Raw genomic sequence first — 110,659 nt, forward strand, 5'->3', positions numbered from 1 at the left:
ATCCAGGACCTGCTCAACACCATCAAGAAGGTCTCGCCGATGCTCAAGCGTCTGGTCGAGGTCTTCGAGAAGATCATGAAGGTGGTCGGCAAACTGGCCGGCAAGGTCACCGGGCTGGACGTGCTCAGCCCGAGCAACATCAAGCCGGGTGGTTTCCTGCAGACCGGCAAGGCCGACATCGACACCCCCTCCGGCAGCCCTTCCGGCAACAGCTCTCCCGGCACCAACAGCTCCGGCAACAGCTCCTCCGGCAACGGCGACTCGTCCACTTCGGACACCTCCGGTAACGGCACGGGGACCGGCACTGGCGACGGCACCGGCACACCGCCGGCCAACCGCCCGGGCGACAGCACCACCACCTCCGGCACCACCACCGACCCGACGACCTCCTCGGCGTCACGGCCCGGCCGGGGCGACCCGACCGACGTGCCCACCCCGACCAGCCGCCCCGGACGCGACCCCGGCAGCCCCGACAACGACCTCCCACGCGGCAACACCGCCGGCAACCCGCCCCTCGGCGAACACCGAGGCGGCCCCGGCGGACAGCCCGCACCCGGCAACCACGGACCCAGCAGCCACGGAAACGGCAGCCCGAGCGGCGGCTCACCCAGCAGCGGCAGCGGCGGCGGCGCTCCGAGCAGCAGCAGCAACCCCAGCGGCAGTAGCCCCAGCGGCAGTAGCCCCAGCGGCAACCCTGGCGGCGGCAACCCTGGCGGCGGTAGCGGTAGCGGCTATGGCAGTGGTGGCGGCGGTTCGCACGGCGGCGGTGGCGGCAGTCCCAGCGGCGGCAGTGGGGGCGGCAGTCCCAGCGGCGCTGGCGGCGGCAGTGGTGGTGGTTCACACGGCGGCAGTGGTGGCAGCAGTGGTGGCGGCGCGCCGAACCCTGCGCCTTCACCACGTTTCGACCAGACCTCCGCGGCAACCGCCGCGACCCCCGACGCCCCGGCACGCCCGGACCAGCCCAACACCCCCGCACCCTCCCGCGATCCCGGCACCACCCCGCAGGGCAACCAGCCCACCGCAGCACCCGGAGCCACGCCCGCGGGCGGCGGTGCACCGGGTAGTGGTGCACCAGGCGGCGGTGCACCGGGTGGCGGCTCGCCTGGCGGTGGTGGCAGGCCGGGCGGTGGCGGCTGGACCGGCACGCCCGGCAGCCCCGGTGCCCCGAGCAGCCCCAACGTGCCCAGCGGCCGGGGCGACCTCGGCTCGGGCGTCCCGACCCCGCGCGGCCCGGAAGGTCCGAGGCCGTCGTCGTTCGGCCCGTCGAGCACCAGCCCGTCCCACGCCGGCCCACCACACGCGGGCCCATCCCACGCTGGCCCGCCCCACGCCGGTCCGTCCCACGGCGGTCCACCGCACGCAGGCCCACCGCACACCGGCCAACCATCCTTCGGCCCTACCGGCAACGGTCCTGCCCACGGCCCCGGCCACCCCGGCCCCGGGCACAGCGGCGCACCCAACCAGGGCCCCGGCCCTCGCCCGACCCACACCGGCCCGGGCAACACCGGACCTTCCCACGCGGGGCCGAACGCACCAGGCGGTCCACACCACGGTCCGGCCAACCCGGGCCCCGGCAACCCCGGTCCGGGCAACGCGGGCCCCAGGCCTCACGGTCCGGCGGGCGCCGGCCCGACCCACACCGGTCCGAACGGCCCGAACCCGCCGCACTCGAACCCGCCGCACTCGCCCGCGGGCCCGCCCCAGCAACGCGGCGGCCCCACCCCGGGTTCGCACCCCAACGGCCCGGCTCCGCACACCCCGAACCGGCCGTTCGACGGGCCGGCTCCCCAGCGGCACCCCGACGCGCAGGCACCCACGCCCCGGCACGAACCGGACCCGCAGTCCCCACCGCGCCGCGACCAGGACGGCATCCCGTCCCAGCGCCGCGACCCGGAAGCGTGGACCCCGCCCCACCGCGACCCCGACCCGAGCACCAACCGGCCGGACAACGACACCCCGAACGGCGACCGCCCCGACAGCGGCCCCGACACCGACCGCCCGGACTCGGATCGGCCCGACAGCGACCGCGCCGACAGCGACCGCGCCGACAGCGACCGCGCCGACGGCGACCGGCCGAGCATCGACGAGGCGCACGCCCGGCACGGTGAGACCACCCCCGCCGGTATCTCGCACCACCGGGGCGACAGCGACATGGGCGACCTGCCCCACCGCGTCCCACCCGACCCCCGCTACTTCACCGCCGACGTCCACATCACCCCCGACGGCCGAGCCCGCATCGGCAACCACACCTACACCCCCGAGCAATACGGCGACCTCCTACGCCGCAACGGCTGGGACGGCACAACCCCCATCCGCCTCATCGGCTGCGACGCCGGCACCAACGACTTCGCCAACCGCCTCTCCCGACACACCAACGCCGACGTCCTCGCCCCCACCAAACCCGCCTGGACCGACACCAACGGCCGCGTCTACACCAGCGACGCCCACATCGGCCCCGACGGCAACCGCCAACCCCGCATCCCACCCAACGGCGAATGGCACACCCACCGCCCCGACGGCACCACCACCAGAGCGAGCGACGACGGCTACGTCCCCGGCACCAAGGACGCCGACAAGACCGACCTCGACCCCACCGACGCGCGCGACCGGGGCGAGGGCGACGACCCCCGCGACGGGTACGACCCCGACCGCTACCGCAGCGACGAGCCGGAGCCCCCGGTCAGCACTGACACGAAGAGCCTCGGCCGGGTCGACGAGAGCCGCTGGACGGCCGTGGACGACCAAGGCCGCGTCACCGAGATCGACAACATCCCGGTCAAGGACTGGATGCGCGGGTTCGCCGACCGCCGCGGCCAGGAGTTCATGGACGCCAAGGCCGACGGTTCGGTCACCGGCGCCGCGACCGGCAACTGCGTCGGCTGGACCATCGACCGGAGCACCGGCGAGATCTTCGAGGGCGCGAACGGACGGCGCGGCACGGTCATCCCGCCGGACGAGGTCCACCCGCTGATCCAGCGCAACGTCGACGACGCCGCAGCGAATGGCCCTTACACCGCGTATGGCAACGACAAACAGCCGATGATGGAGAACGGGCAGCCGAGGCAGATCCCTTATCCTCACGACGATCCGCCATTGCGGCACGCGGAGGTCCGGGCCACGAACGCGGCGTTGATGGCCAAGGAGAACGCGCGTCGCGAGGAGCTCGGCATGCCTCCCTACCAGCACGGCGACCAGAGCGTGCTCACGCCGGCCGCCCTGGAGGACATGCGCATAGATGTTATGATGACCAAGAGCCCGGACCGGGAAAGCGGCGGTCTGGAGCCCGCGCCGTGCTGCGGAAACTGCAATCTGACCCTCCAGGGCGTGCAGTCCGGCAGCGGCCGCTGGTCCGGCGACAGTCGCGATCCGAATTCTACGTACCTAGATCCGGAGTAGTCGATGCGCGTCAACGAGTCGGACATCGATTGGCAGGACTCGGGTGACCTCGCGGTCCACCGGGGCGCGCCCTACACCGGCGAGGTCGTGGAGACGATCGCGAACGGCAACGTGGTCTCCTCGACGCACTTCGTCGACGGCCGGCAGGAGGGCACCGCCCGGATCTGGTTCCCGGACGGCACGCTGCGCAACGAGTGGACCTTGGTGAACGGACACGCGGTCGGGACGTCGCGGAGCTGGCACGCCAACGGCGCGCTCGCCGAGGAGGAGGTCTACGACGACACCGGCCGCATGCTCGCCCACCGCAGGTGGGCCGAGGACGGTGCGGTGCTCAAGGACGTGACGTACTAGCCGGCGTCACGTCGATCCCCGACGACCAACTGCACGGCTCCCTGCGCGACCGCATGGAGGGCATGCGCCGCAACCCGGTGGAGGGTGAGGGCCACCCCCAGTTCGACCGCCGCACGGGCGAGGTCCTCAACCACACCGAGTTCCCGATCAACGACAACCCCCTGCGGCACGCCGAGGTGAAGAACGTCAACCAGATGCTGCGCGACCGCGGTGTGCCGGACGACGTCTCGCCGGAGGAGCTGGCCGAGCACCTGCGCGGGATGAGGGTGGCCAACGTCTTCCCGCACTGGGAGCCGTTCCCGGCCAAGGCCAAGTGCTGCGCGAACTGCAACAACATGATCGCCGGCGTGCCCAGCAGCACCGGGCGCAACTCGTCGGTGCCCGGCGACCCGAACAACGTGGAGATCGAGTCGGAATGAGCGACATGCGCGTCACCATGGACGACGTGACCTGGGACACCGACGGTTGCGCCCTGTACGAGGGCAGCGGGTTCACCGGGGAGCTGGTCGACGTGGCCGACGACGGTTTCGTCATCTCCTCGTACGCCTACCGGTTCGGCTTCCCGCACGGGCCCTACCGCGAGTGGTTCGCGGGCGGGCAGGTCGCCAAGGAAGGCACGATGCGGGACGGGCTGCCCGTCGGCCTGCACCGCGAGTGGCACCCCAACGGACGGCTCGCCTCGGAACTCGAGTTCGACGACCACGGGCGAGAGCTGGCGCGGAGGCGGTGAGACGAGCAGGGCGCCCCCGCCTGACCTCACCGGCGCCCGGACGGCGAGCGGCGCGGCGGTACCGCTGACCTGTGGTCTCACCCAACCGGACCACACCGGCGTGTTGTGGCCGTTAAGATCAGCGCACCGTGTCCGGGGGGAGCCAAAGGGGTGTTCGACGCATGAGCCAGCCAGCCACACCGCTGACCGAGCAGGAGCAGAACCAGCTCGTCAAGCAGATCGGCCGGGCCATGCTCCCCGCCCTGCCGCCGGGCTGGCAGCGCATCCGGGCGGAGTACCGGGCGGCCGGTCGGCACATCGAGGTGGACCTGGCGTTCGCGGGCCCGGACGGGCAGTGGCGGCCGGTGCGGCCGCCGATGGACGTGGTGCAGCTGTTCGGGCAGTTGCGGGCCGGGATGTACGAGCCCGTGCGCGGAACGTGGCTGAGCGCGGTGTACGAGATCGAGGCGCCGGCCGCGTTCTCGGTCGACTTCAACGCCGACGACGAGCCGCGCTGGCGCAACCCGCCGCCGGTGATCGGCTTCCAGGACGAGCTGCGCACGTTCCCCCGCCAGGACGAGCGGATCCCGCCGTGGCTGCGCCGGCGCGTCGGCCTGCCGCCGCTGCCGGAGCCCGAGCCCGAAGCGACCCCGAAGGACGACGGGCTGCGCATCGCGCACGTCTACGACGGCCGTGACGAGGCCGGCCGCCCGGTGGTCAACCGGCAGATGCTCGACCCCCAGCTGGCCGACGCGCTGCTGACCTACCTGGAGGGCGCGCCGGTCGTGCTGGCCGCGCGCAACCTGGACGTGGACGAGTTCATCCCCGGCGACCAGGACGTGCCGCTGAACTTCCGCACCGACGGCGCCTGGATCTGGGCCGGCGCGGTGCCGCACTACCTGCGCAAGCACGGCCTCCCGCCCGAGCCCGACCTGGTGGCGCACGTCGTGGCCCGCGGTTTCCGGCTCGACGAGGTGGACGACGCGACCCGTGAACGCGCGGTCACGCTGATCACCGGCGAAGCCTGAGCCACCACACCACGAACCTCCCGCCTCACGGGCCGCGCGCACGATTCGCAAATGCGATCGCCGTGCTCCCACCTCCGGCGGAGCGCCGCGGAGGTGATCGTGACGAGCCCGTGAGTGAGTCCGAGGTCACCATGCTCCACCTCGGATGTTTACGTAGAGTCGCTAGATGTGCGCACTCTGTCGACGCGGTCCGACGATCGGGTTACCTATGCGCACAGAAGCGCACGCCCGGGATACCCTGTGCGCATGAGTCCCGCGCTGGAGGCGGTGTTGGCCAAAGCAGGGCTGCAGGTCACCCCCGACGAGTTCCTGTCGCTCGTGGCCGACGCGGCGAAGAAGCTGGCGCCGCCACACCCCGACCCGGCGAGCTACTTCCCACCCGACCAGCGCGACGCGCTGGAGGACGTCGGCCTCGACCTGAGCCCGCACCGCGTCACCGACGACCAGGGGCGCGCGCGGAGCGTGGTGGCGCACGCCGTGCTGCGCGACTCGGCGCTGACGGTGGCCGAGGCCGCCCGGCAACTGGGCGTGGACACCAGCCGCATCCGGCACCGGCTCGGCGTCGGCCGCCTGGTCGGCTGGAAGGACCGGGGCAGCTGGCGGCTGCCCGCCTGGCAGTTCGCGGGCGCGGGCGTGCTGCCGGGGCTGGAGGCCGTGCTCGCGGCCGTGCCGCCGGACCAGCCCGCGCTCGTGGTCGCCGGGTTCATGACGACCGATCAGGAGGACCTGGTGGTGGACGGCACGCCGACGACGCCGCGCGAGTGGCTGCTGGCCGGCGGTGAACCACGCCGCGTCGCGGCACTGGCCGCGCAGCTGGGCACGCCCGCCTGACCGGGCCGCCTACCCCTGTCGCCGAGAACCTTGGACACGCATGTCACGGCTCCCCCAGCCGCCCTCTCCCGCTGTGCTCCAGGCGAACCTGCGCCGCACCGAGGACGTCGTGGCGGTGCACCGGGCCACCCGGCTGGTGCGCATCTTCGCCGCGAAGGGGCTGCACCCGCAGCGGTGGAACAGCTTCCGCTACACCGGTCCCCTGCCGCACGCCCGGTTCGACACCCAGCCGCCCGGCCCTGACGGCGGGCCGACGCACGCGCACGACCAGGGGGTGCTGTACTTCGGCCTGACCGTGCGGACGTCGGTGGCCGAGGTGTTCCAGGCGACGTCGGTGGTGGACCGGCGCACGCGCAGCCCGTTCCTGGTGGTGCTGCGGCCGCGCCGGACGCTGCGGCTGCTCGACCTCACCGGCCTGTGGCCGACCCGGGCGGGCGCGTCGCAGGAGATCAGCGCCGGGCCCAAGGCGGTCACGCAGCAGTGGGCGCGGGCGATCCGCGCGGCCTACCCCGAGCTGGACGGGCTGTGGTACCGCTCGTCGATGGACTCCGGCGCCCCGGCGGTGTGCCTGTGGGACCCACCGGCCGGCACGGGCCTGCCCGCCTCGCCGGACGTGCTGCTGCCGTTGGAGCACCCCGGCCTCGACCTGCCGCTGGCGCGGGTGTGCGAGGAGCTGAACTACACCCTGCTCGGCTGACCGCGACGGCGCGGCGCCGGGAGGAACCGGGCGTACCTGACCTCGGGCAGCTCCTGCTCGCCGAGCTCGTAGCAGTGCACCAGCCCGTCGTGCCGCCAGCCGTGCGACTCGTAGAACCCGCGGCTGCGGGCGTTGTCCTGGAACACCCACAGGACGGCGTACCGGAACCCCTGGTCCATCAGGTGGCGCAGCCCGGCCTCGTGCACCTCGTGCCCGGCGCCCTGCCCGTGGTAGCGCGGATCGGCGTAGATCGCGACCAGCTCACCGGTGTGCAGGTCGGGGTGGGCGTCCTGGGACTCGCGGACCGCGTCGACGGCGCAGTAGGCGCCGATCCGGCCGGTGCTCTCGTCGACCGCGACGAACACCCGGCTGGGTTCGGGCAGCCGCAGCACCCGCGACCACGACGGGAGCCTGCTCTCGGGCAGCATCCGGTCCAGCACCGGGTCGTCCACTATCCCGCGGTACGAGTGCTGCCACGCGTCCACGTTGATCCTGGCGATCTCGGGCGCGTCGTCGGGCCGTCCGGCCCGCACGGTCCACTGCATCCGGTGAGAGTGCCGCAACCACGCCACCGTCCGCTAGCCATTGGTCCAACCCAGTCGGGGCGCGCCGGTGCACACGTAGCCCGAGTACGGCCGGCTCTTCACCCGGAAGCGGGTCGACCGGAACCGGGTGGGGTCGAGTTCGTGGAACCGGGTGCGCACGACGTCGTCGTGCAGCTGCTGGGAGATCGCCAGCACCAGGTCGTCGTCGGCGGCCGCCAGCGCGTCGCGGACCACCTTGGCGTCGAGCAGCCGGCAGGTCACGATCGGGGCGTCGCCGACCAGCCCGAACGCGCCCGCGGTGAGCGGGCCGCAGTGCATGGCCACGCGCAGCCGCAGCGGCGTGCCCGCGCGGCGCAGGTCGGCCAGCGCCTCGGCGAGCTGCTCGGTGAAGTGGGCGACCACCCACGCGGCGTCGGCGTCGGGTGGCAGCACGGCCAGTTCGCCGTCGCCACGCACCTGCCGGTACCACAGGTCGCGGTCCAGCCCGGCCTTGCGGGCGGCCACGTCCAGCACGTCGCTCAGCCGCGACTGGACCAGCGACTGGTCCAGCGCGTCGAGCTTGCTGTAGCCCTCGACGTCCACGGCCACCACGAGGCGGTAGACCAGTCCGCGGAGGGGCGTCACCATTTCCAGCGTCACACGAGGAGCATCGTCCCGGTGGGCGTTCGGAAGTAGGGCGATCACCGGGTTTCCCGTTTCACAGTTCGGCGATCTTCCGCAGCACCTCGCGGTCCACGATCGTGATGGCCCGGTACCCCATGGTCAGGACGCCGCGATCGCGCAGCGTGCGGAACTCCCGGCGAGCCGTGTCCTCCTCCACCCCGACGAGCGAACCGATCTCGCCCTGGGTGAGGTTGAGCTTCAACGCGGTGCCGTCGACGACCTGGTGGCCGTAGGCGTCGGCGAGGTAGGACAGCACGCGGGCCAGCCGCACGGCCGCCGGGTAGCCGTTGAAGTCCGTGCGCCGCTGCTCGCTCCACTTCAGCGTGCGCAGGATCATCTTGTCCAGGTCGAAGTGCGCGGCCGGGAACCGGGTGAGGTAGTCGGTGAACTGCGCCGCGGTGATCACCCGCGTGCGGGTGTCGACGCACGCGGTCACGGTCGCCGAGCGCGGCCCGCCGTTCAGGAACGACATCTCGCCGACCAGGTCGCCGCCGACCTTGACGTTGAGCAGCGCGACCCGGCCGTTCTCCAGCGTCGCCGTCGCCTTGACCAGGCCCTGGACGAGCAGGATCACGTGGTCGGACCGATCGGACTCGCGCACGAGCGCGTCGCCGCGCCGGAACACCTTCGGCACGCCGAGCCCCAGCAGCGCCGCGCGACCGGCGTCGGACACCGTCTCCAGGTAGGTGCCGGTGGGCCAGCCCGATGCGATCGCCATCCGTTCGACCTCCTCCGCCAGTGACCAGTGTGCCGCTCGCGGAGGAGGTGGGCCCCCGATTCCTGCCGGTTCAGGCCAAGTGGCGCGCCCACCAGTCCAGGACGGCCTCGAACCGCTGCGCGCGGTGGCGCGGCTTGCCCGAGCGGGTCAGCTCGTGGCCCTCGCCCGGGAACACCAGCATCTCGGCCTCGACGCCGTTGCGGCGCAACGCGACGAACAGCCGCTGCGCCTGCTCCAGCGGGCAGCGCCAGTCGTGCTCGGAGTGCACGACCATGAACGGCATGGAGATCTTCTCGGCGTAGGTCAGCGGGCTCATCGCGCGCTGGGTCTCCAGGCTCGGCCCGCAGTAGGCGTCGGCGAAGAACCAGCCGATGTCCGAGGAGCCCGCGAACGAGTCCCACGCGTTGACGGCGCGCTCGCTCCACGCGGCGCGGAACCGCTCGCCGTGGTGCGCGGCCAGCCAGGAGGTCATGAAGCCGCCGTAGGAGCCGCCCATCACGCCCACGCGGTCGGCGTCGAGGTCCGGGCGCTCCAGCGCCACGTCGAGCACGGCGAGGACGTCGTCCACGTCGACCGTGCCGAACCCGCCGATCACGGCCTGGCCGTGCGCCTGGCCGTACCCGGCGGACCCGCGCGGGTTGGGCAGCACGACCGCGTAGCCGGCCGCGGCGTACACCTGGGCCTCGTCGAAGAAGCCCCAGCCGTGGTACATGAACGGACCGCCGTGCACGGCGAGCAGCACCGGGTGCGGCCCCTCGCCCTCGGGCAGCACGAGCCAGCCGTGCACCGGGTAGCCGTCCGGCGCGGAGCCGGTCAGCTCGACCGACGGCCGCAGCGGCACGGTCGAGCCGAAGTCGGTCAGCGTGCCGCCGCCGACGAGCTCGACCTCGCCGGTGTTGTCCGAGGTGGACACCACGGCCACCACCCGGTCGCCGTCGGCGGCGAACGACTTGACCTCGGCCTGCTCGCCCGCGAGCAGCTCCAGGTCGGCCAGCACGGCGTTGTCGGCGTCCAGCGGCACGCGCCGCAGCTCGACCGCGCCGCGGTTGCGGACCGCCACGAGCACGCCCGCGTCCGTCACGACCGGCGCGCCGGCGCCCTTCTCGCAGTCGACGGTCTCCATGTCGGTGAGCCGGGTGAGCCGCTCGCCGTCGAACCGCCACAGGCTCATGTTCCGCGCGACGGCGGCCGAGCGCGGCGCCTGCTCGGGCGAGTAGAACAGCACGCCGCCGTCGGGCAGCGCGACCGGGTGCGCGGCCCAACCGGGGGTCTGCACGACCAGCTCGGGCTCGCCGCCGGTCGCGGGCACGCGGTAGACGTCGTTGTTGAACGCCTCGGCCGCGCCGAGGTCGCGTTCGGCCAGGAACAGCACGGCCTCGCCGTCCGCCGTCCAGGCGGGCTCCGCGGCGGAGAACGTGCCGTCGGTCAGCTCGACCGGCTCGGCGTCGGCGTCCAGCGCATCCACCGCGAACAGCCGCGAGTGCCGGTCGCCGGTGAAGCCGATGTCGTCCATCCGGTAGTCCAGCCGGGTGATGTGCCGCGGCGCCTCGGCGTCCGGCGTCGGCGCTTCGCCGCCCTCGACCAGCGGCGCGCCGTAGCGACCGGCTTCGGGCACCCGCGAGGTGAACGCGAGCCGCCGCGAGTCCGGCGCCCACACCGGCACGCCGGCGCCCAGCGCCAGGTCGGTGAGCGCACGCGCCTCGCCGCCGTCGGCGGGCATCACGTGCAGCTGAGGCGCCTTGCCGCGCGCCGTGACGCGCAGGAACGCGACCCAGCGGCCGTCCGGTGAGATCCGGGGTGCCAGGTCGCGTTCCGCCCACGTCCAACGCCTCGTCCCGCCGCCGTCCAGGGCGACGCGGTGCAGCCCGCCGCGGTAGGCGTTCGCGGCGACGTCCGGGGTGGAGACGTTCACCAGGACGAGGTCCCCACGCACCGACACGGAGCCGGGCTGGGTCAACGACTGCAAGTCATCGGGGCGCACGCTTCAGCACGTTACCCCAACGATTATTAGCAAGGCTTACGAGATTTTGACGCTCACAGATGGTCACTGGGAGCGGGCGGGACGGGCACCGGCTTGACCGCTTCGGGGTTCCGCCGCACCTTGACCAGGCTGGCGATCGTGGTGATGGCCAGCACGCCGATGATCACCGACAGCGACAGCTCGATGCCGATCGTCGGCACGTGCAGCGGCTCACCGCCGTTGAGGAACGGCAGCGAGTTGGTGTGCAGCGCCTCCAGGATCAGCTTCACGCCGATGAAGCCGAGGATCACCGACAGGCCGATCGACAGGTACACCAGCTTGTTCAGCAGGCCGCCGAGCAGGAAGTACAGCTGCCGCAGGCCCATCAGCGCGAACGCGTTCGCGGTGAAGACCAGGAACGGCTCCTTGGTCAGGCCGAAGATCGCCGGGATGGAGTCGAGCGCGAACAGCAGGTCCGTGGTGCCGATGGCGACGATGACGATGAACATCGGCGTGACGAACCGGCGGCCGTCGATCTTCACGAACGACTTCGAGCCCTGGTAGGTGTCGGTCACCGGGTAGACCTTGCGGACCACCTTGAGCGCGACGTTCTCCTTGTACTCCTCTTCCTCCTCGTCGTGGTCGGTCCGCGCCAGCTTGTAGCCGGTGTAGATGAGGAACGCCCCGAAGAGGTAGAAGACCCAGCTGAACTGCGCGATGACCGCCGCGCCCACGGCGATGAAGATGCCGCGCATGACCAGCGCCATCAGGATGCCGATCAGCAGCACCTTGTGCTGGTGGATCGCGGGCACCTTGAAGGTGGTCATGATGATCAAGAAGATGAACAGGTTGTCCACGCTCAGCGAGTACTCGGTGATGTACCCCGCGAAGAACTCGCCCGCGTAGACGCCGTCGGAGAAGAACCAGATGCCGAGGCCGAACAGGATCGCCACGCCCACGTAGAAGGTGACCCACCGGGCGGCTTCGCCGATGGTGACCTCGTGCGGCTTGCGGTCGACGATGAATAGGTCGATGGCCAACAAGACCATCAGGCCGGCGATCGTGGCGAACCACAGCCACACGGGAACAGACACGACTCAACCTCCGGTGCATCGCGCGCACGCCAATGACCGGAGGTCTCCTCCGCCGGCTTGAACGACCGACCGGCGGCACCGGGAACCTCACGCCAGGCTCCGTGCTGACGACACCGCCGCGAGGGAGTACTCCCCTCCACGCCTGCACAGTCTCACGCATGAATGCGGTTCCGCGCCAGCGGAGGTGATCAGAGGCACCCGACCGGGGCCTGACCGGGCGGTTCGGCTGAGAGCCCGACGCCCTGCTGACAGCCCGTTCTCAGCTAATCACGCCTATGGTCAACTCCGTGGCCTCCCTCAACCGCCTCCGCGGCAGGTGGTCGCTCCCCGCGCTGGTCGTGCTGGTCGCCCTGGTGGGCGCCATCGTGGTCTTCACGCGCCAGGGGGACGACCCCGCCCCGGTGAGCACCCGCGACGCGGTGATCGACGTGCCGGAAAGTCCGGACAGCGACCGCACCGTGCAGATCGACACCACCCTGTACCTGCCAGAACGCACACCCGCGCCCGCCGTCCTGCTGCCGCACGGCTTCGGCGGCAGCAAGGCCAGCGTGCAAGCCCAGGCCACCGAGCTGGCCCGGCGCGGGTTCGTCGTGCTGGCCTACTCGGCGCGCGGCTTCGGCCGCAGCACCGGTCAGATCGCCCTGAACTCGGTCGACCACGAGGTCCGCGACGCGCAGAAGCTGCTCGACTGGCTTGCCACGCGTGAAGAGGTCGTCACCGACAGCGCCGGAGACCCGAAGGTGGGTGTGACCGGCGGCTCCTACGGCGGCGCGCTCGCGCTGTCGCTGGCCGGCGTCGACCCGCGGGTGGACACCATTGCGCCGGTCATCACCTACAACGACCTGGCCCAGGCGCTGCTGCCGAACTCGGCGCGCGCCGAGGGCGTGTCCGCCGCCACCCCGGCGGCGGGCGCGTTCGCCGACGAGGGCGTGTTCAAGCGGTCGTGGGCGGGCATCTTCTTCTCCGCCGGCCTGTCCGGCGCGGACGCCACCAACCCCGGTCAGGAAGCGACCGAGCCCGGTCAGGACAACGACGCCCAGGGCGCCGAGAGCGCCGCCGCCGCGGTCACCGCACCGCCGCAGCAGGGCGACACCCCCCGGCCGGTCGGACCGCTGAACGGGGCGTGCGGCCGCTTCCAGGCCGACGTGTGCGCCGCGTACACCGAGGTCGCGACCACCGGAAAGGCCGGGCCGCAGACCCTGGAGGTGCTGCGTCGCGCGTCGCCCTCGGAGGTGACCGACAAGATCACCCAGCCGACGCTGCTGGTCCAGGGCGAGCAGGACACCCTGTTCGGCCTCGACCAGGCCGACGCCAACGCCCGCCAGATCGCCGCGAACGGCGCGAAGGTCAAGGTCGTCTGGTACTCCGGCGGCCACGACGGCGGCTCGCCCGGCCCCGAGCTGCGCGGCCAGATCGCCGACTGGATGGCGTTCCACCTGGAGGGCAAGGGCGCCGACCCCGGCACGAGCTTCGAGTACACGGTGGTGGGCGCGTTCCGCAGCAGCGGGACGCCGTCGTTGCGCAACGTCGTCGCGCCGAGCTACCCGGGCCTGACCGGCTCGGCGGGCACCGAGCGCCGCGACGTGCCGCTGACCGGCCGTGAGCAGGTCGTGGTCAACCCCGCGGGCGGCAACCCGGCGGCGGTGTCCAGCCTGCCCGGCCTCGGGTCGGTGGTGTCGCGGTCCAGCTCGCTCTCGTCGCGGCTGTCGATCGACCTGCCCGGCCAGGCGGCGGTGTTCCAGAGCGAGCCGCAGACCGCGCAGACGCTGCTGACCGGCGCGTCCACGGTGCGGCTGCGGGTCGCCGCCGTGCCTGGTCAGCCGGTGCCCGCCGAGGGCGCGGTGCTGTTCGTGAAGCTGTACGACGCCGACGCCAGTGGCGTGCGGACGCTGCCCGGCTCGGCGGTCGCGCCGGTGCGGGTGGCCGACCTGCCCGCCGACGGCACGCCGGTCGAGGTCACCGTGACGCTGCCCGGCGCGGTGCGCCCGGTCGAGGCCGACCACCGGCTGCAGCTGGTCGTGTCGACCACCGACATGGCGTACTCGAACGCCGCGGAGCCCGCCGCGTACCGGATCTCGCTGGCCTCGCCCGCGCTGTCGGTGCCGGTGGTGCCGGGCGTGAACGCGACCAGCGAGGTGCCGACCGGCGCGCTGTGGGGCATCGCGATCGTGCTGATCATCTGCGTCATCGCGGCCGTGGTCGCCTGGTTCCGCCGCAGGCTGACCGCGGACGTCGACCCGGAGCTCGAGTCGGTGCCGCTGGTGATCGAGAACCTGAGCAAGTCCTACGCCGGCGGGTTCGTCGCGGTGAAGGACCTGTCGTTCCGGGTGGAGCACGGCCAGGTGCTCGGCCTGCTCGGGCCGAACGGCGCGGGCAAGACGACGACGCTGCGCATGCTGATGGGCCTGATCCGACCCACCGAGGGCGGGATCAGGGTGTTCGGCCACCGGGTCAGCCCCGGCGCGCCGGTGCTGTCGCGGATCGGGTCGTTCGTCGAGGGCTCGGGCTTCCTGCCGCACCTGTCCGGCGCGGAGAACCTGCGGTTGTACTGGGCGGCCACGGGTCGTCCGCTGGAGCAGGCGCACGTCGAGGAGGCCCTGGAGATCGCGGGGCTCGGCAACGCCGTGAAGCGGCGGGTGCGGACCTACAGCCAGGGCATGCGGCAGCGGCTGGCGATCGCGCAGGCCATGCTCGGCCTGCCGGACCTGCTGGTGCTGGACGAGCCGACCAACGGGCTCGACCCGCCCCAGATCCACCAGATGCGCGAGGTGCTGCGCCGCTACGCGGCGGCCGGGCGCACCGTGCTGGTGTCGTCCCACCTGCTCGCCGAGGTCGAGCAGACGTGCACGCACGTGGTCGTGATGCACAAGGGGTCGCTGGTCGCGGCCGGTCCGGTCGACGAGATCGCGACCGGTGGCGGCGAGGCGAGCTTCAAGGTCGACCGGCCCGACGAGGCGGCCACCGTGCTGCGGAGCCTGTCGGGCGTGCACGACGTGCACGTGGACGGCGAGCAGGTCCACGCGAGCCTCAACGGCACGCCGCGCGCGTCGGCGTTGCAGGCGCTCGTGGCCGCGGGCGTGGCGGTGGACCAGGCCGGTCCGCGCCGCCGGCTGGAAGACGCATTCCTGGAGTTGGTGGGCGAATGAGCGAGAACGGTGTGCACACCGATCCGGCCGCGATCTCCGACCTGACGGACGCCGCGGAGGCCGAGCACTCGTCGGTCGCGCCGGACGGCTCGAAGGTCGGGTACAAGGCCGGGCGGACGTTGCCCGTGCGGGTGGAGCTGGTGCGGCAGTTGCGCCGCCGGCGGACGCAGTTGGTGCTGGGGTTCCTGGTGCTGCTGCCGTTCATCCTGGTGGTGGCGTTCGAGCTGGGTCAGGCGTCGCCGAACCGGCGGGCGGGCGGCTTCGTCGACCTGGCCACGGCCAGCGGCGTGAACTTCGTGATCCTGACGCTGTTCGTCAGCGGCAGCTTCCTGCTGCCGATGATCGTGGCGCTGTTCTTCGGCGACACGATCGCGAGCGAGGCGTCGTGGTCGTCGTTGAAGTACCTGCTCGCCGCGCCGATCCCCCGGCACCGGCTGCTGCGGCGCAAGGCGCTGGCGTCCGGGCTGATGTCGGTGTTCGCGCTGGCGCTGCTGCCCGCAGTGGCGCTGGTCGTCGGCGTGGTCTGGTACGGGGCGGGCGAGGCGGTGTCGCCGACCGGTGAGGCCGCGTCCTTCGGGGCCGGGGTCTACGGCGTGGCGCTGGCCGTCGTCTACATCTCGATCCACCTGTTCTGGGTGGCCGGGCTGGCGCTGTACCTGTCGGTGTCCACGGACGCGCCGCTGGGCGCGGTGGGCGGCGCGGTGCTGGCGTCGATCGTGTCGCAGATCCTCGACCAGATCACCGCGCTCGAAGGCCTGCGGGACTACCTGCCGACGCACTACGCGTTGGCGTGGGCGGACCTGCTGTCGTCGGACGTCGACTGGTCGCAGATGGCGAAGGGCACGTTCTCCGCCCTGGCGTACGGGGCGTTCTTCACCCTGCTGGCGGCGCGGAAGTTCGCGCGCAAGGACATCACCAGCTGAGGTAGGGCTCGTGGTCGACGGCGCATCGGGGCACTCCCGGTGCGCCGTCGTTCGTCACGGGAGGGAAGCCAGGCGGCACGCCTCGTCGACGACCGCCTGCGGCGTCACGTTCATCCACCCGAGGATCGACTCGCACGTCTGCACGTTGCCGTCCTCGCCGAACCCGCACGCGCTGTCGACGATCACGCCGCCGTGGCCTTGGAGGAGCAGGTAGAAGTGGCAGTCGGCGGCGTCTGCGGTGGCGACCGGCGCGCCGGTGACCGCGGTGGCCGCGCCGAGGCCGACGACGAGGGCCGCGCACCGGAGGATCCGCCGAAGTCGCATGGTTCCAGTCTCGCGGTGGTGGAGATCCACCGCACGCGACCGCACGGAGTGTTCCGCCCCCGCCGACCGGTCGCGTCCCTGTGGTCCTGGGCGCGGCGGCTGGGTGCGGTGGCCTAGGAGAGCGCTGGTCGCTTCGACTTGGGCAGCTTGGCCACGACGAGGTCGTAGGACAGGTCGAGGAGTTCGAGCAGCTCGTCGTCCGGCACGGCGCTACCCAGCCGGACCCGGTTCCAGCCGTAGCGCCCGATGTAGGCGCTGACCGCGACGTCGTCCGGGTAGCGCTCGCGCCAGTGCCCCGCGTCGTCGGCGGTGGCGCCCGACTTCACGCCGACGCTGCCGCCGTCCAGCGAGATGAACGCGAAGATCTTCCCGCCGACCTTGCAGCACAGCTCGCCGTCGCCGAAGGGGTAGGTCTCCTCCGCGCCGGGCTTGGCCAGGCAGTGCAAGATCACGTCGTCCAACGTCATGGCGTCACGCTAACCGGCGGCAATTAGGGTGATCACGTGACTGCCTACACGGACTACACCGACTACACGGACGAGGAAGGCCGGACCCTGCGCACGGCGGTCTTCGGCGCGATGGTGCTGGTGTCCACGGCCGAGCCGGGTGCGCTGGACGAGGAGAGCCACGCGGGCATCCGGGCGATGGCGACGTTCTCGCCCCGGCTGCGGCAGGTGCTGGGCGCCGCCCGGCCCGAACTGCCCGCGGGTTCGACGGCGGACGTGGAGGCGGGCGTGCTCGACGCGTTGCGGCGTTCGGTCGACATCCTGGCCGCGCGGACGCCCGACGAGGCGGCGGCGTTCCCGGCGGCGGTGCTGGCCGTGTGCGAGGAGGTCGCTTCGGCGGACGGACGTGTCGGCGAGGTCGAGAGCGCCGTGGTCGCCAAGGTCCGCGCCGCCCTGCAGGGCTGATGCCAAAGACCTGACCGAATCCTCCCGCGCCCATCCCGGCGCACCTGACGCCGCCGCTGGCCGACGGACAGTCCGAATGGACCGCTCGACGACCGCCCGGCGTCCGCTCGGCGGCAGTGCGGAGCGGATGCCGGGCGGCGGTGATGCGGTTGCTGTCGGGGCGGTGGCGGTAGGGGGTGGACGCTGGTGCGGCTGGGGGTTGGTGCGGCGCTGTCGAGCGGAGCGCCGGGGTTGCGCGAGTTGGCGACGCGATTGGTGGTATCGGCGACGCGGTCACTGGTGTCACCGCGTAGCCGGAGCGCTGGGTAGCCGGGGCGCTGGGTAGCCCCAACCGTCCGCCGGCGGTGCGGAGAGCGCCGCCGGCGGTGGTTGGGGTTACTTCACGCCGGCGGCGTCCATGCCCCGCAGCTCCTTCTTCAGGTCCTGGATCTCGTCGCGCAGGCGGGCGGCCAGTTCGAACTGCAGTTCACGCGCGGCGTTCATCATTTGATCCGTCAGTTGTTGCACGAGGTCCGCCAGCTCGGAGCGGGCCATCGTGCCGGTGTCGCGGTCGGTCAGCACGCCGGAGCCGCCCCGGCCGTTGGCGCCCGGGTCGCCGGTCGGCTTCTTGCCCCGCGAGGCGTTGCGGCCGGAGCCGCCGGGGGCGATGGCGTCCTCCGCCTCGGCGTAGACCTGCTCCAGGATGTCGGTGATCTTCTTCCGCAACGGCTGGGGGTCGAGGCCCCGCTCCTCGTTGTACGCGACCTGCTTGGCGCGCCTGCGGTTGGTCTCGTCGATCGCGTGCCGCATCGAGTCGGTGATCCGGTCCGCGTACATGTGGACCTGGCCGGACACGTTGCGGGCCGCGCGACCGATGGTCTGGATCAGGCTGGTGCCTGAGCGGAGGAAGCCCTCCTTGTCCGCGTCGAGGATCGCGACCAGCGAGACCTCGGGCAGGTCGAGGCCCTCGCGGAGCAGGTTGATGCCGATCAGCACGTCGTAGTCGCCCAGCCGCAGCTGCCGCAGCAGCTCGACCCGGCGCAGCGTGTCGACCTCGGAGTGCAGGTACCGGACGCGGATGCCGAGTTCGAGCAGGTAGTCCGTCAGGTCCTCGGCCATCTTCTTGGTCAGCGTGGTGACCAGGACCCGCTCGTCCCGCTCGGCGCGCACCCGGATCTCGTGCACCAGGTCGTCGATCTGGCCCTCGGTCGGCTTGACCACGACCTCCGGGTCGACCAGGCCGGTCGGGCGGATGACCTGCTCGACGAACTCGCCGCCGGTCTGGCCCATCTCGTACGGGCCGGGCGTGGCCGACAGGTACACCGTCTGGCCGATCCGGTCGGCGAACTCCTCCCACGTCAACGGGCGGTTGTCCATCGCGCTCGGCAGGCGGAAGCCGTGCTCCACCAGGTTGCGCTTGCGCGACGCGTCGCCCTCGTACATGCCGCCGATCTGCGGCACGGTCACGTGCGACTCGTCGATGACCAGCAGGAAGTCGTCGGGGAAGTAGTCGATGAGGGTCGCGGGCGCGGTGCCCGGACCTCGGTCGTCGATGTGGCGCGAGTAGTTCTCGATGCCGTTGCAGAAGCCGACCTGGCGCATCATCTCGATGTCGTACGCGGTGCGCATGCGCAGCCGCTGCGCCTCCAGCAGCTTGCCCTGCCGCTCCAGCGCGGCCAGCCGCTCGGCCAGCTCGAGCTCGATGTTGCGGATCGCCTTCTCCATGCGCTCCGGGCCCGCCACGTAGTGGGTGGCCGGGAAGATGCGCAGCTCGTCGACCTCCTTGACCACGTCACCGGTCAGGGGGTGCAGGTAGTAGAGCTTGTCGATCTCGTCGCCGAAGAACTCGACCCGCAGCGCCAGCTCCTCGTACGCCGGGATGATCTCCACCGTGTCGCCGCGCACGCGGAACGTGCCGCGGTTGAACGCGATGTCGTTGCGCGTGTACTGGATGTCGACCAACGCCCGCAGCAGCAGGTCGCGCTCGACCTCGCCGCCGACCTCCAGCTTGATCGACCGGTCGAGGTAGGACTGGGGCGTGCCGAGGCCGTAGATGCACGACACGGACGCGACCACGATCACGTCACGCCTGGTGAGCAGGCTCATCGTGGCCGAGTGGCGCAGCCGTTCGACGTCCTCGTTGACCGAGGAGTCCTTCTCGATGTAGGTGTCGGTCTGCGGGATGTACGCCTCGGGCTGGTAGTAGTCGTAGTAGCTGACGAAGTACTCCACCGCGTTGTCCGGGAAGTACCCCTTCAGCTCGTTCGCCAGCTGCGCGGCCAGCGTCTTGTTCGGCGCCATCACCAGCGTGGGCCGCTGCACCTTCTCCACCAGCCACGCCGTGGTGGCCGACTTGCCCGTGCCGGTCGCGCCGAGCAGCACGACGTCCTTCTCCCCCGCGCGGATGCGCTTCTCGAGGTCCGCGATCGCCGCGGGCTGGTCGCCCGCGGGCTGGTAGTCGCTGACCACGCGGAACTTCCCGTCGGTGCGGGGGATGTCACCGACGGGACGATGCGACGAGTGCGCCTTGACCGGGATCTCGGTTGGGAAAGCCACGGGTACGACGGTACGCCGCGGGTACGACAATTTCCGATCCGGCCCAGGTCAGCTGGGCCGTGATCAGCAGTTGCAGTCGCAACCGCAGCAGTCGCAGTTGCAGTCGCAGTTCGGGCCGCAGTCGCCGCCGTTGCACCACGCTTCACGCGGCTTGCCGCTGAACGGCCCCGGGTACGGGTCGCGGCAGCAGTACTGGCACGTGCCGCACTGGTAGAGCACGGCCAGGCAGCCCAGGAGCGCGCCCCGGGTGACCGGCGGCTGCTTCAGCTTGGGCCAGCACCACAGGCCGCTGCCGGGAGGTGGCGGCCCGTTGCCGCGCCTGCCCTTCTTGCCACCCTTCGGCGGCTCGGGCGGACCGCCGTGGCCGGGAGCCGAGGGCGGCGGCACGTGACCGGGAGGCGGCACGTGACCGGCGTGCGGGCCGGGCTGCCCGTGCGGGCCCGGCTGCCCGTGGGGACCGGGTTGGGCCGGCGGCGGGTACATCCCCGGCGCGGGCTGCCAGCCGGGCGGCGGTGGCGGGGTGTGCGGACCGTGCGAGTGGGGGTCGCCGAACGCCCGCCGGATCGACTCCCGCACCTCGTGCGCCAGCAGCACGTGCACCAGCCGGTCGTCGGCGAACTCCACCTCCGCCATCGCGAGCTTGATGCCCAGCGCCGCGTCCTCGCACAACCGCCGCGCCTCGTCCAGCGTCGTGCCCGTGGCGACCAGCGGGTTCCACGCGCCGGACGCCCGGTCCTCCGCCAGGTCCTCCACCGCGTCCAGCAGGTGCGCCAGCCGCCCGAACAGCCGCCCGACCTCGCGCAACGGGGCCGCGTTGCCCGGCCGCCCGGCCAGCACCGCGGTCTGCGCCACGGCCTCGCCCGCCGCCGTCTCGGTCGGCTCCGTCACGGTCAGCACGGACGACCCGAGTCCCGCCGCGGCCTCCACCGACGACTGCCGCCGCACGGCGTCCACCAGCACCGCCGTGTCGAACCCCAGGTCGAGGCCCGTCTGCGAGGCCTGCGCCGCCCACCGCCGCGCCACCTGCCTGCCGACGCCGCGCATCGGGGCCCGCGCGAACACGCCGTCGCCGTCGGCGACGTGGTCGCCGACCTTCGCCGAGGCCAGCACCAGGGACACCGACGCGGCCAAGCGCGCGCCCGTGCCCACGGCGACGTCCGCCGACTGCATACCCCTCAGGGCGCACGGCCCGGCGGAGCGCCGCGACCGTCCCGCCTGCGCCTCCACCAGGGCGGAGATGACCAGGCCGTCGTAGTTGGTGACCACGCGGGCCAGGTGGCCGTGGTCGTCGCGCAGCGCCAGGCACAGCCCGCACAGGTGCGCCAGCCACGACTCGCGCAGCTCGGGGCCCAGGCGGTTGCGGCAGGGGCGGATGATGCCGAACATGGCGGGAAGAGTAAGCGATCATCATACTTTCGGGTGACAGAAAGGAGCGTTCCGCCGGTGTCGATGCCTAAGGTCGGCGCTGTGACGTCGAGTGCCGCCGGGACCCGCATGCACATCCACCCGCCGAAGATCGAGTACTTCGACCTCGACGCGAAGAGCAACACCGATCCCAAGGGCCACCTGCGCGGGGTCGAGGAGTACCGGCTGACCGGTCACGGCCTCTACATGTCCCGCCCGGTGCCCGGCCACCCCCACCTGTCCCACTTCGAGTCGTGGCTGCTGCCCGCGCACGGCCTGCGCGTCACCCGGCAGTCGTGGCACCCGGGCCACGAGCGCGACTACGACCTGTACGTCGACGTGGTCGAGATCAGCTCCAGCGGCTCGGTGTGGAAGACCGTCGACCTGTACCTGGACCTGGTCGTGCGCACGGGCCGCAGCGTGACCGTGCTGGACACCGACGAGCTGCTGACGGCGCTGGACCGCGGGCTCATCCAGGCCGACCGGGCGCAGTGGGCGCTGGAGACGACCTACCGCGCGGTGGCCGGCATCGCCGCGCACGGTCACGACGCCGTGCGGTGGCTCGCGTCCCAGGGAACGATCACCACGTGGCGTCGGCGGTAATACAGACCGTCACACTTGCAGGTCAACCGCCATCCGAGTCCGTCACCTGATAGAGACCGCATACCACACAGACCGTGATGTAACGAATCGAACCGGATAGTTACCCGGAGCACACTTCCGGCTACCCTCGGGTCGCGTGGGAGCGGTCATCACACCTCAGCTCGTCGACGTGGTCGACACCGTCAGCGCAGTTCGCAGCTACTCCAGCGGCATGTCGCGGCACCTGTCCACGTGTCGGGTCGAGCCGTGGGGACTGCGGCTGGAGTGCCCGACGCCGGAGGACCCGTTCTCCGATTCGGAGGTCACCTGGTTGATGCCCTCGATCGGATTGCGGCTGACGCACCACCGACCCCGGTCCAGACACGCGCGCAGCGGCCCGAGCGTGCTCAGCGCGGTCCGCGTGCAGCGCGACGGCCGCGCGTGGCGCACCACCGACCTGCTGCTCGGCCTGGCCGTGCCCGGCGGCACGACCGCGCGGATCGTGCGCTGCGAGGAGTTCGCCGCCGCCGTGGCCGGGCGCGTCCTCGGACCCGGCGACGCCGACCAGGCGCTGCGCATCGTGCACCGCACCCTCGAGGAAGTCAGCCTCCACCGGCACGACCTCGGCTCGTGGCTGACCCACCGGGGCATCTACGACGCCTGGCCCTCCCTGTAGAAGGCGTCCACGCGCGCGGTCGCGGCGGCCATCCACGGCTCCTTCGACTCGGCGTAGGAGAAAGCGTCCGCGTCACCCCTGTGCTTCTCCGCCAGCTCCAGCTTCACCGCCGCGTACTCGTCCCGCGCCGCCGTGTCGGCCCGCAGCCAGTCGCGGAACCGGATCGCCCAGTTCCAGGCCGGACCGCCCTCGACCCGGACGTGCAGGTTGACCCGCCGTCCCGGATCCGCGCCCGCGTGCAGCCTCTTGCGCCAGCCCTCCGGCGCGTCGCCCTCGTACCGCACGCTGTCCTCGGCGTCGCCCAGGAACGGGAAACCCGCCTGCGCCAACGCCTCCTCCAGCTCGGCGGCTTCCTCCAGCGACGTCACGCCCAGCTGGAAGTCCAGCACGTCCTTCGCCGCGAGGCCGGGCACGGCCGTGGAGCCGATGTGCTCGACCGCGCGGCCACCGGCGGCGAGCCGGATGCGTGCCGCGACCCGGGCCGCCTGGACGGGCCAGGTCTCGTCGTAGGGCACCACCATCGGGGCGCCCGAGGCGTAGCGGCGCAGCCTGATGTTGGACTCGTAGCGCACCAGCCGGTCCGCCCACAGCGCGTCGACCTGCGCCAGCACCAGGTCGGGCGTGCCGGAGTTGTCCAGCCACACGTCCGCCACGGCCTGGCGGCGCTCGTCGTCGGCCTGCGCGGCGATGCGGCGGCGCGCGTCGTCCTCCGGCAGGCCCCGCTCGCGGAGCCGGACGAGGCGCTGGTCGAGGTCCGCGTGCACGATCACCACCAGGTGGTACAGCGGCGCCATGTCCTTCTCCACCAGCAACGGCACGTCGTGCACGACGATCGCGTCCGCGGGCGCGGCGGCGATCAGCTCGCCCGTGCGGGCCGCGATCCTCGGGTGCGTGATGCCGTTGAGCGTGGTCAGGGCCTGCTCGTCGCCGAACACCTTCGCCGCGAGCGCGGGCCGGTTCAGCGCGCCGTCCGCGCCCAGCACGTCCGCGCCGAACGCCTCCACCACCTCCCGCAGCCCGTCGGTGCCGGGTTCGAGCACCTCGCGGGCCAGCCGGTCGGCGTCGATCACCACCGCGCCGTGCTCGGCGAGCCTGCCCGCCACCGTCGACTTGCCCGACCCGATGCCCCCGGAGAGCCCTACGCGCAACATGGTGACCAGCCTGCCACGCGGCGGATCTTCAGGTGCCCTCGATGGGGGTCATGGACTGCTGGGCCACGGCGGCGAGGAAGCCGCCGATCGCGTCCTCGGGCAGCACGCCGACCTTCGCCCGCGCCACGAACGTGGTCTTGCCGAGCCAGCCGACGAGCAGGCGCTCGTCCTTGGCGCTGATCAGCTGGCCCTTCCGCTTGCCGACGTCGACCTCGCGGACGGTCGCGCCGTCCTCGCGTTCGGCGGCCACGCTGTCCGCGACCCGCGCACTGGCCGTCGGCTCGTCGTTGTACGTGGCCAGGCCGATGATGACGGGCGCGGCGGCGATCGGCTGCCGCTCGGGCACGCCGTAGTAGCAGTCGATCTTCCCGGTGCGGCCCAGCGACGGCTCCGGGATGCCGATGATGGTCTTCAGCTCGCCGGGCAGCTCGCGGCCGAGCTTCTGGTGGAACAGCTCGACCGGGATGACCAGCTCGCAGTCGTCGGGCAGCGGCCGGTCCGTCATCTGCGGGATCCGGCTGAACGACGTGGGCGGCACGATCGTCGGGATCTGCGGCTGCGCGACCGGTTGCGTCTGCACGGCGGCGCAGCCCGCGCTCGCGAGCACCACCACCGCCGCCAACACCGCCGTCCGCATGCTCATAGCATTCTCAACTTAGCGCACGGCAACGCCGATGAACCCCCGAAAGAGTGAACGACGATCGCCCCCCGCCCGAGGTGGGCGAGGGGCGATCGTCGTCGTTCAGTCAGCAGGCGGAGGTCCGCCCGCCGGTGCTGCTCAGGCGCCGCCCGACAGCTTCTCGCGGAGCGCGGCCAGCTGCTCGTCGCTGGCCAGGGTGCCGCCGGCCTGGGCCGGGGCGCCCGTGCTGGACGAGGTCGCGGCGGCCGGGGCCTCGCCACCGGAGGAGTAGTTCGTCTCCCCGGCGGCCTCTTCCTCGGCCGCGGCGGCCTTGGCCACCTGCTTCATGTGGGCCTCGTAGCGCGTGTGGGCCTCGGCGTACTGCCGCTCCCACTCCTCGCGCTGCTTGTCGAAGCCTTCCTGCCACTCCTGGGTCTCCGGGTCGAAGCCCTCGGGGTAGATGTAGTTCCCCTGGTCGTCGTACTCGGCGGCCATGCCGTACTGGGTCGGGTCGAACTCGGAGTCGACCGTGAAGCCCTCGTTGGCCTGCTTGAGCGACAGCGAGATGCGGCGGCGGTCCAGGTCGATGTCGATGACCTTGACCATGACGTCGTCGCCGACCTGCACGACCTGCTCCGGGATCTCGACGTGGCGCTCGGCCAGCTCGGAGATGTGGACCAGGCCCTCGATGCCCTCGTCCACCCGGACGAACGCGCCGAACGGGACGAGCTTGGTGACCTTGCCCGGCACGATCTGGCCGATCGCGTGGGTGCGGGCGAACTGGCGCCACGGGTCTTCCTGCGTCGCCTTGAGCGACAGCGACACGCGCTCGCGCTCCATGTCGACGTCCAGGACCTCGACCGTGACCTCCTGGCCGACCTCGACGACCTCGGACGGGTGGTCGATGTGCTTCCAGGACAGCTCCGAGACGTGCACGAGGCCGTCCACGCCACCCAGGTCCACGAAGGCGCCGAAGTTGACGATGGAGGACACGACGCCCTTGCGGACCTGGCCCTTCTGCAGCTGGTTGAGGAACTCGCTGCGGACCTCGGACTGCGTCTGCTCCAGCCACGCGCGGCGGGACAGGACCACGTTGTTGCGGTTCTTGTCCAGCTCGATGATCTTGGCTTCGAGCTCGCGGCCGACGTACGGCTGCAGGTCGCGGACGCGACGCATCTCGACGAGGGAGGCGGGGAGGAAGCCGCGCAGGCCGATGTCCAGGATGAGGCCGCCCTTGACGACCTCGATGACCGTGCCCTTGACGGGCTCGTCCTTCTCCTTGAGGGCCTCGATGGTGCCCCAGGCGCGCTCGTACTGGGCGCGCTTCTTGGAGAGGATCAGCCGACCTTCCTTGTCCTCCTTCTGAAGGACAAGAGCCTCGACCTCGTCACCAACCTTGACGACCTCGTTGGGGTCGACGTCGTGCTTGATCGACAACTCGCGCGAGGGGATGACGCCCTCGGTCTTGTAGCCGATGTCGAGCAGGACCTCGTCCCGGTCGACCTTGACGATGGTGCCCTCGACGATATCGCCGTCGTTGAAGTACTTGATCGTCTTGTCGATAGCAGCGAGGAAGTCCTCCTCCGTCCCGATATCGTTGATGGCGACCTGCTTCGGCGCAGCGGCAACCGGGACAGTGGTGGTGTCGGTGGACATTAGGTAGGTGGCTCCGGTACGGATTGGGGTTGGTGGCCTGCGGGTTCAACGCTACGCGGAGGGCACGCCCCACCGCGAAGACCGACTCACCGAGTGATCACCGATCGAGGACAGCGCGAACCCACTACGCGGGCGATATCGTACGCGGCCGCGAGCCCGCCGGGCAAACCGGACCCCTTGAATGGAGCAGTGTGTCCCACCAGCACGCGAGCGCGGAACACGCGCTCGGCACCACCGGCATCGCCAAGCGGGGCGTGGACGCCGCCGAGTCGCGCGCGGCCAACCGCATGTGGTGGGACGCCGACGCCGACGACTACCACGCCGAGCACGGCGACTTCCTGGGCGCGGCGGACTTCGTCTGGTGCCCCGAGGGCGTCCGCGAGGAGGACGCCGGCTACCTCGGCGACCTGCGCGGACGCCGCGTGCTGGAGGTCGGCTGCGGCTCCGCGCCGTGCGCCAGGTGGCTGACGTCGCGGGGCGCGCACGCGGTGGCGTTCGACATCTCCGCCGGGATGCTGCGACACGCCGTGGCGGCCAACGCGGCGACGGGTGTGCGCGTGCCGTTGGTGCAGGCCAGCGCCGACCAGCTGCCGTTCGCGTCGGGCAGCTTCGACGCGGCCTGCTCGGCGTTCGGCGCGGTGCCGTTCGTGGCCGACGTGGGCGAGGTGTTCGGCGAGGTCGCGCGGGTGCTGCGGCCGGGCGCGCCGTGGGTCTTCTCGGTAACTCACCCGATCCGGTGGATTTTCCCGGACGACCCGGGGCCGGGTGGGCTGACCGTCACCCAGTCGTACTTCGACCGCACGCCGTACGTGGAGGTCGACGACACCGGTCGGGCGACGTACGTCGAGCACCACCGGACCACCGGGGACTACGTGCGGGCGCTCGTCGGCGCGGGCCTGGAGCTGGTGGACGTGGTGGAGCCGGAGTGGCCCGCCGGGCACACCCGGACCTGGGGGCAGTGGAGCCCGCTGCGCGGCCGGCTGTTCCCGGGCACCGCGATCTTCCGCACCCGAAAGCCGTAACCTGCCTGGTATGACCGTCGGTCAAGGGCTGATGGAGGCGCAGAGCGCGCGCTTCGCGAGCGTCGACCCGCTGCTACCGCCGGCGGTCGCGCCGCCGGACGGCGACGTCATCACCGCGGCGCTGCCGGACGGGACGAGGGTCGCGGGCGTGCTGCAACGCCAGGTGCACGACCGGCGGTCGCCGGCCAGGCTCTGGTCGGCCACCGAGGTGTGGGAGCTGACGCCCCTGCTGGGCAACGCGGGCGCGGCGGGCATGGACGTGCTGCTGCGCGCCTGGCGCAAGCGGCTCGACCTGCTCGCGCCGGCCGACCGCGACTCGGCGTGCGTGCTGACCTGGCCCAGCCGGGACGCCGAGTCGACCAGGGCGCTGCTGGACCACGGCCTGGTGCCGCTGACCGTGGTCGCGGTGCGGCAGGCCCCTCCCCCGCCGGTGACGGGCGCGGCGACGATCCGCCGGGCGACGCCCGCCGACCTGGAGACGGTGCTGGCCCTGGCGCTGGCCGAGCTGCGCTACTCGTCCATGGTGGGCTCGACGGTGCACCGGCCGGACGCGGTGGCGCTGAAGCGGCGGACGCTGGCCGAGCGGCTGGCCACCGGCGGCCCGGCGTGGCTGGCCGAGCGGGACGGCATCGCGGTGGCGCTGGCGGAGTGCGCGGTGGTGACGTCGGAGCCGGGCAACTGGACGGCGACCAGGCTGCCGCACGGCCGCTGGGGCTACGTGAACTGCGTCTCCGTGCTGCCGGGCGCGCGCGGCACCGGCGTCGGCCGCCAGCTGATGGCGCACGCGCACCGCGAGCTGCACCGGCTGGGCACGGTCGGCACCTACCTGTACTACAACCCGCCGAACCCGCTGTCCTCGGTCTTCTGGCCGCGGCAGGGTTATCGTCCACTGTGGACGATGTGGGAGGTCCGCCCCGCCGGCGCGCTGCGCTAGCCACCGCGTGCCACGTCACACCGCGTCGAGTTGCGCGGCGCCCTCGCCGGGACCACTATTTGTACTGACCAGTCAGTTCAAATAGGAGGTCGGACGGTGCGGATCCACGCGCGGCGCGTCGGCGTCACCGGGCCGCACGGCCCGCTGCTGAAGCCGACGTCGCTGCTGGTGAAGCCGGGCGAGCTGGTGCTGGTGGCGGGTGACCCCGGCGCCGGGCACACCGCGCTCGGCCTGGTGCTGTCCGGGCGGATGCGGCCGAGCACCGGCGAGGTCTCCCCCTCGGCCGCCGAACTGCGCCGGCACGTCGTGCTGGTCGACTCACCGGACGTGAGCGAGCCCGAGGGGTCGCTCACGCTGGCCGGCGTGGTCGGCGAGGAGCTGGCCGTGAACGGCGCCCGCAGCGGGCGCAAGGCGGTGGCCGACTGGCTGGTCGAGCGGGGCGCGGACGAGCACCTGGACCACCGGTTCGACCAGGTGCCCGCCGCCACCCGGTGCGCGCTGATGCTGGAGCTGGCCGCGGGTCGGCCCGGCGCGACGACCCTCGTGCTGGACAGCCCCGACCGCTACCACGGCGACCCGCGGGGGTGGCTGGAGTCGGCGCGCGGGCACGTGACGCCCGAGCGGTCCGTCGTCGTCCTGTGCACCACCACCAGCGCCGCCCTGCTCGACGTGCCCGTCGCGCGGATCGGCGCCGACAACGTCGTGGAGAACGAGGAGTCCGAGTGACCTCCCTGCGGATGGCGTTCAACGAGCTGCGCCGGATCACCTCCGGCACGCTGCCCAAGCTCGCGGTGCTGGCGCTGACGCTGGTGCCGCTGCTCTACGCGGCGCTGTACCTCTACGCCAACAAGGACCCGTACGCGCACCTCAACCAGGTGCCCGCCGCGCTCGTCGTGGAGGACGAGGGCGCGACCGCGAGCGACGGCACGCGCCTGGACGCGGGCCACGAGGTGGCCGAGGAGCTGGTGTCCGGCGACAAGTTCGACTGGCGCCGGGTGGACGCCGCGCAGGCGGAGCAGGGCGTGCGCGACGGGACCTACACGTTCGCGCTGACCCTGCCCGCGGACTTCTCGCGGGCCCTGCTGTCGTCCGGCGACTTCACGCCGCGCCAGGGCGTGATCGTGCTGACCACCAACGACGCGAACAACTACCTCGGCTCCACGATCGCCAACCAGGTCGTGGCCGAGGTGCGCCGGTCGGTGTCGGTGAAGGTCGGCGCGGAGGCCGCGGACAAGCTGCTGCTCGGCTTCTCCACGATCCGGCAGAGGACCGCCGAGGCCGCCGACGGGGCGACGAAGCTCGCCACCGGCCAGCAGGACGCCTACACCGGCGCGCAGCAGCTCGCGGACGGAACCGTGCCGCTGGCGGACGGCGCGGCCCGGGTGTCGTCCGGCCTCACCCGGCTGCGCGACTCGACGGCCGACCTGCCGGCGAAGTCGCAGCAGCTGGCGGCCGGGGCCAAGCAGGTCGCCGACGGCAACGAGACCGTCGCCAGGACCGCCGAGGACTACGCCGCCAAGGCGCAGGACCTGGTCAACCGGCTGGACGCGGTCAACGGCGACGTGGCCGCCAGGCTGCGCGCCCTCGGGTTCACCGAGGAGCAGGTGCAACGCGTGCTCGGCGCGTTGGGCGAGGCGCGCCGGCCCGTGGACGACGCCAACGGCAAGGTGCAGGGCACCGCCGGGCAGCTGCGCGCCCTCGCCGACGGCGCCAAGCAGGTCTCCGACGGCGCGGCGCAGCTCGCCGCGAGCACGCCCGCGCTGACCGGCGCGATCACCCAGCTGAACGACGGCGCGGCGCAGGTGTCGTCCGGCGCGGCTCAGGTGCGCGACGGCGCGGGCCGGTTGCGCGACGGCGAGGCGCAGCTGGTCGACGGCGCGAACCAGCTGCGCGACGGCCTGGCGTCCGGCGTCTCGCAGATACCCGACCCCGACGACCCGACCCGCGAGTCGACCGCGCGGACCATCGGCGACCCGGTGAACGTGCGCGGGGTGAGCCAGACGTCGGCGGGCAGCTACGGCGCGGGCCTGGCGCCGTTCTTCCTCGGGCTGGCCACCTGGATCGGCGCGTTCGTGCTGTTCCTGCTGCTCAAGCCGCTGTCGAGGCGCGGGTTGGCGGCCGGGCAGTCGCCGCTGCGGGTGGCGTTGGGCGGCTGGCTGCCGGGCGCGCTGCTCGGCGCGGCGCAGGTCGTGGTGATGTACGCGGTGGTCACCCTGGTGGTGGACATCCGGCCGTCGCACCCGCTGGGCGCCCTGGCGTTCCTGCTGCTGGTGTCGGCGACGTTCGTGGCCGTGCTGCACGCGTTGAACGCCCTGTTCGGCGCGGTCGGCAAGTTCATCGGCCTCGTGCTGCTGATCCTGCAGCTGGTCAGCGCGGGCGGCACGTTCCCGTGGCAGACCATCCCCGTGCCGCTGTACCCGCTGCACTACGGCCTGCCCATGGGTTACGCCGTGGACGGCCTGCGGCACCTGATGTACGGCGGGTCGCTGGGCGGCGTGGGCCGGGACGCCCTGATCCTCGTCGGCTACCTGGCGGCGGGCCTTGCCTTGGCGACGCTCGCCGCGTACAAGCAGCGGGTGTGGACTCCCAGCCGCCTCGAACCAGAACTGGTCCTGTGACCGGCGCGCGCCCCGGCCGCACCGCCGTGACCAAGCAGAAGCTGTTCGACGCCGCGCTGCGCCTGGTCGGCGAACGGGGCGCGGCCGGTGTCACGGTGGACGAGATCGCCGCCGAGGCGGGCGTGGCGAAGGGCACCGTCTACTACAACTTCGCCAGCAAGGACGCGCTGGTGGACGCGCTGCTGCGGCACGGGGTCGACCTGCTGGCCGCGCGGCTCAAGGTCGCCGAGGAGGAGGCCGAGACGTCCGCGGCGATGGCGTCGCTGGTGGACGGGATGCTCGGGTTCTTCGCCGAGTACCCCGCGTTCGGGCAGCTGCTCGTGTCGGAGCTGTGGCGCACGCCCGGCCAGTGGCACGACACGCTGAGCCTGCTGCGCGACGACATCGTGTCCATCGTGCGCGGCCAGGTGCAGCGGCTGGCCGACGCGGGCCGGCTGCCCGACGGCGTGCCGGTCGGGACGGCGTCGGCGGCGTTGTTCGGCACGCTGCTGGTGACCGCGCTGGACTGGCAGGTGTTCCAGCCCGAGCGCAGCCTCGTCGACGTGCGCGAATCGGTGTTGTCGCTGGTGCGGGGCCTGCGGCCGGGCTAGCCGGCGTCGGCCGACGCGACCATGTGCAGCAGGTTCCGCGCCACCGGGTGCAGCCGCGGTCCGGTGGCCAGGAACCGCACGAGCGCCTCGTCGTCCTCGTCCCCGACGTGCGGCGACTCCTCCAGCAACCGCAGCAGGTCGCCGTCGGTCCACAGCCGGTCGACGACGTCCGGCCACAGGTCGCGGAGCACCACCCACTTGGCGAGGTGCGCCGGCGTCACGGGCGACCCCTCGTCGAAGACGCCGCGTTCCACCGCCACCACGACGGCGAGTCGGACCTGGTTGCGCCAGCGGCCCACGTCGACCGGGTCCGCGTGCTTCGGCGCGCAGTCCCGCAACGCCGCCCACGCGGCCCGGGTGCGGTCTTCACGGGTGGGGCGCCGGTCCTCGGCGGGCGGCTCGTCGGCCACCGTCGCGAACGCCCCGCTCCCGGCCGCCCGCCCTGAGTCCCGGTTCGGGAGGAACACGACCGCGAACGCCAGCGCCGCGACCCCGATCAGGACCGCCGCCGCGACGGCCAGGGCGTTGTCGCCCTCGACCCAACCCCGGAACAGCCCGCCCAGCGACGTCAGGATGGTCTCGCCCCACTGGATGAGCGAGTAGACGACCATGCCGAGGAAGAGGAATCCGATGAACCCGGCGAGGCTCTTCTGATCGCCGAACAGGTACCTGATCCCCATGACGCCGATGATGATCGCGGCCAGGGGCGCGATGAACATCCGGATCTGGTCCGCGACGGTGTCGTCGGAGACCGCCAACAGGATGTCCGCCGTCATGCCCGGCTCACCGCTCCCACACCTCGTCGCTCGTCGCGTGCGGGAGGGCCACGACGTTGGGGATCAGCTTCCGCACGTGCCGGCGGCCCAGGCGGCGGGCCTGCGCGGACTCCACCGGGAGCCCGGTCTTGCGGACCGCCGCCTCCTCCATCGTCCTCAGGTCGCCGAGGAACACCAGCACGACGCCGGGAGCGCGCACGATCTTCTTGGCCTTCTCGCACAGGTCGAGCACGAAGTCGCCGCCGCAGCTGTCGATGTTGCGCACGACGACCACCAGCCGGCGCCCGTGCCGGCGGGCGCGCAGCCCTTGGCGGACGAGCTTGGCCAGGTGGTCGCGGACCTCCTCGAACGTGCCCTTGGTGGCTTCGTCCCGAACGCTCGCGGTGAACCGGGCGAGCGCGGTCGTGGCGGTCCACGCGCGGCTCACCAGCACCCAGAACACGACGGCGAGCAGGATGGTGGCGACCACCGGCGAGCGGACCGCCTGGGACGCGAGCTCGCCGATCGGACCGCCCTTCCCCGCGAGGCTGAGCACGACGGCGCGCCCGCCGGGCCACGCGACCACGCCGCCCGCGATGACCGCCGACACCACACCGGCGAGGACCTTGCGCCGCCGTCGCGTCTGCGGCGAGCTCATCGCGCCGGAGATCGGCTGGAACACCCTGCGCACCCAGTTCCGGCGCTGTCCGACCGCGCGCGCGACGCCGCGGGCCAGCAGCGCGTCCGCCGGTTGCGCGTCCCCCTCCCAGTCGGCCGCGTCGAGCGAGCAGACGACGTGGGACCGCGCGGGCAGCCGCTCCCGGAGCAGGTCGGCGATGTCCGGCCGGCCTCCCGTGTCCCACCCCGTGACGGCGACCGTGATCGGCGGGTCGTCGTCGGACCACTCGGCCACCACCACCTCGATCGCGGTGACGACCGCGTCGGCGGGGGACGGTCTGGCTCGGTCGGCCTTCGCCGGCGCGGTGGTCGAGGAGGTCCCGGGCTTCATGCGCGCCTCCCCGTGTGCGTGCCGGCACGCTGAGTATCGCACCGGACCCGCAGCGTGAAACCACACTGATGAGGCGTGTCGGTGGGTTAGTGCCGCGCGGCCCAGGTGTCGATCTCGCCGACCTGGTGCACGGACGGCGCCTTGCCGTCCAGGGCGCGGTGGACGGCTTCGAGCACGCCGACCGACGCCTCCTCGTGGCTGAGCCAGCGGGTGCTGCCGCCGTGCCGGACGAAGCCCAGCACGACCTGCTGCGTCGGGTGGCCGTCGAGAGCCGGGTCGGGCACACCCCGGACCGCCTGGATGGCGCCGCTGTCGTGCACCTCGACCACCGGCGCGTGCGGCGCGAGCAGGGGCGCGACGGCCCGCAGCACGGCGTCCCGGTAGCTCGCGTGCACCCACGCGACCAGCAGGTCGGCGGGCTGGTCCATCACCTCGCGCACGCGGTCGGCCAGCTCGGCCGGTCTGGCCCAGTCCGCCGCCACGGCGACCCGCGACCCCTCCGCGCCGCTCACGTGGGGCACGTGGGCGCGACCGCGCAGGGCCGCCTTCGCCGCGCTGCCCAGCACGCCCTCGGGCCGCCGGCTGGGCAGCACGACCTGCCACCCCTGCGCCAGCAGCTCCTCCGCGCACCCCTTCAGCATCCCGGTGCCACCCAGGACCAACGCCGTCCGCTCGCTCATCGCACCGACTCCTCGCCCCGCTCCGCCGCCCGTCGCAACGGGCCTGACCGCCATTGGTCGACCTCACGCTGCCCGCGCAGCCGCACCACCGCGAGCCGGCCGGCGTGCTCGCCCCGGAGCACCGCCCCGACCCGCTCGCCGGTGCGGCCATGCGACTTCCACGCCCACCGCAACAGGTGCTCGGGATCGGTGAACACCGTCCGCAGGGGCGGTTCGACGTTGCCGTTCCACAGCTCCTCGCGGCGCAGCCGGCGCACCGCCGTCCGCACCGTGACCCGCCGCATCACCACGTGCCGCGGGTGGTCCAGCCAGACCAGCGTGTCGGCGTGCTCCAGCAGCACCGGCCGCACCAGGCTGTACTGCCACTCGGTGGCCCACGCGTCGCCCTTGACGAACCGGCGCACGTCGGCCTCGAACTCCGACCTCGGCGTCCACTGTGGACCGTGGAACAGCGAGTCCATCTCCACATAGGACAGGCCGAGGGTGCGTGCGACGAGACTGGCCAGGGTCGATTTCCCGGAGCCGGACGTGCCGGCCACGAGCACCCGGCGCGGCGGGTGCGGCAACTCGTCGGCTGGTCCCAGGAGCGGCACCGAGCCAGGCTACCGCCAACCGACGTCGAGCAACTCCGCCACGCGCACGGGTACCCCGGTCTCGAAGCTCCGGTTCGCGGCGAACCCCGTGGCCAGGGACAACGCGCCGTCTCGGTGCGTGGCCCGGCGGCCCAGCGGGTCCGATTGGCCGGGCGGCCCGTACAGCACCCCGGTCATCCGCGCGTCCGCGCCGCCGTGCCCCGCGCCGCCTGCCTCCAGCGGGATCTCCTCGGCCCGCCCGAACAGCGGCTGCACGGTCAGCCGCACGTGGCCCTCCTCGGGGTTGGCCTCCTTGCCGTGCACCGCCGGCTGCTGCCCGCTGACCCAGCTGTTCTCCACGACCTCCAGCTCCAGCCGGCCGCGGCTGCCGTTGACCATCAGCCGGTAGCCCTCCCACGGCGAGTAGGCCGTGAGGTGGTAGGTCAGGTTCGCGCCGTTGGAGTAGCGCACCAGCACCGACATGTCGTCCTCAATGGACACCCCGGGCGCGAACGGGTTCCGGTCGCGGTGGTAGCCGTCCTCGTGCTCGGCGTCGAGGTAGAGCCGGCGCAGCCACTTGTCGCGCTCGACGTGCAGGGCGAACGGGTCGTCCTGGGCCTCCGGCGAGCCGTGCACCCGGTCGTAGGGCCGGTGGTGGCCGTGGCGCCTGCCGTTCTCGTCGCCGTAGAAGAACAGCCGCCCGTGCGCGTACACGACCTCCGGCACGGCGTCGACCCACCAGTTGAGCAGGTCGAAGTGGTGGGTGGCCTTGTGCACCATCAGACCGCCGGAGTTGGCCTTGTCGCGGTGCCAGCGGCGGAAGTAGTCGGCGCCGTGGCGGACGTCGAGCAGCCACTCGAAGTGCACTGAACCGATCTCGCCGACCGCGCCGCGGGTCAGCAGCTCGCGGACCTTCTCGTGCACCGGGTTGTACCGGTAGTTGAACGTGACGGTGACCCGGCCGTCGGTCCGCTCGACCGCGTCGAAGACCTTGCCGACGCCCGCCGGGTCGACCGTCATCGGCTTCTCGGTGACGACGTCGCAGCCCGCGTCCAGCGCCTCCACGATGTAGGTGTCGTGGTGCCGGTCGACCGTGCAGACCACGACGACGTCGACCCGCTCGGCCTCGATCATCCGCAGGAAGTCCGCGGCGGCGTAGGTCGGGACGGGCCGGTCGAGGCGTTCGTTGTGCGCGGCCATGCGGCTGGGGTTGACGTCGCAGAACGCGACCAGCTCCCCCTGCTCCGCGTGCCGGACGATCGCGTCGACGTGCAGTTCGGCGCGTGCTCCGGTGCCGACGACCGCGTACCGCCTGCGTGCCATGCGTGCCTCCTGGTAAGCGCTTTCCACCACGCTAACCCGGCCGGACGGCACACCGTCAAGGCCTGGTCCCACCGGTTGGGCGGCAACGCCGGCTCCGAGCACCGCCGGCGGACGACGCCGGCACGGACCGGCGGGCCGGTCGCCCCGTTGCCGATGGGGATCGGCCCGATCCCCATCGGCGCGCGGCCGACCGGAGGCCGCCTAGCAGGCCGGGAAGAGGCGGCGGGTGGTGTTGGGCGCGGTGTAGGCGGCGGGGTCGCTGAAGCGGCAGCCGTAGTCCGGCGCGGCGACGGCGGCCGGGTCGTCCACCACGTCGCCGGCGGGGCGGCGGCCGGTGTCGACCCAGGTCACCAGGTCGTCCCAAGCCGTGCCGACCTCGTTCGGGCTGAACTCGCAGTGGCCGACCGCGCGGATCGCCCGCTGCGCGAGCAGGTGGCCGCGGCCGTTGCGCTCGACGTCCCGCTCGTAGAGCTGCTCCATCGAGAACGGCACGAACAGGTCGCCCAGGCCGTGCAGCGACAGCACCGGCGCGGTCGGGCGGCCGGCGACGCGCGGCACCTCGGTCAGCTTCGGCGTGACGCGGGCCTTCACGTTCGCCGGCAGCACCCGCTGCACCTCGCGGTCGACGTCGACCGGCGCGTTCGGCTCGTACCGGGTGAGCGCGTTGGTGGCGACCTGACCGGGGTTCCTCGCCAGGCCCTCGCCGGACGACGTGACCGCGAGGCCGAACAGGAAGTCCTTCCAGTACGCGAACGCGGGCGCCGCGCCGGGACGCGGGCCGCCGCTGCGGTTGGCGACGACCGAGGCGAACTGCGCGCCGCGCTCGTTCGGAGTGCCGGTCAGCCCCAGTTCGGCCTGGATGCGCGGCACGACCGCGGTCAGGTAGTCGGCCGGCGCGGGCCACGCGCGGATCCCGCTGATGGCCTGCGCGGTGAGGTTGAAGTCCAGGAAGAAGTCGAACAGCTCCTGGTCGCCGAGCACGCCGCACATCGGCAGCGCGGCCTCGTAGAAGCCGGGGAACTGCTCCAGGGAGCGGCCGATGACGTGGCCGCCCATGGAGACGCCGACGATGAACGTGTCGCGGGGCTTGCCGACCAGCTTCCCGAAGTGCTTGGCCAGGTCGTGCGTGCTCAGCACGCCGGCCTTCACGTCGTAGTTGTTGGCGTAGTAGCTGGACGCGGCCCAGGCGAAGCCCTGGTCGAGCAGCTTCTGGCGCAGGCCGTACGCGGGCGGGTCGACGGTGAGCACGGTGCTCGCGCCGCGGAAGCCGTGCGCCCACATGACCAGGCGGCCGTTCCAGCGCGGCGGCACCTCGATCGCGTAGGCCGCGTGCTCGTGCACGCCTTGCAGCACGCGCGACGGCTCGCCGCCGACCTGCGCGGGGGGCAACGGCGGGTTGTCGATGGTGTAGCCGGGCAGTGGCCGGTCGCCGGGCGGCGTCGACGCCGCGGCCGGCGGCGCCAGCAGGACCAGGACGAGCGCCAACCCGAAGATCCGTCGCATGGGCCCCATTCTGCTCACCACCGCAGGTCGGCCACCAGGTCTTCGTGGGTCAACCGGTGGTCCAACGGATAGGAGACCCGGATGACGTCGTCCTCGTCGCGGGTCAGCCGGGCGCCGGGGAACACGCGCGCGACCAGGCGCAGCATCGGCTCGTTCTCCCCCAGCACGTCGCCGTGCAGCTCGGCGTAGCGCAGGTCGAGGGCCAGCCGGCCGAGCGCGGCCATGAGCTCGGTGCCGACGCCCTTGCGCTGCCACGGGTCGACCACGGCGAGCGCGATCTCGGCGGTGTCCTCGCCGGTGGCGATCAGGCGGGCGATGCCGACGGGCGTGCGGTGGCACTCCGCGACGACGGCGACCTTGCGGAGGCCGTCGAGGTCCGTCAGCCGGCGTCGCATGGACGCGGTGAGCCGGGGCACCGGCGCGTGGAAGCGCAGGTAGCGGCTCCGCGGGGACAGGCCGTCGAAGACCGTGTCGACGGCGTGGCCCGCCTCGGCGGCGTGCAGTTCGCGGACCTTCATGACGAGCGCCCCTTGGGTTCGGATTCCGAACCCTAGCTGGATTCGTTTTCCGAACGCAAGGGGTATCGTCAGTGGGCATGGCCCCCGTGAAGGTCGCCGACGAGTTGTGCACCGTGTCGCTGCCGGCCGCCCTGCTGGGCGAGCGCTGGACGTTGCTGCTGCTGCGGCAGGCGTTCCTGGGCACGCGGCGGTTCGAGGACTTCCAGACCGAGATGGACATCTCGCGCAGCGTGCTGACCGAGCGCCTCGGCACGCTGGTCGAGGAGGGCATCCTGCGCCGTGAGGCGTACAAGGACGTGCGGACGCGGTACGAGTACCGGCTGACCGAGAAGGGCCACGAGCTCTACCCGGTGCTGATGGCGCTGCGGAAGTGGGGCGACCGCTGGATGGCCTCGCCCGAGGGCCCGTCGTTCGACCTGCACCACCGCACGTGCGGCGGCGACGTCGACGTGCACGTGTCGTGCGAGGGGTGCGGCGCCGAGCTGACCGCCCGCGACGTCCGCGTCACGCCGCTGCGCGACTCACGTGCGTGAGGCGAGCACCTGCTCGACCGCGGAGACGACGAAGATCAGCCCGAGCAGCACGGCGAACATGACGAAGTAGACCGTGTGCTCCTGCAGCTCGACGCGGTCGGCCGCCCACACGTCCATGGCGGTGAACGCGGTGAACACCCCCAGCCAGCCGATCACGGCCGCGGCGAGCCACCGGGTGCTGCGCCGGAGCACGGCGGCCACCGCGACCAGCCCCAGCGCCAGCTCGACGAGCTTCACGAGCCAGATCAACGGCAGCACCCAGTCGGCGCCCAGGCCGAGGGTGGCGTCCAGGTACCGGCCGAACTGCTGCTGCCGGTCCTTCCAGCCCAGCGGCAGCTCGGCGGCGTTCAGCAGGCCGAAGAGCGCGAGGAACACGCCGATCGGGAGGAACAGCCTCGACCACCGGGCACCGCCACCCCACACCGGACCGCCGGACATCGCCCCACCCCCTCCGCCACCGGAATGATGACCGCTGGAGGAGGCGAGCGAAGTACGGCTGTCCGTACCCCGAAGCCGGACCGGCTCAGTGCGCGGCGGCGTCCCAGGAACGGCCGACTCCCACCGAGACCTCCATCGCCACCGACAGCCGGTACGCCCCGCCCATCTCCGCGCGGACCAGCGCCTCCACCTGCTCGCGCTCGCCCTCGGCGATCTCCAGCACCAGTTCGTCGTGCACCTGCAGCAGCATCCGCGACCGCAGGCCCGACTCCTCCAGCGCGCGGAACACGCCGAGCATCGCGACCTTGATGATGTCCGCCGCGCTGCCCTGGATCGGCGCGTTCAACGCCATCCGCTCGGCCATCTCGCGGCGCTGCCGGTTGTCGCTGGTCAGGTCGGGCAGGTAGCGCCGGCGGCCGAGGATCGTCTCGGTGTAGCCCTTCTTCCGCGCGTCCTCGACCACCGCGTGCAGGTAGTCGCGCACCCCGCCGAACCGGGCGAAGTACGCCTCCTTCTGCTCCCGCGCCTCGGCCGCCGAGATCCGCAGCTGCTGCGCCAGCCCGTACTCCGAGAGCCCGTAGGCCAACCCGTACGACATGGCCTTCACCCGGCGGCGCTGCTCGGCGGTGACCTCCGAGGTCGGCACGGAGAACGCGCGCGACGCGACGAACGTGTGCAGGTCCTCGCCGCTGCGGAACGCCTCGATCAGGCCCGCGTCCTCGGACAGGTGGGCCATGATCCGCATCTCGATCTGGCTGTAGTCCGCGGTCATCAGCTCCGCGTAGCCCGGCCCGACCACGAACGCCTCGCGGATGCGCCGGCCCTCGTCGGTGCGGATCGGGATGTTCTGCAGGTTCGGGTCGGTGGACGACAGCCGCCCGGTCGCCGCGATCGTCTGGTGGAACGTGGTGTGGATGCGACCGTCGTCGGCCACCGACTTGAGCAGCCCGTCCACGGTCGACTTCAGCCTGGTCACGTCCCGGTGCGCGAGCAGGTGCTGCAGGAACGGGTGCTGGGTGGACTCGAACAGGTTCTGCAGCGCGTCCGCGTCGGTGGTGTAGCCGGTCTTGGTCTTCTTCGTCTTCGGCATGTTCAGCTCGTCGAACAGCACCGTCTGCAGCTGCTTGGGCGAGCCGAGGTTGATCTCCTTGCCGATCACCGAGTACGCGTCCTGCGCGGCCTGCTTCACGCCCGCCGCGAAGTGCGCCTCCAGCGCCGCCAGGTGCTCGGTGTCGATCGCGATGCCGACGGCCTCGACGTCGTCGAGCACCATCATCAGCGGCAGCTCCAGGTTCGCCAGCAGCGACTCCTGGCCGGTGGCGACCAGCTCCGCGTCCAGCGCGTCGGCCAGCTCCGCCACCGCGAACGCCCGCACGATCGCCGCCTGCGCGGTCTTCTGCCGCTCCTCCGCCTCGTCGGCCAGCAGCGACAGCTGCCCGTCGTCGGGCTCCTCGGCCCGCAGCTCGCGCTTGAGGTAGCGCAGCGCCAGGTCGTCCAGCGCGAACGACCGCTGGCCGGGTCGCACCAGGTAGGCGGCCAGCGCCGTGTCGCTGGCGACCCCGCGCAGCTTCCAGCCGCGCGCCCGCAGCGCCCGCAGCGGCAGCTTCAGGTCGTGCGCCGCCTTGACCACCGACTCGTCGGCCAGCCACGCGGCCAGCGCGTTCTCGTCGGCCTCGGTCAGCGACGCGACCTCGACGTACCCGCCCTCGCCGCCGACCGCGGCCAGCGCCAGGCCCTCCAGGTCGCCGCCCGAGGAGCGGAACGCGATGCCGACCCGGCCCGAGCGCGCGTGCGCGTCCAGCCACGCGGCCACCGCGCCCGCCTCCACCGGGCCGCCGCTGACCGTGAAGCCCTCCTCGGCCTCCGGCTCGGCGGTCGACAGGGTCGAGAACAGCCGGTCCCGCAGCACCCGGAACTCCAGCTCGTCGAACAGCCGGTGCACGGCGTCGCGGTCCCACGGCCTGGCCGCCAGCTCCGCCGGGCCCAGGGGCAGCTCGACGTCGCGCACCAGCTCGGTGAGCTGCCGGTTCAGCATGATGTTGGCCAGGTTCGCCCGCAGCGCGTCGCCGACCTTGCCCGGCACCTCGTCGATGTGGTCGATCAGCCCGTTCAGCGACCCGAACTGGGTGAGCAGCTTCACGATGGTCTTGGGGCCGACGCCGGGCGTGTTCGGCAGGTTGTCCGACGAGTCGCCGCGCACCGCCGCGTAGTCGGCGTACAGCTCGGGCGGCACGCCCTGCTTCTCCAGCACCAGCTCGGGGGTGTACCGGGCCATCTCGGAGACGCCCTTGACCGGGTACAGCACCGTCACCTTGTCCGTGACCAGCTGCAACGCGTCGCGGTCGCCGGTGCAGATCAGCACCTCGAAGCCCAGCGCCGTGGCCTGCGTGGTGAGCGTGGCGATCAGGTCGTCGGCCTCGAAGTTCGCCTTCGACAGCACCGGCACGTTCAGCGTGCCCAGGACGTCCTCGATGAGGCTGACCTGGCCGCGGAACTCGTCCGGTGTCTCGCTGCGACCGGCCTTGTACTCCGCGTAGGCCTCGGTGCGGAAGGTCTTGCGCGAGACGTCGAACGCCACCGCGATGTGCGTCGGCTTCTCGTCGCGCAGCAGGTTGATGAGCATCGAGGTGAAGCCGTAGACCGCGTTGGTGGTCTGGCCCGTCCCGGTCTGGAAGTTCTCCTTGGGCAGCGCGAAGAAGGCGCGGTAGGCCATGGAGTGACCGTCGACCAGCAGCAGGCGGGAGGCTTCAGAAGTGCTCACGGCCCGAGTCTAGGGTGAGGGTCCGACATCATCGCACCGACTGGGCAGCACCGACTGGAGCACACGTGACGCCAGCACCCGAGGACATCCCCGGCGCCGACCAGGCCGCCGCCCACGAGCAGCTCACGGCGAAGCTGGGCATCGAGATCACCCGATGGGATGCCGATCGGCTGGTCGGGACGATGCCGGTGAAGGGCAACCGCCAGCCGTACGGGCTGCTGCACGGCGGCGCGAACGCGGTGCTGGCGGAGACGCTCGGGTCGATCGCGGCGGCCATGCACGCGGCGCCGGAGCGGCTGGCCGTGGGCCTGGAGCTGTCGTGCACGCACCACCGGGCCGTGGCCGAGGGCTTCGTCACGGGGGTGTGCACGCCGATCCACCGCGGCCGCAGCACCGCCACCTACGAGATCGTGATCACCGACGAGCAGGACCGGCGCGCCTGCACGGCCCGGCTGACGTGCTTCCTCAAGGATGCCCCGAAGGTGTGAAGGTGCGGTTCGGTCACCCGAGGTGTGCAATTCAAGGTGACCCGGTGAGTCGGAGGTGGGCGTGCGGCGCGTGGTGTTGGTGATGGCCGTGGTGCTGGCGGCGGCCGGGTGCGGTGACACCCCGGTCGTGGCCGGGCCGGAGACGACGGCGACGTCGGCGGCGACGTACCCGGTGCCCGTGCAGACGGTGCGCCCGGACGAGAAGCCGCTCAAGATTCCCACCACCGCGGACGGCGACACGGCGTTCACGCTGGTCGGGCTGACCACCGAGATGCCGACGCTGATCGGCAGCCACGCCGAGTTCCACGCCAAGGGCCAGTTCGTGCGGATCCGGATGAGCGTGATCAACAACGGCCGCAGCAGCGTGTCCTTCGACGCGCGCCGGCACGTGCTGATCGACGACCGCGAGGCCGAGCACCCGGTCGACACCCAGGCCATGGCCATCAAGCGGCAGCCGGAGACGATCGACCTCGGCGCGAACGTCCGCCTGGAGTACGACGTCTACTACGACCTGCCCAAGGACGCGAAACCGCTGGCCCTGCGCGTGTACGGCGGGCCGACGCTGACCGACCTGAAGGACGAGTCGAGCACCGAGATCCCGCTGGCCCAGCCCTGAGGGCCGGGCCGGCGGGACCCGGGCTCAGTGCCCGCCGAGGTACGCCGCGCGCACCTGCGGGTCGTCCAGCAGCTCCGGACCGGGCGCGCTCTTCACGACCCGGCCGGTCTCCAGCACGTACGCGCGGTCGGAGAGCTTCAGCGCCTGCTGCGCGTTCTGCTCGACCAGCAGCACGGTCGTGCCGCGCTTGTTGATCTCCTTGATGATCTCGAAGATCTGCGCGATGAGCATGGGCGCGAGGCCCATCGACGGCTCGTCGAGCAGGAGCACCTTCGGCTTGGTCATCAGCGCCCGGCCGATGGCGATCATCTGCTGCTCGCCGCCGGACATGGTGCCGCCGAACTGGCTCTTGCGCTCCGCCAGCCGCGGGAACAGCTCGTAGACCTCGGCCAGGTCGGCGTCGAGCGCGTCCTTGCGGGTGAAGGCGCCCATCAGCAGGTTCTCCTGCACCGTCATGCCGGGGAACACGCCGCGGCCCTCCGGTGACTGGCCGATGCCCGCGATGACCCGCTTGTGGCCGGGCATCTTGGAGATGTCCTCGCCGTTGAACACCACCTGGCCGCTGGTCAGGGGGCGCAACCCGGAGATGGTCTTCAGCGTGGTCGTCTTGCCCGCGCCGTTGGCGCCGATGAGCGAGACGATCTCACCGTCCTCGACCTGGAGGCTGATGCCCTTGATCGCGGCGATCTTGCCGTAGTGGACGTGGATGTCCTTGAGCTCAAGAAGCATCTTCGGACACCCCCAGGTACGCCTCGATGACCTTCGGGTTGTTCTGCACCTCTTGCGGGAGCCCTTCTGCGATCAGCTGGCCGAAGTCCAGCACCGCCACGCGGTCGCTGACGCCCATGACCAGGCTCATGTCGTGCTCGATCAGCAGGACGGTCCGGCCGCTGTCGCGGATCTTGCGGATCAGCGCCTGCAGCGATTCCTTCTCGGCCGGGTTCATGCCGGCCGCCGGCTCGTCCAGCAGCAGCAGCTTCGGGTCCGTGGCCAGCGCGCGGGCGATCTCGAGCCGCCGCTGGTCGCCGTAGGGCAGGTTCTTCGCGGTCTCGGTCATCCGGCCGGGGATGCCGACGAAGTCGAGCAGCTCCCGGGCCAGCTCGCGGCCGCGCCTCTCCTCCTTGCGGTGCCACGGCAGGCCGAGCGTGGCGCCGATCGCACCGGTCTTGTGGTGCGCGTCCGCGCCGACCATCACGTTCTCCAGCGCCGACATGTTGTGGAACAGCCGGATGTTCTGGAACGTGCGGGCGATGCCCTGCTTGGTGATCTTGAACCGCTTGGTGCCGTCGAGCCGGGCGCCGTTGAACAGCACCTGGCCCTCGGTGGGCTGGTAGACGCCGGTGACCACGTTGAACACCGTGGTCTTGCCCGCGCCGTTGGGCCCGATCAGGGCGAAGATCTCGCCCTGGCCGACGCTGATCTTCGCCTCGCGGAGCGCGACCACGCCGCCGAAGCGCATGGTCACGTTGTCCAGCTGGAGGACGGGAGTGCTCGGAGTGCTCACTTGGCCGCCTCCGTCGTCGAGACATCGGTGTCCGGACCCGCGACCTCGGCACCCATGGTGCCCATGCCGCCGGTGCCCTCGTGCAGTTCGGCCTTGCGCCTGCGGGAGGGCAGCAGGCCCTCCGGCCGCAGGGCCATCATCAGCACCAGCACACCGCCGAACAGCAGGATGCGGTACTCGGCCGGGTCCTTGCCCAGCGCGTCCTTGAGCCATTCGACCTCGCGGAACCGCTCGGGCAGCCAGGCGATGACGAACGCGCCGAGCATGACGCCGGGCAGGTTGCCCGCGCCGCCGAGCACGACCGCGGCGAGGATGGTCGCGGACAGGATGAACGGGAACGTGCCCGGCTCGATGAACACGGCCTTGCCCGCGTAGATGCCGCCGGCCAGACCGCCGATCATGGCGCCGATCGCGAACGCGAGCAGCTTGAACTTGAACGTCGGCACGCCCATCAGCTCGGCCGCGTCCTCGTCCTCCCGGATCGCCGCCCACGCGCGCCCGACGCGGCTCTTCTGCAGCCGCACCGAGAAGACGATCACCACCACGATCGCGGCGACCATCAGGTAGTAGTACGGCGCGGGCAGCACGCCGAAGTCCAGGCCGATGGCCGGCATGTCCGTCGGGTGCGGGATGTTGGGGATGCCGCGCGCGCCGCCGATCTCGTCGGTGTTGTTCGCGGTGATGCGGATGATCTCACCGAAGCCGAGCGTCACGATCGCCAGGTAGTCGCCGCGCAGCCGCAGCGTCGGCGCGCCGAGGATGACGCCCGAGACCGCCGCCAGGAAGATGCCGAACACCACCGTCGGCCAGTACGACCAGCCGTGCTCGGTGGCGAAGTAGGCCAGCGTGTAGCCGCCGATGGCGAAGAACGCGACGAAACCGAGGTCGAGCAGGCCCGCTTGGCCGACGACCACGTTCAGGCCGATCGCCAGCAGCATGTAGGTGCCGATCGGGTAGATCAGCACCGTCGTCCAGTCCGCGCCGGGCGACATGAACGAGCCGATCCACGGCGCGGGCAGGATCAGCGCGAACACGAGCGCGCCGATGTAGACGACGAACCGCTGCCAGGTCTTGGCGCGTTCCCACCAGTCGCGTGCGCCGTCGAACAGGGCGCCGACGCGCCTCAACGGATTCGCGTTGCCAGTCACTCCGTTGCCTTTCATGCGCGGGCCTTCTGCAGGGATTCGCCGAGGATGCCGGTCGGGCGGAACATCAACACGATCACCAGCACGGTGAACGCGATCACGTCCTTCCACTCCGAACCCAGGAAGATCGCGCCCCAGTTCTCGATGAGGCCGAGCACGATACCGCCGAGCAGCGCGCCGCGCAGGTTGCCGATACCGCCGAGCACCGCCGCCGTGAACGCCTTGATGCCGAGCACGAAACCGACGTTGAAGACGGTGTTCTCGAACTCCATCAAATACAGCGCGCCCGCGACGCCCGCCATCGCGCCGCCGAGCAGGAACGTGACCCGCACGATGTTGTCGATGCTGACGCCCATGAGCACCGCGGCTTCGGGGTCCTGGGCGGTGGCGCGGATGCCGCGACCGATCTTGGTCTTGTTCACCAGGCGGTCCAGCGCGATCATCATGATGACCGCGGCGACCACGACGATGATGTGGTCGGTGCGCACCGCCGCGTTGCCGATGGTGAACACCGTGTCGCGGTCGACGATGCGCGGCGCGGACTGCTGGTTGCGCCCCGCGTTGCCGGTCAGCCAGGGGATGATGACCAGCGCGAACAGTTCCTGGAGGAACAGCGAGGCGCCGATCGCGGAGATCAGCGCGGTGAGCCTGGTCGCGCCCTTGCGCCGCAGCGGCCGGTAGGCCACCACCTCCAGCAGCATCGCGGCGCCACCGGAGATCGCCGCGGACGCCACGATGATCAACAGCATCACGCCGAACAGGGCGATCCCGGTCAGCGGCGACGCGGGCGCGATCGCCGTGATCACCACGAGCGACGTGAACGTGCCGATCATGAAGATCTCGGAGTGCGCGAAGTTGATCAGACGCAGCACGCCGTAGACCATCGTGTAGCCGAGGGCGATGAGCGCGTAGATGGAGCCGAACACCAGTCCACCCACCGTGCTGGGCAGGAACTGGTTGAGGAAATCATCAAGCATGACAGGTTTGCCTCACGAGACGGGCGGGGGGAGAAACTTCGCCAAAGTGGTGGGGAGCGGGAGCTGTCGTACCCACGACACTCCCGCTCCCCAGCGCGCTAGCTTGCTTGCCTGATCCGTCTCGGGATCAGCCTTCCAGCTTCGCTTCCTCCGCCGGACCCAACAGCTTCACCTTGCCGTCGACGACCTGGTAGATGAAGATCGCGTTGTTCTCCGGCTCGCCGTTCGCCTTGAACTTGATCGGCTTGGAGACGCCCTCGAAGCTGACGGTCTTCAGGAACTCGTTGATCTTCTCGCCGGTGGTGTTGCCCGCCTCGACGGCCTTGATGAACGACGTCGCGGCGTCGTAGCCCTCGGTCGCGTAGATCGCGGGGTCGACGTTGGCGCTCTTCTTGTAGTTGTCGAAGAACGTCTTCAGCGCGCCGGTCACGTCGGGCGTCGGGATGTTGCACGGGCAGGCGAGGACGGCGCCCTCGGCGGCCGCGGTGCCCGCGCCGGTCACGAGCTGCTGGTCGAGCGAGCCGTCACCGGAGGCGAACGTGGCCGTGACGTTGCCGTCGCGCAGCTGCTTGAGCAGCCGGCCGGCCTGCGCGTAGTACCCGCCGAAGACGATCACGTCGGGGTTCGCCGCGGCGACCTTCGTGACGGTGGACGAGTAGTCGGACGCGTCCTTGGAGAACTTGTCGCGCTCGACCGTCACGTTCGCCTTCTCGAACGACTGGGCGACGGCGTCGGCCAGGCCGACGCTGTACTCCTGGTCGTCGGACAGGACGAACGCCTTCTTCGGGCTCTTGGCCTTCACCAGGAAGTCCGCGATGCCGGGGCCCTGGTCGGCGTCGTTGGCCACGACGCGGTGCCAGTAGGTCCAGCCGTTCTGCGCCAGACCGGGGTTCGTGGCCGACGGCGAGACGCTGGGGATCTTGCCCTCTTCGAGCTGGCCGCCGATGGCCTTGGACTCACCGGAGAAGGCCGGGCCGATGAGGGCCACGATCTTGTCCTGCGTGATGGCCTTCGTGATCAGCGAGGTGGCCTGGTCCGCCTTGCCCTGGCTGTCGTACTGCACCAGCTCGATCTTGACCTTGGGGTTCTTGGCGTTGTACTCCTCGACCGCCATCACCGCACCGTTCCGGGGCGGGATCACGATCGCCGCGTTCTCACCGGTGAGGTCACCCATGAACCCGATCTTGACCGAGGTGACGTCGCCACCAGCTTCGCCACCGCCGCCGCCTCCGGCACAAGCCGCGAGCACCAGCGACGAAGCCGCCGCCAGCGCCAGAACTCGGCCGAGTCGTGCTCCTGACACCGGAATACCTCCCATGACACCAACCATCCCGCCGGTAGGCGGAGCCCTCACACGAGGGCGTGGGTTAGGGAGGGAACGTAGCTTCAGTTGAGTTCGCTGAACAGGTGGTCTTACTGCTCTGTGTCCACATCGTGACGGTAGTCACCGGAAAATGCTCCGGCGATAAGCACCTTAAATCCAGCTCAAATCGCCGCAGGTCACAAGGTCAATGCGCGCAGTAACCAAGAATGACCTGGCGGGCCGTCCGATACTCGAACGTGTATCACTCGCGGGGATAGTCACCCGAAGTTTTCGATGACGGCTTCGGCCACGGCCTTCATCGTGGTACGCCGGTCCATCGCGGTGCGCTGCACCCAGCGGAATGCCTCGGGCTCCGACAGACCCTGCTTGGTCATCAGCAATCCCTTGGCGCGTTCGACGACCTTGCGCGTCTCCAGGCGCTCGGTCAGGCCCGCGACCTCGTTCTCCAGCGCCTGCAGCTCCGCGAACCGGCTCATCGCCAACTCGATCGCGGGCACCAGGTCGCGCTTGGCGAACGGCTTGACCAGGTAGGCCATCGCGCCCGCGTCCCGCGCCCGCTCCACCAGGTCCCGCTGGCTGAACGCGGTGAGGATCACGACCGGCGCGATGCGCTTGCCGGCGATCACCGACGCGGCCTCGATGCCGTCGACCTTGGGCATCTTCACGTCCATGATCACCAGGTCGGGCCGCAGCTCGGTGGCCAGCGTGACCGCCTCGTCACCGTCGGCGGCCTGCCCGGCCACCTCGTACCCCTCTTCGCGCAACATCTCGACCAGGTCGAGGCGGATGAGGGCCTCGTCCTCGGCCACGAGCACGCGCCGGGGCGCGACCTCGGGCTGGGCCTCGGCAGCCTGATGGGTCACCGGGGTCCTCCTGACACTCTGACGGCGGCTCGACGCGGTCGCGCCGGACGAAACCGCAGTCTACCGGCGTGCACCGCCCGGTCCGCGCGGTTGGGCCGTGATCACGGCCACCGGTGACGACTTCGTCGGTTCGGCGGCCTCCGCTCGGCCGAACGCCGTGGGTGAACACCTCCCCGGGCAGGTGTCACCCGCCCGGGGAGGTCGGCTCACTTGACGGCCTGCGGCGGCTCCCACCACCCCGTCACGCCCTCCGGCCACTGCATCGCGGCCAGCGCTTCCTCGTGGTCGGGGTCCGGGCCGTCGACCTCCCGCAGGAACAGGTCGTACCAGCCGGTGGACACGCCCAGGCCGCCGCCGGCGCTGGGCACCTCCACCGCGTCGGGCAGGCCGAACACCGGGTGCAGCAGCCGGTCGGCGATCTTCGGCACGCCGAGGCTCGCCGGCCACTCGACCCACCACCGGTCGCCCTGCGCCAGCGCGCGCACCCACGGCGCCGCGCTGAACAGGTGGTACCGGCGCAGCACGGCGCTGCCCACGCCCGTGGGGTACGGCGTCTCGGCCAGGTGGTCCCGCTCGACCGCGGTCAGCGGGCCGTCGATGAACGTGCCGCCCAGGTTGCGACCCTTGAGCAGGGTGCGCACGTACTTCAGGCCGTCCGCCCAGGCCCGCTCGTCGACGCCCGCGAGGTGCACCGCCGCGTCGAGCCCGACCAGCCGCAGCTCGACCGACCGCGGGTGGTGGATGACGCGCAACCCCGGCACGCCCGCCACCCACGACTCGTCGTGGCGCGGCAGCAGCTCGTACAGCAGCGGTCCGAGGGCGTGCTCGGTGAGGTGCACCCGCGGGCGCCTGCCCGGCTCGACGGTGCGGAACGCGTGCGCCGGGCGCAGCATGCTCGCCGGCGGGCGCAGTTGCAGGTGGCCGCCCGCGTCCAGCCCGGCCCGCAGCAGCACGCACTCCAGTGCGCGCTGGTCGTCTTCTTCGGTGTCGGGCAGGAACAGGCCGCGCACGTCGGCCTGGCCGCGCAGCGCGTCGACCACGCGTTCGCGCCGGTCGTCGGGCAGGTCGTGCAGCACCGCCTTCACCGCGGGCACGGCCTGGGTGAGGTTCTCGCCGGTGTAGCTCCGGCGGAGGTCGACCAGCTGTTCGGTCAACGACGATCGCGCCATGGCAGTCCTCGCTCCCGCCGCCCGGCTCGGCGTGACAAGGACGCGTCAAGCGTCGGTCGACGGTCTTCGGTGGTACTCCATGAGCAGGGGTGCCCTCACCCCGCGGCGGATCTGCCACCCGTTGCCGGGGAGTGGCTCCAGCCTCACGTCTGCTCACGCACGCCGCTGCCGACGATAGCGCAACGTTGCCCGCGAGGCGTCGCGTCCCTAGCGTCTGGCGCATGGTGAGCGGGGCGGAGCGGTTGCTGGGTGTGCTGGCCGCGCACGGCGTCGAGGTCGTGTTCGGGTTGCCCGGTGTGCACAACCTGCCCGTGTGGGAGGCGCTGCGGACCTCCGGCATCCGGCTGGTCGGCGTCCGGCACGAGCAGACGGCGGTGTACGCGGCCGACGGCTACGCCCGCGCCACCGGCCGGCTCGGCGTCGCGCTGGTGACCACGGGGCCGGGCGCGGCGAACTGCCTGGGCGCGACCGGCGAGGCGTACGCGTCCGGGTCGCCGGTGCTGGTGATCGCCACCGACATCCCGTCGACGCTGCGCCGTCCCGGCGAGTACCGGGGCACCCTGCACGAGACGCGCGACCAGCGGGCGATGTTCCTACCGGTGGTCAAGGGCGGGTGGACGCTGCGCGCCGCCGAGTCGATCGGCATCTACGCCGACAGCGCGGCGCTGCTGGCCACCACCGCGCCGCAGGGCCCGGTGTACCTGGGCGTGCCGACCGACTTCCTCACCGCGGACGCCGGCGTGTGGAACCGCATCCCGACCCGCGCGCCGTCCGTGCCGGACCTCGCGCCGGGGGTGGAGCTGGTGACGGCCGCCGAACGCCCGCTGATCTGGGCCGGCGGCGGCGCCGCGCGGTCGGGCGCCGGCGCGGCGGTGGGCGCGCTGGCCTCGCGCATCGGCGCGCCGATCGTCACCACGTACGGCGCGCGCGGGCTGGTCGACCACCCCCACGTGGTGCAGGGGCCGGTCCACCTGCCGGAGGTCGGCGCGCTGTGGGACGAGGCCGACCTGGTCATCGGGGTGGGCAGCGACTTCGACGGGATGATGACGCAGAACTGGCTGCAGCCCGCGCCGCCCCGGCTGCTGAACGTGAACGTGGAGCCGGTCCGCAACTACTCGCCGGACGTGACGTTGCGCGGCGACGCGCGGATGGTGGTGTCGGCGCTGGCCGCCGCCGTGCCCGCGCGCCCGGACACCGGGGTCGCCTCCCGGGTGGCCGAGCTGAACGACCTGGTGCGCAAGGCGGTCGAGGCGGACGAGCCGCGCGCGGTGCCGCTGCTGGAGGCGCTGGAGGGGCGCCGGGTGGTGGCCGACATGTGCGTGGCCGGGTACTGGGTCGGCGGGTTCGGCCGGTTCACCCGGCCGCGCGGCCTGGCGTACCCGGTGGGGTGGGGCACGCTCGGCTTCGGCTTCCCCGCCGCGCTGGGCGCCGCGATGACCGGGCGGGTGGTGGCGGTGTGCGGTGACGGCGGGTTCCTGTTCGCGGTCGGCGACCTGGCCACCGCCGCGCAGGAGCAGCTGCCGGTGACCGTGGTGCTGGTGGACGACGGCGGGTACGGGATGCTGCGGCACGACCAGGTGCAGGCCGGGCACGAGCCGTTCGGGGTCGACCTGCGGTCGCCGGACTTCGTGGCGCTGGCCGAGAGCTTCGGCGTGGAGGCGTCCGCTGTGGACGGTTTCGGCGAGGAGTTCCGGTCGCGCCTGGACGACTACGCGGCGCGGTCGGGGCCCAACGTGCTGGTGGTGCGCGCCGCGGCGTTGAAGCCACCGGTCACCACGTCGCCGCGCTGGTACCGCAGGAGTTAAGGTGTCGAACATGAGTTCGAACGAACGCGTGTGGCCCGCGGCGGACGCGCACGACGAGCTGCGGCTGCTGACCGAGTTCCTGACCTTCCTGCGACTGACCGCCGTGTCGAAGGTGGAGGGCCTGAGCTGGGAGGACGCCGCGGCGACGCCGATCCCGACGTCACCGGTGGTGAGCGCGCTCGGCGTGCTGCGGCACTTGACCGCGGTGGAGCGGTGGTGGCTGTCGATCGAGACCGGCGGGGTCGAGCTGCCGTCGTTGTGGGGCGAGGACGCGGACGCGTCGTGGCTCCTGCACGAGGGCGACACGGTGGAGTCGGTGATCGCCGAGTACCGCGCCGAGTGGGAGCGGTCGGCCGCCGCGCTGACGGGCCTCGGCCCGGACGACCGCACCAAGGGCGACCACGACGGCAACGGCCGCACCGTGCGCTGGGTCCTCGCCCACCTGGTGCAGGAGACCGGCCGGCACGTCGGCCACCTGGACTTCCTGCGCGAGCTGGCGGACGGGCAGAAGGGCGAGTAGCCCTCCGGGGTGTTCCGGCCGATCGACCCTTGGCACGTGGCGCGGTCCGGACGACGCTGGGCCCATGACGACCTACGTGTCCACCAATCCCGCCGACCTGTCCGACGTCGTCACGCGCGTCGACCTGGTCGGGGCGGAGGAGTTCGCGGCCGCCGCGCGCCGGGCCCGGTCGGCGCAGCGGGAGTGGGCCAGGGTGCCCGCGCCGGTGCGGGGGCAGGTGGTGGCGAACATCGGGCGGTTGGTCGAGGCCAACGCCGAGGCGCTCGCCCGGATCGTCACCCGGGAGATCGGCAAGCCGCTGCCCGAAGCCCGCGGCGAGGTGCGGGAGGTCGTGGACACGTGCACGTTCTTCTCGGGTGAAGGACGCCGGCTCTACGGGCAGACCGTGCCCTCGGAGATGCCGGACAAGCAGCTGTTCACGTTCCGCGAGCCGGTCGGCGGCACGGTAGTCGTCACGGCGGGCAACTTCCCGGTGGCGGTGCCCTCGTGGAGCATCGTGCCGTCGCTGCTGTGCGGCAACTCGGTGGTGTGGAAGCCCGCCGAGTACTCGGCCGCGTCCGCTCGGGCGTTCTACGACGTCGTGATGCGCGCCGGCGTGCCGGAAGGCGTGTTCGAGATCGTCTTCGCCGACGGCGAGGAGACCTTCCGCGGGCTCGGGCAGGGGCTCGGGCAGGGGCTGGTGGACAAGGTCGCGTTCACCGGGTCGTCGGCGGTGGGCTCGCGGCTCGGCGAGCTGTGCGGGCGGCACCTCCAGTCGCCGTGCCTGGAGCTGGGCGGCAAGAACCCGATGGTGGTCACCGAGGACGCCGACCTGGACCTGGCGGTGCGCGGCGCGCTGTTCTCCGGCTTCGGCACCGGCGGGCAGCGGTGCACGTCGTTGGGCACGGTGATCGTGCACGAGGACGTGCACGGCGAGTTCGTGCGGCGGTTCGCGGAGGCGGTCGGGACGGCGGTGGTCGGCGACCCGTTCGACGAGGACGTGCTGTACGGGCCGATGCTGGACGGGAAGTTCGCGGCGCGGTTCGAGGAGTACCTCGGCTGGATCGGCGACCACCACGTCACGCACGGCTCGACGGCGTTGGGCCGGATCACGGACGCCAACCCCCGCAACGGTTTCCGCGGCGACCCGGAGCGCGGCCTGTTCTACCACCCGGTCGTCGTGGACGGCGTGCGGCCGGACGACGACCTGTTCCGGCACGAGACGTTCGGGCCGGTCGTCGGCGTCACCGCCTACCGCGCGCTGGAGGAGGCGATCGAGCTCGGCAACCTGCCCGGCTACGGCCTGTCGTCCGCGATCTACACCACGGACCCGGCGAAGGCGTTCGCGTTCCGCGAGGGCATCGGCGCGGGCATGGTGAGCGTGAACAACTCGACCTCCGGCGCGGAGGCGCACCTGCCGTTCGGCGGGAACGGCAAGTCGGGCAACGGTTCCCGGCAGTCCGGCGGGTGGGTGCTCGACCAGTTCACCCGGTGGCAGTCGATGAACTGGGACCGCTCGGGGTCGTTGCAGAAGGCGCAGCTGGACACGCGGCGGGTCGAGGCGGACCTTGACTTCCGGCTGGCCTGACCGGGCGTCCGTCGTCATCGTCGGCGGCGGCGTGATGGGCGTGAGCGCGGCGTTCCACCTGGCCGAGGCCGGTGTGCGGGACGTGGTGCTGGTGGAGCGGGACGCGCTCGGCTCCGGTTCGACGGCCAAGGCGGCGGGCGGGGTGCGGGCCCAGTTCTCCGACGAGGTGAACATCCGGTTGGGCGCGCGGAGCCTGGAGGCGTTCGCGCGGTTCCCGACCAGGCCGGGCCAGGAGATCGACCTGCGCCGCGTCGGCTACCTGTTCCTGCTCTCCGAGCCGGCGCACGTCGCGGCCTTCGAGCGGAACGTGGTGGCGCAGAACGCGCTGGGCGTGCCGAGCCGGGTGCTGGACGTCGCGGAGGCGCGGCGGTTGTCGCCGTTGATCTCGACCGACGGGCTGCTCGCCGCCGCCTACTCCCCCGACGACGGCCACTGCACGCCCGAGTCGGTGGTCCTGGGTTACGCGACGGCCGCCCGGCGGCTGGGCGCGCGACTGCTGACGGGCACGACCGTGACGGGGATCGCGACGTCCGGCGGCGAGATCCGCGCCGTGGCGACCGATCGGGGCGTGATCGCGACCGGCACGGTGATCTGCGCGGCGGGCGCGTGGTCGGCGCGGGTCGGCGGGTTCGCGGGGGTCGACCTGCCGGTGACGCCGCTGCGCCGGCAGCTCGTGATCACCGGGCCGGTGCCCGGCCTGCCCGCCGTGGTGCCGTTCACGATCGACTTCGCCAGCACGTTCTACTTCCACCGAGAGGGCCGCGGACTGCTGATGGGCATGTCGGATCCCGCGCAGGAGCCCGGTTTCCACCTCGACCGGTCCGACGAGTGGCTGCCCCGGCTCGCGGAGGCGATCGGCAGGCGCGCGCCCTCGTTGCTGGACGTGGGCGTGACCGGCGGGTGGGCCGGGCTGTACGAGGTGACGCCGGACCACAACGCGCTGATCGGCGAGTCGCGCGAGGTGAGCCGCTTCCTCTACGCCACGGGCTTCTCCGGGCACGGGTTCCTGCAAGGGCCCGCGGTCGGCGAGGTGCTGCGCGACCTGGTGCTGGGTCGCGCGCCGGTGGTGGACGTGTCCGCGCTGGACGTCACGCGGTTCGCCGCGGGGCTCCGGCCCGAGCTGAACATCGTGTGAGGGTGACGTGGGCGCGTTGGACGGAGTGGTCATCGCGGACTTCGGGCGGGTGCTGGCCGCGCCGTACGCGACGATGGTGCTGGGCGACCTGGGCGCCGAGGTGGTCAAGGTGGAGCACCCGCGTGGTGACGAGACGCGGGCGTGGGGCCCGCCGCACGCCCGCGGCGAGGCCACGTACTTCCTCTCGGTGAACCGGAACAAGCGGTCACGGGTGCTCGACCTGGCCACCGCGGAGGGCCGGGCCGCGGCACGGGAGCTGGCGCTGGGCGCGGACGTGCTGGTGGAGAACTTCCGGCCGGGCACGATGCGGAAGTTCGGCCTCGACCACGAGGCGCTCTCGCGCGAGCACCCCCGCCTCGTCTACTGCTCGGTGACGGGGTTCGGCGCGGGCCGCGGCGCGGACCTGCCGGGGTACGACCTGCTGGTGCAGGCGGTCGGCGGGCTGATGAGCGTGACCGGCGCGGACGAGCCGACCAAGGTCGGCGTCGCGCTGGTGGACGTGCTGACCGGGGTGCACGCGGCGGTCGGGATCCTCGCCGCGCTGCGGCACCGCGACGCCACCGGCGAGGGCCAGTTGGTGGAGGTCGACCTGCTGTCCGTGCTGCTGTCGAGCATGGTCAACCAGAGCGCGGGTTACGCGCTGGCGGGCGTCGTGCCCGGGCTGCTGGGCAACCGGCACCCGTCGATCGCGCCCTACGAGGTGTTCCCGACGGCCGACCGGCCGGTGGCGCTGGCCGTGGGCAACGACCGGCAGTTCACCCGGCTGTGCGAGGCGCTGGGGTTGCCGGCGGACGCGCGGTTCGCCACGAACGAGCTGCGGGTCGCGCACGTGGACGCGCTGGCCGAGCTGCTGGCCGGTCGGTTGCGGACGCGGCCGGCGGCGCACTGGTTCGCGGTGCTGACGCCGCTCGGCGTGCCGTGCGGGCCGGTGAACGACCTGGCCGGCGCGTTCGAGCTGGCCGAGTCGCTCGGCTTGCGGCCCATCACCGACGTCGACGGGCTGGAGCTGGTGTCGAACCCGATCCGGATGTCCGCGACCCCGCCGACCTACCGGCTGCCGCCGCCGGGGCTCGGCGATGACGCGAGCGGGTGAACGGGCGTGCGCCGTGCGGCGGCGGCTGATTGGATCAGCGCCCATGCGCCACCTGGTAGCGGTGCTCGCCGCGCTCGTGCTGTCCGTGTCCGCCTCATCGGCCCTCGCCGCGCCCGCCGCGCCACCGGCCCCGGCGCGCGCCGAGCTCGACTTCACCGGCGCGGTGTCGTTGAACGGCTGCTCGGGCGCGGTGGTCCGGCCGCCCGACCACCGGCCGTCGGACCCGGCGCTGGTGATGACGAACGGGCACTGCGTGAGGTTCCTGGAGCCCGAGGAGGTCGTGGTCGACGTGCCGGCGGACCGGAAGTTCACGCTGCTCGACCGCTCCGGCGAGGGCTCGCTCGCCACGCTGCGCGCGTCCACGCTGGTCTACGCCACCATGCACCGCACCGACGTCGCGCTGTACCGGCTCACGTCCACCTACGGCGAGGTCGAGGCGATGGGCGGCCGGGCGCTGGAGCTGTCGGCGGAGCACCCCGGCGCGGGCATCGACATCGGTGTGGTGTCGGGCTACTGGCGGCAGGTCTACTCGTGCCGGGCGGACGGTTACGTGCACCAGCTGCGCGAGGGCCGGTGGACCTGGCTGGACTCGATGCGCTACACCGAGGAGTGCCGCACGAGGGGTGGCACGTCCGGCTCGCCCGTGGTCGAGGTGGCCACCGGCAAGGTGGTGGCGGTCAACAACACCGGCAACGAGGACGGCGAGCGGTGCACCGACAACAACCCGTGCGAGGTCGACCAGGCCGGTGAGGTGACCGTCCGCCAGGGCATCGGGTACGCGCAGCAGACCTACCAGATCGTGCCGTGCCTGACCGGGGGCGGCGTGGTGGATCTGGCCGCCCCCGGCTGCGGGCTGCCGCGACCGGCGGCCTAGGGCTCGAACCGCTCCCCGGACAGGGCCGCGACCGCGGCCATCGGGTTGCCCAGGTGGTAGTGGTCCACGGCCAGGTAGGTCGGCGTCTTGCGGGCGGCCGGCTCGCAGAACCGGCGGGCCCGGTCGGCGAGCTTGCCGTTGTCGGTGGTCGCGGTGCCGGTGAGCGGGACGTCCCGGAAGTGGTTCATCACGAACAGCGGCCGGAAGCCGGGCTCGGTGCGGGTGAGGGGCGTGCTCCAGCGGCTGTGGCAGGACCAGTCGGACGCTCCCAGGCCTGGGCCCATCGACCAGTGGTTCTCCACCGTCCACTCCGACTGGTACATCACGCCGAACGTGTCGCGCTGCGGCGAGTCGCCCGAGCGGCCGTGGTCGGTGAAGATCATCAACCGCTTGCCGGCGGCGCGCAGCGCGGCCAGGGTCGGCCAGCCGTTCGCCCGCACGCCCGCCTGGTCCGGGCGGAACAGGACGTCCGCGAGGCCGTCGACGCGGGCGAGCTCGGCGCGCAGCACCTCGGCGGAGACGTAGTCCTCCAGGAAGATGGTGACGAACTCGTCCGGGTTGCGCTCGAGGAAGTCCACGATCCGCCGCACGTCCACCCACAGCGCCACCGGCCGGCTGACCCACGTGCAGCTGTTGTGGCACAGGATCGCGCCGTCCGGGGTCTGGTGCACGTCGAGCTGGAACCCGCGCACGCCGTCCCTGAGCTGCTGGTCGATGCCGCGGGCCTGGTTGGGCGCGAGGTTGACGAACGGCGGGGCGAAACCGCCGTCCACGCCGTTGGCGTAGGCGTTGTGCGCGGTGAGGAAGGTGACCTGGTCCAAGCGCCGCTCGCCCTCCGGCGGGACCGGCGCCCGCCGGGGCGACACCGGGGTGAGGTACCAGAGGTCGGCGCCGGCGCCGATCCGCACCTGGTCCGTGCCGACGGCGATCAGGTAGCGGTCGGCGCCGGGCACCTTGAGCCGGTGGCGGTCGCCGTCGGGCAGCACGTCCCACTGCGCGTCGGCGCTGTCGCAGGACGACATCACGGCCTGGTCGCCCTGGCGGCCCAGGCACAGGGCGCCCTCGCGCAGGGTGCGGCCGGCCAGGGTCCACTGCTGGTGGTCCTCGTCGCCCTTCGGCCGCCGTTGCAGCACGGACGTGCCGGACGCGCCGGCGTTCAGACCGGTGGTGGCGCTTTGCACGTAGTAGACGCCGTCGGCGGGTGCGGCCTGGGCGGTGAGCGGCGTCGCGAGGGCGGCGACGAGCGTGGCGACCAGGGCTGATCGGGTGGCGCGCATCAAGAAGTCCTCTCGAAGGCTCGGCGGCGGCGGACAGCTCACAGGGTAAACGCGAAAGCTCTTCACGTCAGCCCGTCCTAGGCTGGTGCCATGACCGAACCGTGGGGTGACCCCGACAAGATCCGCCGCGTCCTCGACGGCGGGGAGACGTGGGCCGTGGTGGGCCTGGCCGACCACCCGCACCGCGCCGCGTACGGCGTGGCGAAGTTCCTCCAGCAGCGCGGCAAGCGGATCGTGCCCGTGCACCCGGACGCGCCGACCGTGCACGGCGAGCAGGGCTACGCGACGCTGGCCGACATCCCGTTCCCGGTCGACGTGGTCGACGTGTTCCGCCGGTCCGAGGCGGCGGGCGCGTTCGCCGACGAGGCGGTGGCGATCGGCGCGAAGGCGGTGTGGTTCCAGCTCGACGTGATCGACGAGGCGGCCTACGAGCGGGCCACGGCGGCGGGGCTGGACGTGGTCATGGACCGCTGCCCCGCCATCGAGTGGCCCGCGCACGGGCCGCGCTGATCACCGCCGGACCGCCGGGAACCCGTGCGCGCGGGCGGCGACGATGACGGCCAGGGCGGGCACGAGGAGCACCAGCGCGCTCCACGGCAACGAGCCCGCGCCGAACCGGTCGAGCAGCAGGCCGCCCGCGACGCCGCCGCCCGCCATGGCCGCGTTCCACAACGTGACCAGCAGGGCCTGCGCGGAGTCCGCGGCCTCGCCGCCCGCGTCGCCGGCGGCCGTCGTGAGCAGGGTCGGCACACCTCCGAACCCCAGGCCCCACAACGCCACCGCGACGTAGACGAGGGGCGCGAGGGCCAGGTCGGCGGCCAGGTCGGCGGCCAGCACGGTGACCGCGACGGCGAACAGCACGGCGGCGGCGATCATCAGGGCCCGCAGCCGGCGGTCGATGTGCGCGCCGACCACCCAGATGCCCGCCACCGACGCGACGCCGAACACCAGCAGCACCGCGTCGATCCGGTCGGCCAGGCCGAGCCGCGCCAGGTACGCGGCGAGGTAGGTGTAGAGGATCGTGTGCGCGAGCACGAACACCAGCGTCACGACCAGGACCGGCGCCACACCGGGCCGGGCGAGCGTCCGCGCGACCGGGATCCGGCCGCCGCGCGGCTGACCGGGCCGGTCCGGCACCACCGCCACCACCCAGGCGATCAGCGCCACGGCCAGCGCCGTCATGGCCCAGAACGCGGCGCGCCAGCCGAGCGCGCCGCCGAGGAACGTGCCCGCGGGGACGCCGAGCGACAGCGCGACCGGGATGCCCGCCATGACCAGCGCGGTGGCCTTGCCGCGCAGGTGGTCGGGCGCGACGCGGCGGGCGTACCCGGCCAGCAGCGCCCACACCACGCCCGCGGCCACACCCGCGACGAACCGGGCGGCCAGCGTGAGCGGGAAGGCCGAGGACACGGCGGTGACGGTGTTGCCGACCCCGAACCCCGCCACCCCGGCCAGCAGCAAGCGCTTGCGCGGCCAGGTCGAGGTGGCGGCGGACAGCGGGATCGCCGCCGCCACCGTGCCGATCGCGTAGACCGTGACCAGCTGGCCGGTCGCGGACTCGCTCACGCCGAGGCCGGCGCTCATGCCGCGCAGGACGCCGGCGGGCAGGGCCTCGGTCAGGACCGTGATGAACGCGGCCGTGGCCAGCGCGAGCAGGGGCCGCAGCGGCAGCTTCCCGGTCCCGTTCGGTGGCGCGGTGTCGTCGCGGGCGGTGTCGTCACGAGCAGGGTTGGCGGAGTGAGCGGTGTCGGCTCCGGTGGCGGTGAATCGCATACCCGCATGGTCGAACCTGCCACCGGTGTCACTTTCAATCCGCCGCGACGTGAGCCGGCGCACACCCCGCCGCTAGCGGGCCCGGCGGTGCGCGGTGACCTCGATCTCGATGCGCATCCTCGGGTCGGCCAGGCCGCACTCCAGCATCGTCGCGGCCGGGCGCACCTCGCCGAACGCCGCGCGCAGCACCGGCCAGCACGGCTCGAAGTCCTTCGCGTCGGGCAGGTAGTACGTCACCCGCACGACGTCGGCGAAGCCGCTCTCCGCCTCGGCCAGCGCCGAGGCGATGTTGACCAGGCACTGCTCCGCCTGCGCCACCACGTCGTCGGAGATGGTCATGGTGGTGTAGTCGAAGCCGGTGGTGCCGGAGACGTGCACCCAGTCGCCGTCGACCACCGCGCGCGCGTAGCCGATCTGCTCTTCGAACGTGGAACCGGACAGGATCGCTCGCCTCATGGGATCAACCTATGTCGTTTCCGACCGACCTCGAAGCGGTTTCCGCGCCGTGATGGCCGCCGTGCGGAGCCGGTCAGTAACCTGCGGGCCATGCCGGTCGTCGCGCTCAACGGGATCAACCTCAGCTACCAGGTGGAGGGCGAGGGCGACCTCGTCGTGATGGTGATGGGCACCGGCAGTCCGGGCCGGGTGTGGCACGCGCACCAGGCGCCCGCGCTGCGCAACGCCGGGTTCCGGGTGGCGACCCTCGACAACCGGGGCATCCCGCCGACGGACGAGTGCGCGTCCGGGATGGTCATCGACGACCTCGTCGGCGACGTGGCGGCGTTGATCGAGACGCTCGGCGGTCGGGCGCACGTGGTCGGCACGTCCATGGGCGCGCGGGTGACGCAGGAACTCGCGCTGGCCCGGCCGGACCTGGTGGGCAAGGCCGTGATGCTGGCGACCGCGGGCCGCAACGACCCCGTGCAGTCGGCGTTGTCGCACGGCGAGCGCGCGCTGCACGACCAGGGGATCACGCTGCCCTCACGGTACTTCGCCGCGGTGAACGCGGTGCTGAACCTCTCGCCCGCGACGCTGCGCGACCCGGTCGGCGCGCGCGACTGGCTGGACGTCTTCGAGTTCACCGGGTCGGCGGTGAGCAAGGGCGTGCGCGCGCAGATGGAGATGAACGACTTCGACGACCGGCTCGACGCCTACCGCGCCATCACCGTGCCGTGCCTGGTGGTGGGCTTCGCCGACGACCGGGTCCTGCCCGCCTACCTGGCCCGCGAGGTGGCGGCGGCCATCCCGGGCGCGCGGTACGAGGAGGTGGCCGACGCGGGCCACTTCGGGTTCCTCGAACAGCCCGCCGCGGTCAACCGGCTCCTGGTGGACTTCCTCCAGGGCTGAACCGCCGCCGTCCGGCGGCCGTTGGTGGAGTAGATGACCACCGACGGTGACCGGCCGACCACGGGAACTCGCCTACCCCCGCGTCGCGAACGCCGTTACCGTCGATCGCGACCTGGTGGGAGGCCCGATGGATGCGCGACGCGCCCGCTGGACCAGGCTGGGCCGCACCACCCGTCTGGTCGCCCTGGCCGCGGTCGGCGGGGTGACGTGCCTCGTGCTCGTCCCCGTCGCGATCAACGCCGCCACGGGCGGGTCGGCGCTGCCGGTGCTCGGCCCGCACGCGCGGTGGCTGTGGCCGGCGCTGGTCGTGCTGTCCGCGCTCACCGCGTGCCTCGCGGCGTGGGACCGGTTGAGCGCGCTGCTCGTGCGAAGACGACCCGCGCACCCCGCGAACCGCCGGATGGCGCTGGACCGGGTCGAGCGGTTCGTGCGGGCGCGGGTGGACGGGTCGCTGGCCGAGCAGCTGCGGCTCAAGCTGGGTGTCGCGCCCAGGGTCGGGCCGCGCCTGTCGACGCGCGTGCGCCACCCGGTCGTCGTGGCCGGCGAGGCGGGCGCGGGCAAGACGACGTTGCTGCTGGAACTGGCCGAGGCGTTGCTGGCGCGGGCCGCGCTCGACCCGGTCCGGCCGATACCGGTGGTGGTGGACCTCGGCGGGTGGCGGCGCGACGACGATTTCGGCGCGTGGCTGCTGCGCGTGCTGGCCGACCGGTACCGGATCGCGCCGCGGGTCGGCCGGGCGTGGCTGCGGGAGCGCAACCTCGTGCTGCTGTTCGACGGGTTGGACGAGCTGGCGCCCGCCGACCGGGTCGAGTGCCTGGCCTGGATCACCGCGCTGAACGTGCCGCAGGTCGTGCTGTGCACCGCGAACGACGAGTACCAGCACCTGCCCCGGTGCGACGTCGTCCAGGTGGAACCGCTGTCCCGCACCGTGGTCCAGGAGCTGATCGCCGCGTGCGGTCCGCGCTTGGACGGCCTGCACGACGAGCTGGAGAAGAACCCGGACCTGTGGGACGAGCTGCGCACGCCGCTCGCGTTCGGCCTGCTGGCGCTGGCCTACCGGGCCGGGCGGGCGGAGTACCGGGGCGTGCTGGACACCTACGTGGTCGAGTCGGCGGCACGGGGCGCGGCGCGTCCCGAGCGGACGGTGCGCGCGTTGCGGTTCCTGGCCCGCATCGCGCGGCGCAAGCACGACCTGCTGGCGCGGTCGCGGCTGCCACCGCGGCACGTGTGGCTGGACTTCGTCGGCCCGGAGGCGGTGTGGCGGCTGTTCCGGCGGGCCGCGCCGGGCGCGTTGGCGGGCGCGGCGGCGGCGTTGTGCTTCGTGGTGGGCGTGCGGCTCGGCCTGGTGGCGGCCTCGGTCGCCGCCGTGGCCACGGTGCTGGTGCCGCACAGCGCTTTCCGGGTGACGCGCGGTGACCCGAGCCGGGGGAACGTCTGGGCGGCAACGGGTTTCGTCGCCGGGGCGGTGGTGGCCGGCGGGGTGGCGTTCCTCGGCGGCCTGGTCGGCACGCAGGTCGCGCGGTGGCCCGCGGCGGTCGGGTACGGGCTGGTCGTCGTGGTCGCGCTGCTCGTCGCGTACGGCAACACCCGTGACCGGTACTGGGCGGTGGCGTGCGCGCTCGTGCCCGCCGGCGTGATGGTGGTGACCGGACCGTCGGCGGAGGTGTCGGCCGGGTTGGGCATCGGGCTCGGCACGGGCGCGCTGGTGGGCGCGTTCGTCGGCGGTCTGCGCGAGGTGTGGTCCGGGGTGCGAGTCCGGCCCGCCGGCGGCCTGCGCTGGCTGCCCGCGGCGGGCGCGGTCGGGGTGGGCCTCGCGGCGCTCGTGGGCGCGGACGTCGGGCTGTCGGCGTTGGGCGCGGTGACCGGGCTGCTGGTCGGCCTGGCCGTCACGCCGATCGCGAACCGGCCGTTCCACCTCCTGGCGGAGCTGCTGGCCCGGCCGCTCGCGCTGGACGAGTTCCCGTTGCGGCGCAAGGCGGTCCTGCAGTCCGCGCGGGACCGGGTGCTGCTGGTGGACGAGCACCGGTTCCCGCACGACCTGGTCCGCGACCACCTCGCCGAGTGCGACCCGGTCGAGCTGACGGCGAGCGTCGAGCGCAGGCGCGCCGAGCTCAGCCCCACCGGGTCCGGCCCCACGGCTTGAACACCGACAGCACGGTGTTGAACGTGTAGAGCGCCAACGACACGCACGCCGCCGCCAGCACGTCGCCACCCGCCGCGACGACACCGTCCGCCGCTTCGTGCAGGCCCGAGCGCAGCGAGAACGTCGTGGCGACGACGGCGACGACGGTCAGCACGAACTTCACCAGCACCCACCGGTGCCTCACCAGGCCCCACTTCGTGCCGAGCGACAGCACCACGCCGGTGACCAGCGCGCCCAGTGCCAGCGGCAGCACGACGAGGTCGCCGAGCAGTTCCATCGCCTGGTAGAGCTGCGGCGCGTCGAATGCCGCCAGCGCGAGCACGAGCATCCCGATCGTGACGCCGAGCCAGCCCACGGACGTGACGACGTGCAGCAGCAGCCAGGTCTTGCGGGCCTTGGGTTTCAGGCCGTTGCCGGCCCTGACGGGCTTCGCGGACCTGGTGGGTTTCCCGGCCCGGGCGGGTTTCCCCGCTGTGGTGGCTTCGGTGGCTTTCGCGGCTTCCATGGCGCACAGCGTGGCGCGCCGGCGCCCGTCACCGCGTCGGTCCGGCAGCGGCTCCCGCGACTACGCCCGTCGACGTACCCAGTGCGCCGGGCGGGTCACGGACTTCGGCAGCTTCGTCGCGTCGTCGCCCCTGGCGGCGTCCACCTGGGCCTGGGTGAGGAAGAAGCTCCCGGTCAGGTTCGCGCCGGACAGGTCGGCGCCTCGTAGGTCCGCGCCGATGAAGTCGACCAGCCGCAGGTCCGCGTTGGTCAGCTTGGCGCCGATGAGGTAAGCGCCGCGCAGGTTGGACCCCCGGAGGTTGGCGCCCTTGAGGTCCTTGCCGATCAGGTCCGCGCCCCGGCGGTTCTTGCCCTTGCCGCGGGTCAGCTCGCTGGCGCGCAGCAGCAGGGCGTTGGCGCGCTCCCAGTGCGGTCCGACGTCCAGCTCCACCAGCTCTTCGGGCGTGCCGGCGGTGAGGGCCTCGATCGTCTCCTTCAGCTCGCGCGCGGCGGGGTGCAGCTCGCGGGCCGGCTCCAGGTCCAGCGCCTCGGTCAGGTACCAGAGCAGTTCGTGCAGCTGGCGCATGACCGGGAACACGTCGAACATGGTGGACGCCGACGCCGGGTCGTCACGCCAGCTCGTGCCGCCGAACGTCACCTGCGCCACCTGCTGGCCCGCGCCGAAGCAGTCGTACACCGTGCAGCCGGTGAAACCCTTGTCCCGCAACGTGGTGTGGGTGCCGCAGCGGAAGTCCTCGAGCAGGTTCGGGCACGGCGTGCGGGCGGGCTTGTCGATCGCGAAGTCGACCGACTTGCCGAAGGCGGGCACCACGCAGCACAGGGCGAAGCAGCGCGTGCAGTCGGCGCGGAGGTCGTTCATGCGCTCAACGTGTCCAGGATCTGCTGACCGTACTTGGCCAGCTTGTTCTCGCCGACGCCGCTGATCGCGCTCAGCTCGTCCAAGGTGGACGGGGTGGTCGCGGCGATCTGCCGCAGCGTGGCGTCGTTGAAGATGATGTAGGGCGGGACGCCCTGCTCCCTCGCCTGCGTGGTCCGCCACGCGCGCAGCTTCTCGAACACCGGCGCGGCCTCGGCGGGCAGGTCCACCGGCGCGTTCTTGGCCGCCTTGGCGGTCTTGACCTTGGCCGCGCGCTCCGGCTCACGCCGCATCGCCACCTTGCGGCCCTGGTAGAGCACCTCGTCACTGGCCGGCGTGACGACGAGCGTGGAGTACTCGCCCTCGACCGCGATCAGGCCCTGCGCGAGGAGTTGGCGGATCACGCCGCGCCAGCCGCTCTCGTTCAGCTCGGTGCCGATGCCGAAGACCTTCAGCTGGTCGTGGTCGTGCTGGATGACCTTCGCGGTCTTGCGGCCGAGCAGGATGTCGATCGTCTGGCCCGCGCCGAACTTCTGCCGCCGTTCGTTGCGCAGCCGCACCACGGTGGACAGCACCTTCTGCGCGGCCACCGTGCCGTCCCACGTCTCCGGCGGCGCGAGGCAGGTGTCGCAGTTGCCGCACGGCGTGGCGGACTGGCCGAAGTAGTCCAGCAGCCGGACGCGGCGGCACTCGACGGTCTCGCACAGCGCGAGCATCGCGTCGAGGTGGGCCATGAGCTTGCGGCGGTGCTGCTGGTCGCCCTCGGAGTCGTCGATCATCTTGCGCTGCTGGACGACGTCCTGCAGGCCGTAGGCCAGCCACGCGGTGGACGGCAGCCCGTCGCGGCCCGCGCGGCCCGTCTCCTGGTAGTAGCCCTCCACGGACTTCGGCAGGTCCAGGTGGGCGACGAACCGGACGTCCGGCTTGTCGATGCCCATGCCGAACGCGATGGTGGCGACCATCACGAGGCCGTCCTCGCGCAGGAAGCGCGACTGGTTGCGCGCGCGGGTGCCCGAGTCGAGGCCCGCGTGGTAGGGCAGGGCCGGGATGCCGTTCTGGCTGAGGAACTCGGCGGTCTTCTCCACCGAGTTGCGCGAGAGGCAGTAGACGATGCCCGCGTCGCCCTGGTGCTCGGTGCGCAGCAGTTCCAGCAGCTGCTTCTTCGGCTCGTTCTTGGGCACGATCCGGTACTGGATGTTCGGGCGGTCGAAGCTGGCGACGAAGTGCTTCGCGTCACCGAGGTTGAGGCGTTCGGCGATCTCGGCGTGCGTGGCCGGCGTGGCGGTCGCCGTGAGCGCGATGCGGGGCACCTCCGGCCACCGCTCGTGCAGGTGGGAGAGCGCGAGGTACTCGGGTCGGAAGTCGTGGCCCCACTGGGAGACGCAGTGCGCCTCGTCGATGGCGAACAGCGCGATCCGGCCGCGCTCCAGCAGGCGGGTGGTCTGCTCGGTGCGCAGGCGTTCGGGGGCGAGGTAGAGCAGGTCCAGCTCGCCGGCCAGGAACTCGGCCTCGACCATCGAGCGCTCGTCGGGGAACTGGGTCGAGTTGAGGAACCCGGCGCGCACGCCGAGGTCGCGCAACGCGTCCACCTGGTCCTGCATCAACGCGATCAGCGGCGACACGACCACCCCGGTGCCCTCGCGCACCAGGGAGGGGATCTGGTAGCACAACGACTTCCCGCCGCCGGTGGGCATGAGCACCAACGCGTCCCCGCCGGCGACGACGTGGTCGACGATGTCCTGCTGCTCCCCGCGGAAGGACTCGTACCCGAAAATCCTTCGCAGCACCTCTTGCGAAGCCATCGCGCGATCCTAACCGACCCCTCCGACACCCTCTCCGGTCCGACCCTTGAACACGTTGCGGCGGTGCCACCGGAAGTACCGCGCCGACCGCCGGTGGAAGGCTTCCGTGACGCGGCCGCGCAGGTGTTCGAGGTGCGGATCGAGCAGGCCGCCGTCGGAGGCGACGAGCACGACGCCGTCCTCGCCCACCGAGACGTGCCCCAGCTCGAAGAGCCGGTCACAGCCGAACGAGCACGCGAGCATCGCGATATTGCGCAGGTCGTTGCGCTCGTCGTCGTCGCACACCGCCCGCCGCTTGATGTGCGCTGCGATCAGCAACTCGACCGGGAACACCCGCCCGCACAGCGCGCACGGCGCCTCGGCCGCGTCCCCGACCAGCACCTTCCGCAGTTCGCCCTGCTCCTTGCGGTACTTCGCGACCACCCGGCCGTCCAGCTCGGCGAAGTGCTTGTCGCGCCCGTCCCGGCCGGCGCCCAGCACGGCCTGCCCGGCCTTGACGGCCGCGCCGGCCACCGTCGCGACCACGGCGGCCAGGACCTCGCTCTGCCCGACGGACGCGGTCCCGTCCTCCGTGAGCCGGTCGAGCGCCGCCTGGACCTCGTCCACCGCGATCTCGACCGGTCCGTCGGCGGTCGCCACCCGGGCGGCCGACGCATCGACCCCCACCACCGTGACGGTCCGCCCGGACGCCGTCGGCAACTCGGCGCCGATGAGGTCTCGCAGCACGTCGAGCGCCCGCGGCGGCTCGGCGACCGGCAGGCCGACCCACCGCCACAAAGCCCGGTGGTCGACCTCGGAGAGGTAGGTGACGCGCAACACCTCGGCCGCCTGCGCGCGCACGACGGGATCGGACAGCAACTCGGCGGCCTGCTCCGTGAACCCCGCCAGGGCCGACCCGTCCGCGGCCGTCGGCTCGCCGGTCAACCCGTGCGTCTCCCACAGGGCGTCGGCGGAGCGGAGCCGCCAGAACGGGTACTGGGGCGTCGCGCTCGCGCCGGGTCGCCCGAACTCGCGCAACAGCGCGGCGACCGGCGTCCGGAACTCGGCCCACTCGAACAACCGGCCGTGCCCAGCCGCGAGCTGCCCGAGGGCCCACGTCAGCGCCAAGGGCTTGTGCAGCGTGACCCGGCCGCCCTGCCGGTGCGCGACCAGGCTCTCCAACGCGGCCAGCAGGTCGGGCACGCGGAACCGCTCCGGGAGCCGAGTGAGTGGCCGCGCGAGGTCGCTCGCCAGCCGCTCGGCGTCCGCCTCCGCCGGCCGGTACCCCGGCACGTCGACCCGCAACCGAAGGCGCTTGCTGTTGTTGCCCGCCTTCGGCGCGCCCGGCCGCTGCCCGATGCGCCCCTGGCCGCTGGTGAGCCGCCGGCGCAGCTCGGAGATGTCGACGCCCCGACCCAGCCACACCGGCTCCGGGAGGAGCCTGCGCTCGTCCTCGGCCAGGTCGCGGACCTGGCGCGAGTCGACCAGCGCGTCCAGCAGCACGGCGTCGACCGCCGCCAGCCTGCTCAGCAGCGCGGTCAACCCGGGCCGGTAGTCGGCGTTGCGCACCCCGCCGTCGGCGGTCTGCCCGCCGGCGCTCTCCAACAGCACCGCCAGGTGCTCACCGTCCGGCTTCACCGAGAACTCGGCGTTCAACACGTGGCCGGCATCGTCCGCAACTCGCACCGCCCCACCGTGCCAGACACGATGGGGTGAAATCCGGGAGACGTGGACATCAGGTCATCCGCGCGACACGGCGGCCCGGATGGGTGAAGATGGTCGGCAAGGGGGTGGCGGTGATGGGGGAGATTTCCGCGGACGAGGCAAGAGCGCTCGCGAGCAGTTTGCGGCGCCTGATGCACGTGACCGCGAATCTCGTCGAGCAGGACGGTGAGGCGACGCCGTTGCTCGCGCGGCTCCGGGATCACCTCGGGTGCGAGTTGGCGCAGGTGCTGTCGGTCACCACGAAGTTCGAGGCGTGGGAGCACGTCAACCTCCAGCGGGGTGTCGACGCCTACCTCGCGGAGCACACGCCGGAGCCCGAGTGGTTCGGGGTCGGTGGGCACCACCGCGGCCACGAGGACTTCATGGGGATGCTCCTGGCCGCACGGCACTCGGTCGGCGTCGGGCTCGGGGCGGCGGACTACGCGACCGCGGCGGTGGGGCCGGAGGACAGCGTCGAGGTCGTCCAGCTCGGCCTGGTGCCGACCACGGCTCCCGACGGCACGCCCGTGCTGGTGGGCATCCGGGGGTCCAACGACTTCGGGCCGCCGGCCTGCCGGTTGGAGGTCCTCGCGGCCGATCGGGCGGCGGCGCGGGCGGTCGGTGGTGAGATCGAGCGGTTGATGCGGGAGCACGACGTGTTCCGGCGGCAAGTGCTGGCGTTCGGCGTGAGCGAGCACCGCGGCAACGAGCTGCTGACGTTCCTCCCCCGACCCGCCCTGGACGCCGACGACGTCGTGCTGCCGGACGGCGTGCTGGACACGATCGAGGAGCACGTGGTCGGCATCGCCGAGCACTCCGAACGGCTGCTCGCGGCGGGCCAGCACCTCAAGCGCGGACTGCTGCTGCACGGACCGCCCGGCACCGGCAAGACGCACACCGTCCGCTACCTGATGAGCCGGCTGTCCGACTGCACGGTGATCCTGCTGACCGGCCAGGCGATGCGGCTGATCGGGCAGGCGGCGGCGCTGGCGCGGCGGTTGCAGCCGTCGATGGTCGTGGTGGAGGACGTCGACCTGGTGGCCATGGACCGCGGTTACGCGGCCGGCCCCACGAACCCGCTGCTGTTCACGCTGCTCGACGCGATGGACGGGGTCGGCGCGGACGCGGACGTCACGTTCGTGCTCACCACGAACCGGGCCGACGAGCTGGAACGCGCGCTCGCCGACCGGCCGGGGCGCGTCGACCTGGCCATCGAGGTGCCCCGACCCGACGCCGACGGCCGCCGCAGGCTGGTCGAGCTGTACGGGCGCGGCGTCGACCTGCGGGCCGAACTGGGCCCGGTGGTCGAGGCGACCGAGGGCGTCACGGCGTCGTTCATCAAGGAGCTGCTGCGGCGGGCCGTCCTGGGCGCGGTGCGGGCGGACGGCGCGGGCGGCGTGCCGGTGGTGGGCGACGAGCTCGCCGACGTGGCGCGGGCCATGGCCGCCGAACGCGCGTCGCTCACCGGCATCCTGCTCGGCGGCTCGGAGAGCACGGCGACCGGACCGGGACCCGGCGGGCCGGGCCCGGCGCAACCGGGCCTGGCGCCGCAGGGGATCACGGTGAGGGCCACCAAGAGGTACTAAGCGGTCGGGCGCCACGAGCGCTCAACCGCCCCGCCCGGCCAGGGTGCGTTGCAGCACCACCACCACGAGCAGGAACGCGCCGCTGACCACCGACTGGTAGTTGCTGTCCAACGTGCCGATCTGGTTGATCACGTTCTGGATCACGGCCCGCAGCGCGACGCCGACGACCGTGCCCAGCACCGTGCCCAGCCCGCCGGTCAGCAGGGTGCCGCCGATGACGACCGCGGCGATGGCGTCCAGCTCCCCGACCCCGATCACGGTCACGCCGGACTCCAGGTACGCCGCCGTCACCGCGCCCGCGAAGCCGGACAGCACCCCGCTCACGGTGTAGACGACCACCTTGGTCCGCGCCACCGGCAGCCCCATCAGCACCGCGGACTGCTCCGCGCCGCCGGTGGCGAACACCGACTGCCCGAACCCCGTCCGCCGCAGCACGAGACCACCGGCCAGGCACAGCGCCGCCGCCAGGAACACCGGGTACCCGAACCCGAACACGGTCCCCCGCCCCAGCTCCAGGAACGGCGACCCGGACGCGATCCGGTACGTCGTCGACCCCTCGGACGTGATCGCCAGCAGCAGCCCGCGCGCCAGCAACAACGTCGCCAGCGTGACGATGAACGGCGCCATGCCGGTCCGCGCCACGAGCAGGCCGTTGAGCAACCCGATCAACCCGCACACCGCCAGCGGCAGCAGCAGGGCCACGAGGAAGCCCCACTGCGAGCCGTACGCGGCCAGCACGCCGCCCAGCGCGTACACCGACCCCACCGACAGGTCGATCCCACCCGTGATGATCACGAACGTCATGCCGAGCGCCACGATCGCCAGGAACGACCCCTGCAACGCCAGGTCGCGCACGTTGTCCAGGCTGCCGAACCGGGGGAACGACAGCCACGCCACCACGACCATCAGCACCAGAGCGACCGCGGCGCCGTGCCGGCCGACCCCGCCGCGCAGCCCGGTCACCGGCTGCTCCGCTCACGCGCCAGGTACACCGCGCCGACGATGATCGCGGCCTGCGCCATCTGCGCGGTCGAGTCGGGCAGGTCGTGCTTGATCAACGTCGCCCGCACCAGCTGCATCAGCAGCGCTCCCACCACGGTGCCGAGCACCCGCACCCGGCCACCGGTCAACGGCGTGCCGCCCACCACCACGGCGGTGATCGCGGACAGCTCCATCAGCAGCCCGATGTCGGCCGGGTCGCTCGCGCCCAGCCGCGCCGTGGACAGCACGCCCGCCACCGCCGCCAGCACGCCGCAGATCGCGTACACGCCGATCAGCACCCGTCGCACCGGCACGCCCGCCAGCACCGACGCCGCCCGGTTGCCGCCGACCGCGACCAACTGCCTGCCGAACGTCGTGCGCCCCACGATCAGCGCCACGGCCACCGCGAACACCGCCGCCGCCACCACCGCGACCGGCACGCCGAACACGTCGCCCGTCCCCAGCGCGAGGAACGTCGGGTCGCGCAGCTGCACCAACTGCCCCTCCGCGATCACCAGCGCCAACCCGCGACCGCCGACCAGCAGCGCCAGCGTGGCCACGATCGGCTGGATGCCCAGGTAGGCGACCAGCACCCCGTTGAACATGCCCGCGACCAGCCCCGCCACCAGCGCGATGGCGATCGCCGGCAACGGCCCGTACCCCAGGTACAGCGGGATGACCGCGGCCGACACCGCCATCACCGCGCCGACCGACAGGTCCACCCCCTCGGTGCCGATCACCAGCGCCATGCCCAACGCCACGATGCACACCGGCGCCGCCTGCACGAGCTGCGTGCGGAGGTTGCCCGCGGTCAGGAAGTTCGACGTGAACGCGATGTTGAACAACAGCAACGCCACCACGGCGACGTACACGCCGTACTCCTGCAACCACCGCGCCGTGCGCGCGCGGTCCCGCACCAGAGCCGTCATGAGTCCCCCGAGGCGATCGCGGACAGCACGTGGTCGCGCGTCAGCCGGTCGCCGACCAGCTCCGACACCACCGCGCCGTCCTTGAGCACGACCAGCCGGTCCGCGCCGTCCAGCAGCTCCTCCAGCTCCGACGAGATCAGCAGCACCGCCAGCCCTTCGCGGGCCAGCTCGTCGATCAACGCCTGCACCTCGGCCTTCGCGCCGACGTCGATGCCGCGGGTCGGCTCGTCCAGCAGCAGCACCTTCGGCTGCGTGCACAGCCACCGCGCCAGCAGCACCTTCTGCTGGTTGCCGCCGGACAGCTCGGCGACCTTCTGCTCCGGCCCGGACACCTTGATCCGCAGCCGCCGGATGAACGTCTCCACCACCCGGTCCTGCCTGGTCCGGCTGACCACGCCGAAGCGGGACAGCCGGGGCAGCGCGGCGAGCACGATGTTCTCCCGCACGGACAGGTTCGGCACGATCCCCTCGGTCTTGCGGTCCTCCGCCAGCAGGCTCACCCCCGCGCGCACGGCCGCGCCGACGTTGCCCGGCAACGCCTTGCCGCCGAGCAGGACCGTGCCGGAGTCCAGCGGCAGCGCGCCGATGATCGCGCGCGCCGTCTCCGTACGACCGGATCCGAGCAGCCCGGCGAGGCCGACGACCTCACCGGGCCGGATCGACACCGAGACGCCCGACAACCGCCGTCCGCTGGTGAGGTCCTCCGCGCGCAGCAACGGTTCCGCGCCCGCCCGGTGCTCCTCGCTGAACGCCGTCGCGCCGTGCGCGCGGATGTCGCCGACGCTGCGGCCGAGCATCATCGACACCAGCTCGATGCGCGGCAGGTCCGCCAACGGCCCGGTGTGCACGTGCCGGCCGTCCCGCAGCACGGTGACGCGGTCGCAGATCCGGTACAGCTCGTCCATGCGGTGGCTGACGTACACGATCGCGATGCCGCGCCCGTGCAGCCGCTCGATGACCGAGAACAGCGTCTCGACCTCGCGCGGCTCCAACGACGACGTCGGCTCGTCCATGATGACCACGTGCGCGTCCGCCGCGACCGCGCGGGCCAGCGCGACCATCTGCTGGGCGCCCACCGCGAGCGTCCCGAGCGGGCGGCGCACGTCGTCGTGGATCCCGTACCCGGCGAGCACCTCGGCCGCCTCGGCGTGCACCCGGGCCCGGTCGACGAGGCCGAAGCGGGTGCGCGGTTCCCGGCCGAGGAACAAGTTCGCCGCCACGCTCATCAGCGGGACGAGGTTCACCTCCTGGTAGATGGTGGAGATGCCGGCCCGCTGCGCGTCGAGCGGCCGGTGGAACTCGACCGGCTCGCCGCGGTGGCGCACCTGCCCGGAGTCGGGCCGGTGCACGCCGGTCAGCACTTTGATCAACGTCGACTTGCCCGCGCCGTTCTCGCCGACCAGGGCGTGCACCTCACCCGGCCGCACCGAGAACGACACCCGGTCCAATGCCTTGACGCCGACGAACTCCTTGGTGGCGTCGACGACCTCCAACACCATGTCAGTACGCGTTCGCGAGCTTCTGGGCGGCGTTGGACCGGTCGTAGGAGTCGTCGGCGATGATCACGGCCGGCGGGATCTCCTCGCCGTCGGCGAAGTCCTGCAAGGTCTGGAACGCCAACGGGCCGAACCGGGGGTTCGACTCGATCACGGCGTCGTACCCGCCGTCGGCGACGAGCTGGACGGCGGTGAGCGTGCCGTCGATCGAGACGATCTTCACGTCCTGGCCCGGCGTGCGCCCCGCGGCCTTCAACGCGGTGACCGCGCCGATGCCCATCTCGTCGTTCTCCGCGTAGACGGCGGTGATGTCGGGGTTGCCCAGGATCAGCTGCTCCATCACGGCCTGGCCCTTGGAGCGGTCGAACTCGCCGGTCTGCTCGGCCACCACGGTGATGCCCGGCGTCTTGGCGATCTCGTCCTTGAAGCCCTTCGTGCGGTCGGTGGTGACGTTGTTGCCCGACGCGCCGAGCAGGATGGCCACCTTGCCGACGCCACCGGTCGCCGCGACCATCGCCCGGGCGGCGCGCTTGCCCTGCTCGACGAAGTCCGAGCCGATGAACGTCAGGTAGTCGGCGCACGGCTCGGCGGTCACCTTGCGGTCGATCGTGACCACCGGGACCTTCTTGGCCTTCGCCGCGTCCAGCGCGGGCTGGAGCCCGTCGGAGTTCAGCGGCGCGACGACCAGCAGCTGCGCGCCCCGGTCCAGCAGCGACTTGATGTCGCTGATCTGCTTGTTCAGGTCGCTCTGGGCGTTGGTGACGAGGAGCTTGTCGGCCGGGACGCCGAGCCTCGCGGCCTCCTCCTCGATCGACTTCGTCTCCGCGATGCGGAAGGGGTTGGTCTCCTTCTCGGACTGGGAGAACCCGATCACGGCGTCCTTGACGTCGATCTTCGGGTAGCCGATCCGCTCGCGGGCGCAGCCGGGGCCGCTCGCCTGGGAGGCGGCGGCCGAGGCGGCGGGACCGCCCGTGCCGCGGGTGGACGGTTCGGCTTCACGGCTGGTGCAGGAGGTCAGCAGGGCGGCGGTCGCGACCACCGCGACGCCGACGCGGGCAGGCAGGGGCATTCGTGCGCTCCTCGATCCGGGTGTGAGTGAGCGGCGTCACTCTTCAAGGGCGGCTCCGTTTTATATCGTTGATACAACGTTGTAAAGGTTCGCCCCGCCAGCGCTGCGGAGCGCGATCGGACGGCGAACGGCCGACGCACCGCAGGCAAGCGCTTACCCAGGGCGACCGGACGACCTCGCCGCCGTTCCCCCCGCGCGCCCGGTCGTGCCATGGTGGTCGAGAGCGAGAATTGGTCTGGACCTTCACCGGAGAGGGGATCGGGACTATGCGCGGCACCACCGTGTTACCGGGAACGCCGTGCCGGGAGCCGCGCGAGGGCGGGTTGCCGCTGCACCGGCTGGAGGTGCCGGCGCCCAGCGCGCTCCCGTTCGCGGTCGGCACGTTCGACACCATCGGGCCGATGTCGCGCGCGCCGTTCCCGCACCGGCACACGTTCCACGAGATCGTGCACGTCACCGGCGGCACCGGCACGCACGTCGTCGACCTGGCCCGCTGGGAGCTGCGCCCGCCGCACCTGTGCGTGATCGCGCCCGGCCAGGTGCACCACTGGGACGGCGCGCACGACCTGCAGGGCTCGGTGCTGCTGTTCACCGACGACTTCCTGCTCGACCACCCCGCCGACCGCGACCTGCTGCGCCGGCTCAGCGAACGGCCCTGGCTGACGCTGGACGAGCCCGCGCACGCCCGGATCGGCCGGCTCATCGGCGAGCTGCACGAGGAGTACCGGCACGGCGAAGCGGGCGCGGACACGGTGCTGCGGGCGTTGCTGCACGTGCTCGTCGTGCGCGCGGCCCGGCTGACCGCGACACCTGCCGCGCCGCCGCCCGCCCGACCCGGCGCGGTGGCGGAGGAGTTCGTCCGGCTGTCCGGCCGCACGGACCACCGGCTGTGGTCCGTGCGCGCGTACGCGGAGCGGATCGGCGTGACCCCCGGCTACCTGACCGAGGCGGTGAAGGCCGCGACCGGGCGGACGCCGTCGCAGCTGGTCCGCCAGGCGCGGACGCAGGAGGCGCAACGGCTGCTGGCCAAGACGGAGCTGAGCGTGCGGCAGGTGGCGAACCGGGTCGGCTTCGACGATCCCGCCTACTTCTGCCGCTTCTTCCGCCGGGAGACGGGCGCGAGCCCCGGGGCGTTCCGCCGCGCGGCAGGCCGTTCACAGTGAGCGCGAACGGCAACGGAGACCGCGAGGATCACCACGAACGGCGGCGCCAGTCCATCGTCCGCGGGTGAGCGGCGTCCGTAGGTTCGTGGTCGATCCCGAACCGAACGCCCCCACGAGGAGCAGGTATGGACGCATCCACGGACGGCGACCGCGGCACGACCGGGCAGCCCTCGGCCGACGAGTCGGACGCACGCCACCTCAGCCGCAAGACGGTGCTGCGCGCCGCGGTGGCCGCGGGGGTCGCGCTGCCGGTGGCGATGATGGGCGTGCCCGCGCTGGCCCGCACGGTCGGCGCGAACGGCGAGCAGGTCGCGCTGACGCCGGAGTGCGACGACGGCGACGACCCGACGCCGCCGCAGACCGAGGGACCGTACTTCAAACCGAACTCGCCGCGCCGCACGTCGCTGGTCGACGCGGGGACGCCCGGCACGAGGCTCACCGTCACCGGCTACGTGTTCGGCCTGGCGTGCCTGCCGCTGGGCAACGTGCTGATGGACTTCTGGCAGGCCGACGTCAACGGCGTGTACGACAACACCGGCTACCGGTTCCGCGGCCACCAGTTCACCAACCCGGACGGCACGTTCACGCTGAGCACGATCGTGCCCGGCCTCTACCCCGGCCGCACCAGGCACATCCACGTGAAGCTGCAGGCGCCCGGCCGGCCCGTGCTCACCACCCAGCTGTACTTCCCGGGCGAGCCGCGCAACAACACCGACAGCATCTTCGACCCGCGGCTGCTGATGGAGGTGCGCACCGTCGGCGGCGGCCGTGAGGCGAAGTTCGACTTCGTGCTGAACGTGCCGCAGAGCACCACCACGCGGCCGACGACCACGACCCCGTCGTCGCCGGGCGGCGGCACGTGGGCGGTGGGCACGAACTACGCGATCGGCGCGACCGTCACCTACAACGGCGTGGGGTACGTGTGCTTGCAGGGGCACCTCGCCCAGCCGGGCTGGGAACCGCCGAACGTGCCCGCGCTGTGGCGCGCGGAGTGAGTGCGGCCTGACGCCCGCGACGGCGAACCCCCGGTGTGCGGATGACACCGGGGGTTCCCGCGCGGGTGGAGTGCCCTGGTCAGGCGGTGTTGCCGGTGCCCTGCGGCGGCACATCGGCCGGCTCGCGGAACAGGTCGGTGTAGGCGCGCTGCTCGTCGCGGCGCGGGCCGCTGGTGTCCTCGGGCCGGTCCGTGTCCGGGTGGCTGAACAGGTCGTGGTACGTGGATGACATGGGTTTCCGACTTTCTCCGCGTCCGATGCGTGCTCACGGTCGGCGATGCCGGTCCGGAGATCCCCGCACGGCGCGAGGGTGTTCGGGGTTCGAGAAGATAGAGAAACGCCCCGATGAGACCTACGGTACACGTCGCGGTGCCGTGACCGCCACAGCATTGGCGCGGGCGTGTCGGGCGCACCACCACGACGTCGGCTCCGACGACACGGCCGATCGGCGGATCGCACCCCGCACCCGTCTGTCCACAATGTACTAGCGATGCCCGTGACCCCTCCCACCCTCGAACGGGTGACTTGGGCCACCCGGGGAGGGTCCGGGGAACGAACCCGGCCCTCCCGTGGTTGTACGGGGTGGTCGTCAATCTTGTGTCCGTGTTTCCATCGAAGTCTCGCGGGAATGATGTTGCGGACGAAGTTCTTCCTTTGCCTTGCAGGACAAGCTGGAGAAGTCGTCGTCTGGAATCCGACCCGGAGCCCCGACCGGGGCGCCGCAGCCGGCACTGCCAAGGAGAGATCATGACTCAGGGAACCGTGAAGTGGTTCAACTCGGAGAAGGGCTTCGGCTTCCTCGCGCAGGAGGGCGGCCCGGACGTGTTCGTCCACTACTCCGAGATCGAGGGCAACGGCTACCGCAGCCTCGAGGAGAACCAGCGCGTCGAGTTCGACGTCAACCAGGGCCCCAAGGGTCCCCAGGCCGTCGGCGTCCGCGCCATCTGATCACTTCGCAGCCCGTTCGACTTGCTCCTACCAGCGGTGACGCCGGCGGAGACTCGAAACCCGGCGCCCCTCGGTCCAGTCCTGGGCCGAGGGGCGCCGGGCTTCTCCGCACCGGTCGCGCGGGACCCGGGCACCGGAGACCACCCGCGGATCGCCCGTCCGGTGTGATTTTCCGGCGCACCGAAGGAAATGCGTCGCTCCACAATGGAGCTCGGAGGCGTCGCCCGCGCAGGGCCCGAGCACGCGTTGGAGCGCTTCGAGCCCGAGCCGTAGCGGACGTTCATCGGCACGGTCGCCGCGCACGCCCACGGGTGCGCCATGGCGGGCCACTGGGACCAGGCCGTCCGGCCGACGGCCGATGCCGGCTCAGCGTGTACCTTTGGGTGCAGGCGGGAACCGTTCGAGCATCAGTCATGAGTTGCCGGTGTCCCGACCCATCTCGCACCGCCCGGAGATCGACGCGCTCCGCGGGTGCGGACAGGACAGATCCGATGAACCACGTCATGCCGACCACCGAGTCGACCGACGTCACCGAGACCGACGCCGCCGACACCCTTCAGTGCGCCGTGTGCCCGCACCCGTGGAAGTCCCACGACCGGATCGCGATGCGCTTCTGCACCGCGACCGTCAGCGAGAACCACCACCGGGGTTGCGTCTGCGGCTCCTGACTCACCAGGCGTCGCGGCTCCGGTAAGCGGGCTCCGGCTCCTCGTCCTCCACCGGCGCGACCCTCCGGATCACGCGGGGCGGCACGGCGGCGGGCGGTTCCTGCGGCGGCTCGTCGCCGAACACCCGCCGGTCCTCGGCGAGCACCCGGTCCAGCAGCGTGGTGTCGCCCAGCGCCGAGCGGACCACCTCGGCCTGCTTGCGCGCCGCGTCCGCGCGGGCCAGCGCGATCACGCGCAGGGTGGCGGACGACAGCGCCGCCGGGTCCGTCGTGCGCACGGCCGGGCCGAACGCGATCGACTTGACCGCGCCGTCCGACCCCGCGACCACGGTCACCACGCCGTCGTCGGACGTCGCCGTGCCGACCACGTCCCGCAGCCCTTCGGTCATGCGCTGGAACGACTCCGCGCGCAACCGGTTGTCGGCCGCGGCGGTGTCGATGGCCTCGATGCGCCGCAGCAGGATGTCGGCGGACTCCGTCACCGGGATGCCCCCTCGTCCGGTCGGATGGTCTTGAGGAACGCCTGGAAGTCGCCGACCAGGTCCTCGAACTGGCCGGGCGTCGCGCTGAGCACGATCTCCAGCACCGCGCGCCTGCGCTCGTCGCGCACGTCCGCCATCGCCAGGAACACCTGCAGCTGCACCAGGTCCACCGAGCGGTCGCCGACGGGCGCGGTCAGCCGCAGCACCTGCGTGTAGGCGGACTCCAGCTCGTTGCGCCGCCCCACCTCCACCGCGCCGACGTCGCGGCGCAGCCTCGCCGCGGTCTGGTCGGCGATCTGCGCCAGCGTCGCGTCGTCGGCCCGGACCTCGCCGCTGATGGTGATGTTCGCGGTGAACCCCGCGCTGGAACCGGGGTGCAGCGCGACGAACGCCGCCTGCGAGGCGCCGACCTCGTCGGGCGGCGCCGAGAGCCACCCGTCGGGCAGCGAGAACTCGATCGGCACCGGAAGGGTGGTGGCCATGCCTGGTGTCCTCCTGGGATAGCTCATCGGCCGAACAGGCGGCCGATCGCGCGGCCGGCGTTCTCCACGCCGCGGCCGACGTCCTTGGCGACCTCGCCGACGTCGTCCGCGACGTCGACCACCGTCTCCACGACCTCGACCGGGTCGACGGTGACGTCGAAACCGACCTTGCCACCCACGCCGAACGCGAGCCCCACCGACCCTCCGATGTGGAACTTGCCGTCCTCGCCCACGCCGAACTGCCCGCTCGCGTGCCCGCCGACACCGGCCCAGGCCTCGCCGTTCACGCCCGCGCCGATGCCGGCGACCTCGGCGCCCGCCTCACCGGACACCTTCGCGCCCGCGAAGGCCTCCGCGTTGCCCTTCGCACCGAGGATCCCGATGGAGCCCTTGGCCTCCGCGGCGGCGCCGATCGTGCCCTCGGCGCTGCCCGAGACGCTCGCGTGCTGCCCGACCTTGATCTCGCCGTCGGCGTACCCGCTGGCCAGGTACGCGCCCGCGTGCGCGCCGACCGACACGCCCGCGTAGCTCGCGGTGGCGGTGTACCCGGCGTCCGCGCCGAGCACGGAGCCGCCGATCCGGCCCTGGCCCGTGACCGGGCCCGCGTGGAAGTCGCCGTCCTTCTCGCCGTGCTTGACGTCGACGTGCTTGTCGTCGCCCCACTCGCGCTCGTGCAGGTCGATGCCGATCTTCTCGGCGACCTCGCCGAGCGCGTCGGTGAGCAGGCGCTTGGACTCGCTGCCGGACTTGCTCTCGTACGAGCGCCCGTTGACGCCGTACTGCCAGCCGCCGGTGTCCTCGCCCTCCTCGTCGGTCTCGCGGTGCGCCGCGCCGTACTTCGCCTTGCCGAACGTCTTCTTGTAGCCGCCCTTGCCGTCGGACTCCCAGCCGAGCGCCTTCGCGACCACGTCGCCGATGCCGGACAGGCCCTTGCGGGCGTCGTCGAGCACCTTCTGGGCCTCCGACGCGCCCGCCTGGCCCGGGTCCTGGAACGGCGCGGTCTGCCCGCCGGAGAGCGCCGCGGCGGCGTGCTCGGCGGCGGCCAGCCGGGTCGCCGCCTGCGCCGCCAGGTGCAGCTCGACGGCGCGTTGCGCCTCGCGCTGGCTCGCGACCAGCGCGTCGCCGTAGTCGGCCAGCAGCTGCCCGCCGCCGCCGAGGTCCTCGCCCGCCCGGAGCCACCGGGGCGGTTCGGCCCGGAAGGCCGACCGGAACGCGTCGCCCGCGCCGCCGCTCCAGCCGCCGGGGTCGATCCGGCCGAGGTCCTCGCCCACGGCCACGACCAGCCGCAACGTGCCCACGAGCTGCCGCAGGTCGCCGGTGATCAGCTCGGGCTCACCGGGGACGAGCGCCTTGGGGTCGGTCGTCTCGCCGAGTCGTGCCGCCATCAGGACACCGGCCCTTCCGGGTTGAGCCGGCCGAAGACGTCCGCGCGCGCGTCGTCGACGTCCGCATAGGACGATGCCGCCGCGCGCAGCCCGATGGAGTGCTCGTCGGCCTCCCGGCGCAGCCGCTCCACGTAGGCGCGCATCTCCTCGATGAACAGCTCCCACGCGCCGGCGACCCCGGCGTGCCCGTACTCACCGCTCGGCCCGCACCACACCATGCCCGCGGTTCTGTCGCCGACGTCGCCGATCTGCCCGGCCGCCCGCCGCAGCTCCTCGGGCACCGCACCGAACCCACTCATGTCCGCCCACCAGTCCACTCGACACCACGCCGTCAGACGGCGCCGGCGCGTCGGCCGTTCCCAGGGGTACAGCTATATCGGCAGGCGCAGTGCGCGCGCAGACGTTTGGCCGAATCGGGTTCGTGCCGCGGGGCCTCCGGGGCGCGTCAGGGCCTCACGGCGTGCGGCGGAGCGCGGCAGCCGTGGCCGCCATGAGCGACCGGGTGCGGGCGACGGCCGTCGACGGCAACTCGGCGACGACGTCGGCCAACGACTCCGCGGCGAGCGTGCGCCGCCACGCGTCGTGCGCGGTGGCCATCTTCGCGGCGAGCAGGCACGCGTTGCGGCAGTCCTCGGCGGGCAGCGCGCCCCGGCCACGCTGCCGGATCTCCTGGCACTCGTACGGGGAGGACGCGCCGTCCACGGCCTCCACCACGTGCAGCAGCGTGATCTCCGAGGCGGGCCTGGCCAGCCGGAAGCCACCGCGCGGACCGGTCGTCGCGGTCAGCACACCCGCCTTGACCAGCCCCTGCAACTGCTTGGCGAGGTAGGGCGCGGGCAGGTCGTAGTACGCCGCGAGCTGGGCCGCCGACGCGGTGGTCCCCGGTTCGAGCTGCGCCAGCGTCGTCGCGCAGTGCAGGACCCACTCCGTGCTCACAGGCAGCTTCACACGGGCCAGTCTATCCAAGATATTGCGGATCTGTTTAGTCCGAGATAGGTTCGGGGCACAGCCCAGCAGCAGCGGAAGGATCGTCATGCGGATCGCAGTCGCCGGCGCGACCGGCAACATCGGCTCCCTCACCGTCGCCAACCTCGAGCGCGACGGGCACGAGGTCGTGCGCATCAGCCGGTCGCACGGCGTGGACCTGTCGACCGGCGACGGGCTCGACGCGGCGCTGGCCGGCGTCGACGCGGTGGTGGACGCGGTCAACGTGCCGTCGGCGGACCGCGCCGAGACCGTGGGCCTGTTCGGCGCGATGACCCGGAACCTGCTCGCGGCCGAGGCGCGGGCCGGCGTCCGGCACCACGTGCTGCTGTCGATCGTGGGCATCGCGGACATCGAGGGCAACGTGCACTACGCGGGCAAGCGCGAGCAGGAACGCCTGGTCGAGGCGAGCCCCGTGCCGTGGACGATCGTGCCCGCCACGCAGTTCCACGACTTCGCCGAGATGGTCGCGGGCTGGACCGAGCGGGACGGCGTCGCCACCATCGCGCCGCTGCTGGTGCAGCCGATCGCGCCGCAGGACGTGGCCGACGTCCTCGCCGAGCTCGCCGTCGGCGAGCCGCAGGGGCGCTACGCGGACGTCGCCGGCCCCGAGACGCAGGACCTGGTCGACATGGCACGGCGCACGCACCAGGCGCGTGGCCGGGACGTGCGCCTCGTGCCGACGTGGTCGGGCGTGTTCGGGCCGGAGATGGCCGGGAACGCGCTGCTGCCCGGCGAGCGCGCCCGGATCGCGCCGACCACGTTCGACGAGTGGCTCGCGAAGTCGGTGTGAACCCCAGCGGGTCCGGCGCCGGTGCTCGACGCCGGACCCGTCGAGGTCAGCGGGTGGCGTCGACGAGCTCCTTGCGGTCCTCCTCCAGCGCGGCGCCCTCCACGTCCAGGGTCGGCAGGCGGCGCAGCCACTTGGGCAGCCACCACGCCTTCTCCCCCAGCAGGGCCAGCGCGGCGGGCACGAGGACCATCCGGACCACGAACGCGTCGAACAGGATGCCGATGGCCAGGGCGAACGCGATGGACTTCATCGGGCCCTCGCCCGCGGGCACGAAGCCCGCGAACACCGAGAACATGATCAGCGCGGCGGCCACGACCACGGGCGCGGCCTGGCGGAAGCCGGTGCCGATCGCGGCCAGCGGCGCCTTGCCGTGGTGGTGCGCCTCGTGCATCCGGGACACCAGGAAGATCTGGTAGTCCATCGCCAGGCCGAACAGGATGCCCACCATCAGGATCGGGGTGAGGCTGAGCAGCGGGCCGGTGCCGTCGAGGTTGACCGCGTCGGCCAGCCAGCCCCACTGGAACACCGCGACCGTCGCGCCGAGCGACGCGCCGATGGTGAGCAGGAAGCCCAGCACGCCGACCAGCGGCACCAGGATCGACCGGAACACCAGCACCAGCAGCACCAGCGCGAGGCCGACGACCAGCGCCAGGTAGACCGGCATGGCCTCGTCCAGGGCGACGGCCACGTCCACGCTCACCGCGGTGGCGCCGGTGACGTAGGTGGTCGCGCCGTCCACGTCGGCCAGCCGTTCGCGCAGGTCGGTGACCAGCTGCTCGGTGGCCTGCGTGGCCGGGCCGGACTTCGGGATCACGGTGAGCATCGCGGCCGTGCCGTCGGCGTTCGGCGTCGGCGGCGTGACCAGCGCGATGTCGCCCGCGCCCTGGATGGTCGCGACGGCGGCCGAGGCGGTGGCGGCGGCGCCGTCGCCCTCGAACAGCACGACCAGCGGGCCGTTGAAGCCCTCGCCGAAGCCCTCGGCGAGCAGCCGTTCCGCGCGGGCCTGGCTCGACTCGGCGGCCGGCGCCGCGACCAGGGTCGTCTCCATCGACAGCACGGGCACGGCGACCGCGCCCAGGCCCACGACCGCCAGCAGCAGCGCCACGACCCGGCTGCGGGTGACCGCGCCGATCCAGCCGTGGAAGAAGCCGCGCTCGGGCGCGTCCGCGGCGGGCTCGGCGGGCACGTCGCGCTCCTTGCGCGGCAGCACGCGGCGGCCGAGGTAGCCGAGCACGGCGGGCACCAGCGTGACGGCGACGAGCACCGCGACCACGATCGTCAACGCGGCGGCGACGCCCATCTGGGTCAGGAACGGGATGCCGACCACGGCCAGGCCCGCCAGCGCGATGACCACGGTCAGACCGGCGGTCACGACGGCGGAGCCCGCGGTGCCGACGGCCGTGCCGATCGCGTCGCCCACGTCCCGGCCCCGGCGCAGCTCCTGCCGGTAGCGGTTGATGATGAACAGGGCGTAGTCGATGCCGACCGCCAGGCCGAGCATCGCGGCCAGGATCGGGGTGGTGGACTGCAGGTCCATGAAGCCGGTGGCGATGGTGACGCCCAGCGCCCCGATGCCGACGCCCACGGAGGCGGTCAGCAGGTTCATGCCGGCCAGCACGAGCGAGCCGTAGGTGACGGCCAGGACCAGCAGCGCGATGACCACGCCGATGACCTCCGCCGGACCGCCGACGTGCGGCGGGGCCTGCGTGGCCTCGCCGGTGGCCTCCACGGTCAGCCCGGTCACCTCGCGCGTGGCGTCGAAGAGCGCGGTGCGCTGCTCCTCGGTGACCTCGCCGACCTGGGCCTCGTAGGTGACCGTGCTGTAGGCGACGTCCTGGTCCGCGTTCACGGTCGGCGCACGCGGGTCGAGCGGGTTGCTCGCGGACGTCACGCCGGGCAGCTCGGACAGCTCCCGCACCAGCCCGGCGAGCTTCGCGGCGTTCTCGGGCGAGGTGACCTGCTGCCCGTCCGGAGCCCGCACGACGACCCGCGCGGTCGCGCCGCCGCCCGTGCCGAACTCGTCGGAGATCTTGTCCAGCGCGGTGGTCGACTCCTGCCCCGGGATGGAGAAGGAGCCGGAGGTCGTGCCGGCCAGCGTGACCGCGCCGAACGCCGTGCCGCCGAGCACGAGCAGCCACAGCAGGACGACGACCAGGCGGCGCCGGTGCGCGCCGAAGCCGAGTCGGTAGAGCAGACGTGCCATGGGAGTCAGGCCTCCGGGTGGGATGGGTCTCGGTGCCCGAGCGCGTCGAGGCAGGTGGCGATGATGTGCGGCCGCCACGCGGTCTTCTCGCCCGTGTGGTTGGCGGCCAGGCTGAGCACGGCCAGGGCGCTGAGCATGCCGATCACGCGGACCAGCCGTGCCGTGTCGCGCGTGTCCTGCTCGACGCCGAACACCGCGAACACGTGCTGGGACAGGGCGTCCAGGTCGCCCTCCACGTCCTCGGCGCCCAGCAGGCTGATCGCGCGGGACTCCAGCGCGATCAGGCCGGGCCGGTCCAGGGCGAAGTCGACCAGCAGCTCCACCGCCCGCCGGTCCCGCGCCGGACCGGCCGGCGCCTGCGCGGCCTGCGCGAACAGCTCCCCGCTGTGCGTGCGCCCGACGTCCCGCGCGGCGTCGAACAGCGCCTGCTTGCTCGGGTAGTGGTGCAGCAGGCCGGCCTTCGACAACCCGACCGCGTCGGCCAGGTCCTTCACCGACGTGTGGTCGAACCCGTGCCGGGCGAACAGACCGGCCACGCGGTCCAGCAACTGGTCCTCGGTCAGCGCGCGTGCCATACCTCCCACGGTACGTACTTACCGACCGATCCGGTCGGTAAGCCGACCGATCCGGTAGGTGGCTTCCGTCACCCCGCGCCCAGGGCAGGATCTGCACCGTGAGCGAACCGGACCGGCTCTCATTGCTGTGGGAGCAACACCTGCGCGCGACGTTCCCGCCGCACCTCCGCGGTCGAGACGTCGCCGGCGAGGACGTGGTGATGCTGGACGCGGACATCGCGGGCTGCGTCTCTTCGGCGTTGTCGGGACACCTCGACGAACGGCGTCACCGGGTCCTGGTGAGGTGCCTCGGGGCCGTCGAGAAGGTCATACCCTCGATCGGCGAGGACGGCGGCGCACGCGAGTACCTCGAACGCCTGCGGGAGATGGCCGAGTCGGCGATCCGGCCCGGTGACGCCGAGACCGCGCCGGATCGGTGATCGCAACCGGCCGTGCGGTGGCGCTCCCGCCCACGTGGGATCAACCGATCGCGACCACCCGCGCCCACGCCGGTGGCGAGTCCGGCACGTAGTCGGGATCGTCCTCGCGCGGTCGAGGCGGTCGGGAGAACAGGCCCACGACCGTCCGGCACGGTGGACGGGCGCCGGGCCAGGGCGTCTGCCCGTCGGTCAGGGCCACGACGACGTCGGGGCGGGGGCTGCCGCGCAACGCCTTGGCGAAGCCGCTGCGCAGGTCCGTGCCGCCACCGCCCACCAGCGGGATCCCCTCGGCACGGCACAGCGGGTGCGTGACGTGGGCGGCGGCGTCGCACGACAGCACCGAGACGAGGTCGCGCCGGCCGCCCACCGCGCGGACGATCGCGGCGATCTCGACGATCGCGCTGCCCAACTCGTCGTCGCTCACCGACCCGGAGGTGTCGACGATCACGCAGACGCGAGGCGGCCGCCGCCGCAGGCTCGGCAGCACGACCCCGGGCAGGCCGGCCGACCTGCGCGAGGGCCGACCGTAGGTGTAGTCCTCACCCACACCCGGCCCGGACACCGCCGAGCGGACCGCCGCGCCCAGCAGGTCGCGCCACGGCTGCGGCGGGTGGAACACCTCCTGCGCCCACCGTCGCCAGCCCTTCGGCGCGTTGCCCGGCCGGGCGGTGAGGCCCTGCGCCACCCGGAACCGGATGGCATCGCACTCCTGCGCGGTGAGCCCGTCGGCGCCGTCCGGCCCCACGTCCCACTCCCGCTCCAGCCCGTCGGCGCCGCTGCCGCAGTCCAGCCAGCCGTACCGGTCGGTGTGCGGCCCGAGCCGGAACTGGCGCAGGTAGTCCTCCATCAACTGCCCCTCGGGCAACCTGAGCATGGCCGGCTCGACGGCGCCCGCCGGCTTCGCCAACCCCTCGCCGAACACGTCGTCGTTGATCTCGCAGTCCGCGGCGATGTTCATCCGCAACCGCTCCCCCGGCCCGGTCAGCCCGTGCTCGGCCGCGAACCGGTCGCCGCGCCCGTGGTGGTCGCGCAGCAGGTGGGCGACCTCGTGCACCCAGACCCCGGCCAACTCCTCCAACGGGGTGCGGTCCACGAACGCCGGCGAGACGTAGCAGCGCCAGTGCCGGTCCACCGCCATCGTCGGCACTCGCCGCGACCGCACCACGTGCAACGCGAACAACGCCGTCGCCAGGTACGGCCGGCTGCGGACCGCGTGCAACCGGGCGGCGAAGAGCTTCTCCTCGTCCAGGCTCGTCGGCGTCATCGGCGGGCACCCGCGCCGACGACCGCCGCTGCCCGGTCCGCCCGCCGCGACAGCGACACCACACCGACCAGCCGCTCGATCGCCGCCGGCACCTGCCAGTCCTCGCGGCGCAGCGCGGCCAGCGTGGACGCCGGCACGACCACCAGGTCCGGCGCGCCGGTCTCCAAGGCCAGCACCAGCAACGACCACGCGGCGTCCCAACGGGACCGATCCGGCCGCCTGCGCACCGCCTCCACCACGCCGTCGAGCACCGTCTGGCGCAGGTCGCCGCGCTCGGGCAGCACGGCCGCCGCCGGATCCGCGAGCAGCGCCTCGGGATCCGGCAGGTCCATCCGGTCCAGGCTCGCCAACAGCTCCAGGCCCGGCCCGTCGCCCACGGTGGCCCGCACCAGCGTCGACAGCACCTCCCGGGAGGCGTCCGCCGCCGTGGCGAAGGCGATCAGCCGCAGCGCCATCTCCCAACTGCGCGGCGACGGCCACGCACCGCCGCGGCCCGCTTCGCTCTTCGGCAGCTGGTGCACCAAACCGGGACGTGCGGCCAGGAGTCCGCACACCGCCCGTCGGGCGAACGCCACGGCCTCGGCCAGCCGTCCCGGGTCCAGCCGCGGCAGCGACGCTCGCGGCCACGTCCCACCCAGCCCGCGCACCACGACCTCGTGGTCGTGGGCCCACCGCAGGTGGACGAACCGGTTGGCCAGCGGTGGGCTGAGCTCCCAGCCGTCGGCCGCGGAGGAACGGGGGTTGGCGGCGGCCACGATCCGGACACCGGGCGGGAGCCGCAGCGCGCCGATCCGGCGTTCGAGCACCACGCGCAGCAACGCGGCCTGGACCGCGGGCGGCGCGGTGGACAGCTCGTCGAGGAACAAGAGCCCTCGCCCCGCCCGGACCAGGCGCACGGCCCAGTCGGGCGGGGCCATCGGGACTCCTTGCACGGCCGGGTCGTCACCGACCACAGGCAGCCCGGAGAAGTCCGAGGGCTCGTGCACGCTGGCGATCACCGTGGTCAGCGGCAGGTCCAGCGCGTCGGCGAGCTGGTTCAGCGCCGCGGTCTTGCCGATGCCCGGCTCGCCCCACAGCAGCACGGGCAGGTCGGCGGACACGGCCAGGGTCAGGGCTTCCAGCTGGATGTCGGGACGCGGCTCGGTGGTCGTGTCCTGGAGCAGGGCGAGCAGGGCGGCGGCGGCGTCCATGGGTCGGACGTGGGCCGCTTCAACGGAAGTGGGCATGTCGGATCACCTTTGGGGTCGAGTCGAAGGGGGCCGTGGTCGGCCGGTGGGTGGAGCCGGGTGCGAGGTCAGCGACTGATCGCGTGGCGCGGGTGGGACCGGACGTCGCGGCGGCGGGCGTCCTTGACGACCGGCGCACGCCCGGCGCCGGCGAGTCCGGCCCGGAACAGCCCGTGCGCCACCCGACGACGCGCCGCCGTCTCCAGCTCGTCGCGCAACGCACCGCTGCGGAGCAGCACCTCCGGGCCCAGCAGGCGTTCGACGATCGCGAGGGCGCCGGCGGTGTCGCCGTGGTCCAGCCGGGCGCGAACGTCCACAAGGGATTCCGGGCGCCGGTGCACGTCGTCGATCACCCGCAGGCACGGCAACGGCGTGCCGCCCAACGCGACCAGCAGCTCCTCGCGGCGGATCTCGTCGGGGTCGTGGTCCAGCGGGACGAGCACCCCGTCCACCACGCCGATGCGGTGCGTGGCGCCGCGGCACTCGACCAGGCGTGCGTGCTCCGGGCCGTCGGGGCTCGGTGACGGACGGGAGGGCCGGTGATCGGGCAGGAGTGCCGACGCGACAAGGGGGTGCAGCCGGTCGGCGTCGATCAACCCCGTCCGGAGCAGCTCCAGGTCGGGTAGCACCCGGGTCGCGGCGTCGGGCAGGACCGGCCACGCACGGCCGCGACCTCTCGGCGGAGCCACCGTGATCCCCGCGCCCGGGTCCAGCACCAGCCGGCGCCGGGTGTCGAGCCGCACGGTGACGACGCCGTCCGCACGTCCGTCCGCACGTCCGTCCGCGCGGAGCAGCAACGCCGCCTCCGCCGGCCACCGGTCGACGGCGAAGCCGCTCAGCTCCGCCGCCATCCCGTCCGGGATCACCGGTGGCGCGGGATCACGGCCGGTGGGCCGTTGCCCGGACCGCTCCCCCAGCTCACCGGCCCTGCGCACGTCCCACAGGTGGCGGTGCAGGTCGAGGCGGAACCGCCGGTCGGGCCGGGGGTGGGGGTGCAGGCCGGCCCCGTCCCCCGGTCGGGACGGCGCCCACAGCGCAAGGCTGATCCGCTGGCCGGCACCGGCCCAGGACGGCGGGGTGCGCGCGACGAGGTGCAGCTCGCCGCCGCTGTCGGCCGTCGCGGGATAACGGGCCAGGGAAACGGTGAGGCCGGGCCGCAGCAGGCCGTCCGGGGCGATCCTCGGGAAGTGCCAGCGCAGCAGGTCGGGAGCCAGGTGACGGAGGTCGGCGCGGACCCGGGCCGCGAGGAGCCGGCCGTGGGCGCGACCCGCGGTTCTCAGGTCCAGGTCCACGTCGACGCGTGCGGCGGCGCAGGCGCCGGCCCAGTCGCCCACCAGTCGGCGGGCGGTCGCTGACTCGATCATCGGCGGCGGCACGGCGAACTCGCGCACGTGCGCCCAGAAGAAGAGGCGGTCGTCCTCGTTCGCGGTCAAGGGGAGCATCAGCACTCACCTTGCGCGAAGAGAACCTCCGATCCGTTCACGTAGGTAACCATCGCCGCGAGCGTACCAGGATCGACAACGGGCGGACCCGGTTCTGTTACCTCTTCCCGCCGGCTCCCGTCATACCGGCGACGACCGGGTGCACCCACCGGTCGTCGGACCCGAGTGGACGGAGAGCAGGATGCTGACCAACCTCATGTACGTGACGGTCTACGTCACCGACCAGGACCGCGCGCTGGAGTTCTACACCGAAGGGCTCGGCTTGGCGAAGCACGTCGACTACCCCGGCCCGGACGGGCGCTTCCTCACCGTGGGCGCACCCGGCAGTCCGGTCAAGATCATCCTGTGGCCGCACGCGCCGGCCGCGGGGCACCCCGCCGAGCCGGGCGCCGCGCCCGGTCCGCTCATCCTCGAGTCGGACGACCTGAGGGCGGACTTCGAGGTGTTCCGCCGGCGGGGCGTGACGTTCGTCGAGCCCGAACCGGTGGACTACCCGTTCGGCGTGCGCGTCGAGGCGGTGGATCCCGACGGCAACCGGATCTCGTTGCGCCAGCAGCCCCGCGGAACCGGGAAGTGACCGACCCCGGCCGGCGGGACCCGGTCGCCGAGGCGTTCGAGGGGCAGCGGGACCGGCTGCGCGCGATCGCCCACCGGGTGCTCGGATCGCACGCCGACGCCGAGGACGTGGTGCAGGAGGCCTGGCTGCGGCTCTCCCGCCAGGACGCGGCGGCCATCGGGAACCTGGCGGGCTGGCTGACCACGGTGGTCGGCCGGATCAGCCTGGACGTCCTGCGCGCGCGCCGGGCCCGTCCCGAGGCGTCCTACGACAGCGGGCCGCCCGAGCTCGTGGTGACGGCCGACGACGGCGGCGGCGCGCCGGAGGACGACGTGGCGCTGGCCGACTCGGTGGGGCTCGCGCTGCTCGTCGTGCTGGAGTCGCTGCGGCCGAACGAGCGGCTGGCGTTCGTGCTGCACGACCTGTTCGCGGTGCCGTTCGACGAGATCGGCCGGATCCTCGGCAAGTCGACCGACGCCACCAAGATGCTCGCCAGCCGCGCCCGCGGGAAGGTGCGGGCGACCGGCCGGCCGGCGGGCGTCGGGCGGGAGCAGCGGAAAGTCGTCCAAGCCTTCCTGGCGGCCGCTCGCGACGGCGACTTCGAAGGGCTGCTGCGCGTCCTCGACCCCGAGGTGCGGCTGACCGCCGACACCCCCGACGGCCAAGTCGTCGTCCTCGGCGCCACCAAGGTCGCCACCGGCGCCCGACTGTCCGCCGGCGCGGCCGGCCACGGTCGGGCAGTAGTCGTCAACGGGCGCCCGGGCCTGCTGTCCTGGCACGACGACGGCACCCCTCTGGCCGTCATGGCCTTCACCGTCGTCGGCGGCCGGATCGCCGAGATCACGATCGTGACCGACCCGGCCAAGCTCGCGTCGACGACCCTGCCGGAGCCACCGTGAGGGCGGGCGTGTTCCAGCGCGGCCCGGCCTCGACCCGAACACACCCGCCGCATACCCCGCGCAGTCGCCGCAGGAACTCAACGGTCAGCCGAGCATTACCACGCGGTTAGCGGACAGGTTCGAGACAGCGCGTCTACAAAGGACTCGTCCGCCTTGCACGCCTCCACCGAGGCGGACCGACAACCGCCGACCAAACGACCCGGCTCTGCCCCCTGAGGACGCACCCACCCCGACACCCGACGAACCGGCCAGCCGGAACAAGATCGGCCCCTGACCCGAAGAGCACGGGTCAGGGGCCGAACCAGGTGAAGTGCGAATGTGCCCCCGGTGCGACTCGAACGCACACTGGACGGATTTTGAGTCCGCTGCCTCTGCCGATTGGGCTACGGGGGCCGGCGGGAGCACTGTACTCGATCAGGTTGCCCGGCCGCCGTACGGGGTGGCGGCCGGGCGCGTGGCGGTCAGGAGCGGACCAGGCGGGTGATCGCGGCGGAGGCTTCGGCGATCTTCTCCTCCGCCACCTCGCCCCCCTCGGCCACGGCCTGCGCCACGCAGTGCTTCAGGTGCTCGTCGAGCAGACCCAAGGAGACCGCCTGCAACGCCTTCGTCGCGGCGGAGATCTGGGTCAGCACGTCGATGCAGTACTCGTCGTTCTCGACCATCCGCTGGAGGCCGCGGACCTGCCCCTCGATGCGGCGCAATCGCTTGAGGTACGCGTCCTTGTCCGCCGTGTAACCGAGCATCGCTCCCGACCTTCCCTACCCTGGGCGGGTATCCGAGTCCAGGATAGGCCACTCGACCGGGTGTGACCGGCACCACGGGGTGACGGCTCGCGGGCCGCACATTTCGGCTCCGTGCGGTTTGTGTCGCGAAATGACCCGTCCGGGGGCATCACTCACATTTTCACCGCGAAAGGTTAGGCGATATTCCTCTCGTGCACTATGGTGTCGACCTAAGCGTGTGGCGCAGAACTAGTCGAGGGCAGCACGCGCTATGCGAGCACACACGGAGGAACAGTGGCACAGCAGACCGTCGTCCAACTCATCGACGACCTCGACGGCAGCGAAGCCGCCGAGACCGTGACCTTCGCGCTGGACGGTGTGGAGTACTCCATCGACCTCTCCAAGGACAATGCGGACAAGCTCCGCGAGTCCCTGGCCGACTTCGTCGCCAAGGCGCGCCGCGCAGGTGGCCGCAAGCAGCGCAAGGGCACCGGCAAGAGCACGGTAAAGGCTGGTGACAAGGCGCAGGCCCAGGCCATTCGGGACTGGGCTCGCGCGCAGGGCCACCAGATCTCCGACCGGGGCCGCATTCCCCAGGGTCTGGTCGTGCAGTTCCAGGAAGCCCACGCTTCCTGAGCCACGTCGTTTTCCCCTGCGGCGGACCACCCCTGCCGCAGGGGAAAACAGCAGGTCAGGGGCGCTCAGGCCGGCGAGGTGCGCCCCGGGAACTCCACGCCGGCCAGGCTGAGCAGGGCGGTCGCCTTGACCGCGGTCTCCTCGAATTCCTCCGCGGGGTCGGACAGCGCGATGACCGCGCCCCCGACCCCGAAACTCACCTTGTCCCGGTCCACGACCAGCGTCCTGATGACGATGCTGAAGTCGGCCGTTCCGGAGAGTGAGAAGTAACCGAGCGCCCCGGAGTAGACACCCCGGGGCCCGGCTTCCAGCCCGTCGATGATCTGCATTGTCCGGATCTTGGGCGCGCCCGTCATGGACCCGCCGGGGAACGCCGCCCTAACCACCCGCGCGGCGGAACTACCGGAACGCAGCCGAGCCCGAACGGTGCTGACGAGCTGGTGCACTGTCGCGTAGCTCTCCACCTCGAAGATCCTGGGCACCTCGACGCTGCCGACTTCCGCGCAATGACCCAGATCATTGCGGACCAAGTCCACGATCATGAGGTTCTCGGCGCGGTCCTTCGCGCTGGCAGCCAAGGCCCTGCGCAAAGCCCCGTCCTCGGCGGCGGTCGCCCCGCGGGGGCGCGTGCCCTTGATTGGCTCGGATTCGACGACACCCTGTCGGTCGACCCGGATGAACCGCTCGGGTGAAGTGCTGAGCACGGAGAGCGCACCGAAACGGAGCAACGCCCCGAACGGCGCGGGGCTTTCCGCGCGCAGGAACCGGTAGGCGTCCCACGGGTCGACCGGCCCGCGCCACGTCACCGTGTTCGTCAAACACACCTCATAGGTCTCGCCCGCCGTGATGGCCTCCTGGCAAGCCGCGACCAGCTTCAAGTAGTGCGAACGGCCGTGTCGCGGCTGCACCGAGTCGGCGCGGGCCGGGCGCGGCGGGGCCGCCGGCGGCGCGGTGAACCGACGCAGGAAATCGGCCGTTCGGCCCAACCACCCGTCCTCGTCGGACAACGCCAACAGGTAGACGCACCGGGAATCGTGGTCGAAAACCAGCGCCCGGTCGGCGAACACGAATGCCGCGTCCGGCTGCTCCGAACGGTGCGCCGCCGCACCGCCGCATTCCGCCTTGAGCTCGTACCCGAGGTAGCCCACCCAGCCGAGCGCGAACTCGAACGGCACGTCCGGCGGCGCCACCCGCCACGCCGCCAGGTCGGCCTCCAGCCAGTCGAAGAACGGCCCGGGACGCGTCACCCCGTCCACCGTCACCTCGCCGGTCCACACGTCGTACGTCGCCACGCGCGCCAGCGGCCCGGACGCGTCGCCCATCACGGAGAACCGGCCACGCTCCCCGACGAGGCTGCTGTCCAGCCAGAACGCGTCGTGCGACGACCCGTACAGGGCCGCGTGGACGTCCTCGGGCGACGGGTGCACGTCCACCCGCCGCACGAGCACCTCACGGACCGGCTCACGGGCCCGAACGGGAGGCGCGGGGAGCTCGGGGAGCGCCGGCACGACGGCGGCGGCGTCGGTCAGGTCGCGGAAGTTGGCCAGCAGCTGGTGGCCGTGCGACGTGCACACCGACTCCGGGTGGAACTGCACACCCCAGGCGGGCCGCGACCGGTGCCGCACGCCCATCAGCACGTCGTCGGACGACGCCCAGGCGATCGGCTCCAGCGACGGCGGCAGGTCCGACACGGCCAGCGAGTGGTAGCGCACGACGGGCAGCGGCGACGGCAGGCCGGCGAACACGTCCACCCCCGTGTGCCGCACGTGGTCCACCACGCCGTGCCTCGGCGTGACCAAGCCCACGGACGCACCGTGCGCGAGGCACAGCCCTTGGTGACCCAGGCAGACACCCAGAAGGGGGATGTCGGCGTGCTCGATCACCGCCCGGCACAGGCCGAAGTCGGCGGCGCGCTGCGGCCGGCCCGGTCCGGGCGAGATCACCACGTTGTCGAACCGCCGCAGGTCGGACAGCCGGAACCGCGGGTCGTCGTTGGTGATGACGACCGGTTCCCGCCCGTTCACCTGAGCCAGGTACTGGAAGAGGTTGAACGTGAACGAGTCGTAGTTGTCGATGAGCAGCGTCCGCATGGCAAACAGCACGGTACCTGCACGAACACCCGGACGGAGTACCCACGGACGAGGGACGGGACGACACCGGGAGACGACCCAGGACGCCGAAGAGGCCGGGCGCGTCGTGACGCCCGGCCTCCCCGTCCCCGGCGGTGGCTCAGTCCAGGTGGAACTTCGGGTCCGCGGCGATCGCCGCGAGCTGCGCGCCCGTCAACGCCGGCCGGGACAGCGCCGGGTGACCGGACTCCAGGTACTCGCTCGAGTACGCGACGGTCACCAGCGTGCCGTCCGGGTGCCGGTAGAACGCCCCGGCGTCCATCGTGTTGCCGCCCGCGTCCGGGTCGGCGCCGGTGACGACGCCGACCTTCTTGCCGCCGACGTCGATCACCTCGCACGTCCCGCCGGTGACCGGGTACGGGTACTTGGTCGCCGCCTCGCACCCGACGAGGTCGCCGAGCCGGGTGTTGCCCTTGGTCTCGACCTTGATGGACAGCTCGCCGACGCCCGCCTCACCGGTGATCACGACCGGTGTGCGCGCCTCGTAGTCCCAGACCTCCAGGTCGCCGACGTACTCGGCGAACTGCGCCTGGCGCCAGGTCATGGGGCCGTAGTCGGCGAACCCGATCCGGGTCCGGTCCTCGGCCTTCACGCCGGGCGGCAGCGACGAGGCCAGGTCGTTGAGCAGCTTGGCGCCCTTGTCGGCGCGCGGCCCGCTGGTCGAGGTCCGGTCGCTCTGCCCGTTCGGCCACCGGGTGCTCGTGTCCGACGGCGGCGGTGACCCGCTGGGCGGCATCACGGTCACCGACGGCGACTCGGACGGCGGCCGGTCGGTCGGCGTGACCCGCGGCCCGGACTCCGACGGCTGCCCTCCCGCCACCTGGACGACGTCGCTACCGCCGCCGGTCAGGGTCGGCACCAGCACGGCGCCGACCGCGATGGCCACCACCGCGAGGCCCGCGACCGCGCCGCCCCAGGTGGCCTTCCGCCGGCGCTGGGCACGTCGACCGCCCTCCAGCGCGGCCTCGGGGCTCATGGGCGGCGGCGGGCTGCTCGCCACCATCACTTCCTGCAACGCGCTCTTCAGCTCGTGCTCGTTCATCGCACCTTTTCTCCCTGCTGGGGGGTGATCAGGCCGCGCAGCGTCTGCAGCCCCCGCGCGGCCTGGCTCTTCACCGTTCCTTCGGAGCAGTCCAACGCCCTGGCGGTCTCCTCGACCGACAGGTCTTCCCAGTACCGCAGCACGAGCACGGCGCGCTGCCTCGGCGGCACCTGGGCCAGCGCCGCCAGCAGCACCAGCCGGTCCTCCGCCGAGCCGCGCGCGACGGCCGCCACGTCGGCGGTCGTCTCGCTCACCCGTTCCTTGCGGAACCAGCCCCGGCGCAGGTCGGACACGAACGTCCGGACGAGCGTCTGCCGGGTGTAGGCGTCGAGTGCCTCGTGCCGGTTGATCCGGCGCCACGCCACGTAGAGCTTGGCGAACGTGGCCTGGACCAGGTCCTCGGCACGGTGCCAGTCGCCGCACAGCAGGTACGCCGTGCCGCGCATGGCCTCGGACCGCGCCGCGAAGTACTCGGCGAACGCGGCGTCCCGATCACTCATCTGTCCTCCCCCGTGCTGCGGTACGAGGTAATCACGCTCACGGGCGGCCACGGGGTTGCATCCCCGCTCCGGGATTCGTGGAAACTGGACTCACCACCACTGGGGAGGCCCGGCCTTGATGTTCTTCGTGCTGTTCGCGGTCGTGATGGGCGTCGCCCACTACTACATCTGGACGCGTGCCGTGCGGGCCACGACCCGACCCGGGCGCGGCCGTCGGATCGGCACCGGGGTGGTGCTCTTCCTCTACGTGCTGGTGATGACGGCGCTGTCGGTGGCCGGGATCGGCGGGTCGGGGTTCGCCGTGGTCCTGGCCTGGCCGGGGTTCATCTGGCTGGCGTGCGCGTTCTACTTCGCGGTGATCCTGGCCGTGCTGGAGATCCCCCGGCTGGTCCTGAACCGCGCGATGCGAGAGCACGAGGTGCCGGCCGCGGTCGGCGCGCCCACCGCGGAGGTGGAGGCGCCCGCGGCCACGCTCGCCGGGCAGCCGGCCGACCCGGGCCGACGGCTGTTCATCGCCCGGTCGCTCGCCGTCGCGGGCGGCGTGGCCACGGTCGGCGTCGTCGGCTTCGGCACCACGCAGGCACTGGGCGACCCCGTGGTCAAGCGGGTGCCGGTGACCCTGGGCAAGCTCGACCAGCGGCTGTCGGGCTACCGGATCGCGGTGGTGAGCGACATCCACCTGGGGCCGCTGCTCGGCCGCGAGCACACCGAGCGGATCGTGCGCATGATCAACGAGCAGCAGGTGGACCTGGTCGCCATCGTCGGCGACCTGGTCGACGGCACGGTGGCCGAGCTGGGCGAGGCGGCGGCTCCGCTGCGCGACCTCGTGAGCACGCAGGGCAGCTTCTTCGTCACCGGCAACCACGAGTACTACTCGGGCGTGGAGCCGTGGGTGGCGGAGCTGGAGGGGCTCGGGGTGAACCCGCTGCGCAACGAGCGGCTGCGGATCGAGCGGGCCGGCGCGTCGTTCGACCTCGCGGGCGTCAACGACGTCACCGGCAAGAACGTCCAGGACGGTCCCGACTACGCCCGCGCGCTGGACGGCCGCGACACGTCCACGCCGGTCGTGCTGATGGCGCACCAGCCGGTGCAGGTCCACGAGGCCGCCAAGCACGGGGTGGACCTGCAGCTGTCCGGGCACACGCACGGCGGGCAGATGTTCCCGTTCCACCTCGCGGTGGGCTTGCAGCAGCCGGTGCGCAGCGGGCTGGAGACCGTCGACGGCACGCAGGTCTACACCAGCAACGGGGCCGGGTTCTGGGGTCCGCCGGTGCGCGTCGGCGCGGCGCCCGACATCTCCATCGTGGAGCTGCGTCACAAGTTCGCCGGCTGATAGCGCTTTTTTCGCCTTCACCACCTAGAGTGGACCGCCGTGCCCGAACACGGTCGGACCGTGCCTGATCACGGTCGCGAAGGGGGACCCCTAGCGAGATGACGACGAGCTTTGCCGACGAACGGCTTCACGAGGCAATGGCTCGTATTCGTCGTTTCCTGGACCACGACCGCCCCGACACGCCCTGCCTCGTCATCGACCTGCCGACGGTGCGGGACCGGTTCACGGCGATCCGCGCGGCGCTGCCGCGGGTGGGGATCTTCTACGCGGTCAAGGCGAACCCGACGCCCGAGGTGGTCGAGCTGCTGGCCGCCGAGGGGTCCAGCTTCGACGTCGCCAGCCCCGCCGAGATCGACCTGTGCCTGGCGCGGGGCGCCGCGCCGGAGGCCGTCTCCTACAGCAACCCGATCAAGAAGGCGCGCGACATCGCCTACGCCTACGGGCGCGGTGTGCGACTCTTCGTGTCCGACAGCGAGCAGGACGTGCGCGCGCTGGCCGAGCACGCGCCCGGCTCGTCCGTGCTGCTGCGGATCTTGGTCGACAGCAACGGTTCCACCTACCCGTTCGGCAAGAAGTTCGGCTGTTCACCCGAGATGGCGACGGATCTCCTGCGGTTGGCCGCCGAACTCGGACTCGTTCCGCTCGGCGTGGCCTTCCACGCGGGGTCGCAGCAGCTCGACCCGAACGGCTGGGACGGCGCGATCGCCGACGCCGCCGTCGTCATCGGGAAGCTGCGCGCCGAGGGGCTCTCGCCGACCACGGTCAACCTCGGCGGCGGCCTGCCCGCGGGCTACCTGACGCAGCCGCCGCCGCTGGCCGAGTACGCCGCGGCCATCACCGCGTCGATCGCCCGCCACTTCGGCGCCTTCGCGCCCGAGGTGATGATCGAGCCGGGACGCGCTATCGTGGCGGAGTCCGGTGTGATCCGCTCCGAAGTGGTGCTGGTGTCCCGGAAGTCCTATTCGGACGAACGGCGCTGGGTCTTCCTCGACATCGGCCGCTACGGCGGCCTCGCCGAGACCGAGGGCGAGGCCATCGCGTACCCGTTGGCCACCAGCCGCGAGGGCGTGCCGCAGACCGGGGCGCCCGTCGGCCCCGTCGTGCTGGCGGGTCCCACGTGCGACGCGGACGACGTGCTGTACCAGAACACGTGCTACGAGCTGCCGCTGGAACTGCGCGCGGGCGACCACGTCGACCTGCTCGGCGCGGGCGCCTACACGGCCAGCTACTCGTCGGTGGCGTTCAACGGCTTCCCGCCGTTGGCCACCCACTGCGTGCGATGAGCGCGCCCCCGCCTGTCCGCTGCTGTGCCCCTCCTGAAGATGTTTGGAGTGATTGATGTCCGAACTCCCGTGCGAATCCGAGCCGGTTGGCTTGTTCGCAGGACAGCACGTGCTCGCCGAGCTCGAAGGCGTGAGCCCGGAACTGCTCGACGACGAGCGGTTCCTGCGACACGCGCTCGGTGAAGCGCTCACCCAGGCTGATGCCACGGTGTTGGAGGTGGTCTCCAAGCAGTTCGAGCCGCAAGGGGTCACCGTGCTGGCCCTGTTGTCGGAGTCGCACGCGTCCATCCACACGTACCCCGAGGTCGGGGCCGTGTTCGTGGACGTGTTCACCTGCGGCACGCGCGCCAAACCCGCGCTCGCGGTGCAGTTGCTGGCCGAGGCGCTGGGAGCTGTGTCGGCACGGACGGACATGATCAGCCGGGGCCACCGCGTCCCCGCGCTCGTCGGTGAGGAGAAGGCGTCTTGATCCGCGAACCGCTCGCGGCCGGTATGACCAGGCACTGGGACGTCGACGAGGTCGTGGTCGACACCCGGACCGAGTTCCAGCACCTGGTGATCGCCCGCACGTCCCAGGGGTTGTCGCTGTTCTGCGACGACGACCGGCAGAGCACCGAGTTCAGCCAGCTGACCTACCACGAGGCGCTGATGGTCCCGGCGCTGCTGCTGGCCGACCGCGTCGACCGGGTGCTGGTCATCGGGTCGTCGGAGGGCGTGGTGTGCCAGATGGCGGTGGCCGCCGGCGCTTCGGTGGTCGACCACATCGACATCGACGCCCAGGCCGTGCGGCTGTGCGCCGAGCACCTGCCCTACGGGTACACGCTCGACGAGCTCGCGCTGGCCGAGAAGGGCGAGGGCCCGATCCACGTCCGGTACATCGACGGCTACGAGTACATCCGGACGACGTCGGAGCGCTACGACATCGTCCTGGTGGACCTGCCGGACGAGCGCGAGGAGGAGGCGCAGCACAACCGCTTGTACGGCGCCGAGTTCCTGGCCATGTGCAAGGCGCTGCTCACCCCCGGCGGCGTCGTGGTGTCCCAGGCGGGCTGCCAGACGATGTGGCGCAACACCACGCTGATCCGCATGTGGGAGCGGTTCAACGAGGTGTTCGGCACGGTCGCGTACTACGGCTCGGACGAGCACGAGTGGGCGTACCTGTTCGGGCGCGCCGACGAGGTGGCCGACCCGACCGCGCTGATGGTCGAGCGGCTGCCCGCGTGCGGCTACCAGCCGGAGTCGATCGACGACCTGGCGCTGGTGGGCAACTCGATCCCGCCGTACCAGGTCCGCCACTCACTGGCCTGACGCCTGGCTCGAACGGGGCCGTCCTCCTCTCGGGGGACGGCCCCGTTCCGCGTTCAGGCCAGGGCGCGGCGCAGGAAGTCGACCTGGAGCAGGAGCAGGTTCTCCGCCACCTGTTCCTGCGGGGTCATGTGGGTCACGCCGGACAGCGGCAGCACGGTGTGCGGGCGGCCGGCGGCCAGCAGGGCCGAGGACAGGCGCAGGGTGTGCGCGGCCACCACGTTGTCGTCCGCCAGGCCGTGCACGATCATCAGCGGGCGCTCGAGCTTCGGCGCGTCGGCGATGAGCGAGTTGGCGTCGTAGACCTGCGGCTTCTCGGCCGGGTGGCCCAGGTAGCGCTCGGTGTAGTGGGTGTCGTAGAGCCGCCAGTCGGTGACCGGCGCGCCCGCGATGCCCGCGTGGAACACGTCCGGTCGGCGCAGCACGGCCAGCGCGGCCAGGTAGCCGCCGTAGGACCAGCCCCGGATGCCGACCCTGGTCAGGTCGAGGTCGGGTTCGCCCTTCGCGACCGCGTGCAGGGCGTCCACCTGGTCCTCCAGGGTGGCGCCGGCGAAGTCGAACGCGATCTCCCGCTCCCACGCCGGACCGCGACCGGGCGTGCCGCGGCCGTCCACGACGAGGACCGCGAAACCCTGGTCGGCCAGCCACTGCGAGGCCAGGTAGGCGTTGCGCGCCGACACCACGCGCTGCGCGTGCGGACCGCCGTACGGGTCGAGCAGGACCGGCAGCTTCGTGCCCGGCACGTGGCCGCGCGGGAACAGCAGCGCCGCCCTCAGGTCGCGCTCGCCGACGGTCAGCAGCCGCACTTCCGGTGTCAGCACGGGGGTTTCGGCGAACGTGCCGATCTCGCCGCCGGTCGACACGGTGACCTTCGGCCCGAAGTGGTCCATCGACGACCGGGACAGCACCAGCACGCCGCCCGCGCGCGTCGCGCCGTGCACGCCGTCCTCAGTGGACAGTCGGGTGGTCTCTTCGGGGCCGACCAGGAAGACGTGCGTCTGCGTCGGGTCGTCGGTGGACGCGGTGACCAGCGCGCCGTCGCCGTCCACGTCGAGCACCGCGCGGACCTGGAAGCCGTCCGGCGTCCACGGCCGGTCGCCCACGACGAGCCGGTTCGCGTCGCCGATCGGCAGCACGCGCAGCAGTTCGCCGTCCGGGGTCCAGCGCGGCGCGCCCGGCACGATCTCCAGCCAGTGCGGGTCGGTGTCGTCGGCGACCACCTCGGTGGCACCGGTCTCCACGTCGACCGCGAGCACCCGGACGCGGCGCTGGTCGCGTGACTGGACCTGCACCAGCGGCTTGCCGTGCGAGGTCCACGACACCGCGTTGACGTACGGGAAGGCGTCGCGGTCCCACATCACGTCGGTCCGGCCGGCGCCGAGGACGGCCAGCTCCACCACGGCGTTGGCCTCGCCGGCGGCCGGGTAGGCGATCTCGGCGGCGGGCGTGCCCGGGTTCGCCGGGTCGGCGATGTGCCAGCGCGGCACGGGCGCGTTGTCCACCCTGGCCGCCAGCACGTGCTCGCCGTCCGGGGAGAACCAGTAGCCCCGGTGGCGGCCCATCTCCTCGGCCGCGATGAACTCCGCGAGGCCCCACGTGACGTCCGGGCCGTCCGGCGACGCGACCACGCGGTCCGCGCCGGACTCCAGGTCCACCACGTGCAGCGCGCCCGCGGCCACGTAGCCGACCTTGCGGCCGGTCGGGTCCAGCCGGGGGTCGACCACCGGGCCCGCGACCGGCAGCTCGCGGACCGCGGCGGTGGCGAGTTCGACCACGAAGAGCCTGCCGGACAACGCGAACACCGCCTGCCGCGCGTCGCCGTCGGTGGCGTAGCCGACGATCCCGGCGGCCGACTCGCGGGTGCGCTCGCGGCGTGCCCGTTCCTCCGGGGACAGGTCCTCGGGGTCGGTCAGCAGGACGCCGGGGTCGGCCAGCAGCGTCTCGGACCGGGTCGCGGTGTCGAACGCCCACAGGCCGTTCGCCCGGCTCGTGGCCGTGGCGGTGCGGAGGAAGTACACCTTCGCGCCGTCCGGCGACGCGGTGAACGTCCGGGGTGCGCCGAGGGTGAACCGCTGGGTGCGCGCGTGCTGGCGCGGGAAGGAGATCTCGTTGCCCACCCGGACACCCTATGTCCCCGGCCGGCCGGCGGTCAGGCGATGCGACGGTGCCCTGCCTTGGCTGTGGTCAGGCGAGGCGACGACCGTCCGACCGGCGGTGCGGCGGTGCGGCGGCGGTGCCCGGTCGTGGCGGTGGGCGACCCCTGTCTTGGTCCGCGTCGTCGAGGCGGGCTGAACCGCGTCGGCGGACGGGCCGTAGTCGTGGGTGGAGCGATCGACGGACCGAGGAGGAGTTGAGTGTGATCCGACGAAACCGCATCGCCATCGCCGTCGCGGGTGGCATGGCCGCCGTGCTCGCGCTGGTCATGTGGACTTCCAACGCCACCGGCCTGCAGGGCAGGACGGTCGCGCAGACCGAGCAGGTCGGCGCCGCGGCCCAGGGCGACTACGGCGACGTTCAGGAGCCCTTGGCCCCTCCGACCAGCGAAGAGGCGGCGCCTGTCGAGGAGCCCGCCGCCGACGCGCCGGAGGGCCAGGCCGCGCCCGCGCCGTCCGGCCCGCAGGTCACGCTGGTCGGCAAGAGCGTGCCCAAGATGGGCGAGGTCGTGCAGGACGGTGACGGCCGCACGCTGTACCGGTTCGACAAGGACACGCCGGACCCGGCGAAGTCCAACTGCGAGGGTCAGTGCGCCGTGACGTGGCCCCCCGTGCTGTCCGACGGCAAGCCGCAGCTGCAGGGCGTCGACCCGGCGCTCGTGTCGACGGTGAAGCGGGCCGACGGCACCGACCAGGTGACGCTCGACGGCTGGCCGCTCTACACCTACGCGAAGGACGAGGCGCCCGGCCAGTGGAAGGGCCAGGGCGTGGGCGGCACGTGGTTCGTGGTGCAGCCCGACGGCAAGCGCAACGTCGAGTGCCTGCCGCCGGGGGTGACGCCGCCCGCCGCCTAGTCCACTGTGCCTCGCCCTGATCCCCCGGCCCGGGGTTGGCCGGGGGATCAGGGCGTCGCATCGCGGACCGTGCGGCTCGAAGTGGCGTCAGAGGGTGCGGACGGCCTCGGCGAAGTCCAGGCGCGGGTTGCGCGGGTGGGTGCCGGAGTGGTCCGGGTGACCGATGTTGACGATCACCAGGGGCAGCTGGTTGGTGCCGGCGAAGAACTCGCCGCGCACGCCCTCGGCGTCGAAGCCGCTCATCGGTCCGGCGGCGAGGCCCGCCGCGCGGACGCCGACGATGAAGTAGCCGGCCTGGAGCAGTGCGCTCGTCTTCGCCGCCTCGGTGCGCCCCGCGTCGTCCGCGAACGCCGCCTTCGCGCCCGGGTAGTGCGGGAACGTCGTGGCCAGGTGCTCGTGGAAGTCGGTGTCGGCCGCCAGGATCGCGGTCACCGGCGCGGCCAGGGTCTTGGCCCGGTTGCCCTCCGCCATGTGCGGCGCGAGCCGGGCCTTGGCGTCCTCGCCCCGGATGAGCAGCACGCGCAGCGGCTGGCTGTTCATCGCGGTCGGGCCCCACTTCACGAGGTCGTAGACGTCGCGGAGCTGCTCGTCGGTCACCGGCTCGTCGGTGAACGCGTTCGCCGTGCGGGCCTCGCGGAACAGCAGGTCCTGCGCGTCGCGCGGGAGGGCCAGCGTGTCGAGGGTGGCGGTCATGGTGCCTCTTTCGGTTGTCCCGTACGCGGGTTGCGCACGGGACAACCTCCAGTAAGCGCGAGCTATTTCGTGTCGTCGTTCACAGGGACGGGTACAGCGGGTGCTTGGCGGCCAGCACCTCGACCCGCGCCCGCAGCTCGGCCAGGTCCGGCGACGGCTGCAACGCCGCCGCGATGATCTCCGCCACCTCGGTGAAGTCGGCCGAGCCGAAACCGCGCGTGGCCAGCGCCGGCGTGCCGATGCGCAGGCCGGAGGTCACCATCGGCGGCCGCGGGTCGTTCGGCACCGCGTTGCGGTTGACCGTGATGCCCACCTCGTGCAGCCGGTCCTCGGCCTGCTTGCCGTCCAGTTCGGACGCCACCAGGTCCACCAGCACGAGGTGCACGTCCGTGCCGCCGGTGAGCACCTTCACACCGGCCGCCGCCGCGTCGGCCTGCGACAGGCGCTCGGCGAGGATCTTCGCGCCCTCGACCGTGCGCCGCTGGCGGTCGGCGAACTCGGGCGACGCGGCGTGCTTGAACGCCACCGCCTTGCCCGCGATCACGTGCTCCAGCGGGCCGCCCTGCTGACCCGGGAACACCGCCGAGTTGATCTTCTTCGCCAGGTCGGCCTCGTTGGTCAGGATCACGCCGCCGCGCGGGCCGCCGAGCGTCTTGTGCGTGGTCGTGGTCACGACGTGCGCGTGCGGCACGGGGCTCGGGTGCAGGCCCGCCGCCACGAGGCCGGCGAAGTGCGCCATGTCCACCATCAGGTAGGCGTCCACCGAGTCGGCGATCCGGCGGAACTCGGCGAAGTCCAGCTGGCGCGGGTACGCCGACCAGCCGGCCACGATCAGCTTCGGCCGGTGCTCGGTCGCCAGCCGCTCCACCTCGGCCATGTCGACGCGGCCGTCGGCCTCCGACACGTGGTAGGGCACCACGTTGTAGAGCTTGCCGGAGAAGTTGATCCGCATGCCGTGCGTGAGGTGGCCGCCGTGCGCGAGGTCCAGGCCCAGGATCGTGTCGCCCGGCTGGAGCAGGGCGAACATCGCGCACGCGTTGGCCTGCGCGCCCGAGTGCGGCTGCACGTTCGCGAAACCGGCGCCGAACAGCTCCTTCACCCGCTCGATCGCCAGCCGCTCGATCACGTCGACGTGCTCGCAGCCGCCGTAGTAGCGCCGGCCGGGGTAGCCCTCGGCGTACTTGTTCGTCAGCACCGACCCCTGCGCCTGGAGCACCGACACCGGCGTGAAGTTCTCCGAGGCGATCATCTCCAGCGTGCTCTGCTGCCGGTGCAGCTCGGCGGCGACGGCGTTCGCGACCTCCGGGTCGAACTCCGCGAGGGAGGTGGTGAAGTGCTCGGACATGTGTGGGGTCTCCCTTACGAGGTGCGCTTGTAGAAGGGCAGTGCGACGACTTCGACCGGCTCGTGCTTGCCGCGGACGTCCACCGACAGCCGGGTGCCGGGCTCGGTGTTGCCGACGGCCACGTACGCCATCGCCACCGAGTAGCCCAGGGTCGGCGACAACGCGCCGCTGGTCACCTCGCCGATCCGGGCGCCCGAGGCGTCCAGCACGGGGTAGCCGTGCCGCGGCGCGCGGCGCGAGGCGGTCTTCAGGCCGACCAGGACCTCCTCGACGCCCCGCTCGGCGACGGCGGCCAGCGCGTCGCGGCCGACGAAGTCGCCCGGCTTGTCCAGCTTCACCACGCGGCCGAGGTTCGCCTGGAACGGCGTGCGGTCGCGGCCGAGCTCGTTGCCGTACAGCGGCATGCCCGCCTCCAGCCGCAGCGTGTCGCGGCAGCCGAGGCCGGCGGGCTTGAGGTCGTGCGGCGCGCCCGCCTCCAGCAGGGCCCGCCAGACGTGCGCGGCGTCGTCCGGCGCGACGAACAGCTCGAAGCCGTCCTCGCCGGTGTAGCCGGTGCGGGCCAGCAGCACGGGCTTGCCCGCGACCTCGGTCGGGTACGACGCGTAGTACTTCACCGCGGCCAGGTCGGTCGACGTGAGGCCGGCGAGGATGGCGGTGGCCTTCGGGCCCTGCACGGCGAGCAGCGCGTAGTCGGTCGACTTGTCCGCGACCACCGCGTCGAAGCCCTTCGCCCGCTCGACCAGGGCCTCGTGCACGACGGCGGCGTTCGAGGCGTTGGCGACGACGAGGTACTCCTCATCACCCGTGCGGTACACGATCAGGTCGTCGATGACGCCACCGTCGGCCTCGCAGATCATCGTGTACCGGGCGCGGCCGACGCCGATCGCGGACGCGTGGCCGACCAGGGCGTGGTCGAGCGCGGCGCCCGCCTCCGGGCCGGTGAGCAGGATCTCACCCATGTGGGTCAGGTCGAACAGGCCCGCCGACGTGCGCACCGCGTGGTGCTCGGCCAGCTCGCTGTCGTAGCGCAGCGGCATCCGCCAGCCCGCGAAGTCGGTGAACATGGCGCCCAGCGCCTCGTGTTCGGCGTGCAGGGGCGTGCGGCGGCTTTCCATCAGGCGGGCCCTCCCTGGGTGCGGACCTGCCGATGGGCCGACCGGTCGGGTCGACGGGCGGGCACGTCCGAGCGATTCACGAGCGAAAGGATGACACGGTCCACCGGAGACTCCTCGTCGAGTGAGCCTCCCCCTCTGCCATGAGCCTGAGAGCTTCACCACCCGGTGGGGGCGGCTTGCACCGTGGGCGAGGCGCACCGGGGTGCGCCTGCTTTCCAGAGTTGCCTTCGTCGCGCGGTACCTGTGCCTGAGAGATTCCGGGGAGGAGTTGCTCCTTCGGCGCCCCGCTGGGGGACTCTCCCGCGCGACATCGACGGCCGTGTTCAGTTGGTACCGCCAGACGCTAGGGGTGCCCGGCGGGCGGGGTCAACCCCGGTCACAGGCTCTTCTCGGCCCGGACGCTCTCGACCACCTTGCGCTCGGCGTAGAACGACACGAACGGGATCGTGCCCGCGAGCAGCACCAGCACCGTGCCCTTGATCGACCAGCGGGCCTTGAGCGCGAGGTCGACGGTGAGCACCAGGTAGACCGCGTAGAGGAAGCCGTGCACCGGGCCGACGACCTGCATCATGCCCTCGCTGTCGCCCGCGTACTTGGCGATCATCGCGACCACGAGCAGCAGCAGGCCGACACCGACCACGTAAGCCATGAACCGGAACCTGGTCAACGCGCCGCTCATCGCCCTACCTTCGCTCACCGCTGGTCCCGCGCGTTGAGTTCGGCGAGCATGCGGTTGTAGGCCGCGAGCTCTTCGTCCTCGTCGTCCCGCACGGGCGCTCTGACGGGCTCAACGGTAACTACCGGCCGCGGCGGCGCGGCCACCGGCTCCGGCGCGGCCTCGGCGGCGGCGTCCGCCGTCCCGGCGGCGGCCTCGGCCTTGCGGCGGGCGTCCAGCCTGCGGATGCGCCACACCATGAACGCGGGGAAGAGGCCGAACAGCGGCCACTGGAACACGTAGCCGAGGTTCTGGAACGTGCCACCGGCCTCGGAGAACCGCTCCCACTGCCAGTAGGCCAGGCCGCAGCACACGACCAGCGACGCCAGGCAGACGGCCGCGATGGCCAGGCGCTGGGGGGTGATGAGGCCTCGCACGCCTCAAGAGTACTTCGTGCGTCGCACGAGGCTGGGGCTCCCCGCACGGGAGCCCGCACCTCGACGGCAAGGGCTCCTCGACCGCAGGAGCCCGCCCCGACTCGTCGGACCTAGGCCACGCCGTCCCGGCGTTGCCTCTGCAACCTGGCCACGCACCAGGCCGCCGCACTACCCCGACGCAGGTGCTGGAGCACCGTCATCGGGCCGAGGCGACGACCGAGGTCGGCGGGCGAGAGCCCGGCCGCCCGGTAGTCCAGAGCGCGCTGGTCCAACGGGCTGATGCCCGCGTCCCACCACTGCTCCGCCTCGGACAGGTCGCCGACCAGCTGCCAGTAGCTGGCGGCCGCGGCGAGCAGGGGCTCGGGCACCTCGGGCGCCCGCTTCCGCATCGCCGCCACGTACGCCGGATCCGCGGACTCGACCTTCACCAGGCCGCGGGGACCGCCATTCGCCCGCTGCACCGGGATCCCCGGCGCGGACGGCGGGGCTTCCGCGAGCCACGCGTCCTTGATCCGGTTCACCTCCTGCAGCTCGGCGTCGTCCGAGCGCTCAGCCGCCCACTGCCGCAACAGCTCGTCGACTCCGGAGTCCTCGACCATTCTGCCTCCTCATCGGTCGAAGATCAGCCAATGCGACGCACCGTATTAGCGGGTACCGACAACCGCTAGACCCTGGTTTGTCTAAAACCCTGTTACCAGGGCGTTATAGCCCTCATTCCACCCGTACGGTGCAACGTTCGGGGCGCATAGTCACCGATCGTGACCGCATTGAGCGGGAGTACGCGGGGTTACCGCGGGACCTCTAGGCGAACAGGCTGCGGACGAAGGTGATGATCGACTCGGCGCCGGACTGGAGCCACCCGAGCGCGGTCCTCACCGCCTCGGCGGACTCGTTCGGCTGGGTGATCAGGAGGAACAGCACCAGCGCGACCGCCGCCAGCGTCACCACCTTCTTGACGTTCACTGATCGGTCTCCGTCCGTGTCACTGGGCAGGGCGGCCGAGCGCCGCTCCGGTCGTGTCAACGGCCATGGTCCCTCATTCACCCGGATGATGACGATCGAACCCGCCGCCATCCCTCGACCGGTCGCACGAACACCACGCAACCACGCCTGGGTCGCCCGGAGAGTCACCCGAACGGACGATCAAGGGGACCGGTGGTCCCGCCGATCACCAAGGTACGGGCGCTCGCCCACCCCCCTGGCACGGACACCGAGGTTCTTCAGACACTGCCACCTCTGCACAGCCCATCACCTGATTGCGCCGACGCACGCACCGAGCGTGACAAAGGCCGCTCGCGGCTGCCACTCATTTCCGGTACCCCTTCAGGTGATTTCCCTTGCCTTTTTCCGGCCCGATCGGGTCCGCGCCCGCGGGTCCGTCACCCGATCACGCCGGACCGCCGGAGCCCGGCGATCTCGTCCTCGCCCAGCCCCAGCCCGGCCAGCACCTCGACCGTGTGCTCGCCGACGGCGGGCGGCGGACCGGGCGTGGCCGCGGGCGTCCGCCCGAACCGCGGCGCGGGCGCGGGCTGCGCCACCCCGTCCACCTCGACGAACGTCCCCCGCTCGGCGTTGTGCCCGTGCTTCGGCGCCTCACCGGGCGCCAGCACGGGCGCGAGGCACGCGTCGGTGCCCTCGGCGAGCGCGGCCCACTCGTCCCTGGTCCGGGTCGCCACCGCCGCGGCGATGCGGGCCCGCAGCTCCGGCCAGTTCGCCGGGTCGTGCCGCCCGGGCAGCCCGGCGTCGGCGAGCCCGAGCACGACCAGCAGCTCGGCGTAGAACTTCTCCTCCAGCGCCCCGATGCCGACGAACCGGCCGTCGGCCGCCTCGTACACGTCGTAGAACGGCGCGCCGCCGTCGAGCAGGTTCGTCCCGCGCGCGCCCGACCAGGCGCCCACCGACGACATCCCGTGCAGGAACGTGGTCAGCAGCGCCGCGCCGTCGACCATGGCCGCGTCCACCACCTGCCCCCGCCCGGACCGCTCCCGCTCGTACAGCGCGGCCAGCACGCCGAGCGCCAGCAGCAGCCCGCCACCGCCGAAGTCGCCGACGACGTTGAGCGGCACGGTCGGCGGCGCGCCCGCCCGGCCGATCGGCTCCAGCGCGCCCGCCACCGCGATGTAGTTGATGTCGTGCCCGGCGCGGTCGGCCAGCGGCCCGTCCTGGCCCCAGCCGGTCATCCGCCCGTAGACCAGGCGCGGGTTGCGGGCCAGGCACTGCGCCGGGCCGATGCCCAGCCGTTCGGTCACGCCCGGCCGGAAGCCCTCGACCAGCACGTCCGACTCCGCGACCAGGCGCAGCACCAGCTCGGCGCCCTCGGGTCGGCGCACGTCCACCCCGATCGAGCGCCGGCCGCGGCCGAGCAGGGGCACCTCCGTGCCGCCGCCGACGCGGTCCACCCGGACCACGGACGCACCGAGGTCGGCCAGCACCATGCAGCCGAACGGGGCGGGCGCAAGGCCCGCCAGCTCGACGACCTTCAACCCCTCCAGCGGCCCCGGCACTAGAGCGACCTCGCGATGATTTCCTTCATGATCTCGTTCGTCCCGCCGTAGATCTTCTGCACGCGCGCGTCCGCCCACGCGCGCGCGATCGGGTACTCGGCCATGTAGCCGTAGCCGCCGAACAGCTGCACGCACTCGTCCACGACCTGGCACAGCCGTTCGGTGGCCCACCACTTGGCCATCGCCGCGGTGGGCACGTCGAGGCGGCCCGCCAAGTGCTCCTGCACGCACTCGTCCACGAAAGCCCTGGTCACGCGGGCCTCGGTGGCGCACTCGGCGAGCTTGAACCGGGTGTTCTGGAACTTGATCAGCTCCCGTCCGAACGCCGTGCGGTCCTTGACGTAGGCGAGCGTGAGGTCGACCGCCGCCTCGATGCCCGCGACCGACGCCACCGCGATGATCAGCCGCTCCTGGGGCAGCTGCTGCATCAGCTGGATGAACCCCTGGCCCTCGCCGGTGCCGAGCAGGTTCGCCGCGGGCACGCGGACGTCGTCGAAGAACAGCTCGGCGGTGTCCTGGCCGTGCATCCCGATCTTGTCCAGCACCCGGCCGCGGCGGAAGCCCGACGCCTGCGCGGTCTCCACGACCAGCAGCGAGATGCCCGTCGCGCCCTGGCTGGGGTCGGTCTTGGCGACCACGACCACCAGGTCGGCCTGCGCGCCGTTGGTGATGAACGTCTTCGAGCCCGACAGCACGTACTCGTCACCGCGCCGCAGCGCCCGCGTCTTGATGTTCTGCAGGTCGGAGCCGCCGCCGGGCTCGGACATGGCGATCGCGCCGACGTACTCGCCGGAGGCCATCTTCGGCAGCCAGCGCAGCTTCTGCTCCTCGGTGCCGTAGGCGTTGAGGTAGTGGGCGACGATCCCGCTGTGCACGCTGTTGCCCCACGCGGTGTCGCCGCACCGGGCCTGCTCCTCCAGCAGCACGGCCTCGTGCGCGAACGTGCCGCCGCCACCGCCGTACTCCTCGGGGATGGACAGGCAGAGCAGGCCAACCTCGCCGGCCTGGCGCCAGAAGTCCCGGTCCACCTGCTTCTGCGCGGCCCAGCGCTCCTGGTTCGGGACCGCTTCCCTCTCGAAGAACGTGCGGGCCAGCTTGCGCAACTGGTCCAGGTCCTCGGTCATCCATGCGGAACGGCGAGTCGGCATGCCTCGACGGTCCCACCGGCCGGCCCGCGCCGCCATGACCGCAGCGCGCTGCGTGGGGGTTGATCGTGAGCGCAAAAGTCAGTGTTGGATGGCCGCTGCTCCGCAGACGGCGGGCGAGGTCGCCGGGAAGTCGACCGTTCGCGTCCTGATTCCCGACGATCGAAAAGCGTGATCGCCGGGAATGAGAACGCGAACGATCGACGCGACCTCGCGGGGGGTTGGCGGGACACTGGGGGTATGCGACTGCGGCGGCTCGGGCCCGAGGACTGGGCGACCTGGCGTGACATCCGGTTGACCGCGCTGAGCAGCGATCCCGGGGAGTTCGGCTCCACGTTGGCGCTGGAGCGGACGTTCGACGAGAAGCGGTGGCGCGAGCTGGTGACGCCCGGGCGCGGGGTGAAGGTCGTCGCCGAGGACCCGGAGCCGATCGGGCTCGTCGCCGGGGTGCCGCACGAAGTCGACCCGGACGTGTTGTACCTGTACTCCATGTGGGTCATGCCGGAGTTCCGGCGGCGCGGCGTCGGCGCGGCGTTGATCGCCGACGTGCTGGCGTGGGCGCGTGAGCACGGGTGGGCGCGGGTGCAGCTGCGCGTGTTCCAGGACAACGAGACCGCCCGGCGG

General features: G+C 72.4%; 109 protein-coding genes, 1 tRNA gene and 2 riboswitches (1 of these 112 cut by a window edge). Of the genes, 45 read left to right on the forward strand and 65 right to left on the reverse strand.

Annotated elements, in window-relative coordinates:
• From AB0I91_RS05255 to AB0I91_RS05285, 7 genes are all read left to right on the forward strand, one after another.
• The coding region (locus AB0I91_RS05255) for a DUF8616 domain-containing protein (RefSeq protein WP_499635357.1) at positions 1–3,396 on the forward strand (3,396 nt) is incomplete at its 5' end.
• A 3-nt stretch (positions 3,397–3,399) separates the two neighbouring features.
• On the forward strand, positions 3,400–3,747 hold the full coding sequence (locus AB0I91_RS05260) for a toxin-antitoxin system YwqK family antitoxin (protein ID WP_499618564.1): 348 nt from the start codon (positions 3,400–3,402) through the stop codon (positions 3,745–3,747).
• A 62-nt stretch (positions 3,748–3,809) separates the two neighbouring features.
• Positions 3,810–4,166 carry a hypothetical protein gene (locus tag AB0I91_RS05265; protein WP_499618562.1) on the forward strand — a complete coding sequence of 119 codons (357 nt, stop codon included), beginning with the start codon at positions 3,810–3,812 and terminating at the stop codon, positions 4,164–4,166.
• On the forward strand, positions 4,163–4,477 hold the full coding sequence (locus AB0I91_RS05270) for a toxin-antitoxin system YwqK family antitoxin (protein WP_499635359.1): 315 nt from the start codon (positions 4,163–4,165) through the stop codon (positions 4,475–4,477). The genes AB0I91_RS05265 and AB0I91_RS05270 overlap by 4 nt, the downstream gene beginning before the upstream one ends.
• Positions 4,478–4,638: 161 nt before the next feature.
• Positions 4,639–5,484 carry a hypothetical protein gene (locus AB0I91_RS05275; protein WP_498780772.1) on the forward strand — a complete coding sequence of 282 codons (846 nt, stop codon included), beginning with the start codon at positions 4,639–4,641 and terminating at the stop codon, positions 5,482–5,484.
• 246 nt (positions 5,485–5,730) lie between these two features.
• The gene (locus AB0I91_RS05280) at positions 5,731–6,315 is read left to right on the forward strand and encodes a DNA-binding protein (RefSeq protein ID WP_230566891.1); all 585 of its coding nucleotides are present in this window, start codon (positions 5,731–5,733) and stop codon (positions 6,313–6,315) included.
• Between the two features lie 40 nt (positions 6,316–6,355).
• Positions 6,356–7,012 carry an RES family NAD+ phosphorylase gene (locus AB0I91_RS05285; protein WP_498780774.1) on the forward strand — a complete coding sequence of 219 codons (657 nt, stop codon included), beginning with the start codon at positions 6,356–6,358 and terminating at the stop codon, positions 7,010–7,012.
• Here the strand turns inward: AB0I91_RS05285 and AB0I91_RS05290 are convergent.
• From AB0I91_RS05290 to AB0I91_RS05310, 5 genes are all read right to left on the reverse strand, one after another.
• Positions 6,994–7,557, reverse strand: a complete 564-nt coding sequence (locus tag AB0I91_RS05290; protein ID WP_498780776.1) for a GNAT family N-acetyltransferase — start codon at positions 7,555–7,557, stop codon at positions 6,994–6,996. The genes AB0I91_RS05285 and AB0I91_RS05290 overlap by 19 nt on opposite strands.
• A gap of 33 nt (positions 7,558–7,590) precedes the next feature.
• Positions 7,591–8,196 (reverse strand): hypothetical protein, encoded by a 606-nt coding sequence (locus tag AB0I91_RS05295; RefSeq protein WP_499618557.1) that lies wholly within the window; start codon positions 8,194–8,196, stop codon positions 7,591–7,593.
• Between the two features lie 58 nt (positions 8,197–8,254).
• Positions 8,255–8,938 (reverse strand): Crp/Fnr family transcriptional regulator, encoded by a 684-nt coding sequence (locus AB0I91_RS05300; protein WP_498780777.1) that lies wholly within the window; start codon positions 8,936–8,938, stop codon positions 8,255–8,257.
• A gap of 70 nt (positions 8,939–9,008) precedes the next feature.
• Positions 9,009–10,919: a S9 family peptidase gene (locus AB0I91_RS05305; protein WP_498780779.1), complete on the reverse strand. Its 1,911-nt coding sequence runs from the start codon at positions 10,917–10,919 to the stop codon at positions 9,009–9,011.
• Positions 10,920–10,972: 53 nt separating this feature from the next.
• Positions 10,973–11,992, reverse strand: coding sequence for a TerC family protein (locus tag AB0I91_RS05310; RefSeq protein WP_498780780.1), 1,020 nt, complete (start codon positions 11,990–11,992; stop codon positions 10,973–10,975).
• A 287-nt stretch (positions 11,993–12,279) separates the two neighbouring features.
• On the opposite strand from AB0I91_RS05310, the gene AB0I91_RS05315 reads away from it, so the two are divergent.
• Positions 12,280–15,138 carry an alpha/beta fold hydrolase gene (locus AB0I91_RS05315; protein WP_499635362.1) on the forward strand — a complete coding sequence of 953 codons (2,859 nt, stop codon included), beginning with the start codon at positions 12,280–12,282 and terminating at the stop codon, positions 15,136–15,138.
• Entirely contained in the window at positions 15,135–16,061 is a 927-nt protein-coding gene (locus AB0I91_RS05320; RefSeq protein WP_230566899.1) for an ABC transporter permease, read from the forward strand. The genes AB0I91_RS05315 and AB0I91_RS05320 overlap by 4 nt, the downstream gene beginning before the upstream one ends.
• Before the next feature lie 54 nt (positions 16,062–16,115).
• On the opposite strand, the gene AB0I91_RS05325 is transcribed toward AB0I91_RS05320, so the two are convergent.
• Together AB0I91_RS05325 and AB0I91_RS05330 are read right to left on the reverse strand one after the other, a co-directional pair.
• The gene (locus AB0I91_RS05325; RefSeq protein ID WP_499635364.1) at positions 16,116–16,385 is read right to left on the reverse strand and encodes a hypothetical protein; all 270 of its coding nucleotides are present in this window, start codon (positions 16,383–16,385) and stop codon (positions 16,116–16,118) included.
• A gap of 113 nt (positions 16,386–16,498) precedes the next feature.
• Positions 16,499–16,852 (reverse strand): MmcQ/YjbR family DNA-binding protein, encoded by a 354-nt coding sequence (locus tag AB0I91_RS05330; protein WP_499635367.1) that lies wholly within the window; start codon positions 16,850–16,852, stop codon positions 16,499–16,501.
• Between the two features lie 36 nt (positions 16,853–16,888).
• Between AB0I91_RS05330 and AB0I91_RS05335 the strand changes: the two genes are divergently transcribed.
• Positions 16,889–17,296: a hypothetical protein gene (locus AB0I91_RS05335; RefSeq protein WP_499635369.1), complete on the forward strand. Its 408-nt coding sequence runs from the start codon at positions 16,889–16,891 to the stop codon at positions 17,294–17,296.
• A 375-nt stretch (positions 17,297–17,671) separates the two neighbouring features.
• Here the strand turns inward: AB0I91_RS05335 and uvrB are convergent, their stop codons facing one another.
• Together uvrB and AB0I91_RS05345 are read right to left on the reverse strand one after the other, a co-directional pair.
• Positions 17,672–19,831: an excinuclease ABC subunit UvrB gene (gene uvrB, locus AB0I91_RS05340; protein WP_499635372.1), complete on the reverse strand. Its 2,160-nt coding sequence runs from the start codon at positions 19,829–19,831 to the stop codon at positions 17,672–17,674.
• 63 nt (positions 19,832–19,894) lie between these two features.
• Positions 19,895–21,217 (reverse strand): DUF5685 family protein, encoded by a 1,323-nt coding sequence (locus AB0I91_RS05345; RefSeq protein WP_499635374.1) that lies wholly within the window; start codon positions 21,215–21,217, stop codon positions 19,895–19,897.
• 108 nt (positions 21,218–21,325) lie between these two features.
• Here AB0I91_RS05345 and AB0I91_RS05350 point away from each other — a divergent pair, with 108 nt between their 5' ends.
• Positions 21,326–21,838, forward strand: coding sequence for a ribonuclease FAU-1 family protein (locus tag AB0I91_RS05350; RefSeq protein ID WP_498780910.1), 513 nt, complete (start codon positions 21,326–21,328; stop codon positions 21,836–21,838).
• Positions 21,839–21,974: 136 nt separating this feature from the next.
• On the forward strand, positions 21,975–22,493 hold the full coding sequence (locus AB0I91_RS05355; protein ID WP_498780793.1) for a ribonuclease FAU-1 family protein: 519 nt from the start codon (positions 21,975–21,977) through the stop codon (positions 22,491–22,493).
• Here AB0I91_RS05355 and coaE read toward each other — a convergent pair.
• The 3 genes from coaE to rpsA all read right to left on the reverse strand — a co-directional run bounded on the left by coaE (position 22,469) and on the right by rpsA (position 25,919).
• Positions 22,469–23,644: a dephospho-CoA kinase gene (coaE, locus tag AB0I91_RS05360; RefSeq protein ID WP_499635377.1), complete on the reverse strand. Its 1,176-nt coding sequence runs from the start codon at positions 23,642–23,644 to the stop codon at positions 22,469–22,471. The two genes, AB0I91_RS05355 and coaE, sit on opposite strands and share 25 nt — an antisense overlap.
• Before the next feature lie 28 nt (positions 23,645–23,672).
• Positions 23,673–24,287 (reverse strand): hypothetical protein, encoded by a 615-nt coding sequence (locus AB0I91_RS05365; RefSeq protein ID WP_499635380.1) that lies wholly within the window; start codon positions 24,285–24,287, stop codon positions 23,673–23,675.
• Between the two features lie 135 nt (positions 24,288–24,422).
• Positions 24,423–25,919 (reverse strand): 30S ribosomal protein S1, encoded by a 1,497-nt coding sequence (gene rpsA, locus AB0I91_RS05370; protein ID WP_033442914.1) that lies wholly within the window; start codon positions 25,917–25,919, stop codon positions 24,423–24,425.
• 191 nt (positions 25,920–26,110) lie between these two features.
• Here rpsA and AB0I91_RS05375 point away from each other — a divergent pair, with 191 nt between their 5' ends.
• The 5 genes from AB0I91_RS05375 (at position 26,111) to AB0I91_RS05395 (ending at position 31,083) form a co-directional block, all read left to right on the forward strand.
• The gene (locus AB0I91_RS05375) at positions 26,111–26,941 is read left to right on the forward strand and encodes a class I SAM-dependent methyltransferase (protein WP_498780798.1); all 831 of its coding nucleotides are present in this window, start codon (positions 26,111–26,113) and stop codon (positions 26,939–26,941) included.
• Positions 26,942–26,951: 10 nt separating this feature from the next.
• Entirely contained in the window at positions 26,952–27,875 is a 924-nt protein-coding gene (locus AB0I91_RS05380; protein WP_498780800.1) for a GNAT family N-acetyltransferase, read from the forward strand.
• Between the two features lie 96 nt (positions 27,876–27,971).
• Positions 27,972–28,601 (forward strand): P-loop NTPase family protein, encoded by a 630-nt coding sequence (locus AB0I91_RS05385; RefSeq protein ID WP_499635383.1) that lies wholly within the window; start codon positions 27,972–27,974, stop codon positions 28,599–28,601.
• Complete coding sequence (locus AB0I91_RS05390; protein WP_499635385.1) at positions 28,598–30,493, forward strand: YhgE/Pip family protein; 1,896 nt, start codon at positions 28,598–28,600, stop codon at positions 30,491–30,493. Before AB0I91_RS05385 ends, AB0I91_RS05390 begins: the two co-directional genes overlap by 4 nt.
• Positions 30,490–31,083: a TetR/AcrR family transcriptional regulator gene (locus tag AB0I91_RS05395; RefSeq protein ID WP_498780806.1), complete on the forward strand. Its 594-nt coding sequence runs from the start codon at positions 30,490–30,492 to the stop codon at positions 31,081–31,083. Before AB0I91_RS05390 ends, AB0I91_RS05395 begins: the two co-directional genes overlap by 4 nt.
• On the opposite strand, the gene AB0I91_RS05400 is transcribed toward AB0I91_RS05395, so the two are convergent.
• From AB0I91_RS05400 to AB0I91_RS05430, 7 genes are all read right to left on the reverse strand, one after another.
• Positions 31,080–31,859, reverse strand: a complete 780-nt coding sequence (locus AB0I91_RS05400; RefSeq protein ID WP_499635388.1) for a hypothetical protein — start codon at positions 31,857–31,859, stop codon at positions 31,080–31,082. The two genes, AB0I91_RS05395 and AB0I91_RS05400, sit on opposite strands and share 4 nt — an antisense overlap.
• A gap of 7 nt (positions 31,860–31,866) precedes the next feature.
• Positions 31,867–32,847, reverse strand: coding sequence for a serine/threonine-protein kinase (locus AB0I91_RS05405; protein WP_498780808.1), 981 nt, complete (start codon positions 32,845–32,847; stop codon positions 31,867–31,869).
• Positions 32,848–32,933: 86 nt separating this feature from the next.
• Positions 32,934–33,527: a Rossmann-fold NAD(P)-binding domain-containing protein gene (locus AB0I91_RS05410; protein ID WP_498780810.1), complete on the reverse strand. Its 594-nt coding sequence runs from the start codon at positions 33,525–33,527 to the stop codon at positions 32,934–32,936.
• Positions 33,524–34,120 (reverse strand): P-loop NTPase family protein, encoded by a 597-nt coding sequence (locus tag AB0I91_RS05415; RefSeq protein WP_499635391.1) that lies wholly within the window; start codon positions 34,118–34,120, stop codon positions 33,524–33,526. Before AB0I91_RS05415 ends, AB0I91_RS05410 begins: the two co-directional genes overlap by 4 nt.
• 9 nt (positions 34,121–34,129) lie before the next feature.
• Positions 34,130–35,422, reverse strand: a complete 1,293-nt coding sequence (locus AB0I91_RS05420; RefSeq protein ID WP_499635394.1) for a Gfo/Idh/MocA family protein — start codon at positions 35,420–35,422, stop codon at positions 34,130–34,132.
• A 201-nt stretch (positions 35,423–35,623) separates the two neighbouring features.
• Positions 35,624–36,925 carry a hypothetical protein gene (locus AB0I91_RS05425; protein WP_499607617.1) on the reverse strand — a complete coding sequence of 434 codons (1,302 nt, stop codon included), beginning with the start codon at positions 36,923–36,925 and terminating at the stop codon, positions 35,624–35,626.
• Positions 36,926–36,939: 14 nt separating this feature from the next.
• Positions 36,940–37,443: a GNAT family N-acetyltransferase gene (locus tag AB0I91_RS05430; RefSeq protein ID WP_499607614.1), complete on the reverse strand. Its 504-nt coding sequence runs from the start codon at positions 37,441–37,443 to the stop codon at positions 36,940–36,942.
• 77 nt (positions 37,444–37,520) lie between these two features.
• Here AB0I91_RS05430 and AB0I91_RS05435 point away from each other — a divergent pair, with 77 nt between their 5' ends.
• Positions 37,521–37,976, forward strand: coding sequence for a winged helix-turn-helix transcriptional regulator (locus AB0I91_RS05435; RefSeq protein WP_498780817.1), 456 nt, complete (start codon positions 37,521–37,523; stop codon positions 37,974–37,976).
• Here the strand turns inward: AB0I91_RS05435 and AB0I91_RS05440 are convergent.
• Positions 37,965–38,414 carry a hypothetical protein gene (locus AB0I91_RS05440; RefSeq protein ID WP_498780818.1) on the reverse strand — a complete coding sequence of 150 codons (450 nt, stop codon included), beginning with the start codon at positions 38,412–38,414 and terminating at the stop codon, positions 37,965–37,967. The genes AB0I91_RS05435 and AB0I91_RS05440 overlap by 12 nt on opposite strands.
• 85 nt (positions 38,415–38,499) lie before the next feature.
• The gene (gene polA, locus AB0I91_RS05445; protein WP_498780819.1) at positions 38,500–41,175 is read right to left on the reverse strand and encodes a DNA polymerase I; all 2,676 of its coding nucleotides are present in this window, start codon (positions 41,173–41,175) and stop codon (positions 38,500–38,502) included.
• A 65-nt stretch (positions 41,176–41,240) separates the two neighbouring features.
• On the opposite strand from polA, the gene AB0I91_RS05450 reads away from it, so the two are divergent.
• Both AB0I91_RS05450 and AB0I91_RS05455 read left to right on the forward strand, forming a co-directional pair.
• Positions 41,241–41,663 (forward strand): hotdog fold thioesterase, encoded by a 423-nt coding sequence (locus tag AB0I91_RS05450; RefSeq protein WP_498780820.1) that lies wholly within the window; start codon positions 41,241–41,243, stop codon positions 41,661–41,663.
• A gap of 61 nt (positions 41,664–41,724) precedes the next feature.
• The gene (locus AB0I91_RS05455) at positions 41,725–42,279 is read left to right on the forward strand and encodes a DUF4352 domain-containing protein (RefSeq protein ID WP_498780821.1); all 555 of its coding nucleotides are present in this window, start codon (positions 41,725–41,727) and stop codon (positions 42,277–42,279) included.
• 24 nt (positions 42,280–42,303) lie between these two features.
• On the opposite strand, the gene AB0I91_RS05460 is transcribed toward AB0I91_RS05455, so the two are convergent.
• From AB0I91_RS05460 to AB0I91_RS05490, 7 genes are all read right to left on the reverse strand, one after another.
• Complete coding sequence (locus AB0I91_RS05460; protein WP_498780822.1) at positions 42,304–43,008, reverse strand: ABC transporter ATP-binding protein; 705 nt, start codon at positions 43,006–43,008, stop codon at positions 42,304–42,306.
• Positions 42,998–43,738: an ABC transporter ATP-binding protein gene (locus AB0I91_RS05465; RefSeq protein WP_498780912.1), complete on the reverse strand. Its 741-nt coding sequence runs from the start codon at positions 43,736–43,738 to the stop codon at positions 42,998–43,000. The genes AB0I91_RS05460 and AB0I91_RS05465 overlap by 11 nt, the downstream gene beginning before the upstream one ends.
• Positions 43,739–43,779: 41 nt before the next feature.
• The gene (locus AB0I91_RS05470) at positions 43,780–44,946 is read right to left on the reverse strand and encodes a branched-chain amino acid ABC transporter permease (protein WP_498780824.1); all 1,167 of its coding nucleotides are present in this window, start codon (positions 44,944–44,946) and stop codon (positions 43,780–43,782) included.
• Positions 44,943–45,905, reverse strand: a complete 963-nt coding sequence (locus AB0I91_RS05475; protein ID WP_498780825.1) for a branched-chain amino acid ABC transporter permease — start codon at positions 45,903–45,905, stop codon at positions 44,943–44,945. Before AB0I91_RS05475 ends, AB0I91_RS05470 begins: the two co-directional genes overlap by 4 nt.
• A gap of 127 nt (positions 45,906–46,032) precedes the next feature.
• Complete coding sequence (locus tag AB0I91_RS05480; protein ID WP_498783052.1) at positions 46,033–47,208, reverse strand: branched-chain amino acid ABC transporter substrate-binding protein; 1,176 nt, start codon at positions 47,206–47,208, stop codon at positions 46,033–46,035.
• 278 nt (positions 47,209–47,486) lie between these two features.
• The gene (locus AB0I91_RS05485) at positions 47,487–48,092 is read right to left on the reverse strand and encodes an ANTAR domain-containing response regulator (protein WP_053718528.1); all 606 of its coding nucleotides are present in this window, start codon (positions 48,090–48,092) and stop codon (positions 47,487–47,489) included.
• A gap of 206 nt (positions 48,093–48,298) precedes the next feature.
• On the reverse strand, positions 48,299–49,261 hold the full coding sequence (locus AB0I91_RS05490) for a hypothetical protein (RefSeq protein ID WP_498783050.1): 963 nt from the start codon (positions 49,259–49,261) through the stop codon (positions 48,299–48,301).
• 221 nt (positions 49,262–49,482) lie between these two features.
• On the opposite strand from AB0I91_RS05490, the gene AB0I91_RS05495 reads away from it, so the two are divergent.
• The 6 genes from AB0I91_RS05495 to AB0I91_RS05520 all read left to right on the forward strand — a co-directional run bounded on the left by AB0I91_RS05495 (position 49,483) and on the right by AB0I91_RS05520 (position 56,255).
• Entirely contained in the window at positions 49,483–51,066 is a 1,584-nt protein-coding gene (locus tag AB0I91_RS05495) for a thiamine pyrophosphate-binding protein (protein WP_499635397.1), read from the forward strand.
• A gap of 10 nt (positions 51,067–51,076) precedes the next feature.
• A complete protein-coding gene (locus AB0I91_RS05500; protein WP_498783046.1) occupies positions 51,077–51,586 on the forward strand; it encodes a DinB family protein in 510 nt (169 codons plus the stop codon).
• A gap of 64 nt (positions 51,587–51,650) precedes the next feature.
• Positions 51,651–53,153, forward strand: a complete 1,503-nt coding sequence (locus AB0I91_RS05505; protein ID WP_498783044.1) for an aldehyde dehydrogenase family protein — start codon at positions 51,651–51,653, stop codon at positions 53,151–53,153.
• Positions 53,134–54,288, forward strand: coding sequence for an NAD(P)/FAD-dependent oxidoreductase (locus AB0I91_RS05510; RefSeq protein WP_498783042.1), 1,155 nt, complete (start codon positions 53,134–53,136; stop codon positions 54,286–54,288). Before AB0I91_RS05505 ends, AB0I91_RS05510 begins: the two co-directional genes overlap by 20 nt.
• A 7-nt stretch (positions 54,289–54,295) precedes the next feature.
• Complete coding sequence (locus tag AB0I91_RS05515) at positions 54,296–55,381, forward strand: CaiB/BaiF CoA transferase family protein (RefSeq protein ID WP_499635400.1); 1,086 nt, start codon at positions 54,296–54,298, stop codon at positions 55,379–55,381.
• A gap of 43 nt (positions 55,382–55,424) precedes the next feature.
• Positions 55,425–56,255 (forward strand): S1 family peptidase, encoded by an 831-nt coding sequence (locus AB0I91_RS05520; protein WP_498783039.1) that lies wholly within the window; start codon positions 55,425–55,427, stop codon positions 56,253–56,255.
• Here AB0I91_RS05520 and AB0I91_RS05525 read toward each other — a convergent pair.
• Entirely contained in the window at positions 56,252–57,532 is a 1,281-nt protein-coding gene (locus AB0I91_RS05525) for a phosphoinositide-specific phospholipase C-related protein (protein ID WP_499635404.1), read from the reverse strand. The two genes, AB0I91_RS05520 and AB0I91_RS05525, sit on opposite strands and share 4 nt — an antisense overlap.
• Before the next feature lie 90 nt (positions 57,533–57,622).
• On the opposite strand from AB0I91_RS05525, the gene AB0I91_RS05530 reads away from it, so the two are divergent.
• A complete protein-coding gene (locus tag AB0I91_RS05530) occupies positions 57,623–58,042 on the forward strand; it encodes a CoA-binding protein (RefSeq protein WP_499635407.1) in 420 nt (139 codons plus the stop codon).
• On the opposite strand, the gene AB0I91_RS05535 is transcribed toward AB0I91_RS05530, so the two are convergent.
• Both AB0I91_RS05535 and AB0I91_RS05540 read right to left on the reverse strand, forming a co-directional pair.
• Positions 58,043–59,305 (reverse strand): MFS transporter, encoded by a 1,263-nt coding sequence (locus AB0I91_RS05535; RefSeq protein WP_499635410.1) that lies wholly within the window; start codon positions 59,303–59,305, stop codon positions 58,043–58,045. It abuts the gene before it with no gap.
• A gap of 72 nt (positions 59,306–59,377) precedes the next feature.
• Positions 59,378–59,761: a RidA family protein gene (locus tag AB0I91_RS05540; protein ID WP_499607588.1), complete on the reverse strand. Its 384-nt coding sequence runs from the start codon at positions 59,759–59,761 to the stop codon at positions 59,378–59,380.
• A gap of 90 nt (positions 59,762–59,851) precedes the next feature.
• On the opposite strand from AB0I91_RS05540, the gene AB0I91_RS05545 reads away from it, so the two are divergent.
• A complete protein-coding gene (locus AB0I91_RS05545; protein WP_498783030.1) occupies positions 59,852–60,652 on the forward strand; it encodes an alpha/beta fold hydrolase in 801 nt (266 codons plus the stop codon).
• Between the two features lie 127 nt (positions 60,653–60,779).
• Positions 60,780–62,795, forward strand: coding sequence for an NACHT domain-containing protein (locus tag AB0I91_RS05550; protein ID WP_499635413.1), 2,016 nt, complete (start codon positions 60,780–60,782; stop codon positions 62,793–62,795).
• On the opposite strand, the gene AB0I91_RS05555 is transcribed toward AB0I91_RS05550, so the two are convergent.
• The 4 genes from AB0I91_RS05555 to AB0I91_RS05570 are packed head-to-tail and all read right to left on the reverse strand — an operon-like array spanning position 62,764 to position 67,622.
• Positions 62,764–63,300 (reverse strand): hypothetical protein, encoded by a 537-nt coding sequence (locus tag AB0I91_RS05555; protein ID WP_499635416.1) that lies wholly within the window; start codon positions 63,298–63,300, stop codon positions 62,764–62,766. The genes AB0I91_RS05550 and AB0I91_RS05555 overlap by 32 nt on opposite strands.
• 60 nt (positions 63,301–63,360) lie before the next feature.
• The gene (locus AB0I91_RS05560; RefSeq protein WP_499635419.1) at positions 63,361–64,158 is read right to left on the reverse strand and encodes a pentapeptide repeat-containing protein; all 798 of its coding nucleotides are present in this window, start codon (positions 64,156–64,158) and stop codon (positions 63,361–63,363) included.
• Positions 64,155–65,957, reverse strand: coding sequence for a DNA helicase RecQ (gene recQ / locus AB0I91_RS05565; RefSeq protein WP_499635421.1), 1,803 nt, complete (start codon positions 65,955–65,957; stop codon positions 64,155–64,157). The genes AB0I91_RS05560 and recQ overlap by 4 nt, the downstream gene beginning before the upstream one ends.
• A 9-nt stretch (positions 65,958–65,966) precedes the next feature.
• Positions 65,967–67,622 (reverse strand): phosphorothioated DNA-binding restriction endonuclease family protein, encoded by a 1,656-nt coding sequence (locus AB0I91_RS05570; RefSeq protein WP_499635424.1) that lies wholly within the window; start codon positions 67,620–67,622, stop codon positions 65,967–65,969.
• Positions 67,623–67,735: 113 nt separating this feature from the next.
• Between AB0I91_RS05570 and AB0I91_RS05575 the strand changes: the two genes are divergently transcribed.
• Entirely contained in the window at positions 67,736–69,226 is a 1,491-nt protein-coding gene (locus tag AB0I91_RS05575; protein ID WP_499635427.1) for an AAA family ATPase, read from the forward strand.
• A gap of 21 nt (positions 69,227–69,247) precedes the next feature.
• Here AB0I91_RS05575 and AB0I91_RS05580 read toward each other — a convergent pair whose 3' ends face one another.
• The 4 genes from AB0I91_RS05580 to AB0I91_RS05595 are packed head-to-tail and all read right to left on the reverse strand — an operon-like array spanning position 69,248 to position 73,701.
• A complete protein-coding gene (locus tag AB0I91_RS05580) occupies positions 69,248–70,132 on the reverse strand; it encodes an ABC transporter permease (RefSeq protein ID WP_499635717.1) in 885 nt (294 codons plus the stop codon).
• Between the two features lie 53 nt (positions 70,133–70,185).
• Positions 70,186–71,136, reverse strand: a complete 951-nt coding sequence (locus tag AB0I91_RS05585; RefSeq protein ID WP_499635430.1) for an ABC transporter permease — start codon at positions 71,134–71,136, stop codon at positions 70,186–70,188.
• The gene (locus AB0I91_RS05590; protein ID WP_499635433.1) at positions 71,133–72,635 is read right to left on the reverse strand and encodes a sugar ABC transporter ATP-binding protein; all 1,503 of its coding nucleotides are present in this window, start codon (positions 72,633–72,635) and stop codon (positions 71,133–71,135) included. Before AB0I91_RS05590 ends, AB0I91_RS05585 begins: the two co-directional genes overlap by 4 nt.
• A 1-nt stretch (position 72,636) precedes the next feature.
• On the reverse strand, positions 72,637–73,701 hold the full coding sequence (locus AB0I91_RS05595; protein WP_499607558.1) for an ABC transporter substrate-binding protein: 1,065 nt from the start codon (positions 73,699–73,701) through the stop codon (positions 72,637–72,639).
• 266 nt (positions 73,702–73,967) lie between these two features.
• Here AB0I91_RS05595 and AB0I91_RS05600 point away from each other — a divergent pair, with 266 nt between their 5' ends.
• On the forward strand, positions 73,968–74,864 hold the full coding sequence (locus tag AB0I91_RS05600) for a helix-turn-helix transcriptional regulator (RefSeq protein WP_499635435.1): 897 nt from the start codon (positions 73,968–73,970) through the stop codon (positions 74,862–74,864).
• A gap of 125 nt (positions 74,865–74,989) precedes the next feature.
• On the forward strand, positions 74,990–75,859 hold the full coding sequence (locus AB0I91_RS05605; RefSeq protein ID WP_499635438.1) for a dioxygenase family protein: 870 nt from the start codon (positions 74,990–74,992) through the stop codon (positions 75,857–75,859).
• A 79-nt stretch (positions 75,860–75,938) separates the two neighbouring features.
• Here the strand turns inward: AB0I91_RS05605 and AB0I91_RS05610 are convergent, their stop codons facing one another.
• Positions 75,939–76,091, reverse strand: a complete 153-nt coding sequence (locus AB0I91_RS05610; protein ID WP_230566947.1) for a hypothetical protein — start codon at positions 76,089–76,091, stop codon at positions 75,939–75,941.
• Between the two features lie 515 nt (positions 76,092–76,606).
• Between AB0I91_RS05610 and AB0I91_RS05615 the strand changes: the two genes are divergently transcribed.
• Both AB0I91_RS05615 and AB0I91_RS05620 read left to right on the forward strand, forming a co-directional pair.
• Complete coding sequence (locus tag AB0I91_RS05615) at positions 76,607–76,807, forward strand: cold-shock protein (RefSeq protein ID WP_230566948.1); 201 nt, start codon at positions 76,607–76,609, stop codon at positions 76,805–76,807.
• Between the two features lie 491 nt (positions 76,808–77,298).
• Complete coding sequence (locus AB0I91_RS05620) at positions 77,299–77,475, forward strand: RGCVC family protein (RefSeq protein WP_498783005.1); 177 nt, start codon at positions 77,299–77,301, stop codon at positions 77,473–77,475.
• Position 77,476: 1 nt separating this feature from the next.
• Here AB0I91_RS05620 and AB0I91_RS05625 read toward each other — a convergent pair whose 3' ends face one another.
• The 5 genes from AB0I91_RS05625 to AB0I91_RS05645 form a co-directional block, all read right to left on the reverse strand.
• Entirely contained in the window at positions 77,477–77,956 is a 480-nt protein-coding gene (locus AB0I91_RS05625) for a YbaB/EbfC family nucleoid-associated protein (RefSeq protein ID WP_499635441.1), read from the reverse strand.
• A complete protein-coding gene (locus AB0I91_RS05630) occupies positions 77,953–78,438 on the reverse strand; it encodes a hypothetical protein (protein ID WP_499607551.1) in 486 nt (161 codons plus the stop codon). Before AB0I91_RS05630 ends, AB0I91_RS05625 begins: the two co-directional genes overlap by 4 nt.
• 23 nt (positions 78,439–78,461) lie before the next feature.
• Positions 78,462–79,823, reverse strand: coding sequence for a putative T7SS-secreted protein (locus AB0I91_RS05635; protein WP_499635444.1), 1,362 nt, complete (start codon positions 79,821–79,823; stop codon positions 78,462–78,464).
• Positions 79,823–80,122 carry a WXG100 family type VII secretion target gene (locus AB0I91_RS05640; protein WP_498782998.1) on the reverse strand — a complete coding sequence of 100 codons (300 nt, stop codon included), beginning with the start codon at positions 80,120–80,122 and terminating at the stop codon, positions 79,823–79,825. The genes AB0I91_RS05635 and AB0I91_RS05640 overlap by 1 nt, the downstream gene beginning before the upstream one ends.
• Positions 80,123–80,276: 154 nt before the next feature.
• Positions 80,277–80,771 (reverse strand): RrF2 family transcriptional regulator, encoded by a 495-nt coding sequence (locus tag AB0I91_RS05645; protein WP_499635448.1) that lies wholly within the window; start codon positions 80,769–80,771, stop codon positions 80,277–80,279.
• Between the two features lie 85 nt (positions 80,772–80,856).
• Between AB0I91_RS05645 and AB0I91_RS05650 the strand changes: the two genes are divergently transcribed.
• Positions 80,857–81,600, forward strand: a complete 744-nt coding sequence (locus tag AB0I91_RS05650; protein WP_498782994.1) for an SDR family oxidoreductase — start codon at positions 80,857–80,859, stop codon at positions 81,598–81,600.
• A gap of 46 nt (positions 81,601–81,646) precedes the next feature.
• On the opposite strand, the gene AB0I91_RS05655 is transcribed toward AB0I91_RS05650, so the two are convergent.
• A complete protein-coding gene (locus AB0I91_RS05655) occupies positions 81,647–83,803 on the reverse strand; it encodes an MMPL family transporter (RefSeq protein WP_499635451.1) in 2,157 nt (718 codons plus the stop codon).
• A gap of 5 nt (positions 83,804–83,808) precedes the next feature.
• Positions 83,809–84,378, reverse strand: coding sequence for a TetR/AcrR family transcriptional regulator (locus AB0I91_RS05660; protein ID WP_498782991.1), 570 nt, complete (start codon positions 84,376–84,378; stop codon positions 83,809–83,811).
• A 98-nt stretch (positions 84,379–84,476) separates the two neighbouring features.
• On the opposite strand from AB0I91_RS05660, the gene AB0I91_RS05665 reads away from it, so the two are divergent.
• On the forward strand, positions 84,477–84,797 hold the full coding sequence (locus AB0I91_RS05665) for a hypothetical protein (protein ID WP_499607539.1): 321 nt from the start codon (positions 84,477–84,479) through the stop codon (positions 84,795–84,797).
• Between the two features lie 40 nt (positions 84,798–84,837).
• Here the strand turns inward: AB0I91_RS05665 and AB0I91_RS05670 are convergent, their stop codons facing one another.
• The 3 genes from AB0I91_RS05670 to AB0I91_RS05680 form a co-directional block, all read right to left on the reverse strand.
• Positions 84,838–86,061, reverse strand: a complete 1,224-nt coding sequence (locus AB0I91_RS05670; RefSeq protein ID WP_499635454.1) for a vWA domain-containing protein — start codon at positions 86,059–86,061, stop codon at positions 84,838–84,840.
• On the reverse strand, positions 86,058–87,287 hold the full coding sequence (locus AB0I91_RS05675) for an AAA family ATPase (protein WP_499635457.1): 1,230 nt from the start codon (positions 87,285–87,287) through the stop codon (positions 86,058–86,060). The genes AB0I91_RS05670 and AB0I91_RS05675 overlap by 4 nt, the downstream gene beginning before the upstream one ends.
• A gap of 68 nt (positions 87,288–87,355) precedes the next feature.
• Positions 87,356–88,729, reverse strand: a complete 1,374-nt coding sequence (locus tag AB0I91_RS05680; RefSeq protein ID WP_499635460.1) for a hypothetical protein — start codon at positions 88,727–88,729, stop codon at positions 87,356–87,358.
• Positions 88,730–88,910: 181 nt separating this feature from the next.
• Here AB0I91_RS05680 and AB0I91_RS05685 point away from each other — a divergent pair, with 181 nt between their 5' ends.
• Both AB0I91_RS05685 and AB0I91_RS05690 read left to right on the forward strand, forming a co-directional pair.
• Positions 88,911–89,306 carry a VOC family protein gene (locus tag AB0I91_RS05685; protein WP_498782981.1) on the forward strand — a complete coding sequence of 132 codons (396 nt, stop codon included), beginning with the start codon at positions 88,911–88,913 and terminating at the stop codon, positions 89,304–89,306.
• Positions 89,303–90,184 (forward strand): sigma-70 family RNA polymerase sigma factor, encoded by an 882-nt coding sequence (locus tag AB0I91_RS05690; RefSeq protein ID WP_499635463.1) that lies wholly within the window; start codon positions 89,303–89,305, stop codon positions 90,182–90,184. The genes AB0I91_RS05685 and AB0I91_RS05690 overlap by 4 nt, the downstream gene beginning before the upstream one ends.
• 319 nt (positions 90,185–90,503) lie before the next feature.
• Here the strand turns inward: AB0I91_RS05690 and AB0I91_RS05695 are convergent.
• Together AB0I91_RS05695 and AB0I91_RS05700 are read right to left on the reverse strand one after the other, a co-directional pair.
• Positions 90,504–90,577: transfer RNA gene (locus tag AB0I91_RS05695), tRNA-Leu, on the reverse strand.
• 68 nt (positions 90,578–90,645) lie between these two features.
• On the reverse strand, positions 90,646–90,927 hold the full coding sequence (locus AB0I91_RS05700) for a metal-sensitive transcriptional regulator (RefSeq protein WP_053722042.1): 282 nt from the start codon (positions 90,925–90,927) through the stop codon (positions 90,646–90,648).
• A 273-nt stretch (positions 90,928–91,200) separates the two neighbouring features.
• Here AB0I91_RS05700 and AB0I91_RS05705 point away from each other — a divergent pair, with 273 nt between their 5' ends.
• Positions 91,201–91,542 (forward strand): histone-like nucleoid-structuring protein Lsr2, encoded by a 342-nt coding sequence (locus tag AB0I91_RS05705; protein WP_015104119.1) that lies wholly within the window; start codon positions 91,201–91,203, stop codon positions 91,540–91,542.
• 65 nt (positions 91,543–91,607) lie between these two features.
• Here the strand turns inward: AB0I91_RS05705 and pabB are convergent, their stop codons facing one another.
• The 3 genes from pabB to AB0I91_RS05720 form a co-directional block, all read right to left on the reverse strand.
• Entirely contained in the window at positions 91,608–93,632 is a 2,025-nt protein-coding gene (gene pabB, locus AB0I91_RS05710; protein WP_499607526.1) for an aminodeoxychorismate synthase component I, read from the reverse strand.
• Between the two features lie 139 nt (positions 93,633–93,771).
• Positions 93,772–94,713, reverse strand: a complete 942-nt coding sequence (locus AB0I91_RS05715; RefSeq protein WP_499635466.1) for a hypothetical protein — start codon at positions 94,711–94,713, stop codon at positions 93,772–93,774.
• Complete coding sequence (locus AB0I91_RS05720) at positions 94,710–95,213, reverse strand: SigE family RNA polymerase sigma factor (RefSeq protein WP_498782973.1); 504 nt, start codon at positions 95,211–95,213, stop codon at positions 94,710–94,712. Before AB0I91_RS05720 ends, AB0I91_RS05715 begins: the two co-directional genes overlap by 4 nt.
• Positions 95,214–95,331: 118 nt before the next feature.
• Between AB0I91_RS05720 and AB0I91_RS05725 the strand changes: the two genes are divergently transcribed.
• The 4 genes from AB0I91_RS05725 to AB0I91_RS05740 all read left to right on the forward strand — a co-directional run bounded on the left by AB0I91_RS05725 (position 95,332) and on the right by AB0I91_RS05740 (position 99,137).
• Positions 95,332–96,546 (forward strand): metallophosphoesterase, encoded by a 1,215-nt coding sequence (locus tag AB0I91_RS05725; RefSeq protein ID WP_499635470.1) that lies wholly within the window; start codon positions 95,332–95,334, stop codon positions 96,544–96,546.
• A 98-nt stretch (positions 96,547–96,644) separates the two neighbouring features.
• The gene (locus AB0I91_RS05730; RefSeq protein ID WP_498782969.1) at positions 96,645–97,829 is read left to right on the forward strand and encodes a type III PLP-dependent enzyme; all 1,185 of its coding nucleotides are present in this window, start codon (positions 96,645–96,647) and stop codon (positions 97,827–97,829) included.
• Between the two features lie 55 nt (positions 97,830–97,884).
• The gene (speD, locus tag AB0I91_RS05735) at positions 97,885–98,298 is read left to right on the forward strand and encodes an adenosylmethionine decarboxylase (protein ID WP_498782968.1); all 414 of its coding nucleotides are present in this window, start codon (positions 97,885–97,887) and stop codon (positions 98,296–98,298) included.
• On the forward strand, positions 98,295–99,137 hold the full coding sequence (locus AB0I91_RS05740) for a spermidine synthase (protein WP_498782967.1): 843 nt from the start codon (positions 98,295–98,297) through the stop codon (positions 99,135–99,137). The genes speD and AB0I91_RS05740 overlap by 4 nt, the downstream gene beginning before the upstream one ends.
• Positions 99,138–99,190: 53 nt before the next feature.
• Here AB0I91_RS05740 and AB0I91_RS05745 read toward each other — a convergent pair whose 3' ends face one another.
• On the reverse strand, positions 99,191–101,251 hold the full coding sequence (locus AB0I91_RS05745) for a S9 family peptidase (protein ID WP_499635473.1): 2,061 nt from the start codon (positions 101,249–101,251) through the stop codon (positions 99,191–99,193).
• Between the two features lie 239 nt (positions 101,252–101,490).
• Between AB0I91_RS05745 and AB0I91_RS05750 the strand changes: the two genes are divergently transcribed.
• A complete protein-coding gene (locus AB0I91_RS05750; RefSeq protein ID WP_498782963.1) occupies positions 101,491–102,141 on the forward strand; it encodes a hypothetical protein in 651 nt (216 codons plus the stop codon).
• A gap of 87 nt (positions 102,142–102,228) precedes the next feature.
• On the opposite strand, the gene AB0I91_RS05755 is transcribed toward AB0I91_RS05750, so the two are convergent.
• The 9 genes from AB0I91_RS05755 to AB0I91_RS05795 form a co-directional block, all read right to left on the reverse strand.
• Entirely contained in the window at positions 102,229–102,834 is a 606-nt protein-coding gene (locus tag AB0I91_RS05755) for a malonic semialdehyde reductase (protein WP_499635476.1), read from the reverse strand.
• 79 nt (positions 102,835–102,913) lie between these two features.
• Positions 102,914–104,179 (reverse strand): serine hydroxymethyltransferase, encoded by a 1,266-nt coding sequence (glyA, locus tag AB0I91_RS05760; RefSeq protein ID WP_499635479.1) that lies wholly within the window; start codon positions 104,177–104,179, stop codon positions 102,914–102,916.
• 14 nt (positions 104,180–104,193) lie between these two features.
• On the reverse strand, positions 104,194–105,294 hold the full coding sequence (gene gcvT / locus AB0I91_RS05765; protein WP_499607507.1) for a glycine cleavage system aminomethyltransferase GcvT: 1,101 nt from the start codon (positions 105,292–105,294) through the stop codon (positions 104,194–104,196).
• A 128-nt stretch (positions 105,295–105,422) separates the two neighbouring features.
• Positions 105,423–105,518, reverse strand: a riboswitch (glycine riboswitch).
• A 1-nt stretch (position 105,519) separates the two neighbouring features.
• Positions 105,520–105,607: riboswitch (glycine riboswitch) on the reverse strand.
• A 63-nt stretch (positions 105,608–105,670) separates the two neighbouring features.
• A complete protein-coding gene (locus AB0I91_RS05770; protein WP_498782955.1) occupies positions 105,671–105,973 on the reverse strand; it encodes a DUF3817 domain-containing protein in 303 nt (100 codons plus the stop codon).
• A 14-nt stretch (positions 105,974–105,987) separates the two neighbouring features.
• Complete coding sequence (locus tag AB0I91_RS05775; protein WP_498782954.1) at positions 105,988–106,386, reverse strand: hypothetical protein; 399 nt, start codon at positions 106,384–106,386, stop codon at positions 105,988–105,990.
• A 110-nt stretch (positions 106,387–106,496) separates the two neighbouring features.
• Positions 106,497–106,985, reverse strand: a complete 489-nt coding sequence (locus AB0I91_RS05780) for a helix-turn-helix transcriptional regulator (RefSeq protein ID WP_123746208.1) — start codon at positions 106,983–106,985, stop codon at positions 106,497–106,499.
• Between the two features lie 202 nt (positions 106,986–107,187).
• Positions 107,188–107,349 carry a hypothetical protein gene (locus tag AB0I91_RS05785; protein ID WP_181319924.1) on the reverse strand — a complete coding sequence of 54 codons (162 nt, stop codon included), beginning with the start codon at positions 107,347–107,349 and terminating at the stop codon, positions 107,188–107,190.
• 416 nt (positions 107,350–107,765) lie between these two features.
• A complete protein-coding gene (locus AB0I91_RS05790) occupies positions 107,766–108,890 on the reverse strand; it encodes a CaiB/BaiF CoA transferase family protein (RefSeq protein ID WP_499635482.1) in 1,125 nt (374 codons plus the stop codon).
• A complete protein-coding gene (locus AB0I91_RS05795; RefSeq protein WP_498782950.1) occupies positions 108,890–110,038 on the reverse strand; it encodes an acyl-CoA dehydrogenase family protein in 1,149 nt (382 codons plus the stop codon). Before AB0I91_RS05795 ends, AB0I91_RS05790 begins: the two co-directional genes overlap by 1 nt.
• 237 nt (positions 110,039–110,275) lie before the next feature.
• On the opposite strand from AB0I91_RS05795, the gene AB0I91_RS05800 reads away from it, so the two are divergent.
• Positions 110,276–110,659, forward strand: the 5' portion of a protein-coding gene (locus AB0I91_RS05800; RefSeq protein ID WP_499607499.1) for a GNAT family N-acetyltransferase. The gene runs 69 nt beyond the window's last position; the window shows 384 of its 453 coding nt (coding positions 1–384); it begins with the start codon at positions 110,276–110,278; the stop codon falls past the right edge of the window.

Origin of the sequence: Actinosynnema sp. NPDC049800 (genome assembly GCF_040656635.1) — a bacterium.
Classification (GTDB): Bacteria; Actinomycetota; Actinomycetes; order Mycobacteriales; family Pseudonocardiaceae; genus Actinosynnema.

Excerpts from the sequence above, each read along its gene's own strand:
- speD (WP_498782968.1), top strand. The coding sequence starts at position 97,885 with ATGTCCGAACTCCCGTGCGAATCCGAGCCGGTTGGCTTGTTCGCAGGA.
- AB0I91_RS05545 (WP_498783030.1), top strand. The coding sequence starts at position 59,852 with ATGCCGGTCGTCGCGCTCAACGGGATCAACCTCAGCTACCAGGTGGAG.
- rpsA (WP_033442914.1), bottom strand. The coding sequence starts at position 25,919 with ATGTCCACCGACACCACCACTGTCCCGGTTGCCGCTGCGCCGAAGCAG.
- AB0I91_RS05550 (WP_499635413.1), top strand. The coding sequence starts at position 60,780 with ATGGATGCGCGACGCGCCCGCTGGACCAGGCTGGGCCGCACCACCCGT.
- AB0I91_RS05280 (WP_230566891.1), top strand. The coding sequence starts at position 5,731 with ATGAGTCCCGCGCTGGAGGCGGTGTTGGCCAAAGCAGGGCTGCAGGTC.
- AB0I91_RS05465 (WP_498780912.1), bottom strand. The coding sequence starts at position 43,738 with ATGCGCTTCGGCGGCGTGGTCGCGCTCCGCGAGGCGAAGATCAGCGTC.
- AB0I91_RS05520 (WP_498783039.1), top strand. The coding sequence starts at position 55,425 with ATGCGCCACCTGGTAGCGGTGCTCGCCGCGCTCGTGCTGTCCGTGTCC.
- AB0I91_RS05680 (WP_499635460.1), bottom strand. The coding sequence starts at position 88,729 with ATGCTCCCCTTGACCGCGAACGAGGACGACCGCCTCTTCTTCTGGGCG.
- AB0I91_RS05580 (WP_499635717.1), bottom strand. The coding sequence starts at position 70,132 with ATGGTCGTGGTGGCGTGGCTGTCGTTCCCCCGGTTCGGCAGCCTGGAC.
- AB0I91_RS05590 (WP_499635433.1), bottom strand. The coding sequence starts at position 72,635 with ATGGTGTTGGAGGTCGTCGACGCCACCAAGGAGTTCGTCGGCGTCAAG.
- AB0I91_RS05460 (WP_498780822.1), bottom strand. The coding sequence starts at position 43,008 with ATGCTTCTTGAGCTCAAGGACATCCACGTCCACTACGGCAAGATCGCC.
- AB0I91_RS05425 (WP_499607617.1), bottom strand. The coding sequence starts at position 36,925 with ATGCGACGGATCTTCGGGTTGGCGCTCGTCCTGGTCCTGCTGGCGCCG.
- recQ (WP_499635421.1), bottom strand. The coding sequence starts at position 65,957 with ATGGCTTCGCAAGAGGTGCTGCGAAGGATTTTCGGGTACGAGTCCTTC.
- AB0I91_RS05555 (WP_499635416.1), bottom strand. The coding sequence starts at position 63,300 with ATGGAAGCCGCGAAAGCCACCGAAGCCACCACAGCGGGGAAACCCGCC.
- AB0I91_RS05700 (WP_053722042.1), bottom strand. The coding sequence starts at position 90,927 with ATGCTCGGTTACACGGCGGACAAGGACGCGTACCTCAAGCGATTGCGC.
- AB0I91_RS05725 (WP_499635470.1), top strand. The coding sequence starts at position 95,332 with ATGTTCTTCGTGCTGTTCGCGGTCGTGATGGGCGTCGCCCACTACTAC.
- AB0I91_RS05530 (WP_499635407.1), top strand. The coding sequence starts at position 57,623 with ATGACCGAACCGTGGGGTGACCCCGACAAGATCCGCCGCGTCCTCGAC.
- AB0I91_RS05605 (WP_499635438.1), top strand. The coding sequence starts at position 74,990 with ATGGACGCATCCACGGACGGCGACCGCGGCACGACCGGGCAGCCCTCG.
- AB0I91_RS05345 (WP_499635374.1), bottom strand. The coding sequence starts at position 21,217 with ATGTTCGGCATCATCCGCCCCTGCCGCAACCGCCTGGGCCCCGAGCTG.
- AB0I91_RS05505 (WP_498783044.1), top strand. The coding sequence starts at position 51,651 with ATGACGACCTACGTGTCCACCAATCCCGCCGACCTGTCCGACGTCGTC.
- AB0I91_RS05260 (WP_499618564.1), top strand. The coding sequence starts at position 3,400 with ATGCGCGTCAACGAGTCGGACATCGATTGGCAGGACTCGGGTGACCTC.
- AB0I91_RS05410 (WP_498780810.1), bottom strand. The coding sequence starts at position 33,527 with ATGAGCGAGCGGACGGCGTTGGTCCTGGGTGGCACCGGGATGCTGAAG.
- AB0I91_RS05535 (WP_499635410.1), bottom strand. The coding sequence starts at position 59,305 with ATGCGATTCACCGCCACCGGAGCCGACACCGCTCACTCCGCCAACCCT.
- AB0I91_RS05420 (WP_499635394.1), bottom strand. The coding sequence starts at position 35,422 with ATGGCACGCAGGCGGTACGCGGTCGTCGGCACCGGAGCACGCGCCGAA.
- AB0I91_RS05365 (WP_499635380.1), bottom strand. The coding sequence starts at position 24,287 with ATGAGCATGCGGACGGCGGTGTTGGCGGCGGTGGTGGTGCTCGCGAGC.
- AB0I91_RS05600 (WP_499635435.1), top strand. The coding sequence starts at position 73,968 with ATGCGCGGCACCACCGTGTTACCGGGAACGCCGTGCCGGGAGCCGCGC.
- AB0I91_RS05440 (WP_498780818.1), bottom strand. The coding sequence starts at position 38,414 with ATGTCCGGCGGTCCGGTGTGGGGTGGCGGTGCCCGGTGGTCGAGGCTG.
- AB0I91_RS05275 (WP_498780772.1), top strand. The coding sequence starts at position 4,639 with ATGAGCCAGCCAGCCACACCGCTGACCGAGCAGGAGCAGAACCAGCTC.
- AB0I91_RS05475 (WP_498780825.1), bottom strand. The coding sequence starts at position 45,905 with ATGCTTGATGATTTCCTCAACCAGTTCCTGCCCAGCACGGTGGGTGGA.
- AB0I91_RS05560 (WP_499635419.1), bottom strand. The coding sequence starts at position 64,158 with ATGAACGACCTCCGCGCCGACTGCACGCGCTGCTTCGCCCTGTGCTGC.
- coaE (WP_499635377.1), bottom strand. The coding sequence starts at position 23,644 with ATGTTGCGCGTAGGGCTCTCCGGGGGCATCGGGTCGGGCAAGTCGACG.
- AB0I91_RS05640 (WP_498782998.1), bottom strand. The coding sequence starts at position 80,122 with ATGAGTGGGTTCGGTGCGGTGCCCGAGGAGCTGCGGCGGGCGGCCGGG.
- AB0I91_RS05720 (WP_498782973.1), bottom strand. The coding sequence starts at position 95,213 with ATGAGTGATCGGGACGCCGCGTTCGCCGAGTACTTCGCGGCGCGGTCC.
- AB0I91_RS05595 (WP_499607558.1), bottom strand. The coding sequence starts at position 73,701 with ATGCCCCTGCCTGCCCGCGTCGGCGTCGCGGTGGTCGCGACCGCCGCC.
- AB0I91_RS05405 (WP_498780808.1), bottom strand. The coding sequence starts at position 32,847 with ATGAAGCCCGGGACCTCCTCGACCACCGCGCCGGCGAAGGCCGACCGA.
- AB0I91_RS05380 (WP_498780800.1), top strand. The coding sequence starts at position 26,952 with ATGACCGTCGGTCAAGGGCTGATGGAGGCGCAGAGCGCGCGCTTCGCG.
- AB0I91_RS05495 (WP_499635397.1), top strand. The coding sequence starts at position 49,483 with ATGGTGAGCGGGGCGGAGCGGTTGCTGGGTGTGCTGGCCGCGCACGGC.
- AB0I91_RS05350 (WP_498780910.1), top strand. The coding sequence starts at position 21,326 with ATGCACATCCACCCGCCGAAGATCGAGTACTTCGACCTCGACGCGAAG.
- AB0I91_RS05615 (WP_230566948.1), top strand. The coding sequence starts at position 76,607 with ATGACTCAGGGAACCGTGAAGTGGTTCAACTCGGAGAAGGGCTTCGGC.
- AB0I91_RS05675 (WP_499635457.1), bottom strand. The coding sequence starts at position 87,287 with ATGCCCACTTCCGTTGAAGCGGCCCACGTCCGACCCATGGACGCCGCC.
- AB0I91_RS05685 (WP_498782981.1), top strand. The coding sequence starts at position 88,911 with ATGCTGACCAACCTCATGTACGTGACGGTCTACGTCACCGACCAGGAC.
- gcvT (WP_499607507.1), bottom strand. The coding sequence starts at position 105,294 with ATGGAAAGCCGCCGCACGCCCCTGCACGCCGAACACGAGGCGCTGGGC.
- AB0I91_RS05755 (WP_499635476.1), bottom strand. The coding sequence starts at position 102,834 with ATGACCGCCACCCTCGACACGCTGGCCCTCCCGCGCGACGCGCAGGAC.
- AB0I91_RS05730 (WP_498782969.1), top strand. The coding sequence starts at position 96,645 with ATGACGACGAGCTTTGCCGACGAACGGCTTCACGAGGCAATGGCTCGT.
- AB0I91_RS05435 (WP_498780817.1), top strand. The coding sequence starts at position 37,521 with ATGGCCCCCGTGAAGGTCGCCGACGAGTTGTGCACCGTGTCGCTGCCG.
- AB0I91_RS05660 (WP_498782991.1), bottom strand. The coding sequence starts at position 84,378 with ATGGCACGCGCGCTGACCGAGGACCAGTTGCTGGACCGCGTGGCCGGT.
- AB0I91_RS05670 (WP_499635454.1), bottom strand. The coding sequence starts at position 86,061 with ATGACGCCGACGAGCCTGGACGAGGAGAAGCTCTTCGCCGCCCGGTTG.
- AB0I91_RS05770 (WP_498782955.1), bottom strand. The coding sequence starts at position 105,973 with ATGAGCGGCGCGTTGACCAGGTTCCGGTTCATGGCTTACGTGGTCGGT.
- AB0I91_RS05285 (WP_498780774.1), top strand. The coding sequence starts at position 6,356 with ATGTCACGGCTCCCCCAGCCGCCCTCTCCCGCTGTGCTCCAGGCGAAC.
- AB0I91_RS05400 (WP_499635388.1), bottom strand. The coding sequence starts at position 31,859 with ATGACGGCGGACATCCTGTTGGCGGTCTCCGACGACACCGTCGCGGAC.
- AB0I91_RS05325 (WP_499635364.1), bottom strand. The coding sequence starts at position 16,385 with ATGCGACTTCGGCGGATCCTCCGGTGCGCGGCCCTCGTCGTCGGCCTC.
- AB0I91_RS05270 (WP_499635359.1), top strand. The coding sequence starts at position 4,163 with ATGAGCGACATGCGCGTCACCATGGACGACGTGACCTGGGACACCGAC.
- AB0I91_RS05630 (WP_499607551.1), bottom strand. The coding sequence starts at position 78,438 with ATGGCCACCACCCTTCCGGTGCCGATCGAGTTCTCGCTGCCCGACGGG.
- AB0I91_RS05265 (WP_499618562.1), top strand. The coding sequence starts at position 3,810 with ATGCGCCGCAACCCGGTGGAGGGTGAGGGCCACCCCCAGTTCGACCGC.
- AB0I91_RS05430 (WP_499607614.1), bottom strand. The coding sequence starts at position 37,443 with ATGAAGGTCCGCGAACTGCACGCCGCCGAGGCGGGCCACGCCGTCGAC.
- AB0I91_RS05795 (WP_498782950.1), bottom strand. The coding sequence starts at position 110,038 with ATGCCGACTCGCCGTTCCGCATGGATGACCGAGGACCTGGACCAGTTG.
- AB0I91_RS05635 (WP_499635444.1), bottom strand. The coding sequence starts at position 79,823 with ATGGCGGCACGACTCGGCGAGACGACCGACCCCAAGGCGCTCGTCCCC.
- AB0I91_RS05490 (WP_498783050.1), bottom strand. The coding sequence starts at position 49,261 with ATGGCGCGATCGTCGTTGACCGAACAGCTGGTCGACCTCCGCCGGAGC.
- AB0I91_RS05620 (WP_498783005.1), top strand. The coding sequence starts at position 77,299 with ATGAACCACGTCATGCCGACCACCGAGTCGACCGACGTCACCGAGACC.
- AB0I91_RS05780 (WP_123746208.1), bottom strand. The coding sequence starts at position 106,985 with ATGGTCGAGGACTCCGGAGTCGACGAGCTGTTGCGGCAGTGGGCGGCT.
- AB0I91_RS05610 (WP_230566947.1), bottom strand. The coding sequence starts at position 76,091 with ATGTCATCCACGTACCACGACCTGTTCAGCCACCCGGACACGGACCGG.
- AB0I91_RS05300 (WP_498780777.1), bottom strand. The coding sequence starts at position 8,938 with ATGGCGATCGCATCGGGCTGGCCCACCGGCACCTACCTGGAGACGGTG.
- AB0I91_RS05585 (WP_499635430.1), bottom strand. The coding sequence starts at position 71,136 with ATGACGGCTCTGGTGCGGGACCGCGCGCGCACGGCGCGGTGGTTGCAG.
- AB0I91_RS05540 (WP_499607588.1), bottom strand. The coding sequence starts at position 59,761 with ATGAGGCGAGCGATCCTGTCCGGTTCCACGTTCGAAGAGCAGATCGGC.
- AB0I91_RS05320 (WP_230566899.1), top strand. The coding sequence starts at position 15,135 with ATGAGCGAGAACGGTGTGCACACCGATCCGGCCGCGATCTCCGACCTG.
- AB0I91_RS05330 (WP_499635367.1), bottom strand. The coding sequence starts at position 16,852 with ATGACGTTGGACGACGTGATCTTGCACTGCCTGGCCAAGCCCGGCGCG.
- AB0I91_RS05575 (WP_499635427.1), top strand. The coding sequence starts at position 67,736 with ATGGGGGAGATTTCCGCGGACGAGGCAAGAGCGCTCGCGAGCAGTTTG.
- AB0I91_RS05715 (WP_499635466.1), bottom strand. The coding sequence starts at position 94,713 with ATGAACGAGCACGAGCTGAAGAGCGCGTTGCAGGAAGTGATGGTGGCG.
- AB0I91_RS05525 (WP_499635404.1), bottom strand. The coding sequence starts at position 57,532 with ATGCGCGCCACCCGATCAGCCCTGGTCGCCACGCTCGTCGCCGCCCTC.
- AB0I91_RS05470 (WP_498780824.1), bottom strand. The coding sequence starts at position 44,946 with ATGAAAGGCAACGGAGTGACTGGCAACGCGAATCCGTTGAGGCGCGTC.
- AB0I91_RS05655 (WP_499635451.1), bottom strand. The coding sequence starts at position 83,803 with ATGGCACGTCTGCTCTACCGACTCGGCTTCGGCGCGCACCGGCGCCGC.
- pabB (WP_499607526.1), bottom strand. The coding sequence starts at position 93,632 with ATGCGGACGCTGCTCATCGACAACTACGACTCGTTCACGTTCAACCTC.
- AB0I91_RS05290 (WP_498780776.1), bottom strand. The coding sequence starts at position 7,557 with ATGCAGTGGACCGTGCGGGCCGGACGGCCCGACGACGCGCCCGAGATC.
- glyA (WP_499635479.1), bottom strand. The coding sequence starts at position 104,179 with ATGTCCGAGCACTTCACCACCTCCCTCGCGGAGTTCGACCCGGAGGTC.
- AB0I91_RS05650 (WP_498782994.1), top strand. The coding sequence starts at position 80,857 with ATGCGGATCGCAGTCGCCGGCGCGACCGGCAACATCGGCTCCCTCACC.
- AB0I91_RS05500 (WP_498783046.1), top strand. The coding sequence starts at position 51,077 with ATGAGTTCGAACGAACGCGTGTGGCCCGCGGCGGACGCGCACGACGAG.